The sequence below is a fragment of the Mucilaginibacter pallidiroseus genome (assembly GCF_007846085.1).
Taxonomy (GTDB): domain Bacteria; phylum Bacteroidota; class Bacteroidia; order Sphingobacteriales; family Sphingobacteriaceae; genus Mucilaginibacter; species Mucilaginibacter pallidiroseus.
The window spans coordinates 1-115,343 of sequence record NZ_VOEJ01000004.1; the positions used below are offsets into that span (position 1 = coordinate 1).

Consider the following 115,343-nt stretch of genomic DNA (forward strand, 5'->3'; position numbering starts at 1 on the left):
TTAAGGGGTCACTTTCGTCTGGCAAGAGGGGTCACTTTGCTTTGGCGAACGTGGTCACTTTCAACTGGCAAAGGGGGCCTTTTTGGATAGGCCGATAGGGGTCAATTTGGTGCGTTTTATCCAATAAAGAAATTTGCAACAAAATTTGATATGGTAGTAATAAGGCGATTTAACAAATCGCCACTTGTACAATAGTTGCCGTACTTTTTGTTTGTACAAGCGATACTTGCACAAAATGGTCTCCACATCTCAATTACTCCAACTGCTTTTTTAGTGCATCTTTACTTGGTAAAACAGCCTTATATTCTTTCGAGAAGATTTGTTTGTTATTCTCAGGCAATGTAAACTCTATAACTGTACGATTTTCTTCTTTGCAAAGAATGATGCCAATCGTGGGATTCTCTTCCGATAGCTTAACTTTCCGATCGTAATAGTTGACATACATTTGCATTTGGCCAATATCCTGATGGCTTAGCTTTCCTATTTTTAGATCAAACAGCACAAAACATTTAAGAAGTCTATTGTAAAAAACCAGATCAACGAAGAAACTGTCGCCTTCAAAGGTAAATCTCCGTTGCCTTCCCTCAAATAAAAACCCTTTACCCAATTCAAGCATAAAATGCTCTAGTTTGTCAATGATCGCTGTTTCCAGGTCACTTTCCGTATATTTGGTATCTTCTTTTAGCCCTAGAAATTCCAAAACATAGTGACTTTTTAGTGCGTCCGAAGGCTTTTGAATGACCTGACCTTTCTCCGCTAGTTCCTTTACACCCTTTTTATCTTTGCTCAGAGCCAGGCGCTCAAATAACGCAGAGTTATATTGCCTTTGTAATTCTCTTACTGACCAATTGCCCTGGGCTGCTTCGATTTCATAAAATTGCCGCTCGGATACGTCCTTGATTTTAAGTAATTGTAGATAGTGTGTCCAGCTTAAGTGAAACGGATTTTCTAAAATCCCAATCAGTGATTGGGATTTTGTATGCTTCACGGTTTCCCCAATCACCGATTGGGGAAATCTATCCTGATAAGTTAAATAAAAGCTGCGCATATATTCCAGGTTAGACACGGAATATCCCTTGCCAAACTCGTTGTTTAATTCCCTGCTTAAACGTGAAATTGTCTCTTTTGCATAGTCGGCGCGTCGCTTTCCAAGTTGTTCGTCTTCGACAATCATCCTGCCTATCTCGAAATAGGCGAGTACCATCGCTTGGTTAACATTACGGACTATCTGGAGCTGTGTTTCTGTAATAACAGCTTTTATATTTTCAAAGAGTTGAAACGGAGATTGACCTAAGCTCATATATAATTTTTATGATCAGCAATTGCAATTAACTAACGTTGCCTGATTCGTTCTTGCTGTTTTCCTTTCGTTTTCGGTTCCTCAAAATTCATGAGCATATCTGCCATCTCTTTTTTGGTTTCGCTTTGAAAGCCAGCCCAGTAATTTTGGGTGGTTGCAAGCGTAGTATGCCCTAAAGCCTCCTGTGCAAATTCCATCCCTTGCTTTCTGGTAACCTGAGTAGTGAAGGAATGTCTGGCCTCCATGGTTCCCTTGATATCCATACCATTATTCTTCGCCAGTTTTTTCATATGTTGATTGATAAACCGGACAAAGTTTTGATTGACACGGTGACGCTCCTTAGCATCCATACCGGGGCTGAAAATTGGAAATACATAGTCGTTCGGCTTGCCCTTTTTATTCCCATATTTTTCAATGACCCATTTCACATAATCAGTAATTGGTACAATTATCGGCTTCGGGTCTTCTTTCGTGGTGCGGATGGTCTTGTGTCTGAGGAATGAAAAATAAGTTCCATGAAGGTCCTTAAATTTTAATTCCGATATGTCTCTTATATTCATCCCGTTGCATTGGTAGCTGAAAAACCAGAAGGCTTTCGCTTTCTCTTGAAAGATATTGCCTTTAGTATCTGCATTAAAGAGTTTCTTTAGATCAGGAGCTTCTATGGCTTTCTTGGTATTCTTGCCTGTCGGGATCTTATACTTTTTAAATGGATAGATTTCTTTGTCTATAATGCCTTCGTCTATGGCCTGGTTAAAGATCTTGCGAAGGGCCCGTAGATAGATGCCTACAGTTGTCCTGCTGTTGTCCATGGCGATCATCCAATTCTCGTACTTGTTAAGAAGCTCCGGAGTGATCATATCAAACGTGATTACTTCGATCGGATTTATCCGTGCGGAATTAAAATATTCTCTTATGGAATTTATACTACAAGAATAGCTGGACGATGTGCCGGTCTGATCGTTCTTATCCAACTCCGCAATATAGGTTTGATAATGATCTATGATATTGGTCAATGAACTTCTGGTAGCGTATAGTAGCTTTTCAAATTTTTCAAAAGTGAATACTTTTATTTCGTCAACTACTTCATTGGCCTTCGATTCGATCGCCTGAAGTTCTACCTTCAGTTCCCTAAGCCGCTCTCCTTTGGGCTTTGACGTTTTATAGGAGTTTTTGAAATCTTCTTCAGACAGACGGATATTAGTCGGGAAATACCTTTGCCTGCCATAGTAAACCTGAATTCTAATGGGACATAAGCCTTCGGCATTGGGTTTTCTGGTATCCTGATATAATGAAATTACTGCCTTTTTCGTTATCTTTTCCATATTTCATCACATTTTCGCATAGTATTTTCTACCAAATAGTACAAAAATAGCCTTAATGATATTAAAAACCCAATTTTCTGCGATTATTTTTCGCATAGTTTTCGCATAGCTTTGGCATAGATAACGGTAAATATTGGTAAAAATCGAATAGATACAAAATTGTAAGTCGCTGATAAACAGTATAAATAGCGAAAAATGCAACTATTGAAAAACACCTGTTTATGACTGTTAATCAGAGGGTCGCTGGTTCGAGCCCAGCCTCAGGAGCAAGCTTAAAAGCCTTTCAGTGTATGCTGAGAGGCTTTTTTGTGTACGCATTTTTGTAAATTGGCGGTGCGGTGATAACGATGAGGGTAGGCCGAGTACATCAAGTTTAAAAATGGAAACATATAAAATTACTTTACGGATTGTATTTTTAATAACAACTGTATTGTGTATTTTGACGGCCATAGTCGCTCTATTCGGAGGAGGATCCTATAAATCTGTAGGTATATTTTTATTTTATTTTAATTTCATCAATTTACCATTATTCGTAACTTTTATTTTTGTGGTATTGTATCAATGCCTTTTCAGAAAAAAGCCTATTTCTTTTTTTAAAACCGAACTGATTTATTTTTGATACAGATTGTTGCCAATGCTTTCCTCGCACTTTCATGCCCGGATTGCTAAATCAACTCTCTATCTAAACAATTATAAATCGTTTAAAATTTTTCAACTGTTTCTCCAATTGGTTCGAAAAATGTCCAGTGTGGGGAGCAAGCTTAAAAGCCTTTCAACGCAAGTTGAGAGGCTTTTTTGGTTCTAATAAATGCTTATCACAGGTGGATTACACCGTTCTTTGGGAAAGACAGAATTTGAAATCCTTTCTTCATTCAGTCAGCCCTCAGCAAATCTCGCTGTAATTAATTAATAATTAACATTTTTAAAACATTTAGCTGTCCGTAAACCTTGATTAGTTACAAGTAATTATTCAACTAATCAACTACTTATGAAAAAGCAAATCTTAATGACAGCATTTATTGCCAGCCTTGCGTTTACGGCTTGCAATAGCAGCAGCAAACAGGAGGGGACAGATAGTGCGTCTGCTACGCAAGACACGACGGCCACTCAAGACGGTACCACGGGTACGGATACCAGCGGAGCACCGGCAACCGGCGGTTCATCATCTGCTGCAATAGGCGGTTTTGATACTGCACGCGCCAAAATGGATACTGCTAATACTACTCCCAAAAAGTAATTGGCATTAAGGCACCGCTTCGGCGGTGCCTTAACATTTGTTGCCGTTACAAAGCAAAACTTATAAAAAATTATAAGCGGCAATACTGTGGAAGGCTGATCGGCCAAAATTAGGGGCGTTTATCTATCCAGTCGTACTTCAATTCATTATACCTAAGTCAAAGCAAACTTTCGTAAAAGCTTTTAACTTATTGCCGGCTATGTTCCGTAATATTGAGATTTATATTACGTAACCGGTCTTCGCCGCTGAATGCAGCAAAATCCGGGTCGGCATTTACATATCATACATGAATTGGGATAAATTACTTTCCGCTAAGCGCTGGGGAAGCGAAAATAAATATAATCAAAGCCCTACAGAGGCCCGTTCGCAGTTTCAACGCGATTACGACCGTATTATTTTTTCATCACCCTTCAGGAGGTTGCAAAACAAAACGCAGGTGTTCCCGCTGCCCGGTAGCGTATTTGTACATAACCGGCTTACCCATAGCCTTGAGGTAGCCAGCGTAGGTAAATCATTGGGCCGCATACATTATAACAAGCTTAAGGCGGCCGACCCGGATATTGATAACAAATACCCTTTGCTTAGCGAAATTGGCGACATTGTGGCGGCGGCCTGCCTTGCCCATGATTTGGGCAACCCGGCGTTTGGCCACTCGGGCGAGTCGGCAATATCTCATTACTTCACCGAGGGTAGCGGTAAAGTTTATCAGCAACAGGTTAGCGAACAACAATGGCAAGACCTTATAAACTTTGAGGGCAACGCTAACGCCCTGCGCATCCTTACCCATCCTTATGGCGGTAAGGGTAACGGCAGTTTTGCGCTTACCTACTCAACTATTGCTGCAATTGCCAAATACCCCTGCGCATCATTAGCCGGGCACAACAAGCAAAATATTTTCACCAAAAAGTATGGCTTTTTTGAATCAGAACAGCAGTCGTTCATAAAAATTGCTGATGAACTGGAGTTGCCAAAAGTGCAGGATGAGCCATTGGTGTACAAGCGCCATCCACTGGTTTACCTGGTTGAGGCAGCCGATGACATTTGTTATAACATCATCGACCTGGAAGATGCCCTGCGTTTAAAAATTTTGAGCTACGCCGAAGTGGAAGAACTTTTACTGCCGCTTTGCGATGAAAAAATGCCTCAACGCCTGGCCAATATAGAAGACGTTGAAGCTAAGGTGGGTTTTTTACGTGCAATGGCTATCAGCACGCTGGTCACCCAGTGTTCGGAGTTATTTTACAGAGAGGAAGCTGCCATTTTAGACGGCACTTTCAACGCTGCGCTGATTGACCGTATTGACGAACCTTACCGCTCTGTTATGGAAAAGATAGGGCAGGTTTCCGTTAAAAAGATCTACAACTATCAATCTGTAGTGCAAATTGAAATTGCAGGCTACAAGGTAATGGGCGGCTTACTTGAAGATTTCATACCGGCCTATCTTAAAAATCAAAGCAAATACCATAAAAAACTGGTTGAACTGGTACCTAAGCAATTCCTTACAACGTCCGATGATCCATATACCAAAATTCAAAGTATACTTGATTTTGTATCGGGCATGACAGATCTGTATGCAGTCGAACTGTTCCGGAAAATAACAGGGATATCATTCCCCTCAATAAGTTAAGGGGTTGATTGATTTCGGCATAATAACCTAATTCTATAGCACGAAGACCTTATAATTAATGGACAATAACACACTCAGCACTAAACCCCATTACCCAATACTCGACGGGCTGCGTGGTGTGGCCGCAATTATTGTGGTAACTTTCCACTTAACTGAGCCGCTGGGTACAGGGCACCTGGATATCATTGTGAATCACGGTTACCTGGCTGTAGATTTCTTTTTCCTTTTATCAGGCTTCGTTATCGGTTATGCTTATGATGGCCGATGGAACAAGATGACGATAGGGCAGTTTGTTAAGCGCCGCGTAGAGCGATTGCAGCCACTTGTGGTTTTGGGTATGACATTGGGCGCTATTGGTTTCTACTATACCGATTCAGCCATATGGCCGCTGATACATACCGTTCCGCTTTGGAAAATGCTCCTGGTGTTACTCATCGGTTATACCATTTTACCCGTCCCCTTATCTATGGATATCAGGGGCTGGCAGGAGATGCATCCGCTTAACAGCGTGGGATGGTCGTTATTTTTCGAATACATAGCCAACATTCTGTACGCGGTATGGATCCGTAAATTCTCGAAAACAGCACTGACTATTTTGGTTGTAATTGCTGCGGTGGCCCTTGCCCAACTGGCCATTACTAATGGGGATGTAAGCGGCGGTTGGACATTGAATGCTGAGCAGGTACGTGTAGGCATAACCCGTACCATATACCCATTCTTCGCCGGTTTATTGTTATCCCGTATTGCCAAACCGGTACGCATCAAAAATGCATTTCTATGGTGTACTGTGTTGATAGCTGCGATATTGTACATGCCGCGTATAGGTGGCGCCGAGCACTTGTGGATGAATGGGTTATTTGAGGCGTTTTGCATCATTATCATGTTCCCGCTGATTGTTTATATGGGCGCGGGCGGCGTGCCGAATAGCCAGGCAGAAGGCCGCATTTGCAAATTTCTTGGCGATTTATCTTACCCCCTATACCTAGTGCATTACCCAATGGTATACTTTTACGTGGCGTGGATAAGCAATAACAAAGGTACTACCATTGTGCAGGCCTGGCCTTACGCATTGGCTATCCTGGTTGGTGCAATTGCCCTGGCTTATGCAAGCCTCAAATGGTATGATGAGCCGGTACGGAAGTGGCTGAGAAAAAAGCTGGGATAGAAAACACGGCCGTCCAACAATGCGTCTTAATTGCTTTTTGTATTATTTGTGATAGCTAAAATTTAATGGGTTGTGGCTTTTAGCTTATTTGGTTAATTTTACCGCAGTGAAAAAAGTGTGTATCTACATATTACTTGTATTGCTTGCGGCGGATACTACAGAACTGCACCAACTTTTTAAACTGCCGGTACTGTTTCAGCATTATGCCGAGCATAAGCAGCTTGATGACAGCGTTAGCTTTACCGAATTCCTATCCATGCATTACTGGGGTAATGACATGAACGATGATGATAACGACCGCGATATGCAGTTGCCTTTCAAAAAGCTTGATGTGCATTCAACCCACTTTGTATTCGCGCCAACTTTGCGCGCTTACATTACGCGTAGTCCGGGGCTGCGCATTGTAAAAAGCTATCCCGTTTATCAACACCAGTATTTCCCAAATCCCGCCCTGTCTTCGCCGTTCAGGCCTCCCTGCGCTTAAAATTGCAACCCGTATTTATTAGTTAATTGTGTATGCTTATTAGGCTATGCCGTTTTGCGGTATTTGCGCCGTTTAGCAGCACAGGCAATTCATGCAATTATTTAAGCGCAAAATATGCTAAATAAAATTATCCAGTTTTCCGTAAAGAATAAACTGGTAATTGGCTTGTTCATGGGGCTGTGGGTCATCTACGGTGTTTATGAAGTAAGCCGCTTACCAATTGATGCCGTACCCGACATCACAAACAATCAGGTACAAATAATTACTACCGCGCCGGCTCTGGGCGCACAGGATGTAGAGCGCCTGATAACGTTTCCTATAGAGCAGGCCATCAGTAATATTCCCGGTATTAAAGAAAGCCGTAGCCTGTCGCGGTTTGGTTTGTCATTAATAAGTGTGGTTATTGATGATGATGCCGATATTTACTGGGCAAGGCAGCAGGTAACCGAGCGGCTTGCCCAAGTTGAGATTGACGAAAACGCCAGCAAGCCCGAATTGGCGCCTGTTACTACAGGCCTTGGCGAAATATACCAGTACGTGCTCCGGCCAAAACCGGGGTACGAGGGTAAATACTCACTGGCCGATTTGCGCACCATACAGGATTGGCTGGTGCGAAGGCAGCTCCTAGGCACCAAGGGTGTAGCCGATGTGTCAACCTTTGGGGGCGAGCTTAAGCAATATGAGGTGGCTGTAAATCCGGCCCAGCTAAAGTCGGTAAATCTTAGCATTGCCGATGTGTTTAACGCGCTGCATAATAACAATCAGAATACGGGGGGCGCGTACATCGAAAAAGGTCCTACGGTACTTTACATCCGCAGCGAGGGACTGGCCGGTAGTATAGCCGACATAGAGAACATTGTTGTAAAAAATACCCCCGAAGGTAGCCCTGTGCTCGTTAAAAATGTTGCGCATGTAAAATTAGGCGCAGCTACCCGTTACGGCGCGCTCAACTACAGCCCGGTAGGCGAAGTAACCGGCGCGATTGTGATGATGCTGAAAGGTGAAAATTCATCTGAAGTAGTTAAGAACGTAAAAGAACGTATTGCCGAAATTCAGAAAACATTGCCAGAGGGCCTGCTGATCGATCCTTTTCTTGACCGCACCAAAATGGTTAATAACGCCATTGGAACGGTAGAGCATAACCTGTTGGAAGGTGCACTGATCGTGATTTTTGTGCTGGTGATCTTCCTTGGAAATTTAAGGGCGGGGCTCATAGTGGCATCGGTTATTCCGCTGGCTATGTTGTTTGCCATTATCATGATGAATGCTTTTGGCGTAAGCGGCAACCTCATGAGCCTGGGTGCCCTTGATTTTGGATTGATTGTAGATGGCGCGGTGATTATTGTTGAAGCCATTTTACATCACCTGCATTTTTCTAAAAAATATGCGCACGTAAATGAGCTTTCACAGCAGGAGATGAACGTAGAAGTATCCGGATCGGCATCGCGGATGATGAATGCCGCAGTTTTTGGGCAAATTATTATCCTCATCGTTTACTTGCCTATCCTGTCATTATCAGGTATAGAGGGCAAGATGTTTAAGCCCATGGCACAAACCGTTGCCTTTGCCATTTTAGGCGCATTCATTTTATCGCTTACCTATGTGCCCATGATCAGTTCGGTACTTATCAGCAAAAAGCTATCGCATAAACCGAATTTATCAGATAGGGTAATGGATAAAATTGAAGGCGTTTACCAGCGCTGGCTGGCAAAAGCAATGCAGGTGCGCAAACTGCTTGTGGGCATAGCCTTCGGCTTGTTTGCCATTGCTGTTTTATTATTTACACGCATGGGTGGCGAGTTTATACCTCAGCTTGAAGAAGGTGATTTCGCTGTTGAGACGCGCCTTTTAGTAGGCACAAATCTTAGTACTACCATTAGCACCATTCAGCAAATATCAAAACTGCTGCAAAGCAAATTTCCCGAAGTTGAAAAGGTAGTGTCGCGTATTGGCAGCGCCGAAATTCCTACCGACCCGATGCCTATAGAAGGTGGCGATATGATTATCGTACTTAAACCTAAAAGCGAATGGACTAGCGCCAAAAGTTTTCCGGAAATGGCCTCAAAAATGTCGGCAGTGGTGCAGGATGCGGTGCCGGGGGTTACGCAGGGTTTTCAGTTCCCGGTGCAAATGCGCTTTAATGAATTGATGACAGGCGCCAAGCAGGATGTGGTTTGCAAAGTTTTTGGCGAGGACCTGAATGCCTTGGCCCGCTATGCCGAACAGATTGGAAACATCAGTAAAACAGTAGGGGGCACGGCCGACCTGTACGTTGAAAAGGTGACCGGGATGCCACAAGTAGTTATCAAATATAACCGTACCGAAATTGCCAAGTATGGTTTAAACATCGCTGATATCAACCGTACGGTAAACGCCGCTTTTGCTGGCGCAGCTGCAGGTAAGGTTTACGAAGGCGAGAAACGGTTTGACCTTGTAGTGCGCATTGGCAGCGAAGGCCGGCGCAACTTGAGCGATGTGCAAAACCTGCTTATCTCAACGCCCAAAGGTTTGCAGATTCCGTTATATCAGGTAGCATCGGTTGATGAGGTGGAAGGCCCCAACCAAATCCAGCGCGAAAATGCCCGCCGCCGTATCATCATCGGGTTTAACGTTCGTGGCAGGGATGTGCAGTCGATAGTGGAGGAATTGCAGCAAAAGATAAATAAGCAAGTTAAGCTGGCGCCTGGCTACACAATTACTTATGGAGGCGCATTTGAAAACCTGCAACAGGCTAAAAAGCGTCTAAGTATTGCCGTGCCGGTAGCTTTGCTGCTAATTTTTGTAATGCTCTACTTTGCATTCTCGTCAATTAAAGAGGGTGCCCTTATTTACACAGCAATACCCTTATCGGCTATTGGTGGCGTATTTGCGCTGGCAATGCGGGGTATGCCTTTCAGTATTTCTGCGGGCGTTGGTTTTATTGCTTTATTTGGCGTAGCCGTGTTGAACGGCATTGTGCTAATATCCGAATTTAACCGCATAAAAGTCGAGGGCATAGTAACAGACAGCCTGCAACTGGTAATGCAGGGAACGCGCAACAGGTTGCGCCCGGTGTTGATGACCGCTGCCGTAGCCTCGTTGGGCTTTTTGCCAATGGCACTAAGTGATGGTGCAGGGGCAGAAGTGCAGCGCCCGCTGGCAACAGTAGTTATTGGCGGACTGATAACAGCCACTTTTCTTACCCTATTTGTTTTGCCTGCTTTGTATTTGTTATTTGAAGGCAAGAGCAAATTGGGGGCTAACAAGACAGCTATTGTTTCAGGTTTAATATTATGTACGCTAACCGCTAATGCACAACAGCAGCCAACACCTGTGCATCTAAATAAAGCCATTGCAATAGCGCTTGAGCAAAACCTGCAGGCGCAGGGCAGCAGGCTTAGCGAGGAGGCCGAGCGTATCAGGCAAAAAACATCATTCGATATTGCCAAAACGCAACTAAGTGCCGATTACGGCCAAATCAACAGCATCCAAAATGATACGCGTTTTGGAGTTACCCAAACCATCAGTTTCCCTACGGTTTACAGTAACCAGAAGCGGGCCTTGCAGGAGAACTTTTTGGTCGCCAAGCTTCAAACGAACATTACCCAGCAGGATATCAAAACGGACGTGCGTAAGCTTTATTACCAGCTGGTATGGCTCAACCAAAAGAAAAAGCTGCTGCATTATGCCGACAGTGTTTACACGTTGTTTGAGAAGAAAACCAACTTGCGCTTTAAGGTAGGCGAATCAAATATCCTGGAAAAAACCACCGCACAAACCCATCATCAGCAAATTAGCAACCAGCTTAATATGCTTTTGGCGGATGAACAGATTGCACTTAAGCAATTTAATATGCTGTTAAACGATTCGCTTACTTATATGCCAATTGCTAATACGCCCAAACTTAACGCGGGATCTTTTGCAGTAAGCCCGGCTTCTGCCGAAGAGTTGCCGCAGGTACAATTGTTTGCCCACCAGGCCGAAGCAGCGCGCTGGCGCTGGCGTACCGAAAAATCGAAGTTACTGCCAGATTTCTTTGCAGGTTATAATAACCAAAGTATTGCCGGATCGCAAATTGTAGGCGGCAACGAAACTTATTTTGGTGCAGGCAAACGGTTTAATTACGTATCGGCGGGTATCAGCCTGCCCATATTTGCAGGTGCACACTCGGCCCGTATAGCAGCCGCTAAGGTTGAATGGCAGTTGGCACAAAAGCGAACCGACTATGCCAGGCTGCAATTGCAAACCGAGCAGCAGAATGCTGCAGGGCAAATACAGAAATATGCTAGCAGCCTTAATTACTTTGAAGGGCAGGGTTTAAAGAACGCCGATCTTATAGTTAATACTGCTGACAAGCAGTTTACGGGGGGCGAAATAAACTACCTGCAGTGGGTAATACTTATCGACCAGGCAATTAGCATCCGTAACGAATATCTTGAAGTGTTGTACAATTACAACCTGGCTGTAATTCAGGCGCAAAAACTTAATAACTTATAAACTACGAAATGAAAACATATATATCGCTCCTTTTACTGGCTGTTATATGTGCGGCCTGTACGGAGAAAAAGGCTGACAACAATGTGGACGAAAAGCAACCGGACACCACGCTGGTAACGCTTAATGCCGCCCAAATAAAAAACGCCAATATTGTGGTTGGCCAGCCGGTTATGGGTAAGGCTAAGGGTGTGCTAAAATTGCAGGGCGCAATTGATGTTCCACCGCAAAGCACGGTAAGTGTAAGCTTTCCGCTGGGTGGATACCTTAAAAGCACCGACCTGCTGCCGGGTGTACACGTAAGTAAAGGGCAGGTGTTAGGCATACTGGAAGATATGCAGTTTATCCAGATGCAGCAGGACTATTTATCTGCCAAAGAGCGTTTGCAATTTGCCGAAACAGAGTATCGCCGCCAGCAGGAACTAAACGCAAGCAAGGCAACAAGTGATAAGGTTTACCAGCAGGCTAAGGCCGATATGGAAACGCAGCGCATACTGATGCGCTCGCTTGCGCAAAAGCTGGAACTTATTGATATCAACCCCCGCAAGCTTACGTCGGCAAACATTTCAAAAAGCGTTCACATTTTATCACCTATTGATGGTTTTGTGTCAAAAGTTAATGTGAACATCGGTAAGTATACCTCGCCAACCGATGTGCTTTTCGAACTGGTAAACCCTAAGGATATCCACCTGGCGCTTGATGTTTTTGAAAGGGACGTGAACAAGCTGGCAATAGGGCAAAAGGTTATCACCTACACCACAGATAATCCGGCTAAAAAGTACGAGGCCGAGATCATCCTCATCAGCAAAAACCTGAATGAAGACCGTATGGCCAGCGTGCATTGCCATTTTGAAAAGTTTGATGCAACCCTGCTGCCGGGCATGTTTATGAATGCCGAGGTTGAGGTAGCCAACAGCACCGCACTTTTGGTGCCTGAAGATGCCGTGGTAAGGTGGCAAAATAAGTTTTATGTTTTTACCGCCGGCGCTGCAAACACATTCAGGATGATGGAAGTAAAGCCGGGCAATGAAAGTGAAGGCATGCAACAAGTAGATGGCACCGGTATTGACAGCAAAACCCGCCTGGTTACCAAAAACGCCTACACACTGCTCATGAAAATGAAGAACAGCGCGGAAGAAGAGTAGTTAGCAGCCTGCAAGCACAAGAAAGAGCAGCCATAATGTATGGCTGCTCTTTTTACTTAAGCTACATATTCCTAAATATTTACAGTTAGGGAATCAGTTTCGCTGCTTGTAACTGATCGAACAGATCGTAAAACGTTTGCTCGGTATCCTGGAAAACTGTAAACCCAAGCTTACGGCTTTTAGACATGTCCGTCATCACCTCTATCGGCCGGCCCAGATCAAGGTCGGTGTGCCAGGGCGTTGCCAGGCGACTAAGGTCATTCTCCTTAAGTTGGTATTTTTCGGCAATTTCCTTCCACAGGGCGGCATCGTCAGCCATTTCCTGCTCCAATGGGTGTATCGATCCGTCGAACCCTGCCGCTTGCACGCCAAAGTATGCTGCTAAGCGGTTCCACAACCTGCTCCATCTGAAAACATCGCCGTTTACCACGTTAAACGCCTGGTTGCGGGCAGCATCAGTAGTGGACGCCCATATAAGATGCGCAGCAAGCACCCGTGCATCGGTAACGTCCGATAAGCCATTCCATTGAGCTGCAGATCCCGGCCATGTAAACTTGCGACCTGTTTCCCTGCAAATGCTTGCATAAACAGCCAGTGTAGTGCCCATGTTCATGGCATTACCAACTGCCTTACCAATAACGGTATGCGGCCGGTGGATGCTCCAGGTAAAACCATCGCGCTCGGCAGCGTCATAAACTTCATCTTCCTGCGCGTAGTAAAAGTTTTCTATATCCAAACGCGGGTGTTCCTCGCGTAATGGTGTCTCGGGTAAAAAGCCCTCTTTTGCGTAAGCTTCAAAAGGCCCCAGGTAATGTTTTAAGCCGGTAACCAAGGCAACGTGCTGCACCGATTTATTTGCCGACAATACATCCAATAGGTTACGTACCATTAAGCTATTTACGCGTATGTTCTCTGCCTCAGTATCATTACGCATCCAGGTGGTGATGAAAACGTGCGTTGGTTTTATATCTGCCAATGCTATTTCGAGGCTTTCCTTGTTTAACAGATCAGCCTGTACAGGTTTGAGGCCGGCAATTTCGGTGTTTGGGGTGCGCGCCAGTCCGTACGTTTCCCAGCCCTCGGCTATTAATTTCTCGGCCAGGTTAGCGCCTGTTATGCCGCTTGCCCCAACTACTAATGCTATTTTATTCATGGTATATTGCTTTGCTGATCTGATATTTATCTATCGCTAATTTCTTTTACAAATATGAGGGATATAGACAACATGGCTCATAACCTGTGTCAAGAAATAGGCTTGATATAGATCAAGCCTAAAGATGCCTTAGCGGATGAACTGATGTTCAACTGATGGCTTATCTTTGCTCTAAATACTTTGTAAATGATTGATGTACTTTTTAGCCATATCGAAGAAAAAGTTGCGCTTACCGATGCGGATAAGGAGAAGATAACATCTTACTTCATACCCAAACGGTTAAGGAAAAGGCAATACCTGCTGCAGGAGGGAGACGTGTGCAAGCACCTGGCATTTGTAGCAAAGGGGTTGCTTCGTACTTATAATATTGATGAAAAAGGGGATGAGCACATGAGCATTTTTGGGATGGAAGGCTGGTGGGTATCTGATTTTAACAGCTTTTTATCTGGCGAGGAAGCGGTTTTTAACATCGACGCGATTGAAGATACCGAATTGTTGCTGCTCTCCCGGTCCGACTATGAGGCCTTAACGCTGGCTGTGCCCGTAATGGACCGTTATTACCGTATATTGTACCAAAACAGCCTGGTTACAAAAGAGCGGCGCTTGATGAGCTCGATTACTTATACTGCCGAAGAAAAGTATGTTAAACTGTCCGAATCAAATCCGGAACTTATTAAGCGGGTACCTCAGAACCTGATTGCTTCGTATCTTGGCATAGCGCCCGAAACCCTCAGCCGTATCAAGAAAAATCTTGCAAAAAAGAAATAAGTCAATAGTTAATCAGCCTTTGTGCTGTTAAATAGAAAAGGCTGCCACAATTTGCGGCAGCCTTCCATATTAAATACCTTATTAGGCTAAAGCTATTTTATAATCACCCATTTATTCAAACTATTTAACGGCGCTTGTAAAACTACTTTGTAAAATTTAGATGGGTAGGCTTTAACATCGGCAAGGTAATGTTGCTGGCTAAGGTCAACTTCGCCAAGTAGATGGTAATCGTCTTTGCCGCCGGTTTTAAAGTTGTTGGTTGTTGCTACCCATATTTTTGCTTTTCCTGTTTTTTCTAAAGCTTTCCAGCTGATGTCGAGATGGTCCTGTACAAAGTTTACCTTAAGGTTGGCTGCTGATACCGGGCCGATCAATGACGTGCCGTCAACTTCCTGCGCAACGCTCACGGGCAGTTTTACATCAAGGTATCGCGCTATAGATGGCATGATATCTACTATGCCGATATCAAAATAGCGTGCGTAATTGTTAAGGCTTTTGTAATTGGTAACCATCCAGGTAGATCGTTGCCTGTCCGACTGCCCGCCGTGCCCGCGACCAGTTTTTTCGTCGCGTCCGTGGTCTGTGGTAATTATAATCAGCCAATCTTCATTAAACTTTTTACGGCGATAGTTTATCGCATCCCATATTTTGCTAACCTGCGCATCAAGCATACCTATGGCTTTATAAAACTCCGGGCTGTCACCATAGCGGTGGCCCATATCGTCGGTATATTCCAGGTAAACCCATGAAAGGTCTGGTGCTTTGGTTTGGATGATATTAGCCGCTTGTTTAACAACCTCTTCATCTATACGATGCATGTATGCCGATACCTTGTCGTGCTTAAAATTAACGGTGTCCAATTCATAACCATCAAATGCATAGTCCGGCTTAAAGCTACCCGTGGCTTGCAGGCCGTCGCCTAACAGTTTGGTGCGGTTGTCTGTCCAGCTGGAAAAAATGGCCGTCTTCTTTCCTGGGTATTGATCTTTAAAAACCTTGAAGATGGTTTGGTAATTATAGTTCGGCTCCTTGATATCATTATCGGGCACGTTGTGCTTGTTAACCCAGGTGCCGGTTAGTAAACTGTTGTAGCCAACTGCAGATATGGTGGGCGTTTCGTTATAGGTGCCTTTGTCGCCGCCAACATGCATACGGGTATAAGCCCCTTCGGCAATTATCTTTTTAAAATTTGGCAGGTTTTGGTTTTCAAATACATCGGCAGGTATGCCGTCGGCAATAATGTAAACAACTTTATGCTGCTTTTGCTGGGCGCCGGCAGTGACAGACAGCATAATGCTTGCTGCAAAAAATATGGCTTTTAAATTCATGTTATATGGGGCTTTTACAGGGGCGCAATATGCGCAAAGTCATGTTAAGCGTACGTGAAGCCATTAAAAACTTATGTTATGGGTATTTTTTATTTCGGCCATTACAAAGGTGCTGTGGGTGCTGCCAATGCTTTCTACCGAGCCCAGCTTGTTGAAAACAAAATCCTGGTAATGTTTCATGTCGCGGGCAAAAACTTTAAGTAGAAAATCATAATCGCCGGATGTGTTGTAACACTCTACAACTTCGTCAATCTTCAATATATCCGCTACAAATTTGTGGCCGATGTTTTTGTCATGCTGTTTAAGTTTAATATTACAAAACACGATAAAGCCTTGGTTAAACTTTTCGGGGTTAAGCAGCGCGATGTATTTTTTTATGAAGCCGGTGCTTTCCAATCGTTTTACGCGTTGCAACACCGGCGACGATGACAGGTTTACCATTGTCGCCAATTCCTTAATGGTGTAGCTGGAACTATCCCCTAATATTTTTAAAAGACGGAGGTCTATTTCGTCGAGTTGGTTCATTAATGCAGTTATTTTTATGCTAAGTTAATGCTTTGGGAGGTAATTGTACTGTAGTTAACCAGAATCGCAAATTAATGGTGTGTGCTTCTTGTGTAGGTCATCTTAAATTACTAAGGCATACTTTAGGCAAGATGTGCGTATAATCTCCATACGTAAGTGCAAAACAGCACGAATTCAATACGCTATTTGGATTTATTCTAAATAAATATAACTTTGCATAAAAGTGCCACACGGATCCTACCCCGTGTGGCGTACCGGAAGTTCCGGATCACCCTTAATATTTCGATTAAAAGTAATGCAATTTAAACAAATTATGCTACTGGGTGCAATATGCACCTCCGCGTTTTTAGCAAACGCCTCTCTGGCAAAAAACACACCTGTAAACAATGTAAAAGCTTATGGTAAAAGTCTACTAAACTTCCAGCGCAACGATCAGCAAACCGGTTCAATACATGGTAGGGTAACTACCTCTGATGGAAATGTCGCCTCAATGGTGTCAGTTGCTTTAAAGGGCACATCTTTTGGTGCCATAACCAACGAGGACGGCGAATATCATATCAAAAAAATTCCGGCTGGTAATTACATCGTTGTTGTATCTGCAGTAGGTTTATACCCTAAAGAAAAAGCAGTAACGGTAACGCCCCGAGGCACCATTATAGCCGATTTTTCGCTTAATGAAAACCGTTCGCAACTGGCCGAAGTGCAAATAAATTCAACCAAAAGTAAGTACAAGGTTGAAAAAGTTTCGCCATCGTTGCGCTTGCAATCCCCTTTAATTGAGGTTCCACAAAACATACAGGTGGTTACAAGCAAGTTAATGGCCGATCAGCAGGTTTTTGACATTGTTGACGGGGTAACCCGCAATGTGAGCGGCGCGCAACGGGTTGGTCACTGGGATGCTCAATATGCAAACATATTTATGCGCGGTACCAATATCCCTGCGTTTCGCAACGGCATGAATCAAAAAATGCCCTGGGGGCCCCTTGCAGACGATGCAGCTACCATCGAACGCATTGAGTTTGTTAAAGGTCCGTCCGGCTTTATGATGGCAAATGGCGAACCGGGTGGTATATACAATGTTGTTACAAAAAAGCCTACAGGTGAGAATCACAGTTCGGTAAGTTTGAGCGGTGGTGGCTTTAATTTGGCGCGTGCAGCTGTTGATTTAGATGGCAAGCTATCAAAAGATGGCAAATTATTATTTCGCCTCAACCTGGCGGCGCAAACCAAAGGGAGTTTTAATAAGTTCAATTACACCGATAAATATATTATTGCGCCGGTAGTAAGCTACCAAATAGATAGCGCTACCTTAATTACCGCCGAGTATACTACCCAGCATGTAGAGGCACTGGCATTAGGCAACTACGGATTCTCTCCCAAAGGCTTTGGCGATACCGACCCGAGCTTTTTTTTAGGAGACCCTGCACTTGATCCCGCGAAGCTTTATGACCATAATTTCACATTTTATTTAAATCATAAGCTAAATGATACCTGGAAACTTAACGCGCAGGCGGCATATGTTAGGTATGGCTTAAAAGGCGGTACACCATGGCCATCAACAATTGCCCCTAATGGCGACATGAGAAGGGCGCTTAACATTAGTGAGGAATTGGCCATCAATAAAAATGCACAGATCAGCCTTTCCGGAGATGTAGTAACGGGCTCGGTTATACATCGTATACTAACCGGGGTAGATATGGGCAACCTGAAAACCTGGGGCGATTTTTCGAGCGTACAGCAGCCAGATTTGCAACTGGCCGGCAATGCCAAGTTTAATATCTATAATCCAACCTACGGTATACCTTTCACTAACATCCCGTTTTTTGATCGTTCCCGCAGTATCCAAAACCGTTCGGGCAATAATGTTTATGCAACAAACTTAACCTATACGGGCGTTTATGCGCAAGATGAGATACGCATGTTCGACGAAAAACTGCGTCTTACGCTTGCTGGCAGGTTTACGCATGCTATTAGCGTAGGTAAAACAAATGCGCAGCAAATGGACGATAACGTTTTTAGCCCGAGAGCAGGTATAAGCTACTCCATCACAGACAACTTTAGTACTTACGCTTTATACGATCAAAGCTTTTTGCCGGTTGCCGGAGCTGATATTGACGGGAACGCTTTCAAGCCAATCAGGGGTAACAACATTGAGGCCGGTTTAAAGAAAAACTGGTTTGGCGGCAAATGGAGCACCACCGCAGCAATTTATAAGATAACCAAAAAAAATGTGCTTACCGTGCTTAACCCAAATCAAACTACTAACGACCAGGTGCAACTTGGCGAGATACAGTCTAAAGGTGTAGAGTTAGACATAAATGGCGAAATTACAAGAGGCTTAAACCTTGTGCTTAATTACGCTTATACAGATGCAAAAGTAAGCAAAGATAACCGCCCTGCCCTGGTAGGCAACCCGGTTCCAAACTCGGCCAAGCATATCACCAATGGTTGGTTATCATATCGTTTTACAAAACAGGGTTCGCTGCTCAGAGGGTTTGGTTTGGCTGGTGGTTACCAGATTATGCTTAACAGGAATGCCGGGTCGACAACCGTACCGTTAAAATTGCCCGATTACTATCGTTTTGACGGCGGCGTATCATATGAGAAAGGCAGAATCACAGTTGCAGCCCTAGTTAATAACTTGTTTAACAAGCGCATGCTAACCCAAGGGTCATATACCAAACTTGCCACAGAAACACCAACATCGGTATCATATTATACATATATATACGAGGTGCCGCGCAATGGCAGGTTAACAGTTACCTACAGGTTTAAATAGCAGTTAATAACAATCTTAACATACCACAATGATGACGAGAGATTTGCAAAAAACAGTAGTAAAAAAGCAAAATGATTCGGCTTTTAAACGGGTTAACAGCTGGCTGCATTTGTGGCTTGGGCTAATATCAGGCATCATTGTGTTTGTTGTATGTGTTAACGCGTGTATATGGGTTTTTAATGAAGAGATCACAGCGTTTCTTGAGCCTCAAACCAAAGTTGCCTGGCAAAATAAACCGGTGTTAAAACCGTCGCAGCTTGCGCAGATTGCTGCAAAATTGTATCCGGAGAAAATACCGTTGTACGCAAATTATCAGCAGGGTAGGGCTATTAACTTAGCCCTAAGGCTTGCCGATGCAGGCCCTAAAGATCGGCGAAGCGGTAATACCATTGTTAAGATTAACCCATACACAGGGCAGGTGCTTAAAACGGAGGTCCATAAAAAAGGCGAAACAGATTTTTTCCGAACCATCTTGAACGGGCACCGGTTTTTGTGGTTGCCGCCTGCAGTGGGCCGACCTATTGTAAATTACGGCACACTTGTTTTTGTAATTATTCTTATTACAGGTCTTATATGGTGGTATCCAAAAAAGTGGAACAAAGCCACCAGCGATAAAAGCTTCAAAATAAAATGGGGCGCATCTTTTAAACGCCTTAACCTTGATTTGCACAATGTACTTGGTTTTTACGCCATGATATTTTTGTTGTTTATAGCACTTACCGGGATGGTATTTGGGATAAAGTGGTATAGCGAAGGTTTATACTGGATAACATCTGGCGGGCAGGAACTTAATGAGTTTAAGAGAATGGAGTCTGATTCATTACAAAAAGGTAAGTTTTACAAACCCGAGCAAGCAATGGATTTAGCCTGGGCTCGTGTAATTGGTAAACACCCACGTTCAATGGGCTTTTACTACAGTTTTGCGGATACAGCAAACGCCAAAGCCGCCATCGATATAACCGTGTATCCAAATAAAGGCCAGTTTTATAATAGCCAGGGCTACACATTTGATCAGCATACTTTAAAAGAATTAAAACGCGAAGACGCCTATTCCGTAGCGTATGAAAAAGCCTCTTTCGGCCAAAAGCTGCGTAAAATGAATTACGATATACATGTTGGTAGCATACTCGGGTTTCCCGGTAAGGTTTTAGCTTTTTTAGCTGCTTTGATTGGTGCCAGCCTGCCGGTAACCGGTTTCCTGGTATGGTACGGTCGTAAATTTAAAAAGAAAACTAAGGGAAAAGTAAAGCTAAGCGAAACCCGTATTGCTGAAGTAACATTAGGGCATAGTAAGACGCCTGTCATTGTTAACAAAGAAGAACCGGTGCTTGCAAGCAGTGCAGCAAATATTATTGTTAAGTGATAATGTGGCTGAGCCATCGGCTCAAAATGTATAATTAACCAGTTAGAAGAGGCAAGGGATAACTATATCACTTGCCTCTTTTCTTAGTAAGCTAACCTTTACTTGCCTTTTAGCAGGCTCAATATCCTATCGAAGATCTCAGTGTTTTGATAGTTGCCAATAAAGTCTTGAGCATGCGGCCCATAGGCAAACACAGGCACGCTGACGCTGGTATGGTCGTTAGTGCTAAAGCTGCCGAAAACGCTGCCAGTTTTTGTAGATGCATCAAGCAAGGTTAGTCCGCCGGTTTCATGGTCGGCTGTTATAATAACCAGGGTTTGCCCGTCTTCGTCAGCAAATTTTATGGCGTCTGCAACCGTTTTGTCAAAGTCGTGCAGTTCGGTGATGACATATGGCAAATCATTAGCATGGCCGCCGTAATCAATCTGGGCACCTTCGCACATAATGAAAAAGCCTTTCTTGTTTGATGCTAACAGGGTGATGGTATGCTTTAAAGATTGCTGCAGCATATCGCCGCGGCCATTTTTCATGGGGCGCGTATCGGCATCTGCCAACAAAACCAACTGTTTGCCTGGTTTGCCTGTTTGTAATTGATCGAGCGAAGTGCTGATATTAAATCCTTTTAGCCGGATCTTAGCTTTCAATTGCTGGTCCGGGTTGTTAAAAAAGCTTTTTTGATTTGAGCCGATCAGCACATCTATGTTTGCCGTCAAAAGGTCGGCAGCAATAGCGGTTGATGCCGAGCGCTCGATGTTGTGCGCATAAAATGCGGCCGGGGTAGCATCGGTAATATCGCCGCTACTGATAATGCCACTTTTAATACCCAGGGGCGCTATCAAATCAGGCAGGTTAGGCAAGGGCTTGCCCTGCGCGTCCATCCCAATATACCTGTTATTGGTTTTTTGCCCTGATGCCATGGCAGTTGCCCCGGCGGCCGAGTCTGTATTATCCGCATTTGCGGCACGCGTTTGCGAAAGGCCGATATACTTTAATTGCAGCATGCTTAGCTGCCCGTGGTTGGCTGTTAATCCGGCCTGTATTTGCGCAGGGCCCATGCCATCCCCAATAAGTAAAATAATGTTTTTTACCTTTTTATTGCTGCCATCGCTTTTGTAAGTAGGTTTATAAACAGGGTAAGGATTTGGGTTGGCATATTCAAGCCGGGCCCGGTTTACAAAAAAATCGTGTAAAAGTTGCGGATGGTCGGTATTTATCCAATCTACGCCGAGTTTTTCCAGTTCAATCCAGGTGTTGGGGCTGTCTTGCGTGGCCCAAAACCTGAAAGGTTTGTGCACATTGTGAGCTGCGTTTACCAGGCTGCGCAATTTAAGCGAATCGGTGGGGGTCGGTGTTCCTTTACCGTTCCATTGAGTGTATTTTCCCAAATCATCACTTATCATGGCTACTTGTTTACGCTGCGCATCAGTGTACTTTATGTATGGGCGGCCGTCATAATAAATATAGGCAGGGTAATTGTCAAAGTTTCCAGGGGCGGGCATGTCGCCGCTAAGCACAAGGCGTACCGTATTCTTATTAGCGGCGTTATTGAATACCTGTTTATAAGACTCAATTTCTTTTATCAATTGTGGTATAACATGTTCATGATCTTCTTTAATATCAATAACCAGTTGCAGCTTGTAAGCGGTATCTGCATAGGGGCGGTTGCCATTCTTTTTAAAAAGGGCCGCGAGGGGTTTGAGATACAAATCGGTAAGTGTGCGGTCTCCCGCAATCTCTTTTCGCTCGTGGGCCACATAAAGTTTTCCGTTTAACAAATATACATCAGCTTCAATGGAACCTGCACCAGCATAGTAGGCTTGCAAAAAGGGAATATTCTGCTTATAGTCGTTGTGGCTGTGTGCGTGGTTTGCTGCGGGCGACTGTGCAACAGCTTTAAAAGTAAGGCATATTATACTTAAAGCAATTAATGAGATCTTATTTTTCAATACCGATATATTATAAAGATTAAGCCTGTAGCCGGATCATATCACTGTTTGTATAGGTACAACACAATACAGATACCCGCAAACTAATGTTTATGCTTTAAATTAATGTTATGTTTCCATAAATTATGTAAAGCCGGGCTTTCATGATGTTTACGCAACCGGTGTAGCAGCCGGTTTAAAATAAGTTTTGTAACTTAAGCCCAATACAAAACCGTTTGCCTTGAAAAAATCAATAATCCTGCTTCTTATACTTGGGTTTACATATACACTTGCACTTGCCCATCAAAAAGGCAGGTACGTAAAAGTAGAAACGCCTCAAGGCTGGTGTATAATAAAGCTATATAACGAAACACCCAAGCATCGCGACAATTTTATTAAACTGGTAAAAGCGCGTTATTTTGATGCTACTACGTTTAACCGCATCCTTAAAAAGTTCGTGATACAAGGCGGCGATCAGGATTCGCTATACGAAAAGGGCCGCACTTTAAAGCCTGAGCAAAAATGGATAGCGCCCGAGTTTGTATCCTCACTATATCACCGCAGAGGTGTAGTTGCAATGGGAAGAGACGACAATCCTGCGGAATCATCGTTCACCACGCAGTTTTATATTGTTGACGGCACAACATTTACCGATAAGCAGCTTGATGTAATTAAAGCAAAGTACAAGTATCATTTTACCGATGAGCAGCGCCAGGTTTATAAAACCATTGGCGGTACGCCGCATCTTGATGGCCATTACACCGTGTTTGGTGAAATTGTAAAGGGCATGGACCTGATTGATAAAATTACGGCTGTTAAAGTTGATAAGGCTGGTAACCCCGAAACACCTGTTTGGATGAAGCTTACTTTGCTTACACCCCGACAAGTTGCTGAAGAATTAAAATAACACTTAGGATATCTTAAGATCTACTTGTTCCAAAAACTGATTAAGATAAATAGTACGATAAGGAATACGCCAACCAAAGAGATAAGAAAAAGGTATTCGGCGTAGTCCTCGAGTCTTGTTTTCCGGGTACCATTATCCGTGCGTATGGATGCGAAGGATAATATGGATGATAGCAATAGCAGGAGTGCTACTATTGAGGTAAACTCATCCACAAAAGAGTTGGCTGTTTTATTGAAAACATGCAGCGAGCTTACTACCACCAGGCAAAAACCCATCAGGTTAACTGATGAATTGAGGATATGCTCTGATGTTTTATTGGTCATGACATGGTGCTTTGATAATGGAAGCTAATATAAAGTAGCGGTGGCTTAACATCAGCATTGTGCTATATAAGAGATCAATATTCAGGTAACGTGCCAGGGGCGGATGGATTGCATCGTGCCGAAAAGTTTAACAGTATTTTAACATTTTGTTTTCTTTTGATTGGATGATGTAATTTTTTAATTACATTAGGAATGAAATTATAATCAGTAGCACAATCATATCTGTATGAGGGGCTTTAATCTTAAACGACATCCGGGTTTAACTTTCGAAGAAGTTTTTGATGCATATAAACAACAGGTTTATACGCAGGTTTATGCCATTGCCAAATCCCACTATGCTGCCGAAGAAATAACGCAGGAGATATTTATAAAGCTTTGGATGAATGAAGATGCTTTAAAGGATGTTACCAACCTTGGCGGATACATTTATACCATAACGCGTAATTACGCTTTAAACTATCTGCGCAAGGCAGCCAGCGATACCCGTTTGGTTAACGAGCTAATGCGTGTTGCCGTTACCGACCATAATAATACTGAAGCCAGCATGGCCATTTCCGAATGCAAGCAGCTTATCTCAACTGCAGTTAACAACTTGTCTCCGCAACGCCAATTGGTTTATAAACTGAGTAAAGAAGACGGCTTAAATTATGATGAAATTGCGGAACATCTTAATTTATCAAAGCATACCGTAAAAAATCACTTAATGGCTGCGCTTAGTTTTATAAATACCTATCTCTCAAAAAATGGTGTAAATCCTACAATTGCCCTTATTTTTTCAGGTATATTGCTGTTTTAATCTTATTTAAATATGATTTTAAAGGAAAAGGTGTGTTATTTACACTAAGTAACTTAATAATCTTGCTTAAAATCAAATTTTAGTAACTTTTTTTGAGGTTTTACCTACTCATTTTTGGCTTAAAGTTAAATTTGATTCTGTCTCGCTAATTATTTGTTAAAATTTGTAAGGTTTTTTTTGATTTGGATTAGTCTGTTTGGTGTTTTGCTGTGTCTTTAGAGTATTAAGCAACATTAATGGACTCAAAGCAACGCAAATCTTACCTTTTAAATCAGTACATCAACAATAAATGTACAAAAGAGGAATTTGCCGAATTTTTGGAAGAAGTCAAGAGTTCCAAAAATTTCGATGATTTTAACGGCGCTATGCAGGAGCAGTGGGAGCAGGCATCCAACAAACATCACCAAAATGCCAATTGGGATACTATGCATAATAACATAGTGCTTAGGCTTTGGGCTCAAAAGAAGAGTAAGCTGCGACTAAAATATGCGGCGGTTATTGCATTTGTGGCCTGCGCCAGTGCATTCTTTTTTAATCACAAAGCTGATATCCAAGCTGAGATAAATTATGTGAGTCAGAAAACCGCCGCTGCACAAACCAGGGTGATACACCTCGCGGACGGTTCAACAATTACGCTTAACGCAAACAGCACTTTGCGTTATCCTGAAAATTTTAACGCTAAAAAGCGTGAGGTTTATTTAACAGGCGAAGCTTATTTTGAGGTGGCACATAATGCTGCAAAGCCATTTGTAGTTCACTCTGGCAAGTTAACAACAAATGTATTGGGCACATCATTTACGGTAAGCGCCTACGCAAAAAATCAGGCTATGAATGTTACGGTACTTACAGGCAAGGTTGCCGTTAAGAACGAAGAAAGTAAGGCGCTTGAAGTACTAACGCGCGGACACTGGGCCACTGTAAAACCTGGGCGCCAAAGCTTTGATACCGGCATGTTAGCCAACCCGGAAGATGCTATTGCCTGGCGCGATAATAAACTGATTTTTGACAATGCCAACCTTAATGATGTTGCAACTAAGTTAAGCAACAGGTTTGGCGTTAACATCCAGATAGATAGTGAGAAGCTAAGCAATCAGCGTATTACGGGTATTTTCCAAGGTCGTAGCTTGCCGGATATTCTGGGGGCGCTTACCAAGCTTACACACTCGCAATACAAGGTGCAGCAAAACACTTATATTATTAAATACTAACTAAACTAATTGATTTTAAACTAAACCCCTTAAGCCTATTGACTGAAAAAAGACACAAATAAAAAAAGGTTGAATGTGTTCCAGCACACCCAACCTTTAAGGGCTCGAGGCCCAACAAATTCATAGTTTCCCGTAAGGGTATTTCATCACTACAAATTTTGATCAAATATATGACAAATAAATCATTGTCCTTCAACTTGCTGTGCAAAGCACTCACACGGATAATAATTGTTACAACTATCTTCGCTGTCTGTATTAATCAGGTACAGGCAAGCAGCATCACCGCGCAAGATTTAAATACCCGCATAACACTAAATGTGGTTAATATGCCGGTAAAAAACGTACTCAAACAAATCAATAAAGAAACAAAGATCAGTTTTGTTTTCAGCAACGGTATTGTTAATGACCAGGAAGTAAGCCTGAGTGTAAAAAACGAACAGGTAAGCGTAGTTCTGAAAAAAATCCTTAACCCGATAGGAATGGATTACGCCATATCCGGAAGCGTAATTTTAATAGATAAAAAGCTGGTTGCCACAGCCGAAGCAGGATCAAAAATTGCCCCGGTTAAAGTGAGCGGCAAGGTGTCTGACGGTACCGGCCAGCCTTTGATTGGTGTTAGCGTAAAGGTAAAGAACTCAGGCATAGGGACGGTAACCAACGCCGATGGCCGTTACACGCTTACAACTCCCGACGAAAATGCTGTGTTGGTATTTTCGTATATGGGTTTTGTAACCCAGGAGATTGCCGTAGCTGGCAGGCAAACTATCGATGTAAAGCTTTTGGAAAATCAAAACAACCTAAACGAGGTAGTTGTAACCGCTTTGGGTATATCGCGCCAAAAGAAAGCACTTGCCTATTCAGTTACAGAAGTTAAAGGCGATGAGTTTACCCAAGCGCGTGAAAACAACGTAGCCAATGCCCTTACAGGTAAAGTTGCGGGTGTAAATGCCACCGGCTTATCAACCGGCCCAGGCGGGTCAAGCCGTGTTTTAATACGTGGTAATGGTTCATTATCGGGCAGTAACCAGCCACTTTATGTAGTAAACGGTATGCCTATTGATAACTCGGTACCGGGTGGTAGTGCAGCAACAAACGCAGGCGGCGGCAACGTTGACCGCGGCGATGGTATTGCAGGCATCAACCCTGACGATATCGAGTCAATCAGTGTACTTAAAGGTGGTACTGCTGCGGCCCTTTACGGTGCTCGTGCAGCAAACGGTGTTATATTAATTACAACCAAAAAGGGCCGTGCACAGCAAGGTATCGGTGTTGAATACAACACAACCTTTACTGCCGAAACCCCGGCTGTTTTCCCTGATTGGCAATATGAATATGGCCAGGGCGACGGCGGTGTAAAACCAATGACACTTGGGGCATCTCAAACAACTGGTCGCCGCTCGTTCGGTGCCAAAATTGACGGCTCACCATTCATTGGTTTAGATGGTAAGGAACATGCATACACTGCCCAGCGCGATAATATTAAAAACTTTTACCGCACGGGTACAACGTTCACCAATACGGTAGCCTTTACAGGTGGCAGCGAAGCGTTAACCTATCGTTTTTCAATGGCCGATTTAAATAGCAAAAGTATTTTGCCTAACAGCGGTTTCGATCGTAAAACGTTCAACTTAAACGTTAGCGGCAAACTAAGCAAAAAACTAAGCTTCGAAGCTTTAGCGCAGTATAACATCGAAACGGCCAAAAACAGAGCCAGTGCGGGTGATGCCTTGGGTAACCCTAACTGGACACCTTACATGATTGCCAATACCGAAGATATCCGCTGGTTATCGCCGGGTTATGATGCAAATAATAACGAAATCATGTGGAACGATGCATCTATCGCGTCAAACAGCTATTTCGTTGTAAACAAATATCAACAGCGCGACACCAAAAACAGGTTTATTGGCCAGGCAGGCGTAACGTATGAAATATTTAAGGACCTTTCATTAAAAGGCGTTGTTAGCCGTGACTTCTACTACTATAATTACAGCTACATTATACCTACAGGAACGTTGTACGTACCATTTGGTCAGTATAATGAGTTAAAGGCGGATGCATCAGAAACCAACGGTTTGTTAACGCTTAATTACACTAAAAAAGTTAAGGATTTCGGTATATCAGCTTTTGTAGGCGCCAATCAGCAGCGTTCGGTTTATAACCAAAGCAATATTGCAGGCAGTAACTACATCATACCTTACTTCTACAGTTCAACAAACTTATCCACTATATCTACCACGCCAACCAATAACAAAACGGCGATTAACTCTTTAATGGGTTCGGCAGATTTTAGCTTTAAAAACTTTGCATATTTAACAGTAACCGGCCGTCAGGATTGGTTCTCAACGCTTAGCCCGCAAAACAATACAATCTTCTATCCGTCGGTAGGTGGTAGCTTTGTACTGTCAGAAGCTGTGCGATTGCCGCAATCAATAAGCTATGCCAAGTTGCGTGCTTCATGGGCGCAGGTAGGTGGCGGTGCTCCTGATCCTTACCAGATCAACCAGGCATTCACCATGCTGCCAAGCTCGGGCCAGCCTTTGCAGGCAGTATCGAGCCCGATTATTACCAACATGAATTTGCGCCCCTATACATCAACCACAACAGAGGTGGGCGTTGAAGCACGTTTCCTAAATAACCGCGTAGGTTTTGATTTGACATTATACAACCGTAAAACAACAAATGATATCGTGTCAACGGCAATCACAGTTGCATCGGGTTATAATAATGTGTTATTGAATGTTGGGGAGCTTAGCAACAAAGGTATAGAGGGTTTGGTTACAGGTACACCTATTAAAACACCAAACTTTACCTGGAGCGCAAGCTACAACGTAGCTTACAACAAAAATGAGGTAGTAAGGCTTGCTGCCGGCCTTAACCAAATCCAAATGGCATCATCTGTTAACGGCTGGGGCTATATCAACAACATTGTAGGCCAGCCTTACGGTGCTATTGTTGGTACACGTATGCTTAAAAACGCTGCCGGCCAAACTGTTTTCAACGCAACAACAGGCTTACCTGTTGCCACTGGTTTGCAAACATTGGGTAACGGTGTAGCACCACTAACAATGGGTTTAACAAACGACTTCAAGTACAAAAGGTTCAGCCTCAATATTTTGGTTGATGGCAAGTTTGGCAACAAAATATTGTCGTTAATGGAGATATACGGTACCCGCCTTGGTTTAATGAAAACCACGCTGCCGGGCCGTGATGGCGGTTTGTTAATAAGCGGTGTTGATCAGGCCGGTAACGCCTATTCAAGAACAGTGCCTGTGGCAGATCTACGTACTTATTACGATAACTATAAGTCATACTCCGAACTGTTTTTGCATGATGCAAGCTTTGTAAAGCTGCGCCAGGTTATTTTAAGCTATGCCTTGCCAACAACAAGCCTTAAAAAGCTTGGCGTTCAGGGTGCTTCGGTATCACTTGTGGGCCGCAACCTGCTTACTATCTACAAACAGACCGACAACTTCGATCCGGAGTCGAGCTTTACAAACGGATCAAGCCAGGGTTTCGAGTCGTTTGGTTTGCCAAGAACCAGAAGCTTTGGTGTGAACCTTATGGTTAAGTTTTAATTAGATGAGTTATTGATGATCATTTAAAATGACAATTAACATGAAAAAAAATCTCCTTAAGTATATAACAGTTTGCTTGGCCGGCGGTATGCTCCTCCAGTCATGCGACAAGAATTTTGAGGCGCTTAACACAAATCCCAATGCATCGCCCAACCCTACGCCTGCCTATGTGTTTACAAAGGCACAGCTTGATGGAGCCGGTGATGTGCTGAACTTGTTGCATGGTACCATGCAGTATACCACAAGCTATAACGATGTGGCAGGCTTTGGTGCAAAATACGTGTTGGCCCAAAGCCAGCAATCATGGACAGTGTTTAACAATGCCTATCCAAAAGAGATCAATGAGATTACACAGGTTATAAATGCTGTTAAAGCCAATCCGGACCAGATAAACCTTTTATCTGCTGCCCGTGTATGGAGAGCATATTGCTTTAGCCGTGTTACAGATTTGTACGGGGATATACCTTATTCTGATGCTGCAAAGGGTTACACCGAAGCTATATACAAGCCTAAGTATGATGAGCAAAAAGCAATTTACGCAGATATGCTAAAAGAGCTTGATGAGGCTGCATCAGCATTCAATGCGAGCAATACCACAACATTTGGTGCGGCTGACCTTATGTATGCAGGGAATGTAACCAAGTGGAAAAAGTTCGCGTATTCCTTGATGCTGCGTTTAGCTATGCGCATGACCAAAGTAGATATAGCAGCTGCCGAAACATGGGCTAAAAAAGCAATTGCAGGCGGTGTGATAATTGACGATGCAGATATGGCCCGTGTAAACGGATATGTACTTGCCGGGCAGGACATCAATAAAAACCCCTTGGCCTTTAACTGGTTCAACTCAGATTACAGCAAAGCTGATGGTGTAAGCAACACAGAGGGTGGTAAATACCAGGACGTGTTCATCAATTATCTTAAAGATAATAAAGACCCGCGCCTGGCTGTGCTCTCGGTAGTTTGGGTTAATAAATTGGCAGATACTACTTCTGCTACGCAAAAAGGCATGTCGGCCAAGTTGGGTACCAAGCCGACGGACTTTGGTACATACTCTGAGCCTAATCCGGCAACTATATTGCAGCTCAACAGCCCATACCTGTTGCTTACCAACGCCGAAACAAACTTTTTGTTAGCCGAGGCTGCCTTGCGTGGGTGGTACTCTGCCGCAACGGCAAGTACTTTATATGAAAATGGTATAAGTGCGGCTATGCGCCAATGGGCACTTTTTGGCAGCGGAAATGCAGGCGTAATCAGCAGTAACCAAATCCAAACGTACATCAAATATCACAAGCTGAATACTGCGGGCAGTTTTGCACAGCAAATGGAGCAGATATACACCCAGTTTTGGGTTGGTGTTTTCCCTAACGCAACAGAAGTATTTGCAAGCTACAGGCGAACAGGTTACCCTGCGTTGGTACCAAACACTTATGTGGGTAATGCAACAGGTGGTAAAATATTCCGCAGATTCTTATACCCGGCAACAGAGCAAAACTTAAACGGCGAAAACTATAATGCTGTTATCGCTCGCCAGGGTCCTGATGAGTTCCTTACCCGCATGTGGTGGGATCGTCCATAATAGATTGATAAAGATCGTGTTCGTTAATTAGAGGGAATAGTCCCGCCGGAGAGCTACACCCGGCGGGCTATTTAAAGCCTTTGTATAAACATGCACATCTGTAAATATTTTAGTAACACATAAGCAAACCAAGCAATGGAAAGAAGATCTATCGTAAAAAAAATGCTGGCTTCTATAGCCGGTATCTCAGTTTTAGGTTTTGCAAAAGCAAGCCCTATACAAACTGCTGATGAGAAGGAAGTGAACAACGTAACAGAGTACGAAGATGTGCCGCTATTCTCTGGTTCAACCAGGTTAGGCAATATGATTTTCGTGGCCGGCAAGGGCGCGCACGTTGAGCCTTTTGAGATAAAGGCCCATACCGAGATCGTGCTGAAAGAACTTGAAACAGAGCTTAAAAAAGCAGGCTCATCAATGGAAAAGGTATTGAAGGTAAATGTTTACCTGAATGATATTGCCGACTACCAGGGTATGAACGAAGTATACAAAGGCCGTTTTGGCAAAAAACCACCGGTACGTACTACGGTTGCTGTTGCAAAAGGCGGTGTACCCGGCAACTCGCTTGTCGAGATGGATTGCATTGCATACGTATAGTTTGCTTCTTATCCCTTTTTAAAATTTAATAATGAAACGCAGAAACGTATTAAAGAGCCTTTCCATACTTCCATTTACGGGAGCACTGGCTGCAAGGGCATCTTCAAAAAATATATTGACCGAGGTAGCAGCAGCCCCTAAACGTGATTTGTTTGAGGAACTTGGCGTAACACCTGTAATCAATGCATCAGTTACCATGACCTTTTTATCGGGCTCCCTGATGCTGCCCGAGGTTTTGGAAGCCATTAATTCTACCGCTCATGATTTTGCCAACATGTATGAGTTGCAGGATAAAGTAGGCGGTAAAATTGCAGAAATGCTGAATGTGGAAGCAGCCATGGTAACATCAGGCGCAGCCTGCGCAATGTTGCTGGGCACTGCAGCTTGCATTACCGGCACCGATGCCGAAAAAATAAAGATGCTGCCAAACCTGCCCGGCCCAAGGCCCGAGGTGATCATGCAAAAGTCGCACAGGTATTTGTTTGACCAGGCAATAAGCACAACAGGGGCAAAAATTATGGAGGTTGAGGGTGCCGATGAAATGGCCAAAGCCATAAACAGCAATACAGTAATGGCTCTGTTTTTTAACGCTGCCGAAAAAAGCAGCATTACCCATCAGGATTTTTTAAAGGTTGCAAAGGCGAAAAAGATCCCAACCTTTTTGGATGCTGCTGCGGATGTGCCACCGGTTGAAAATCTTTTCAAGTTTCAAAAAATGGGATTTGACCTGGTAACTTTCTCGGGCGGTAAAATGATGCGCGGCCCGCAAAGCGCCGGATTGCTATTTGGCCGTAAAGACCTTATAACCGCTGCAAGGCTAAACCATAGCCCGCACGAGGCGCCAATTGGCCGGCCAATGAAGGTTAACAAAGAAGAAATGTTTGGCATGTATGCCGCATTAAAATCATACCTGGAGCGCGACCATAAAAAGGAATGGGCCGACTGGTTGCAGCGTACCAAAACAATAGGTGCAAAGTTAGAGACCTTGCCATCGGTAAAAACCAAAACAGTTGTTGATCCGGGCCCTGCAAACGCTTTCCCGAGTTTATTTGCAAGTTGGGATAAAGCCAAGATAGGTACCTCGCCAAGAGAGGTGGTAAAGGCACTTAAGGATGGCACACCAAGTATAGTTGCTAATGACAAAGGCGACTCGCTGGTAATTGGGGTTGTGCTATTACGGCCAGACCAAATTGATGTTGTGGCGGGTCGCGTAAAAGAAATATTGCAAAAAGCTGTAATTGCTTAATTATGCATTAAAACCCGAGGGGGATAAATCATTGATTTTCTTGCTTTCCTGCAGAACGGACAACCTGTAAACTGGCCCGAACGGGATAGCTATTTTTAAAATTTTGGATGATGTTGAAGAAGAATATTGTTGTTTTAATGTTGGGTTTGGCAGGTTTGCTTGGCGTAGCGCATGCCCAAACATATAGCATTGTAATAAAAGGGGGGCACGTTATCGACCCTAAAAATAATATTGACGGCTTGATGGATGTTGCCATAAACGATGGCAAGATTGCAAAGGTTGCAAAAGATATTGACGCAAAAGATGGCAGGCAGGTAGTTGACGCAAAAGGGCTTTATGTAACGCCCGGCTTGATAGATATCCACACGCACAATTTTTTTGGTACCCAGCCCGATCATCAGTATGAAAACGGCAACCTGGCCCTGCCGCCTGATGGTTTTACTTTCAGGAATGGGGTTACAACTGTTGTTGATGCAGGTAGTTCGGGCTGGCGCACTTTTCCTACGTTTAAGGCCCAAACTATTGATGAATCGCAAACGCGTGTATTGGCATTCATCAACATTGTGGGTGAAGGCATGCGTGGGGGTTACGAGCAAAACCTGAACGATATGGACCCTAAGATGTCTGCCCTGGTGGCGCGTAAGTACAAAAAGTATGTGGTAGGTTTTAAACTTGCCCACTACGAGGGCCACGACTGGACACCAGCCGACCGCGCCGTTGAGGCAGGTAAGTTGGCAGGCGGCCTGCCTGTAATGGTTGATTTTGGCGGCAGCGTACCGCCGTTGCCATTAGAAGAATTATTTATGAAGCACCTGCGCCCCGGCGATATATTTACGCATTGCTTTGGGCAGCTTAACGGGCGCGAGTACATTGTAGATTTGAAGACGCAAAAAGTAAAACCATTTGTATGGGAGGCCCGCAAAAAAGGGATAGTATTTGATGTAGGCTATGGTGGTATCAGCTTTGCCTACTCACAGGCCATACCGGCTATTAAAGACGGCTTCTTTCCTAATTCTATAAGTACGGATATCCATACTGGCAGCATGAACAATGCTATGAAGGATATGCTTACTACCATGTCGAAATTCCTGGCTATGGGTATGGAGTTAAAAAGTGTGATCAAGGCATCGACCTCAAACCCGGCTGCCGAAATTAAAAGAGAAGAATTAGGTAACTTGTCGGTAGGTGCCGAGGCTGATGTTGCTGTGCTGAATGTACGTGAGGGCAAGTTTGGCTATTTCGACTACACCGGGCGCAAGGTTGAGGCGACCAAGAAGCTTGAGTGCGAACTAACCCTGCGTGCAGGCAAAATAGTTTATGATTTAAATGGCATTGTAACGCCAATGGTGCTATCAAAGTAAAGTGTGCAATGGCTGCATTATAACCAGGTGCAGCCATTTATATAAACCTGTTTTAACCAATTATAATGAAGATAAATTTACTGGCCACCGGTGTGCTGCTGTCAGCCGCGTTATTGGGCAACTCGCTTAAAGCGCAAACCATAAGTAAAGACGAACTGCTTTTCCTGACGTCTGAATGGAAAGGCGAACGTTTTAAAGATGGCCGCCCCAAAATATCCGATGCCTTGATAGAGCGTGCTAAAAACGTGGGCATTGAAGAAGCCTGGACAGTTTTGCGCAACGAAGGTTACAACAACCAGTTTGAAGGAGGATGGAAAACAGTTAATGATAACCCGGTGGTTGGCCGTGCTGTTACGGCCATGTTTATGCCTACCCGGCCGGATATTGAAAAAAATATAAAAGCACGCGGCACCAAGCAGGGACAAAAGGGCAACACCAATGCATGGCCTATCGATGTACTTACCAAAGGCGATGTTTACGTTGCCGATGGCATGGGCAAGATAAAAGCGGGTACGTTGATTGGTGATAACCTGGGTAATTCCATTTTTAGCAAAACAGGTGCAGGCGTAATTTTCGATGGTTCGGCGCGCGACCTCACGGGCCTGGCAAAAATAGAAGGCTTTAATGCTTACGTGCGCGATTTTGATCCATCATATTTAGATGAGGTAGTGTTGATGGGGCTGAATACGCCCATACGTATAGGCCATGCCGTGGTATTGCCAGGTGACTTGGTAATATCTGATCGTGAAGGTGTTTTGTTTATCCCGGCCCACATGGCCGAAAAAGTTATTGCTACGGCAGAGTTTATTGGCCTGCGCGATAAGTTTGGGCAGGCCATGCTTAAAGCAGGCACTTACACCACAGGCGAGATTGATAGCCAGTGGACACCGGCCATAAAAGATGCTTTTATTAAATGGCTCGATAAAAACCCCGGCGAAATGAAAATGACTCGTGCGCAGCTCGACGCGTTTATGGAAAAACGTACTTGGTAACCGGTTGATCGTATTATCACATATCTCACACAAAAATGAAAACGATCAACATTTTTAAAATATTAGCCGTTTTGGCTACCCTAAGTTTGTTTGGCGCATTGGGCTTAACCATAAGCGGCGGCATAGAACAAGCCGGGCCGCTTTATATAGCAGCGTTTTTATTGCTGGCCATATCTTTCAGAGGCTTTAAGCTGCTTAAGGGCTTTTCGTACACTGTAGTAATATTCGCTGCGGTAACTACTGCGCTCTATTATCCACAATACTTCATCACGGTAAATGGCTTTAAGCTATCTGCACTTATTACGCCACTCATCCAGATCATTATGTTTGGTATGGGCACATCCATGAGCGTAGCCGATTTTGCTGGCGTTATTAAAATGCCAAAGGGTGTTTTTATTGGGGTTTTCAGCCATTTTTTAATTATGCCTTTGCTTGGCTTTACGCTGGCCAGTATCAGCGGCTTCCCGCCCGAAATTTCGGCAGGCATCATACTTATTGGCTGCTCACCAAATGGCATGGCATCAAACGTAATATCGTACCTGGCCAAAGCAAACCTGGCATTATCTATTACAATTACAGCAGTATCTACCATGCTGGCTCCTTTTTTTACGCCATTGCTGATGAAACTGCTTGGCGGGGCCTTTATCAAAATAGATGTATTAACCATGATGTGGGATATTTTTAAAATGGTTATTATCCCGATAGGGGCAGGTATTTTATTTAATAAATATTTACTAAAACGTGCCAGGTGGCTGGAGGTGGTTATGCCGATAGTATCAATGGTGGGTATTGCGCTTATTATTGTTGTGATTACCGCTGCCGGTCGCACAAGCCTTTTAAACATAGGTTTTATGCTGATTTTGGTAGTATTGGTGCACAACCTACTGGGGTATACCCTGGGTTATTGGGCGGGACGACTCTTTAAAATGGACGAACGCGATTGCCGAACCATGGCCATTGAAGTGGGCATGCAAAACGGCGGGCTGGCATCTGGCCTGGCAAAGGAGATGGGCAAAATGGCAACTGTTGGCCTTGCGCCGGCAGTATTTGGTCCGCTTATGAATATTACAGGCTCGTTACTGGCTACTTACTGGCACCGCAAACCGCTCGATAAGACTTATGAGGACGAGGAGGTAAGAAAGCATTAAAGTATTAGATGGTAAGCGCCATGTCGATCTTGTCGAAACGCGTAAGATAAGCCATTATCTTAGCCTTTGACAAGAAAATGCTGGCGCTTTCCTTTCTTCTATTCTACTATAATTTCCTAGTGAATATCCATAAATATGATAGGATTACAGTAAAATAAAACGGGCCCAGTGTTACCGGGCCCGTTTTATTTTTTTAAATTCTAAAATTTAGTGAGATGTAAGGGTACCAGCCCTCTTCGGAGTGCCCTGCTAAAACCTGCAATACCGTTAAACCAGCCGGCGAAAAGTATACGCCGCCACCCACACCCTGGTGCCACTTGTCGGAGTTGTCATGGTCTGACCATACACGGCCCGCATCATAAAAACCTGAAAGGCCCAGTTGCCCGGGGATGATATAGCTTGCAATATTAGCCAGTTTTATGCGGCCCTGCAGGTTGTTAAACACCATGTGCTTGCCTGCAAAACGGTACTGTAAATAGCCTAACAAGTTACCCTGCCCGCCCAAAAATAGCGACTGGTAAAAGGCCGGGCTACCAAATGTTACGCCACCGCCAATACGATCGGACAGTACAACCGACCCATTGCTGGTGATTTTTTGATAAAAGGAAAACTCCGGCCTTATTTGAAGGTACGAGCGCGAGGCATTGTTTAAGCCGCCGTAACCCTGCGCCCAGATATTGATGAAATAGCCACCAACCGGTAATACACCGCCCTTGCGTTTATTAGTTATAAGGTTGATAGATGCCCCCAGGTGGTATCGGTCTTTATCAACTGTAAGGCTGTCATACGAGCCTATCTGCGAGCTGTTGAAGATAAACCTCCCCGCATTATCCTCTACATTTAAGTGATAATACTGAAACGACGGACCTGCGCTAATGGTTGTGCTTTTGCCTAAACGCCAGCGTAAGGCGGGGTCAAGTTCCACGGTATTGAAACGGGTGCGGTAGTACCTGCGGTATGCCGGGATGGCCTTATTAAGTACCGTGCCGTTACCAACACCAAAAAAGTTCATGGTATTATCAGGCGCTTGTATGTAAGCCTGCATAGTTATGTCAGCCTTGCCCAAAGCTTGTATCCACTCGCCGTTATAGCGTATTCTGAAAGCGTCTGTAGCAAAAGCATGCAGCACCAGTAGTTGTTGTGTACTGGTGTACGGTAACTTACGAAAACCATCACGTTTGGTGTATTTGGCACCAACGCCTAATAAAACACCGTCATCGGCGTTAATGGCCGCTGTTGCAAGCGGCATCCAAAAATTATATGGATTGGTTTGCACAAAGCGCGTGTTCATGGTATCGGCATCAAGGTGCTTTTTAAAGCTGCCCTGCGGGCCCTCAAACTTAGCTGAAGGCTGGGCGTAAACCCTTACCTTGTTTTGTGATTGTACTACATTGTAAACCTTGTTACCCTCGGCACCAACCACCCTGAGCTTAATGGTCGACGTTGTGTTGTTGATAATTACCTGGTCATCCCCGGCTGATGTATACAGGCGGATTTCCTCAGTGTATTTAGGGCTATAAGTGGTTGCCATCAACGTGTCCTTAACTTCCCCCTCCTTATTTATTTTGTTAACCAGTACATAAAGGCTGCTATCGGGCATGCCGGTAATAGTTACCTTTTCATTTTTATCGCTCAGCCTTATATCCGGAACGCTGTATATCAATTTGTAATATTTGTCCATAGCCGCAGGTAAGTTATCCCGGCGGGCTTTAAGCTTGGCTAATAGTACATCATGCCCCATTTTATAAGTGGGCGGCGGCAGGCGGCGCAAGCCGGCCTCAAGTACCTCATCGGTTTCGGCGCGTACAAAGTCATTTACTATGGCCATGTATTGCTCATGCGTCATCTGGGCGGCTGGGTAGGGGTTACCAAAGCGCGTCTTGTAAAGGTTATATTTTGCATGTGGCAGGTCTGGCGTAAAATCACCTAACAGCGGGTTTAACCAGGGCATTGCCGCAATATCCGGAAACAAACCCTCCTCGAGATGAAAAACCTGGTCGCGGTCGCGGGGAACGGCTACGTACATTTTTCCTGATCCCTTTTGCTTATCGGCCCATCGCCACTGGTCTTCATGCCTGTCCCAGTCACCAACCAAAAGGTCGAGCATACGGGCGCGTAAAAAGCCTTCGCCGTCAAATGTGTTGTCGTTGTCTTCCTTAAGTTTTTCCAGCATCTTTATGGTGTTGTCCGAGTCGCCTTCCGGCTCACGCTCTTCCAGCAGGCAAACGGTGTTCACAAAAAGCTTGCTGTATTCGCCAAGCGCCTTGTCTGCAGCTACAACGCCAATAACAGGGTTTGTATGAGGCACGCGTGCGGCTTTGGCCAGCGGTGGCATAACCAGTGCCGAAAAAGGATGCTGCCCGCTTAAAGCATCATCAAGCCAATCTACCGCAAATGTTTCGCGTAAAGCTTCGGGTAAAAGTTTATCAGGGGTTTTTTCAACTGTGCGCAATACCCATTCCTTGCCGGTTCTATCTTTTAACCGTAACGACTTTGACTGCATTCCGCCGCCTTCTTTCTCTATCTTGAGTCCGCCCGCTACGTCAGATAAACGGATAACAGGGAGTTTTACGGCTGCAGCCCATTCCTTACGGTAATTGGTGCCGAAAAAGAATTTGTGTATGCTGCCAACACTATCATACTTAGGATGCACTTTTACGGTGACACTGTCCTTGAATAGAGGCTTGGGCGATTGCTGGGCATGCGCACTTAGCGCAGCCGCAGGTAATAATATGGTGAGTAGGTGTAGTTTTTTAATCATGGGGCAAGGTTTAGTACAAAGTTATTGTTTGCGCTTGAATAACAATAAGTTACCAGGCGAAATCTCGTCGCCTTCATTAGAGATATACAGGTTTGCCTGGCTGTCAAAAGCGATGCCTTCTGCCTGGCGAAAGTATTTTGGATTGATGGGATAGGCACCAACCGGATTCCAGTTCCTATCTAACACCACCAGCAGTTTATTTATTGACGACACCACATACCATTCGCCGGTAACAGGGTTTTTGGCCATTGCCGATGGACGGAACTTTAATTTATCATCATCAAGAAATGAAGTGATCTTTTTAACGTCGATATTAAATGTCCCTGTTTTGCTGATATCGCCTTGTGCTGATAGACTAAGCGTATAACCCGGGCTATCTTTTTTGTTGTCACTATTAGGGCTTTGCTTACATAGTACATATAAGGTATTACCGTCAGCAAAAAGGCTTTCATACTCACCTTTAGGCAATATCTTTTTGGCTTCTTTTACATTGTTGGCCTTGTTGCCGTTTACTTCGCTTAGCTTAAACGAAAAGAAGGAGCCGTCGCTACGCATAACCACCGCAAAGCCGTTCACTATAGCCAGGTCTTCGTAATCGCCACTTTTGCCAAAGCTTATTCGTTTGGCTTTCTTATCGCCGGGTTTTAGGGTGTAAATGTTGCCATCCTCGTCCTGTTGGGCATAAAGCAGGGCATTGTTTCCTTTGTCAAATGCAATACCTGATATCTCTAACAAGTCCGACGGCATATCGTATTTAAAAGGATTTTCAAGATCATATGCAAATGCGTTGGCTGCTTTTTCCATAGCCTGGCGCTTGGCTTCCTTTTTTGCTTCTTTCTTGGTATCCTGGCTGCACGCTGCTGTAAAAAAGCAGGCTGCTGCGAGGCAGGTGTAAGTAATCAATTTTTTCATACAGATGTTTTTAGGTACTGGTAAATGGCCTGCTGCGATTGCACGAGTGGCCCGTTTGCCTGCGGCTTTACCTGGTTTAAGTGTTCGTCAATCATTACAGCCTTAACATTATCTTGCAGTTGCAGGTTTATAAGGTCTGTAATTTGCTGCTTAACGGCACCGTCATAAACCGGGAAACAAATCTCGATGCGGTTATAAATGTTTCGGTTCATCCAATCTGCCGATCCCATATAAATTTCGGGGAAGCCATTGTTGCCAAATATAAATATTCTGCCATGTTCAAGGTAGCGGTCAACTATACGCTTAACGCTAATATTATCGCTCATGCCGGCAACACCAGGAATGATACAGCAAATGCCACGGATAATGAGCGAAATCTTGACACCAGCCTGCGATGCCTCGTACAGCTTATCAATCATTACCTTTTCTTCCAGGTTGTTCATCTTGATGGTGATTGATGCCGGAAGGCCCTGTTTCGCAAAGGCAATTTCCCTGTCAATCAGTTCCAAAAATTTGGTTTGCAGGTTAAAGCCTGCCACCAGTAAATGGCTGAAATGAATTTGGTTATCCTTGCCTGGTTTTTGCCGTTTGGAAAGAAAAATGAACAAAAGCTCCACCTCGCGCAGTAGCGTATGGTTGGTGGTAAGCAGTATATGGTCGGTATAAAAGCGGGCGGTGCCTTCGTTTAAATTGCCGGTAGCCAGCAAGCCCGAGTAGCTTAACCTATCGCCAATACGGGTTTTCACCAGCGCAATTTTTGCATGTACTTTTAAGGCGGTTACGCTGTAAATAATTTCGGCACCGGCGTTTTTTAGCTTTTTGGCCCACTTAAGATTATTGGCTTCATCAAACCGGGCCTTAAGTTCAACCAATACCTTAACTTTTTTGCCGCTTTTTGCAGCGCTGATAAGTGCATTCACTATACGTGAATCACTGGCAACGCGGTACAGCGTAACGTTTATTTCCTCCACATCAGGATTAGCTGCGGCCTCGTTAAAAAAGCGCAGTATGGTACCGTATGATTGGTATGGTGCGTTGACGAGCAAGTCGGAATTGGCAATTGCCGCCACAAGTGGCTCCGAGTTGGATAGGTTTAAATCGATAGCCGGTTGCTTCGGGTATAAAAGCGTAGGGTTGTTTACGGGCAAGGCGCTAAAATCTTTTAAGTTATGATAGTTGCCGCCTTCAACCGTGTTCGCGTTTTTAAGCCCCAGGTAATCCTGCAATTGCTCAAGTATCCTTAACGGCATGCCGCTCTGGTATAAAAAGCGTGTTGCCAAACCCTGGTCGCGTTTTAATAGCTGGCGTTCTATCTGTTCAGACAGTTCGCCCGGATATTCGTCCTTAAGGTCAAGCTCCGCATCACGGGTAACCTTAATGCTGTAGCAACCTTCAATGCTTATGCCCTTAAAAAGCTTATCGAGGTTGTTGCGGATAATATCGTCAATAAAACATATTACCTGCCCGTCGGCATCGGTAGTGCCGAAAAAGCGGGCCAACTCGTCGGATGGGATATTCAGCAGTACCAATCGGCAATTATCAGCTTCTTTTAACTCGATAACAAAGTACAGTTTATTATTTTCAGGGAAATAGGCGGTATCCTTATCAAGCGTAACAGGCTGTAAAAAAGCCAGTATCTCGGTCAAAAAATAATCTTCGGTAGCTTTAATGAGCTCATTGGGTATGGACTGATTATATAATAGCTTTACACCGTTGGCCTTTAAGCCGGGTATAAGGTGTGTAGTAAGTAACTGGCCAAAGCGGTTTTGCTGCTGCAGTACAAGGTTGTTTACCTGGTCAAGTATGTCAGTCTGCTTCTCCTCATCAATATCATTATCCTTTTTGCTGATCTTTTTCAACGCACGCAAAACGGGGTAACGAACGCGATAGAACTCATCGAGGTTTGATGAGTAAATGGACAGGAATTTGATACGCTCAACCAGTGGCACCGCATCAGACGCGGCTTCTTCAAGCACGCGGCCGTTAAAGCTTAACCAGCTAACATCCCTGTTAAAGTATTGTGGCTGGGGCATATTATTTATGTCCTTTACTGTTGTATAAAACTGATGCTACAATAAATGCAATAACGGATGCAATAAGGCCGAACATAAATACATTGTATGCTACCCTTAGCAGGCGATATTTTTTGCCCAGCACAACGCCCTGGGCGTAAACGTCACGTATTAGGCTGCCATATAAAAACTCTTTGTCTTCCATCATTTTAACCATGCCGTAGGCATAGTCTTCCAGGGGCATTTTGTAAAAGTTACCAAAGAAAAGCAGGTTTACCTTTTTCTCGTCGATATCGGCCTTTTCAAATTCACCTGTGGGTATAGATGGGCGGGTGGCAAGTATAGAAAACGTCATAGCCAATAAGCTTATACTTAATAGTATAAATGTAGGAATAGCCAGGTACTCATACTCTGTAAGCTTACGCAGCAGCAAACTGATAACCGCCGAAAGGATAATGGAGTTTACCGTTATCATGATGTGCGCCTTATTATCGGCCATATCGCTCAGACGCTGGTGGTTGCTTGAACTGATGCGGAACATGGTTTCGATACCTTTATCGGGCCTGTCCTTCTTCTTTTTAGAGTCGCTGAAGGGCATGGGCATATCATCCTCATCATCGTCGTCTTCATTTGCAGCTGCGGCAACCGGCTTAACAATTGGTTTTATGTCCTTCTTTTGTTCAGCCTCAAGCTCAGCATCTTTCTCGTCAACTTTCAACTGGAGCGCTTTTATGTTTGCTTCCTTGCCACTGTTTAGCAGCACCTGGCAATAATCGGTATGGTACCGGTGGGATTGTAAAAATTGAATGCTTTTGCGGCGCCACTCGTTCTTTGTCAGGTCAATGGATTGAAGTAATTTAAATTCCTTAAAAAGCCTTTTATCTTTCTTGGCAAAGTCGTCGGTACCTAAGTGGAAAAGGTCGGCATCACATAAAATAGACTGTAAAAGATTTTTGGGCTGTTGCGGCATGCGTGTGGCCATTATGCAATCTTTCACATCATTTATTACCGGTTCTTCAACGCCATGCTGCTTTAAAAAAGTTTCGGCCAGTTTGCTGCTTTCGGTTTCATGGTCATTTACATCAATCATGTAACCCAGGTCATGAAACCAGGCTGCAGCCTGTACCACAAAGAAATCGTGATCGTTTAGCTGGTAGTGGTTGCCAATTTTTACAGATGCTTTTACAACGTCCTCGGTGTGGTCCTTGCAGTGGTAAACCAGCCGGTCGTCATTATGGTTCTTATAATATGCGTTTACATATTCTTTAACCTGTTTTAATAATTGATTGTAATTCATGGGTTAGTGTTGTGTGCCCTTTACAACGGCCAAAGCATTATTGCCGGGGGCTTGCTTTACCGAAAGTAAATAATACTACTTTCGTATAATTATCGTATAAATATAAAATTAAAAATATAAGCCCCATATATATGAAGACACGCTATAATACGGCTTTGCTGAAGCATTTGTTTGTGATACAGTTACTTGTTTTTGCTTTTTTTAGTACAGCGTGTTATGGCCAGTCAGCAATTCAACAGTTTGATGACAGAGTGATGCTAAACCTTGCCGAAAACCGCACGCCGCAGCAAACCAATATCATGCTGTTCCTGTCAAGATCATACAAGTACGGCGACATAGGCGTGCCCGCCGCATTGCTTGCCGGTGGCATTATACGCAACGATGCGCAAATGCGTGAAAACGCCTTGTACGTAGCCAGCAGTACTGCCGTATCATACGGGGTAATGCTGTTGCTGAAGCACATCGTTAAAAGACCAAGGCCCTTTGTACAAAACGTGCGTATCATACCCGTTTACAGGGCAGGCAGTACTTCTTTTCCTTCGGGACATGCGTCAACAACCTTTGCTACAGCAACGGCGTTATCAAAGGCTTATCCTAAATGGTATGTTATAGCACCCTCTATGCTTTGGGCAGGCTCGGTAGCTTACTCGCGTATGTATTTGGGGGTGCACTACCCCTCAGATGTTACCGCGGGTACAGCGCTCGGTGTTGGCAGTGCTTTTTTGCTTGATCCCCTAATACGCCGGTAACATAAAATTGTAACATCAGTGCAGTATCTTCTATCTAAAGTCAAAATAATAGGGCCTTATTTCAAGCGAATTAATATTGCTTAAATTTGCATTATAATTAATTGGCCCCTAAGCGAATAAACTATAAATGAATCTGAAGCAATTTACCAATAATCCTTTTCAACTGCGCATATCTTTCCATTTGCTTATCGAGCACCTGGAAACAACCGCCGCTGGGACAGGAGCAGTTGCGGCCGAAGCTGCAAATTTGCTGAAAGAAATTGACCAGTATCCCGAACTGCGAGACGGTATTGAAGATACCGCCAAGCTTGAGGAATTGGCAGATGTTATACAAAGATTGCTGGCTCCTCTTTTCCCCGAAGCGCTTACTTACAATGAAATTAAGGCAATAACGATACCTTTTCAGGATATACTTTTCAATCCTACAAAACGCCTTCAAAATATCATTAAAGCCTCAGGGTCGGTGTTTGATATTGTGATCCGTGACTTTGATGAACACGAACTCTATATATACACCTGCTGCCTTATTTTAAACGAATTTTATGATGGCCACTTTAATTTTTCGAGGCCTTTGTTTTATGATATTCCCGATGCCAATGGTGTAATGAAACATTACCGCATTTTATATAATGCGGATTATATGGAACTGATACCTACTGCCGATGCGCCCAAAATTACGCCTGCAGATATTGAACTGCTGCGGGATAATTTTGACGACCTGGACCTTTGGAAAAAATACTTCCCAAAAGACAGTTGGATAATGAAGGGTTTTGCCATTATCAATATGTATGATGCAACGGTAGAGAACGCAGTATCATCTTTAAAGGGCGCGTTGCTTAATGTAAGCTACGGCGACGATGTGCGCGATAATGTGGTAAACGTATTCCGCTCGATATACAGGATATCTGACCTGCATGTGGGCTTTACTGCCGTAAACAATAGCGAAAGTACATTTATGGTAGCAGGCTTTAAGCCAAACATGAAAAGCTACCTGCTTGCCGGTAATGTTGAGGAGGAAAGTTTTGATCATTTATGCCAGGGCGCACTTAAGTCGCTTATGGAAAATCGCCAGTTCTTTGCCGTGTCTGACGTTGATAAATATCTGGCGCAGGATCGTAGCAATGTTATGGCCTGGCGCTTTGCTGAACAAGGCGTACAGAGTTTTATACTGGCTCCAATCGTAAAAAATAACGGCATGCTGGGCGTTATCGAGTTGGTGTCGCGGCGTAAGGGCGAGCTTAACAGTATAAATGCAAATCAGCTTAATGTAGTGCTGCCTTACATTGTTGATGCTATTGACAAAAAGATAACCGACATACAGAACCAGGTACAGGCCGTTATTCAAAATGAATACACTACCATACACCCCAGCGTTTACTGGAAATTTGAGAAAGAGGCGTTCAACTTCCTTAAAAACCGGCTAAACCGCAGGTCGGCCAATATAAAAGAAATTGTTTTTGACGATGTTTATCCCTTGTACGGTCAGGTGGATATTAAAGGGTCTTCAGACGCCCGCAATGCCAGCCTGCAGCTGGATTTGCAGGGGCAGCTCACGGCATTGATTCCGCTTGTTGAGCAGGTGCAGGCGCAACGCGGTAATAGCAATATCAGCAATCATGTTCATGCCTTGCAAGAGTTGGTGATGGATGTGCAAGGTACCCTGCGTGCCGATACCGAGCAAAACGTGCTGCATTACCTGGATACTTACATACACCCGCTTTTAAAAGATGCAACTGATTTACCAGGCAATTTAAGGCTGGCAATCAGCGGGTATTTCAAACACGCTGCCAAAAACGGCGATTATCATCACAACCGCCGCAAGTATGAGGAAACCGTAAGTCTTATCAATAGCCGCATGGCCAATTTACTTGATGTGGCTCAGTTTGAAGTACAAACGGTATTTCCGCATTATTACGAACGCTTTAAAACGGATGGGGTAGAGCATAACCTTTACATTGGGGCATCTATCACCCCGTCGAGAAAGTATGACGTTAATTATTTGTACAACCTGCGCCTGTGGCAATTGCAGGTTATTTGCCAGATGGAGATGGAACACCGTTTTGTACGCGAATCTTTACCTTACCCGTTGGATGTTACATCATTGATATTATCTTTCAGCACGCCAATATCTATCCGTTTCCGGATGGACGAAAAGCGTTTTGATGTGGATGGCTCGTACAATGCAAGGTTCGAGATCGTTAAAAAACGTATCGACAAGGCTTTTATAAAAAATACAAGCGAGCGCCTTACTACTACCGGCAAAATTACCATCGTTTACGCCAATCATGAAGAAGAGGTAGAGTACCTCAACTATATACGCTTTTTACAGGCCAAACATCTATTTGGCGACGAGGTGGAAATGCTGGAAGTTGAAGATCTGCAGGGCGTGTCGGGCTTAAAAGCTATACGTGTAAAGCTTCTTTACAACAATAGCCTGCCACCCAAAAAGTTTTACAGTTATGATGAGCTTTTGCTTGAGCAGGCAAATCATTTAGCTTAATCAAATTGATATTTATTGGAAGCCTGCAGCTACACTGCGGGCTTTTATATAACTACTTTTTGCATGAATTGCTGGTGCTACTATTCGATAATCTCTACTTAACATTACTATCATACAGGGTTTTTAGCTTTGAGAAGATCAAACTTTGAAAGGTAAGGACATGGAATATAGTACGCTTGATTTAGCAATGCTGGCCATAGCCGGGTTTGTAATATGGCTGGCCATGCATAAGCCCGGCACGGGCGGGGCAATCAGTAAAAGCACATCATCGCAACTTAGCCGCAAGGTACGTAAACGGCCGCGCGGAATGGTTACCTCTTAAAGCCGGATCTTTTTGCATCCGCCTATATGAAAAAAATTAAGGTTGCCTTTTTTGCTGATATACTAACCGGCGATTTTGATGGTGCTGTGCGCACTATGTACCAGCTTATAAATCGTATTGATAAAACACGTTTTGACTACCTTTTTATTTACGGTGCCGGGCCCGATGAGATCGAGGGCTTTCAAAGCTTAAAGGTGCCATCGGTAGTATTACCAATCAATACCAATTATACTATTGCATTGCCTGTGCTGGCCCAAACACGACTTAAGCGCAGCCTTAATGATTTTGGGGCCGATGTTGTGCACATATCCACACCATCGTTACTGGGTAACTTTGGGTTGCAATACGCTGCTAGTAATTACTTGCCTGTTATAAGTATTTACCACACACATTTCCTGTCGTACATTGATTATTACTTGCGGCATACGCCATTCCTGGTAAAAAAGGTGAGGCACCGTATGGAAGACAGCCATAAAACTTTTTATAACCAGTGCGATAAGGTTTATGTAGCCAGCGAGAGTATAAAGGGAGCATTACTTGTTATTGGCATAGATGACTACCGTATGCGTATATGGAAACGCGGAATTGACACTTCGTTGTTTTCGCCGCAAAAGCGCGATGTTGGTTTAATGCGTCGGCTCACGGGTAACAATAATCCAACCATATTATTTGCAAGCCGCCTGGTGTGGGAGAAAAATTTGCAAACGCTTTTTGACATATACCATTTGATGCAGGAACGCGGCCCAGCAGTAAATTTTGTGATAGCCGGCGATGGCATTGCACGCAAAGCTTGTGAGGAAAACATGCCCAATGCAGTGTTTTTGGGTAAAGTAAATCATGAGCAGCTTTCAGCACTATACGCATCTGCCGACGTGTTTTTGTTCCCGTCAGATTCTGAAGCATACGGCAATGTAGTTGTGGAGGCCATGGCATCCGGCCTGCCTTGCGTAATAGCAAATGGTGGCGGCTCGGCAGATTTTATTGAGCAGGGAATTAACGGCTTTAAGTGCAGCCCTTACAATGCAACCGAGTTTGCAGATAAGTTACAACTTGTGTTAACCTCGGCACCCCTACGCAAGCTGTTTATAAAAAACGGGCTGCAGTACTGTAAAAACTTAAGCTGGGATAGCCTTGCCGCAGAATATTTTGAAGATATAGAAACACTGGCAGCACAACCTGTTCTGCAACTAGCTGCCAACTAAAAGTCCCCGGCAATGCATGGCTTTATGACGCATGCAACTGCCGGGGAGGTAAAATATCAATTAGCTTGGGCTTTCAACACTCGGTAACTCTGTCCCGTCTTTCTTAGCTACTGCCTTTTTAGGTTTCACTACAACAGCAGCCTTTTGCTCAGTTTTTGCAGCTTCTGCTTTGTCCTGCTCAACGGCTACAGCACCGCCGTCTATTACAAGGTCTTTAGCTAATTTTTTAGCTAACAGTTTAGCTCCTTTTATAATTTTCTTATCTAACTTTTTCGATCCATGACCGGCTTTACCAATTGTTTCGGTAAGGTTAGCAATAAGGCTGGCCTGGATGTTCTCTTTTGCTGTTTTGCGCGCGGCTTTAATTAGTTGTTTGGCTTGTTTAGATTTCATATATAAATTTTGCTATCGCAAAGATATGTTAAGCTAAAACCAATTCAATGTTATTTTTATGTTAACAACAGTTGTAATAGGCTGATAATCTTAACATTGTTTATGTTAATCGTTTGATCTATTTATCATCACAACAGGCCTCACACTAATATGTTTATTAGCGTATTGTAAACATTTACACAACCTCTTTCCGCTTAGAAAACACGAGGCCTATTACCACCAGAATGGCGCCAAGGATGGACCAAATTGTAATAGGTTCGCCCAAAATGAAGTAGCCGTATGCATAGCCAAACACCGGCGTTAAATAAAGCCATGTCCCTGCAGCTACCGGGTCTACACCAATTAGGTAAAGCCAAAGCTGGTTAGCAATAAAAGATAGTATGAATATTAGCCAAAGCAATACTAAAACAAGGTTTGCATCAAAACGGCTTATATGTGCCTGCCCAAACAAGGGGCAAAAAGGTAGTAGTACAATGCCGCCTATAAAAACCTGCCACACATTAAATACCGAATTTTTCATCTGCAATTTAATGGTAGAGAAGTACACACTGCTTAAAGCATACGCCGTAATGTATATAAGGAGTAATAAGATGCCCAGCGGTTTTATGCTGGCGTTGGGCAGTGCAGCTGCGGACGTTAACACCAAACCACTAAAGGCTATAACCATACCTGCAATTTCATAACGGGTAAGTTTGCGTTTTAAAACAATTGATGATAGCAGCGCAATCAGCAAAGGCGCCACAGCAATAAACAGCATGCTTATACCTGCAGATGAATAGGCCTGGGCGGCAAAGAAAGTACCCAACGTGAGGGTGGTACACAATATGCCATAAATAAAAATGCTTTTCCACTCACTTTTATAAGGCCAGAATCGCTCTTTTTTGATGTATAAAAAGTATGGGCAAAAGATGATGCCTGTTAAAATAAATCGTATGGAAGCCAGCATCAGGGCATCCGCAGAGCGAATGCCGAATTTTACGGCAACCGCGCCCGAAGCCCATAAAATACTAAAAGTTAAACCCGGCGCTATTTTCCTTAACATAGGCGCAAAAATATAATCATTATGCACATTGGCTATAAAACAAAAAACTTTACGGGCGGCTTATCTTAATAAAACAAAACGGAGTATGGTGCAAGTGGGGAAGTATTATGCAGGTACAAGCGGTTTGGTGCTGCCGGTGCCAAACAAAAGTTATTACCCGCAAGCGTTTCAGGATAAAAGCCGTTTAACGTACTACGGATCGTTATTTAACAGCTTGGAGGTTAATAGTTCTTTTTACAAGATGCCTAATGCCAAAACGCTTGTAAAATGGGACGGTGAGGTACCCGCTAATTTTAAGTTTACCTACAAACTACTTAAAGACGTTACCCATAACAAGCAATTGCTGTTTAACGCCGATGACGTTGGCCGTTTTATGGCTGTTATCAATCAAAGTTCAAAACGGGGAAGCTTGCTTATTCAATTGCCGCCAAGCACAGCGGTATCAACTATCGGTCAGTTAGATGCATTACTAGCAGCCGTCCAGGTACACAACACGCAAGGTAATTGGGATGTAGCTGTGGAGTTTCGGAACAACAGTTGGTATCTAAAAGAAACTTATGAGCTGCTTAATAATTATGGAGCAACAATGGTTTTACATGATATGCCTGCATCATTGAGCCCTATTGTGAGCTTCGATGCAGGTTTTATTTACCTGCGATTTCATGGCCCAACGGGCAATTATCGTGGAGGCTACGAGGATGACTTTTTATACGAATATGCCGGCTACATTACCGACTGGCTGGCCGATGGCAAAACCGTTTACACCTACTTTAATAATACAGCCGGCGATGCGGTACATAACCTGATAACGCTTAACAAATATGTTACAGACTTAAGCGGCTAAGTGATTAAACCAAAGCAAGCGGCAGCTGTCAATAGATAAAATTAAAAACAAAGAGCATGAAAAAGTTAATGTTAATGATATTGTTTGTGGCCGGCATCGGCGTAATGGCTAATGCACAAGCCAAAACAAAGAAAACACCCGAACAGAAAGCACAGCACTATACAAAAGTGCTTACCAAGAAATTAACGCTTACGGCAGACCAGCAAGCTAAGGTAAATACTATTTTATTGAAGCGTGCTACCCAAATAGACAGCCTTAAAGCAAACAAGACAACTGCCGATCGTAAGCAAAAAATGGCTGCCCGCAAAACGATAATGGAAGGCGCCGATAAAGATTTAAAGGCCGTATTAAACGCTACGCAACAAAAAACGTACGATGATATGAAAGCCAAAATGATTGAGAAGATGAAAGAAAGAAGGCAGGCTAAAAAGGCGGCTGCAGGAAAATAATAATCAATCCATCATATAATATGGAAAAGCCATCTGCAAATAGCGGATGGCTTTCCTTTTTACAACATATTGTGGATTACCAAGGTAATTCTTCGCCAAGGTGTATAAAGCGTCCGGTTGGGCCGTCGGCACCTAATAATGCAAGTTGCACGCTGGTTTTTGCGCCGTCGGTAATTTCCATAGGAGCAGCATCTGTACCCATATCTGTTTTAACCCAGCCCGGATGTACCGAATTTACTTTGATGTTAGTGTCCTTCAGTTCTGCCGCTAAATGGATAGTAAACACATTCAAAGCAGCCTTTGATGCATCGTATGATAAGGTTTTAGATGTTGCAATAGGGCTATCGGGTTGCGAATGCAATGTTAGCGACCCCAATATGCTTGATAGGTTTACAATGCGGCCCGCATCGCTCTTTTTGATAAGCGGCAGCAATTCCCTGGTAAGTGCTACCAAACTGAACAGATTTGTATTAAATACATATTCAAGTTCCTCAGTGGTTGTGGTCGATACTTTGAGTTCACCGATGGTCCAGTCCTGAGGGCCTACACCGGCATTGTTTACAAGAATATCCAGTTTGCCAAATTTATCAGTTATGTAATCAACTGCAGGTTGATAATGCGCTTTGTTGGTTACATCAAGTTGAATACCGTAAGCATCAACGCCATCTTGTTTTAATTTCTCAGCAGCTTCCTGTGCTTTATCGGTAGTTCGTGCTGCAATAATTACTGTTACACCTTGCTGGCCAAGTTGTTTTGCGGTTTCAAATCCTAAGCCGCGGTTTGCGCCTGTTATTAAGGCTACTTTTTGATTGCTCATTGTTGTTTTGTTTAATTGTATGATTACTAAATAGACCAATCGGTCTTTTTTAAGTTAAAAAAATTTACTTTTTAGTATGTTGTTCAATTTCGGTTTTAAGCATTTCCACAATAATAGCCATTTGTTGGTTGTTACCTTTTACACGGGCTATTAAAGTGCCGCCCTCAAGCATGGCAAAAACCTTTAGCGCAAACTCGTTAGCGTTCCAGTCGCCAATAAATTCTCCGGCTTTAATGCCATCATTTATAATACCCGTAATAAAGTCGATTGCACAGTCAATACCTTTGCGCACGCGTACTTTTATAGCAGGCATAGTATCATCGGCTTCCATGCCAAAATTCATCATCGGGCATCCGCCATCAATTAAAGGATTCTGCGGATCTTTAAAAAAATCGATGTAAGCAACCAGCTTTTCCTTGGCTGTTTTTTGCCTGCAAAGCGATGCATTTAAGCAATCGCTAAACTTGGTTAAGCAATAATCAACAACGGAGTAGGATAGCTCGTCTTTGCTTTCGAAGTGGCCATATAAACCACCCTTTGCCATTTTAGTAGCTTCCATAACATCGCTCATAGCAGTGCCGGCCACCCCCTTAGTGTTAAATAAAGGAGCCGATTGCTCAATTATAAATTGCCGTGTACGTTCTGCTTTTTTCATCGACGAAACAAATATAGCGACCGTTCGGTCTTAAAAAAGAGATAAGTGTGATTGTGTTTTAATGATGACATTTGCCGACCTTAGGGTAATCAATAAATTGAATTATATGTCATTCCAAGGCTACCTCAAAACAATCAATCAAAAAACAGGCAAAGGCCCTGCAGATTTTAGGAAACTTGCCGAAGAAAAGGGTTTTACCAAAAGCGGCGAATTAGTTGCAAAAGCAGGTGATATAACAAAGTGGCTCAAGGACGATTTTGAATTGGGCCACGGCCATGCCATGGCAATTTATGCTTTGCTCAAGGGTATCAAAAACGAGGATAGCGAATAAATGAGGCTCATCTATCTCTTAACTTAACGAGCCCTAACTGCATAGGGTGATCCAGCTACGTTGCATGATCAATTGCTCATGAAGATTTTTAATATCATATTTTGCGTACTGTTCATTCTGTTTGCTGCACTGCAATATAACGATCCCGACCCTTATGTGTGGATGCCGATTTATTTATATGCGGCAGCGCTATGCTACCTTGCTGCACGCGGCAATTACGTTCCCAAAGCTTACTTTGCGGGAATAGTTGTTTACACCGTTTATGCTGCCTATCTGCTTTTTGATAAAACAGGCGTGATTAATTGGCTAACGGCACACAGCGACGATAGCATGGTGCAAACCATGAAAGCACAAAAGCCTTGGATTGAAGAAAGCCGGGAGTTTTTTGGCTTGGTAATTTTAATTGTTGTATTGGCCGTAAACTGGATAAAAAGCAGACAACAAAAATTGGTGGTTTAAAGCCACTTATTTATGGTTTTTGTTCCAACCGAATTTTAGCTTTCCTTCTTCTTCATGTGCACGAATGTGCAGCACAATGCCCTTCATGCGTTTCTTTTCGCGCTCCACAGGATCGGCAATTTCCGAATCGTTTTTTGGGTTACGCAGCGGAATGTCAACAGCTATATCAGTACCACGATCAAACCCGTAAACACCCTCCAGGTCCATATTTAAAACGCTTGAGTTTAACTGCATCGGCTTTACAATTACCTTATCGCCCTGCACGTTAAAATGCGCATCGAGCACAGGTATGGTGATGTGCTTAACATCTCGAAACGGAAATGCAAATTTTCCTATGCCGGTTATAGGTTTGAAGTCGATAAGTGCTACATCCTGCAAGTTGAGATCAAGTGTACCATAAATTGATTTAGGGACAAGTGCTGCCGCATCTGTAACCAAGCCTGTAATATTAGTCTTTGCAGACAGGATGCCCCTGAAGTTATCAGATGTAAAATCCGTCATTCCGAAATTATTAAACGCCGCAAAAAATTCACGGGTATTAACGTGGCTAATGGTTGTATTTAATGCAAACTTATTCACTTTTCCCTGTGTAAGCTTACCGCTCATGCTCATGGTACCTCCAGACGTTTTAAGGCCTGCATTTTTTATAATGATCCCGTCGGGCGTGGTAAGCAAATCGGCACGCGTTTGGGTGGCCAGGAACTTTTTATAAGAAAGCCTGTCAACCTGCATGTGCACCTGGGCCTGGCCAAGCTCCAGCACGGTAGCCAACTGGTCTATCACATTGCTGCTTTGTTTGGACGGAGCACGTTTAGGCGGGGCGCCCTTTGCAGCTCCCAGAAAGCCTAAAAACTCGTTTAAATACAATTGCGGACTGCGTATTTGCCAGGTAAGCAGTGCTTTTTCTGGCGAGGTGTAATAAAGGTTTAAAAAGTTATTGATGCGCCCTTCCATATCAACAATACTTTTGCCGCTTTGCAGGTGTACGTTTTTAATTATCAGGTCTTCTTTAACAAAGTTTAACGACATCGATGTTTTTTTCAGCAGCAGATTACGAGGGAAGTAATTGATATCTGTATTCCTGAAATTGATAGCACCCTGAACAAATGGCTTGTTAAATTTGTAATCGATAACATTGGCGCGGTACCGTAAATTCATATCAACCCAGCCATTGGCAAATTTCGCCACGTTATCATCAAAAAAGTAATTGATATCTGCAGATGGGAAGCTTGATTTAAAGTTGCCCGTTGCTACCGGCTTTGCAAGATTTACAATGCTTACGGTGTCCGACTTAAATGGCAGGTGGTTGTATTGCCCGCTTAGGTTGGTAAACTGAATTACCGAATTTTCGTCGCCTGCTTCGCGGCCCTTTTCAAAGTGATTGCTGAAGAATGCGCTGAAGTTACAGTCTGTTATTTCCACACCGGGTGTTGTAAGCAAATTGCCATTGGTTTTTGCAGTTACATACAATAGCGGCTCGCCTCCGCCAAAACTGCCCGAAATATTAGCTGTAACAGCAATAGGGTTTTTAAGATCGTACTGATTTAAAACTTGCGTTATATTTTTTGCAAGTAATGCCGAAGCGTGGCGCCAAAGCAATTTATCGTTGGCCAGGTGTATAGAAAACTCCGACGGTTTTTTTGATGTATTAAACACTGCGTTTACATTAAAACCGTCGCCACCAATATTTAAAGGCTTTGCCTGTATGCTTATGCGGCCGTTATCCTCGTTATAACCTGCAACAAAATCCCCGTCGAGCTTCTTGTTTTTTATAAAGCTGCCGCGTTTAGTATTAAAGGCCATGCTTTTGGCCATAACATCCAGGTGGAAACTGGCGCGCCAGCCGGTATCCGGGTAGGCCATGTTACCGTTGAGGCCATTTACGTCAAATTTAAATAGCTTATTGGCTTGCTGGTTATCTACTGTAAAGCTTACATCGCGAAGGGTAAATTTTTTAAGTTGTGTTGCCGAGCTACTTTCTGATGGATTGTCTTTTACCTGCTTGTTATCTTTTTTAAATACTGCAGTGTTGCTATAGCCCGTGCTATCGGTAAATAAATCAATAGCTGCGTTGCTGATGGTTATGTGGTTAACATCAATGGTGCCCCTGAACAGGGCCATGGTGTTGATGGAAACATCCAGGTTTTTAGCATCAAGCAAGGTGTGTTTGTGCTGGTCGTATTTTTTATCGCGTACGGTTACGTTGGCAAGGCCAAGAGATACGTCAGGAAAGCCCTTGAAAAAGTTAGGCTTCATGTCGCCAATAACCAGGGTGCCGTCCACACTTTTATCCAGTTGCTCATTCACCATTTTAAGCACTTTGGCTTTGTTGTAACTGATGTATATGCTGGCACCTACTATTGCTATTATAAAAAGCAATATGAGCGAACCTATAACGTACAAAATAACTTTTAACCAGCGTGGCATAATGTTTTTTAAGGGTAATATATAAACGCTGATTTTTGTTTGATTTACAGGGTAATGATTAAGAGCGTTTCAGCGTAATTATCATTGCCAAAGTTTACCGTAGCAAAAAAGGCAACCCTTTTGAGGTTGCCTTTAAATAATATATCAAACAGACTAATCTTCCAATACAACACCCATGTTGCAGAATTTGTCTATACGCTCGGCAACCAATTCGTCAATGTTGCGTTCGCCAAGTGATTTAAGATCTTTAAGCAATTGCTTTTTAAGTGTAGCCGCCATTGCAATAGGGTCTTGATGAGCGCCACCAAGCGGTTCTTTTATAACACCGTCAATCAGCTTATTCTTCAACATTTCTGTTGATGTTAGCTTAAGCATTTCGGCAGCACGCTCTTTCTGTTCCCATGTTTTGAACAGGATGGTTGAACAGTTCTCCGGAGAGATAACTGAGTACCATGAGTTATCAAGCATCAACACCTTGTCACCGATACCTATACCCAATGCACCGCCCGATGCGCCTTCGCCAATTACTACGCAAATAACAGGTACTTTAAGTACTGCCATTTCCAGTAAATTGCGTGCAATAGCTTCACCCTGGCCACGCTCCTCAGCTTCCAGGCCCGGGAATGCTCCAGGTGTATCTATCAAAGTGATGATTGGCTTGCCGAATTTCTCGGCCATTTTCATAAGCCTGAGGGCTTTACGGTAACCTTCGGGATTGGCCATGCCAAAGTTACGGTATTGGCGCTCTTTTGTGTTTCTGCCTTTTTGATGGCCTATAAACATGGCTGTTTCACCATTTATTGTACCAAAACCGCCAATGATTGCTTTATCGTCGCCCACGGTACGGTCGCCATGCAGCTCAATAAAATCATCGCACATCAGCTCGATATACTGCAGCGTATAAGGCCGCTCGGGGTGGCGGGATATTTGTACCTTTTGCCAGCCGGTAAGGTTGCCGTATATCTCTTTTTTGGCCTCTTCCATTTTAGCCTCTAATTCGGCTATTGTTGCAGACATATCAAGCTTGTTTTTTTCTTCAACCTGCCTAACTTTTTCTATCTGCCCCTGGAGCTCTGCCAGTGGTTTCTCAAAATCAAATGTAATCTTCATATAATTTTCCCGGCCGCTAAATTAAAAAAATCAAATGGCATATTATCAATTATCATTTTTGAATGCTTGTAACTTCTTGATTTGCGGTTGCGAAAGCTGTTTCCAGGTGGCAAAAGCCGCCTGTAAAATAGCGTTGCGGAGTTCGCCCTGGTACAACCCATAGCGATTGGTATAATAAATAATTATTCCGTCGTTTAGTTTTTTTAACCTGAAAAGGCTGTCCATAGCCCGCTCATTGCGGATAATAAAGGTGCCCATTTCCTTCTTTTTAAATATCAAAGCGGTGTTTAGCTTACTTATGGCGGCAGTTTGTACTGAGCTCAGGTCAATTTCCTTTTTATATTTCAATGCCTTAGCCGGTAGGGGGTAACCATTTATATCGGCTACTAAACCCATGTTGTGCTGGTCCTCTCCATTTAATAGTGCATTGTATTGCCTGGCCGATAACGTTTTTACAGGCGATGGTTTTAGCAAGCTGTCGGCTGTTTGTGCGTAAGCTGTAACTGTATAGAGGAATGAAAGTGTTACTAAAAGGTATTTGTACATATGTGCAAGTGTAGGTGCAAAATTAGCAGCAGTTAGTGCGCCAAGTGAAAAGTATTCATAGTATCTGCCTCAAATTTGCCGTTACGGCTCATCACCACTTGTGTTTGTATTTTGAAGGCCGATAGTTGTAAAATGCAGTAACCAAAAGTTGTATTATCAAATTCCAGATCTTTTGCCTGTTTAACAATTTGGTATGACGATGCAGGAGTAATGATCTGGGTGATATTGTCACTTTGCAAAATATCTTCCATATGATAGTGGCCGCAAAAAACAAAAACCTTTTCGTCAATCTCTTTTAATACGTTCGCAATCTCATCCCGCCCGTGCAGGGGATATTGCCTGTCAATAGGTGTGTCAACAGCAAGAATGGGATGATGAATAAACAATATTACAGGCTTATCGGTAACAAGCTTGTTTTTTAACCAGTGTAATTGCGCAGCGCTGATGCTCCCGGCCGAGGTATCCATATAAATGTATTTATAATGCTTGCCTTTTTCTGAGTAGTATAATTCATTCCCGGCAGGTAATTCGCCTATATAGTATTTTGCCGCCTCGCTAAAAGTATCATGATTGCCGATGATGTATTTAAGATTGAAGTGGTTAAGGGTTTTAAAGAACCATGGGTAGGCGCTGGCCGCACCAATATCGCCACCAAAAACTATATGATCAATTTCTCTTGTTGCCAAATCAGATAAAAGCAATTCCCATTGTTTGCGGGTATCTACGCCCTTTTCCTGCAGCAGGTTCTCATCAAGGTGTATATCTGTTATAAAGGCTATGGTTTTCATAGGAATTGCATTTTAATTGCAACGTCCCGGCCAACATAATGTTCGGCAGTAATTATTCCACTTTTATCACTTTGGTCCTTCTTGAAATGCCGTTTTCATTGAAAGCTTCAATTTGGAAATAATAAGGCACACCCTTCTCCATGCCGTTAAAGTAGTATTCGTTTACATTGTACACCATAATGTTATTGTACAATTTATCCGGAGCTGTCCCCATATAAATGGTGTAGCCAACCGCACCGTCTGTTTGTCGCCAGCGTATCCATGAGTTTCTGTTCTCTTCTTTACCACGTAGTGCAATAAGGTTTTTAACCGTATCCGGCGCCATACCGCCCCCTTTGCCAAATACCCGGAATCCGGATAAGGCAAACTTGCCTGTTGGCATATGTATATTTGTTATTCTTAAAAAACGTGCTTTTGCAGGTTGTGGCAGTTCCACATAATCATGCGGAACGTCGGTTTTGTTTTTGCTTTTATCAACCAACATGCGCCAGGTTTTCCCATCTGCAGATGCCGTTATTTTATACTGGTGATATACACCGGCAGATTTACCCATGAAGGTTGCATCCTGATCGGCATAGTTAATTTGTATTGCCCGTACGGTGCTTAATTCCCCCAAGTCTGTTTGCAGCCACTCGCCTGCGTTCGCGGTTTTGGCGCTCCAGTATGTTTTGATATCCTCATCTACAGCAAGATTGGGTACGTAAGCCCCAAGGGTTGATGATACCTGCACAGGTTTATTATAGTTGAGCAGCATCCAGCCGGTAAAGTTGCTTTTTAAATGATCTTCCTTGCCTGATGACAGGTAATGCGGATAATCGCCGTAGGCCGTGTTGGTGTACAGAACGCCATCGGCATCAAATCCGGCGGGCCAGAACCCAATGCGGCGCTCAAAGTTATTTTTAACATCAATAACCATGGTAGATATGTGCCAGTAGTTACCAAACTTATCGGCCCAGGTAGCACCATGCCCGGCTCCTTTTGCAAAGCCGCCCGGTTTGTAACTAAACGGATTATGGCTTTGATAAGTAAACGGCCCAAGGGGTTTGTCGCCTATGTAAACACCGTCGCCATAGCCGCGACCTTCGGTACCGGGAGCAGCGTATTGCAAATAGTATTTGCCGTTGTGCTTATTCATCCAGCCACCTTCCATAAAGCCAGTCAGGAAAACATTATCGTTATTTTCACCGAAGCGTTCCCAGCCGTGCTGCTTCCAGTCCAGTTTTATCATTTCCTTTTTAGGGCCAATAGGCTCAAATGTTTTGCGGTCAATTTCCTGCCCGTACATTGGCAGGGTGTTGCTGCTGCCATGATATATGTAAACGCGGCCGTCGTCATCGGCAAATAAGCCGGGGTCCCAGGCACCAACCTTAAAGTAGTCTTTTGCCGCCTTCCAGGTATCGGTACGCGGGTCGGTACTCATCCATAGCGTAAAATCCTTGTTGTAGGTTGAGCCAATTACCAGCAAGGTATCGCCTAAAACCAGGGTGCCCGGAGCGCAAAGTTCATCGCCTTTAACTTCATTATAAGGCCTCACAAACTTGCGTGTTACAAACTTCCAGTTAAGCATATCGCTGCTCCACCAGTAACCAAATTGGTTAGTGCTGAACAAATAATAGTTACCTTTAAATAAGGTCATGGTTGGGTCGGCAGTGGCGCGGTGCTTGCCCCATGCTGCAAAATTTTCAAACGGGGTGTAGCCGTAATCAAGATTCAGCGGGTTGCAGTAAGTGAGGCGTTTGCTTTGTGCCGATGCTGCAGCACAGCAAAAGATAAACAGTATGGCTGTTATACTTCTGATTTTCATAATAGCAGGGATGTTTGCTTTATAACCGGTTAAATCAAATATCAGATTTTATTATGGGAAGTACTAACGCTGCGTGACTAAACAAAAACGCCCGGTAATTACACCAGGCGTTTCAAGTATATAAGATCAGGAGTTAATTACATTCCGAATGCTTTCTTCAGTTGGTCGGCCGCATATTGTTCAGCTTCTTTGGCCTGCGGCACTACCGCACCCATACCAAAAAATTCATGAGTTACGCCGTCCCAATTTTTGCTATCCACGGTTACACCTGCGGCTTTAAGTTTATCAGCCAGCATCATGCCATCGCTTTGCAACGGATCAATTTCGGCAGTGATAATGGTAGTTGCGGGTAAACCTTTAAGATTTGCGCTAACCAGGCTTATGCGCGGATCTTTAGCCTCTGCCATGCTGTTTAAATAATTTTTAACGAACCATGCCATCATCGGCTTATCCAATGGTTTGGCAGCAGCATTTTTTACGTACGATGCCGTGTTCATGTCTGATTGTGCTACCGGGTAAACAGCCAATATAGCAGTAGGTAGCATTACTTTGCTATCACGCGCTTTAATGGCTGTTGCAACAGCGAGGTTCCCACCAGCGCTTTCACCGGCTACGGCAATTTTTTTAGGGTCGCCTTTTATTGATGATGCATTTGCAACCACCCATTTGTAAGCATCAAAAGCATCGTTGTGTGCAACCGGGAATTTATTTTCGGGCGCTAAACGGTAAGCTACAGATACCACAACGGCATCCGTCATTTGTGCCAATGCATTTGGCGATGCATCATAAACATCAAGATTAGCAATTACAAAGCCGCCACCATGGTAGTACACAATTACCGGGTATGATGATTTACCTGTTTGTGGCGTATACACACGTACATGGATATCGCCACCATTTACCGGTATATCTTTACCCATGGTATCAACTTTAAAAGCAGGTTTAGCAATGCCATGCTCTTTCATCACATCCATCACGGCATCAGTAGGGGTATGATTTTTACGCGCCTCAACTGCGGTTAGTTGCGGGATAGGTTTATCGCCGTAGCTTGCCAATTTTTCAATAACAACCTGCATTTCAGGTTTCATTGATGGTGCCCAGGCCGGTGCAGGGCCCGCCGGTTTAAGTTCGGCAGCAGTGTCAGCTACAATGGCAGCAGTGTCTGCACCGGTGCTATCGGCGGCGGTCTTTTTTGCGTCACCGCTACAGGCTGCTGCAAGAAGCATGGCAGCAAGTGCAGTACTGTTAATGAAGTTTTTTTTCATGGTTTTTGTCTTAGTTATTTCGTTTTCACCATGCAACATCAGCTTATTTAAAAAAGTTTCCTTGTAAGATATGATTTTGAGTAATAGATATAAAATACAACCAAATGGGTTAATAATCTTCGTTTTTGTGCATTTAGGGGCTTATTATTTGATTTTTTTCAAAAACAATTGGCGCGCAAAAAATATTATAATGTGTATTACTGACGCATTATAATTAGAAACGATACAGGCTTTAAAGAGATGAACAACCAGGCATTAAACAACAGGGAAAATAACGACAATATTGGAAACGTAACCGAAGGCGTAGTTAAGCTAAGTGTTGAAATGAGCACTGAAGATTATGGTGTGCTGGTAGGAGGATACAACAGGAATTATCTTTACATAAATGAGGAGCTAAACTTTAATATATTTGGTTTAGGCAATAACCCGAACTATTAACTATATTATAATTAGAAAAGGCGCTTTGAGATTATCAAAGCGCCTTTTTTTAATTTGCTGCAGCTTAATTTACCACTAACGTAGCAATTGAATGTGGTTGTGCGGTAACCTTTGCCGATTTACCTTTAATCCAAAGGCTGTAATCAAGTTTCTCATCTGTGCTGTTCATAACCACAACAGCTAATGAGCCATCGGTATTCATGTAAGCTGTGGTAAGCAGTTTATCGCGGCTGGCAACACTTGCTACACGTTTTGCACCAGGTTTGATAAACTTGGAGAAATGCCCCATGTAATAGTATGAGTTGGTGTAGATAAGCTTTCCGCTGCGGGTATCTGCATGCACGGGTGCAAAGCAAAAATTGCCTACATGGTTGGGGCCACCTTTTTCGTCGAGCAGTATGTTCCAGTCTGTCCAGGCAACTGTACCGCCATTAAAGTCGTTTATCATCGAGAGGCCGTAACGCTCGCCTAACGACCAGTCGTTCAGTTTCTCAAAATCGAACTTTTCAACACAGCCTTCTGTAAATATCAGGTTCTTGTCGGGGAAGGCTTCATGCGTTTGCCTAACGGCTGCAAAATTTTGGCCGGCACCTGTCCATGTTTCATACCAATGGAAACCAATACCCCATATATATTTTGCAGCTGCGGGATCTTCCAATATGGTGCTTGCGCGTTGGTAAAGCAAATCGCGGTTGTGGTCCCAAACTATCAGCTTTTTTGAAGCCATGCCGCCCTTGGCCAGGGTTGGGCCTAAAAAGTTCTTTACAAAGTCGCGCTCTTCCTCAGCCGTGTACTTGCATGACTCCCATGTTTGTGTAGCCATAGGCTCATTTTGTACTGATAGCCCCCAGATAGGGATGCCCGCTTTTTCGTAAGCGTTTATAAACTTCACATAAAAGTTGGCCCAGTTTTGCCGGTATTTAGGCAGCAGTTTGCCACCGTGCAAAACGTCATTGTTATCCTTCATAAAAGCAGGCGGGCTCCAAGGCGATACAAACATGGTTAGCTTGCCACCCGCTGCCGCTGTTGCTTCCTTTATAAATGGAATGCGGTATTTTTTGTCGTGGCTAATGTCAAACGTTTTCAAGTCGGCATCACCCTCTTTTACATAGCTGTAGCTGGCGCTGCTAAAGTCGCTGCTTTGTATGGTGGTGCGGGCAAGAGTAAAGCCAATGCCTTTTGTTTTGTCGTAGTAAGCGCTTAGCAACTCCTGCTGCTTGTCTTTTGGTAGTTTGTAAAAGGTTTCTGAAACAGCGTCTGTTAATGCGCCACCTATGCCTACCATGCTTTGAAAGGTTTTAGCCGGGTCAACAAATATGGCAAACTCCGTTTCGGGCGGTTGCGGGTTGCTGGTAAATTTAAGTGAGCCGTCGGGCGACAATCTTTTGTCGGTACCTTTTTCGGTTACATAAACCTTAACGGTTTTATTAGCAGCAGAGTAAGTGGTACCTTTTGGCATTGTTTTCTGCGCTATTGCTCCCGCGGAGATAAATAGCGAGAGGACTAAGAAATATCTTTTGGTCATGATAATTGGAAAGATGTTATTGGATTGCAGTATTGGCCAAATCTATTAAAATAAGCGCTGATAGTGTTAATTGGACACTAACTTTTTACCGGCGCCGAGCCATAAAACGCTATTAATTATAAGCTTCTCCTCCTTGGGGTTATTAAGCGTATGGGATAGGTCCTTATTTGTACCATGTTCATAGTCGATATCGTTATGCCCCATGTTCATGTAAATCATCTTATAATTTTTATTGGTCCATACTACCGGATAGTAACCACTGTACCAGATTTCGTGTTGCTTGGGGCCGGTTCCTAACGGGAAACTTACAGGGTCAATAGATGCTAAAATTTTAATGTCGGGGTTTTTTGTTAAGTCTTTTTCCCAACGGTACCACTCATTAGGCTGTGATTTGAACGTTGCAGGCAGGCCTTTGGTGGCAGGGTGTGAGCGGTCTTCAACCTTTAACACTGCCGATGTTGGTCGCCAGGTATTGCTGCCATATTGCCCAGAGCCCAAAAACTCGTTATGATACCAATCCCAATCCTGGTTAAACTCAGATTTGTTTAAGGCAAATGCCGAGAAGTGAAAACCTAACCAGCCACCGCCGTTTTTCATGTATTGCTCAAAAGCCGCGCGCTGATCTTTATCCTCAGGGCGGGTATCTAAAAATATAACCACTTTATAATTTGCCAGGAACTTTGCGTTAAGGTTGCTCCAGTTGCTTGTAGAGTCGTAACCGAAATTATATTTCTTTGCCATCAGCGGGAACCATTTGTTGGCTTCATGCACAAAGCTGATGTGCGCCTGATCGTTCTTGGCGGTGTAAAAAGCAATTACTTTAAACTTTTGCGCTGCCGCAGTGCTGATCATAAAAAAGCAGGCAAGGCAAAGCAATAAAACTTTGCTGTTAGTTGTGTTAAACATGGGTTATAGCTGGTTTATTAAGCTAATTTATAGTTAAATGAACAATTGTGTTTAGATTTATTATCACAAACTACTCAAACGTTTTCGAGATGGAAAATTTAGCCAGACAAGTAAAAGTTTTGCAGCTATGCGTAGCGGTTTTGTTTATTACCGTAGTGGCTTTGGTCATCAACCAATTTGTTGCAAAGCAGACAGCAAAAGAACTCACCCTGGAACGCCTTAACATTGTAGACAGCACCGGCACACTGCGCATGGTTATCAGCAACAAGCAAAAGCAACACCCGGGCGCAGTGGATGGTAAAGCGGTTGCCCCACGCGAGCGGGATGCGGGCCTGATATTTTTTAATGATGAAGGCGATGAGTGCGGCGGACTGATTTACAGTGGTAATAAAAAGGAAGCATCCATGGTGTATTCTATAGATCAATTTAAGAACGACCAGATCATGCAACTGCAATATGCACAGCAAAGTGACGGCGCTAATAACCGGAGCTATGGCTTTAAACTGTGGGATAGAAGCGATGCCTTCCGCACGAGCCAACTTCTCAAATATGCCGACTCATTAAAAGGCTTGCACAACCAGGCTTTATATGATGATGGCATTAACAAATTAAAAGCGAAAGGCTATCTTGGCGTGGAGCGCTTGTTTCTGGGTAAAACTAAAACAGGGCAAACAGGACTCTTTTTGAAAGATGCAAATGGTAAGCCCCGCTTAACCATTTGCATTGATAGCCTTAACCAACCTGTTATACAAACCCTGGGCGATAACGGCGAAGTAGTAGCCACACTTGGCGGCAAATAGTTATTTTAGTTTAACGTAGGTTTCAACAATCTCGTGATCTATCTTGAGGCTGTCTATCTTTTCGATACCTTTCTGAATAAGCGAATCGCCTTTGAAAGTAACCTTAAACTTGAATGAGTTGCCTTCCCAGGCGCGGTTGGTATAGTATTGCAGGGTTTCGGTATAGTTATCGCCCTCCAAAGTGTAAGTGCCGGCGCCCGAATCATATATACGCTTGCCCTTGTTACCATCAAGGTCGTGCCTTAAAAATGCAAAATGATCGGCATTCAGCATTTTTATCATTTCATCTTTTTGCCCGGTAACAGGATAGGTTGATACAGTATCCCCTTTGGTTATTTTGAGCGCCGAAACAAGTTTCCAGGTGCCTTCAATGGGCGTTACTGCTTTTTCGGTAATTGCCGATTCTTTTGCCGGTTCCTTACAGGCTGCCAGTAGCAGCACCGCCGGGATAATTAATTTAGCTTTCATTGTTTGTGAGATATGAGATTGTTTAGTTGAATTATTTTACCAATTGCTCGTACAAGCGCTGCAAGGTATCTTCCCCGTCAATGCAAAAGCCTGGGTGAACCTTTGATGTTTGCACCACTGTACTGCGCGTAGCGGTTAACCATCTGAAACGTGATGCGGTATCAAGCAAACCAATTGGCCCTGCATCATTACCACCCTCGCTGATCCGTTGAAAGGAGCGAAGGTTTTCTTCCAGCCCTTCCAGATCGATATCTTTTGACAGCGCACGCAGGCGGTTGTGGTCAAGCTCGTATATCATCTTCAGGTACTTCTGTTTAGAACAGTACAGTACTACGCCCACATTAATAAATTCCTCGCGTTCTACCCTTGGTACTACGCGTATCACAGCATACTCAAATAAGTGACGATCTTGCATGTTGGGCTTCGTTTACAAAAATATCTGAGTGTGCAACACGGGTATTTAAAAACTGTGCATATACCTGGCGCTGATCATCAGCTGTTTCAAATGAGCGGTCGGTTAGCCAATCGTCTGGGATAATTGATACAATTGCGTTTATACGGTCGGGCGTTAGGATAGCTTTAAATTCGTTATCCACTTCCGCTAAATCGGCAGCGCGTTTTAGCAACACATGATCTTTGATCTGCACAAAAGGGCGTTTGCTTTGCTCTTCCCAGTTATCCATACTGTGATGAAAATACAGGGCAGCACCATGGTCTATTAGCCAAAGTTCCTTGTGCCACATCAGCATGTTGGTATTACGGGGCGTGCGGTCAACATTTGTTAGCAAGGCATCAAGCCAAACTATCTGCGAGGCCAGCTTGGTTTCAACGTAAGTAACTGTAGGATCAAATGTGATAGCGCCTGATAGGTAATGTAATGCCAGGTTGAGGCCCACGCTGAACTTAAGCAGATCCTGTATCTCTTCGTCAGGTTCTGTACGGCCAAATGCTTCGTCAAGGTTTACAAACACCAGTTCCGGTATTTTGAAACCAAGCAACCGGGCAATTTCACCGCCTATTAACTCAGCTATTAATGCCTTTGGCCCCTGGCCGGCACCTCTAAATTTTAATACATATAAAAAGCCGTCGTCGGCCTCGGCAATGGCCGGGAGTGAACCGCCCTCACGAAGGGGCGTTACATAGCGCGTTACGTTTACCGTACGCAATTGTGGTGGGTTTATAGCACTCATGTTATATGGTGCTAATATAGCGGTAATAGTTTGTAATGGGTAGGGGGTGGTAAGTAGGAGAGTTGTAAAGCCTGTCGAGACACCGGGTCTTCGACAGGCTCAAAGTCATTTGGAATATGGCTATAAACCAAAGCCGTAGGCTACGCGCAGGCCGATCATACCATTGCGGTAACCATTGCCGGAGATGTTTTCATAGCGGATGCCAAAATCCCACTTCTTGTTTGCGTACCCAACGGTCCCCGAATAAAGGTATTCTGAGTCGCCACCCCCGTTATCTACCTGGAAGCCCATGCCTGCTTCGCCGCCTATGTATATATGTGAAGACACAAAAGCCTTGAACCCAACTTTAACAGGAATAAGATCTAAATCCCATTTGTATGCATACAACTGCGTTTGTGTTTGGGCATACATGTTTTTAGGGAAGAAATGATAAATGCCGGATGTGAAGGTAAGAGCCACCTTGTTTGACAATCCGTATTGGAGCCTTGGCGTAACTCCCAAACCAAAATTGGTGGAATGGCTAAAATTGCCCACCGGTAATAAAGCGTCCGCGCCGATGCCAAAGCGTAGCTTACCTTTTTCAATTGATTGTGCTTTTGTTTGCGTACTAACGCATACGGCTAATACTGCTAAGGCCGCCGCAAAAATAAATGTTTTCATTCCTGATTTGTTTAGTTGATTAATGCCACTTAAACGGCGGAATGATTTAAAATTGTGGCCTTTAACGTTATTTAACAGGGTTTTAACGTTGTTTAACAATTGGGGGATATGGTATTTAGCTTGGCAATGCCGTCATGCTGAACTTGTTTCAGCATCCCACGTTTCCGTATGTCGGGATGCCGATATGCATCGGCACGGGGAGATGGGAAATTGTCCCTGTTACTATGTCTTCGACAGCCTCAGACTGACCCGTTTCAAGAGTCAGTCCGGACTTGTTTCAGCATCTTAAGTTTTAGGATGATGGGATGCCGAAACGCATCGGTATGAACGTTATTAGCAACTCGTAACTGCAAACAAAAAAAGCGGCCGTAAGCCGCTTTTTTTAAAATCTAAAGAATTATTATTTATTGCTGTGGCGCCTGCATGCCGCCAAATTTTGAGGCATACTCTTTAAGCTCGGCGCTTATTTTGTTATTGAGCTGGGTTTGCTTAAACTCCTTGGTTAAGCCGTCCATACCGTTAAGTAACGACATCGCCAGCTGTACGTCCCTGCTGCTCACCTCGCCGCCACTTTGCGACTGGCTGTAGTTGTATTTTAGTTGGTCGATCACGAAATCATCAACCAGCTTAATTAGTTTGTTGGCCATTGCCTGGTCGTTCACATGATATGCAGTTTCGGCCATGTAATATTTGCGGATAGCCAATTCCGATGAGCTGATTGCTTCCGGCATGTTTGCATCATATTTTTTCAATGCGTTTTTAGCCAGATCCTGGTGTCCTTCTTTTAAAAGATTATCGGTAAGGTTGGCATACATGCGCGTCATCAACGGGTAAAACAACGTGGTAGATTCATGATCAAGGTTACGGGCAGTTTTAAAATTGCCGTACTTAAATTTGTTTACCATGTTGTTGTACATGATTAGGGTGTTGCTTGCCTCAAGCGGTTGCTGTGTAGTATCCGGTTTTAAAGGCATCAGGCGGTAAGCAAAACCTTCGTTGTACATGTAACGGTCAAGGCCTATCATGTTTTCGGTACCTGCGGTAACCGAAAAGTAAACCGGGCGTTTCCAGTTATTGTGCGCCAGGATATCTATAATAGCAAGGTTATCTTTAGTGATGTACTTACCAGGGTAGGTCCATTTCATCGATGTATCTATGCGGCTGCGCAATTGCTCAGGTACCGCACCTGCCTTAATAGCTTCTTCCGGGTTTACACTCAGGCTGAAATTTTTGGTAGGCAAATAGTTTGCGCTTTCGCCGTTCTCATACTGCACTTTGGTTTGGGCATCATCAGATGTGATAAAGTCAAATAATTCCTTCAAATCAACTGAACCGTTAAGTTTGGAGTCGTTGTAGTAAATTACATCGCGCACGCCCGATACAAACTTGCTGTTTGGCATAGTGATAGGCAAAGGCTCAGAGTCGTTCATTTTTTGCTTCATCTGGCGGATGTACCAATCCGTACCTAATAAGCTAAGATTTACAATACGCACATCGGGCCTTATACCTTCAACTTCCTGGATGTACCAAAGCGGATAGGTGTCGTTATCGGCATAAACAAACAAAATAGCATTAGGCGCACACGAGTTTAGGTAATCATAAGCCATATCATGCGGTGTCATTTTAGTTGAGCGGTCGTGGTCATCCCATTCCTGGCTGGCCATTAAAACAGGCGCTGCCAATAAGCAAACAACCGTAGCTATGATGGCACCTGTTTTAGCATTCATTTTTTTGCTTAAAAAGTCGGCTATCATCAACACACCCAAGCCTATCCAAATGGCAAAGGCATAAAAAGAACCTGCGTAAGCGTAATCACGTTCACGTGGCTGCAATGGGTCTTGGTTAAGGTAAAGCACAATGGCCAAACCTGTAAAGAAAAATAGTACCGCTACTACGCCAGCATCGCGCTGATTACGTTTAAAGTGGTAAACTACGCCTAACAGGCCAATAATAAGTGGTAAAAAGAAAAGGCGGTTATAAGTATTGCTTTGCGTTACAGATGTTGGCAGTTCCTTTTTAAAGTTAAGGCCGCTAATCCAGCTGCCATCAATGGCGCTGTTGCTCATCTGCCCATCCATTTCATTGGCGCGACCAACAAAGTTCCATAAAAAGTAACGGGTATACATTTGGTTTACCTGCCAGCTACCAAAAAAGCCCAGGTTGGTACCCATAGTAGGCGCTTCGTCCGGCCCCAGGTGAGACCATTCCCTATAAAACTGCGGATGGTTTGGCTTTTGGCTAAACATACGCGGGAACAATGTATTATGATCGTAAATGGTATTTAGCTTTTTGCCTGCAACCTCATATTTCTTCTCGCCGCGGCGATATATGGTTGCACCTTCTTTTTGATCGGTAGGTTTGGCGTCAAAGAATTCACCATATAATAAAGGCGTTTCGCCGTACTGATCGCGGTTAAGATAACTGTTCAGGGCAAAAGCATCCTGCGGATCGCTATTGTTAAGGTTGGTACCTGCTTTTGCACGGATAACAATCATTACAAATGAGCTGTAACCAAACAGGATGAACACGGCGGATATTAAAACGCGGTTAAGCGCCGCACGGCGCTCACGCACTTTAACAACATACTCTAAAAAGGCAAGTACCGCCGCTGCGCCTACCAAGCCCAATATACCTGCGCTGATGCCCAGGAACAACACAAAGCACGCTACGGTAATGCCCAATAACACTGTTGATGGTTTTATAGTATATAATATACCGGCAACCAGCGTACCTATAACCAACAGGAAGAATATAATAGCACCGCTACCGAAACCGAAGCCCAGGGTGTTTACAAAGAACAGGTCGGCAAAGGCAGCGCCTTTAACGGTAAACTGTATCACACCCCAAAGAATGACTGCAACGGTAATGACACCTAGTATAAAGGCCCATATGGTGCCCTTTGTAGTGATCTCTTTAGCTCGACGGAAGTAAATAACCAATGCAATAGCAGGTATCACTAATAAGTTAAGTAAGTGGATGCCTATCGAAAGCCCCATGATGTAGGCAATAACAATAATCCATTTATCGGCACGCTCTTCATCCGCATGGGCATCCCATTTTAAAATCGCCCAAAATACAACCGCTGTACATAACGATGATAAAGCGTAAACCTCGCTCTCAACAGCCGAGAACCAAAAGGTATCCGAAAATGTATAAGCCAATGAGCCTACCAAACCTGCACCCATAATAAGGATGATGTTGGTTTGCGTTAACTGCTCTTTCGATTTAACTAATATTTTTTTGGCAAGCGCGGTAATGCTCCAGAAAAGGAACAATATGGTAGCACCGCTGGCCAGTGCCGATGACATATTGGTAAATTTCGCAACTTTTGAATTATCCCCTAATGAAAGAAGCGAGAACACTTTGCCTATCATAGTGAACAAAGGTGCCCCGGGCTGATGCGCCACTTGCAGGCGATATATGCAGGCAATAAATTCGCCGCAATCCCAAAAGCTGGTAGAGGGCTCGAGTGTTAAGATGTAGGTTAACGAAGCAATAATAAAGGCTGCCCAGCCAAATATATTGTTGGTTTTGTTATAATTCATGAGTTAAAAAACGATATTACTATGGTTTTGACCTGCCGAAATTAATAAAACTATTATGCTTTTGATGATAAATGCACATTCCTTAACATTTTTTAACGTGTATGATACAGGTAATAAAGGCTTTAATAAATTTTTTAAAATTTTGCTTTTAACTTATTGGTATTCGTCTTATATTTGCATTCCTTTTCGGGGAGGCTTACAAACCAAAGGAGATTGCCTGATAGTATAATGGTAGTACGACGGTTTTTGGTACCGTTTGTCTAGGTTCGAATCCTGGTCGGGCAACAATAGAAATTCGGATTTCTGGTTTTCAATTTCGGAGTAACATCCGGAGGAAAATAAGAAATCCGATTTGTTTATACGGGGTGCTGATTATTTGGAGCAACTACGGCGTACGGCCTTTAGCTGCGGGATTTGAAATCACAAAAAGATGCCTTTACAGTTTAATACGGTTAAGCTATTCTCTGGTACAGGTTCAACAGAACTGTCAAAAAACATTGCAGCAGCATACGGTCATGAACTTGGCGATGTTGTTTTATCGCGCTTCAGCGATGGCGAGTTTCAACCACATTTTAATGAATCTATCCGCGGCTGCGACGTATTTTTAATACAAAGCACGCACCAGCCTACTGATAATCTGATGGAATTGCTGATGATGATTGATGCCGCCCGCCGTGCATCAGCTCATTACATTATAGCAGTTATACCATACTTCGGTTTAGCCCGTCAAGACAGGAAGGATAAACCCCGTGTTGCCATTGGATCAAAACTGGTTGCCAACCTTTTGGTAGCTGCCGGTATTAACCGCATCATGACGATGGACCTGCACGCGGCGCAGATCCAGGCGTTTTTTGATGTACCGGTTGACCACCTTGATGCATCGGTAATATTTGTGCCTTATATAAAAAGCCTTGGCTTGAGCAATCTTACCATTGCATCGCCGGATATGGGCGGCTCATACAGGGCACGCAGCTTTGCCAAGTTTTTTAACGCAGAGGTTGTAATTTGCGATAAACGCCGTAAACGTGCCAACGAGATTGAAAGCATGACCATTATTGGTGATGTAACTGATCAGGATATTGTGCTGATCGACGATATCTGCGATACAGCAGGCACGCTTGCAAAGGCAGCCAGCTTAATTATGGAGCGCGGTGCGCGTAGTGTTCGCGCAGTTTGTACACACCCGGTTTTATCCGGTAAGGCTTATGAAACTATTGAAAATTCGGCCCTTGCCGAACTGATAGTTACGGACACTATACCTTTGAAGCAAGAAAGCAGCAAAATAAAAGTATTGTCTACAGCGGATTTGTTTGCCAAGGCAATTGCCAATGTAAATGAGCATGGCTCGATAAGCCAGTTGTTTAAGGTAGACTAAAAATTGAATTAAAATATCCATACCGCGTTGGTATGGCTTGTAACATAAATAAATAATGAAATCAATTGCTATTAGCGGTTCTCTGAGAGAGAACGTAGGGAAAAGAGACGCGAAGGAACTGCGTTACCAGGGCTTAGTGCCTGCAGTGCTTTACGGTGGGGCTACCCAAACCCACTTTGCAGTGTCCGCAGCTGATTTGAGAGCCGTGATCTACACTCCGGTTGTTCATTTCATCGACATCACTGTAGGCGACAAAACTGCTCAGGCTATTATTAAGGATGCACAATTCCATCCGTTAACTGAGCAGCTTATCCACATCGACTTTTTAGAGTTAGATGAGAACAAACCGGTAACTATCGAGATACCTGTAAAATTAACAGGTACATCTCCTGGTGTTAAAGTGGGTGGTAAATTGGTACAGAAACTACGTAAATTACGTGTTAAAGCTTTACCTAAAGACCACTTAGACAACATTGAAGTGAGCATTGAAGCGCTTGAAGTTGGTAAATCAGTACGTGTTAGCGAAATCAACTACCCTAACATTACTATCACTAACGCTCAGGAAGATACTGTTGTATCTGTAACTACTTCACGTGCATTGCGTCAGGCAGAACAAGAAGCAAGCAAAGGCAAATAATTAATTTGCAATTGCACCGATAACAGCGATAAGGGTAACCTTGTCGCTGTTGTTGTTTATGGCTGTTGGTAATCCGTCCCTTGAAAGGGACGGTAATGAAGTTTTTGGACTACAGCTTATCATGTAGAATTTATTTCGGTCCCACAAAGTAGCTTTCGAGCATATGAGATGCCGATATGCATCGGCATGACCAAGTATTTAACCGGTCTTGCTGAACTTGTTTCAGCATCCCACAAGGCAATCTGCCATGCATTTAAGATGCCAATATGCATCGGGATGAATACTTAGTATTCATTGCTGTCGGCTTCAGCCGACGGATACTTGAAAGGGACGGCAATGAAGTCTGATGTTCATAGGTTGAGAAAGTGAATACTTAGTATTCATTGCCGTCGGCTTCAGCCGACGGATGCTAAGCAAGTACATGTCTTCGGCCAAAAACTTACCCGCAGTTCATTTCAAATAATTTTATCTTTGCACTAAACGTAATATGGGCATCAGCTCTTTTTTTAGCAAAATTTTTAAGCAGCCGGAGGCAACAGTACCATCGGTACCCGCAGATATGAAGTATTTGATAGTTGGCCTCGGTAACATCGGCCCGGAGTATGCCGATACGAGGCATAACATAGGTTTTATGGTTTTAGATGAATATGCTAAACAGGAGGGTGCGCGTTTTAGCACAGGCCGCCTTGCTGCACATACCGAGGTAAGCCATAAAGGGCGCAGTATTAACCTTATCAAACCAACTACATACATGAACCTGAGCGGCAAAGCCCTTAACCACTGGATGAAGGACCTTAAAATCCCGATAGAAAATGTATTGGTAATTGTTGATGATCTTGCGTTGCCATTAGGAACACTTCGCTTAAAGCCCAAAGGCAGTGCCGCCGGGCACAACGGACTTAAAAACATTGAAGCTGTATTAGGCAACAGCAATTACGCAAGGCTACGTTTCGGCATAGGTGATAATTACCCAAAAGGCCGCCAGGTTGATTTTGTATTGAGCAAATTTGATAAAGACGAATTGCCCGAGTTGCCTGCGCTTATTGATAGGTCTATTGAAATGGTTAAGGCTTTCTGCACAATCGGTACCGAACTTACCATGACAAGGTTTAATAAATAGAATACTTAGCGCCAGCGTATTGAGTTAAATATCTGTTAAATTTTTCTTTAGGTGCAACGTTTCCATTTATGCCTACGTCATATGAGGCATAAAACACCTAAATGAAAAAATTTCTACTTGCAGCACTTTCATCTGCATTTGCCTTACCACTTTCGCACAAACATCTACACCAAACATTTCGGTAAAAGGAATAGTGATCGATTCGGCTGTAAACAAGCCGCTTGGTTACGTAACCGTTGCTGTTACCGATGCAGCCACTAATCAGCCAGTAAAAAGCATGCTGACCGAAGACGATGGCTCTTTTGAGTTAACCGGGCTTGCTGCGAAAGGCTACAAACTTTCCTTAATATACCTTGGCTACAGCACCAAGGTTATCAGCATAGCAGCTAAAAGTACCGATGTTGGTAAGGTTATCCTTTCTCCTGCAAGTAAACAGCTAAAAGAAGTTTCAATTGTGGCCGCCAAACCATTAATGAAACAAGAGGTTGACCGCATAAGCTATGATGTACTGGCCGACCCGGAAAGTAAAACGCTTACCGCGTTGGACATGATCAGGAAAGTGCCCATGCTATCTGTTGATGGAAACGATGCCATTAAACTTCGCGGTAGCGGCAATTATAAGATATTGCTGAATGGCAAGGAGTCGGCGCTCATGTCGGCCAACCCGTCAGATATATTGAAGGCCATGCCGGGTACCAACATTGTGAAGATTGAAGTGATCACAACGCCGCCGGCTAAGTATGATGCCGAAGGCTTATCGGGTATCATCAACATCATAACACAAAAGAAAGCCGACGAGGGCTACAATGGCTCGGTAAATGCCAATTACAACTCTGTTTATGGTATAAGGAGTAATATAAATTTAACCGTTAAACAAGGTAAAATTGGCCTTAACGCGTTTGCCGGTATAGGAAGCAGGCCGCGCCGCTCGCAGCCATTTTATAACCGCACCGAATTTTTAAAGGAGCCTAATACCATTATCCAGGAAGGCGACAGGTTTATGAGCGGCACCAATCGCTATGTAAGCACCGAGTTGAGTTACGAAGCTGATACATTAAACTTGCTTACAGGAACCTTTAACGCTTATAGCAACAGCAATAATGGCGGCGGTACTCAGTACAACACCGAAGACCTGGGTGGCGTGCAAAATAGATACACTACCATAAATAACAGTAACCGTAAGTTTGATGGTCAGGACTTTGGGCTTAATTATCAATTAGGTTTTAAAGCAAATAAGGAGCAACTGTTAACAGCATCATACAAATTCAGCAATAACCGGAGCAGCAACAACAACCAGGTTGAGCCGGGCAATGCCAATAACTTCAGGCAGTTTAATAAAGCGGGAGGTAGGGAACATACCGCTCAATTGGACTACGTACAGCCTTTAAAGGTAATTACGGTAGAAGCAGGAGGTAAATTAATAAGCCGTAACAACTTTAGCGATTTCCGGTTCGAGGGTTTTGACCCCGCGACAAATCAATATGTACTGAATGCGGGCCAGTCAAACATGTTCGATTATCAGCAAAACGTGTATAGTGTTTACAACTCGTATACTTTGAAAGCCAATAAGTGGACGTTTAAAGCAGGTGGCCGTTATGAACGTACAACGGTTGATGCCGATTTTACATCAAGCGATACATCGCTCAACCAAAGGTTCAACAACGTTATACCGTCCGTATCTATACAACGCAGTTTAAAAAATAGTTCGTTAACATTTGGTTTTACACAGCGTATTCAAAGGCCGGGTATTTATCAGCTCAACCCTTTTGTTGATCGTACCAACCCAAATTTTGTTACAACGGGTAATCCGGCTTTGCGCCCATCGGTAAACAATAACTTCGAGTTAAGCTATGGCAATTTTAGCAAGGGCTCTATAAACATCAGCACCAGTTATTCGTTCGCCAATAATACTATCCAAAACTTCTCAAGGGTTGACGGTACCGTTACTACCACCACTTTTGCCAACGTAGGCAAAACAAAAAACCTTGGGCTGGATGTTAATCTGAACATGCCGTTTACCAAGCGTTTTAACGTAAATGTAAATGCCGAAGTAATGCAGGTATGGCTGGAGGGTGATTACGGCAACCAGTTTTTCAAAAATAGCGGTCAGCAGGGGCACTTGTTTACCAACAGCAGCTACAAATTTGATAGTGGCTACCGTATAGGTGTAAACCTTGGGTTTGATAGCCGTTACGTATTGCTGCAGGGTACCGATAATTACTACTTAGGCTATGGTGCTAACATGTCTAAAGAGTTTTTTGGTAAAAAACTAAATGTCTCTGTTTATACAAATAGTCCGTTCAGTAAGTATATCAAGCTGGATTTCCAAACCCGTACCAATGAGTTTCGAACTACCACATATAACTATCAGTTTTACCGTGCATTTGGCATAAGTGTCAACTACAAGTTTGGTAAGCTTAATGCCTCTATCAAAAAAAATCAGCGTGGTATAAATAATGATGATACAAGCAGCGGCGGTTCAAGAAATTGATAAATTTGCCGCATGAAAGTTTACGGAATTACCAACTGCAACACGGTTAAAAAAGCAATTGATTGGCTTAAGGCCAACAATGTAGCTTATGAATTTCACGATTTTAAAAAGCTGGGTATAAGTGCCGAGAAGTTGGCCGAGTGGGATGCAAAAGCCGGTTATGAAAAATTTTTGAATAAGCAGGGACTTACCTGGAAACAGCTTGACCCGGCTGTGAAAGAAAGCATCAAAACAAAAGATGATGCCCTTGCTTTGTTGCAGCAAAAAACCAGTATGATAAAAAGGCCGGTTATTGAGAAAGACGGTTTTCTATTCTTCGGTTTTGACGAAGCCGCTTATGCGAAAGAACTGCTGTAAATATTAAAGCGGCCTGGCTACAAGCCCGGCCGCTTCTTTGTTATTTGCAATCCTTATGGTTGCCTATCGTAACCAAATCATTACAACGCAATACTTCGCAATATTTCCTATACTTGCGTTTATATTATTAAACAATTATGAGATTTAAATGGATTGCCGGCATTACGCTGGCTGCTATGGCTGTTGGGGATTTTGCACAGGCGCAAAACTCGGCACCGGTATCAAAGTATGATTACCACGATGCTTTTGCACCAATGTTTTATACCAAAAACGGTTCGGAATTTCGTGCTGCCGATGGACAGCCCGGCCCTAAGTACTGGCAAAACCGTGCAGACTATCAATTATCTGCAAGGCTTAACGACAAAACAGACGAAGTTATAGGTTCTGAAGTTTTAACTTATACCAATAACAGCCCGCAAAAGCTTGACTTTTTGTGGATGCAGCTTGATCAAAATCTGTTTAAGCAAAACTCTCGCGGTACGGCTATTATACCTACAAGCGGCAGCCGTAACGGTAGCCGTGGCGACCTTAGCAAGTACGGCTACACTATAAAATCAGTTAAAGTTGGCAATACGGACGTTAAATTTTTAATTGATGACAGCCGCATGCAAATATTTTTGCCGCAAGGTGTAAATGCAAACGGTGGCCAGGTAAAGCTTAGTATCGAATACTCGTACATTGTTCCGCAATATGGTTCGGACCGTACCGGTATCCTGAATACCAAAAATGGTAAAATATATACCGTAGCGCAATGGTACCCGCGCATGTACGTGTATGATGACATATTGGGATGGAATGCACTGCCGTACACCGGCCCCGGAGAGTTTTACCTGGAGTACGGCGATTTTGATTTAAACATCACCGCACCGGCTAACCACATAGTAGTAGCATCGGGCGAGTTACAAAACCCGCAGGATGTTTATACGCCAGAGCAGGTTAAACGTTGGGAGCAGGCTGCCGGTAGCGAGCAAACGGTAATGATACGTAAGGCAGACGAGGTTACCAGCGCGGCATCACGCCCTGCAGGTAAAAAAGAGTTAACATGGCGCTTTAAAATTAAAAATGCACGTGATGCTTCATGGGCGTCATCAGCATCTTTTATTGTTGATGCTGCTAAGATGGAGTTGCCAAGCGGTAAAAAATCAATGGCAATATCTGCATACCCTGTAGAGAGCGATGGTAACAACGCCTGGGGCCGCTCAACCGAGTATGTTAAAAAATCTGTTGAGTACAACTCATCAAAATGGTTCGAGTACCCTTACCCTGCAGCAACAGCTGTTGCCGGTGTAGTAGGTGGTATGGAGTATCCTGGTATCGTTTTTTGCAGCGCAAAAGCAAAGAAAGGAGACCTTTGGGGCGTAAATGACCATGAGTTTGGCCACACCTGGTTCCCGATGATAGTAGGCTCAAACGAGCGCCTGTACGGCTGGATGGATGAAGGCTTCAACACCTTTATTAATACCCTTAGCACTGCCGATTTTAACAAAGGCGAATATGCGCCTAAAGGTAAGCAGGATGTACAGCGTGCTGCCCAATACATTACCAATCCAAATATGGAAACCGTAATGAGCGCGCCTGATAACTTAAAAGAGGCAAATACAGGTATCTTATTATACTTTAAACCGGGTATGGGTTTAACCATGCTGCGTGAGCAGATCCTGGGCCCTGAGCGTTTCGACTTTGCATTTAAAACATACATTAACCGCTGGGCATTTAAACACCCTACACCAGATGATTTTTTCCGCACGATGGAGAATGCAGCGGGCGAGAGCCTTAACTGGTTCTGGAGAGGCTGGTTCGTAAATAACTGGCGCCTGGATGTTGGTGTGCGCGACGTAAAATATGTTGGCGGCGATGCATCAAAAGGAGCTTTGATTACTTTGGATAACCTGGAAAAAATGGCTTTCCCGGTAACGCTTGAAGTGAAAATCAAAAGCGGCAAAGTTGAGCGTGTAAAAGTGCCGGTTGAGGTATGGGAGCGTAACAATAGCTTTGTTTACAAGTTTCCTTCAACAGAAGAAATTGACTCGGTAACTATTGACCCTGACAAACAATCGCCCGATTACAACCAGGAGAATAACGTCTGGAAAAAGTAATGATATTTAACCCGGCCCGCAGGCCGGGTTTTTTGTTGAATTAAATGTTTAAAATTGAAACCTAAAAGCCTGTTGGCAGGTTAAACCTTTAACAGTTATTTACAACCTATGTCAAGAATATATACGCTGATACTGGCCCTTTTATTTGTAAGCAGCCTGGCTGTTGCCCAGCAAACATTAAAAGGCACTGTTTATGAAAACGGCACCACAATACGCATCAATAATGTATTTGTGCGCGATGATAATAATAAGCAGGTAACCATTACCGATAAAAACGGGCAGTTCGAAATAAGAACAGCTACCGGCCATTTGCTGATATTCAACTCGCCGGGGTACGTGCCAGATACCGTTTACCTGATTGATATGAAACCTAAAAAGATAATGATGGTGGTTAAAACCATTAATCTTAACCAGGTTAATGTAACCGCCACGCGTACCGAGTTTAACCCACGGGTTGAGTATAAGCAGGTGTATGAAAAAAGCAAGGTTTACGTATTCTCGCCATCTACATGGTTTAGCAGAGATGCCAAAAACGCACGCCGCTTAAAAAAGTACTTTCAAAAAGATGCTGAAGAGCGCCACATCGATGCCGTGTTTACTCCGGTATATGTGGGAAGCATTGTGCCTTTGAAAGGGCAGGAGCTTTCCAACTTTATTTCGCTTTACAGGCCCACTTATAAGTTTATCCGCAGCAACAACAGCGAGTCAATGGTGGCCTATATAAACGATAGTTATAAAAAATACATGGCCCTGCCGCCAGATAAAAGGCAGCTGCCGGCCCTTGCACCTGCGCCCGATCTGCAATAAAAGTGATTTATAGTTATACTAACGGCTTAAATAAAATAAATTTAAGGCATTGTATTTCAGATTATAAAAACAATTACTACCTTTGGCGTCCCTGAAAGGAGGTATTTGGGATATGATCATTATCAACGTAAAAGACGGAGAATCATTAGATAAGGCATTAAAACGCTTTAAAAAGAAATTCGAAAAAACGGGCGTTTTAAGAGAGCTACGTAGTCGTCAGGCTTTTGAAAAAAAATCTGTTGCACGCAGGCACGAAATTAAACATGCCATCTACAAACAAGGTATGAACCAGGAAACTGTTTAATTCTCTTTTTTAGTAAAAAGAATTTTCACAAATTTCTTGTCACTATAAAAAAACTATTTGTACATTCAATTTATTGGGTGTTCAAATAGTTTTTATGTTTTTAGGCCGTTTTATACAGTATATCGAATTAGAGAAAAGGTACTCGCCCCATACTGTAACAGCTTACCGGGCCGATCTTGAACAGTTCATGGCCTACATAAACCCACCCGGCGAAGATCCATCCATAACGCATCCATCACAAGTAAGCCATCACCACATCCGTAACTGGATGGCCGAAATGCTTGATAACGGCCACCTGGCCCGCACGGTAAACCGCAAGCTTGCTACGCTACGCAAATATTTTAAATTTTTATTGCAGGATGGCCTGGTACAGGCCAACCCGGCACTACGCATAACATCTGCCAGGATCAGCAAACAGTTACCTGTGGTTGTAGATGATACCAAGCTGACTGCCATGCTTGATGGCCGCATGGACACAACCAACGACCCGATATTTGCCAATGATTTTGCGGGCATACGTGATAAAACAGTGATAGAACTGTTATTTGGAACCGGCATGCGATTGGCCGAGCTGTTGAGCCTTAAAGACACGGATATTGATTTTTATGAAAATACGATAAAGGTGTTGGGTAAACGCAACAAACAGAGGATAATACCGCTTAATGCGGAGTTAATACAACAGTTGAAAACCTACTTAGAAGCCAAAAAAAATGAGATTTTTCGTAACAATTCGTTAACCTTGATCGTTACAAATAAAGGAAGCAGCGGATATCCTATGCTAATTTATAACACTGTGAAAAGCTATCTTACCAACATATCAACACATAGTAAAAAGAGCCCTCACGTTTTAAGGCACACATTTGCAACAAGCTTACTTAATAATGGCGCCGATTTAAATGCCATAAAAGAATTGCTTGGCCACGCTAATCTCAGTGCCACGCAAGTTTATACACACAATTCTGTTGAGAGATTAAAGTCTATTTACAAACAAGCCCATCCAAAGGCATAAAAAGGAGGAAAAATGAAAATTACCGTGCAATCGATCCACTTCACTGCAGACCAGAAATTGCTGGACTTTATTCAAAAGAAAGTTGATAAGCTTGATACCTTTCATGACCATATCATAGGCGGCGAAGTGTACCTTAAATTGGAGAATGTAGAAGACGAAGCAAATAAAATATCAGAGATAAAATTAAATCTTCCGGGTACGCAAATGTTCGCAAAAGAAAAATGTAAGACATTTGAAGAAGCTACCGACCTAGTAGTAGAGAGCCTGCGCAAGCAAATAGAGAAACAAAAAACAAAAAAATCCATAGCTGCCGCCGAGGCCAAAAAGGCCACACTTGTTGCGGAAGACGAAGATTTTTAAGCACATACAAAATGGCTGTAAGGCCAAGGGATCGACAGGCAAAAAGCCTGTCGATTTTTTTTGTAAAAAAATTTTGCACGGGGGTAAATTTTTGTAGATTTGCAATCCCTTTCCGAGAGGGCTGAAAGCCACCCCGGAGATAAAAAAAGGGAAGGTTCTTTTAAATAAAAAAATAGTGTATATTTGCACCCGCTTAAAAAAGGTAGAAATACTTAAATAGCAGGCAAAATATAAGCCTCCTTAGCTCAGCTGGTAGAGCAACTGACTTGTAATCAGTAGGTCATTGGTTCGATCCCGATAGGAGGCTCTGTTTTTTTCGGAGATGTGGTATTTAGCTTCCACTTAAATACGGCAGATCCGAAATCAACAAATGGGGGGATACCAGAGCGGTCAAATGGGACGGACTGTAAATCCGTTGCTTCGGCTACGAAGGTTCGAATCCTTCTCCCCCCACATTTTTCAGTAGGCAGTTGCCGGTTTGCAGTAAGCAGTTTATCTGCCAACTGTTAACAGGGAACTGCTAACTGATTTAAAAGCGGAAGTAGCTCAGTTGGTAGAGCGATAGCCTTCCAAGCTATAGGTCGCGAGTTCGAACCTCGTCTTCCGCTCGGTTGGTTCAAAGGTTGCCAGGTCCATTAGTTCATTTGTGCCGGGAAATACCTGCCGGTGAACTATAAAGCGAGTGAATCAATGAACTAAACATAAGCCGACGTAGCTCAGGGGTAGAGCACTTCCTTGGTAAGGAAGAGGTCATGGGTTCAAATCCCATTGTTGGCTCAAGCACTGTAAAAGGTGTGATACTTAAAAATTAAATTAACCTACAAACAAAAATAGATCATGGCAAAAGAAAAATTTGACCGCAGTAAGCCGCACTTAAACATCGGTACAATCGGTCACGTTGACCACGGTAAAACAACCCTTACCGCAGCTATCACTAAAGTATTAGCTGACGCAGGTTTATCAGAAGCTCGTTCATTTGATTCAATTGACTCTGCTCCTGAAGAAAAAGAACGTGGTATTACTATTAATACTGCTCACGTTGAGTACTCAACTGCAAACCGTCACTATGCACACGTTGACTGCCCGGGCCACGCTGACTATGTAAAAAACATGGTTACTGGTGCTGCTCAGATGGATGGTGCTATCATCGTGGTTGCTGCTACTGATGGTCCAATGCCTCAAACTCGCGAGCACATCCTTTTGGCTCGTCAGGTAGGTGTACCTGCTCTTGTAGTGTTCATGAACAAAGTTGACATGGTTGACGACCCAGAGTTGTTAGAGCTTGTTGAAATGGAAGTTCGTGAGTTATTATCATTCTACGAATTCCCTGGTGATGATATCCCTGTAATTCAAGGTTCTGCTCTTGGTGGCTTGAACGGCGATGCTACTTGGGTTGCTAAAATCATGGAATTGATGGATGCTGTAGATAGCTACATCCCAATCCCTCCACGTTTGACAGATCTTCCATTCTTGATGCCAGTTGAGGACGTATTCTCAATCACTGGTCGTGGTACAGTAGCAACTGGCCGTATCGAGCGTGGTGTAATTAACTCAGGTGAGCAAGTTGACATCTTGGGTATGGGTGCTGAGAACTTAAAATCAACCGTTACTGGTGTTGAGATGTTCCGCAAAATCCTTGACCGTGGTGAAGCTGGTGACAACGTAGGTTTATTGTTACGTGGTATTGAGAAAACTGATATCCGTCGTGGTATGGTTATCTGTAAACCAGGTTCAGTAACTCCTCACACCGATTTCAAAGCTGAGGTTTACGTATTATCAAAAGCAGAAGGTGGCCGTCACACTCCATTCTTCAACAAATACCGTCCGCAATTCTATTTCCGTACCACTGACGTTACAGGTGAAATTTCACTTGAGCCAGGTGTAGAAATGGTTATGCCAGGTGATAACGTTACAATCACTGTAAAATTGATCAACGCTATCGCGATGGAAAAAGGTCTACGTTTCGCTATCCGTGAAGGTGGTAGAACTGTAGGTGCCGGTCAGGTAACTGAAATATTAAACTAACCGCCTCTTTATCCCGTAAGGGAAAGAAAGGATAGGTTAATTTACAGTCAAAGTACTTAGGTTGAAAAACCTAAGTACTTTGTTACTAATTATCAAAGCTTAGTTTGTTACATAACAAAGCAATTAACTACACGGGAATAGTTCAACGGTAGAATAGAGGTCTCCAAAACCTTTGATCAGGGTTCGAATCCTTGTTCCCGTGCATAAGTAGATATAAAATGGCAGGTGTAGCTGAATATTTTAAGGAATCATACATTGAGTTGACCCAGAAGGTAACCTGGCCAACCTGGAAAGAGCTGCAAAACAGCGCTGTATTGGTATTGGTATCTGCAATAATCATTGCATTATTAATATTCGGTATGGACCAGATCATTGGTTACCTGCTTAATCAGTTTTATACTTCACTGGCCTAATTATATAATATAGATGAGTGATCAATTAAAATGGTACGTAGTACGTGCAATTAGTGGTAAAGAAAAAAAGGTAAAGCAATACATTGATGCGGAGATAAGCCGTTTGGGTATAACCCACCTGGTACCGCAGGTATTAATACCTACTGAAAAATACTACCAGATGCGCGACGGAAAAAAGATTGCGAAAGAACGCAATTACTTTCCGGGTTATGTATTAATGGAAGCGGCACTTGACGGCGAGTTAGAACACGTTATAAAAAACATCAACAGCGTAATTGGTTTCCTTGGTGATAAAGCAGGTAATGCTATACCATTACGCCAGGCCGAAGTTAACCGTATTTTAGGTAAGGTTGATGAAATGACCACCCAGGGCGAAACCATGAACGTACCTTACTATGTAGGTGAAAACGTTAAAGTAATGGACGGCCCTTTCAATGGCTTCAGCGGTGTTATCGAAGAAGTTAACGAAGAGAAGAAAAAACTGAAAGTAATGGTAAAGATATTCGGGCGCCGTACGCCGCTTGAATTGAATTACATGCAGGTAGAGAAAGAGTAGTTTTGTGAATGGTTATTAGTTGATTAGCGAATAGTTGACCGTAGCCTGACTCAAACTTATACAATATTAAAAATACAGAGCGTTTGATAACAGCAGTAGTTTAACCACTTACTGGTAATCCAGTCAATCACTCACCAAATCTTAAATGTTACTTAGCTTCCACTTACTAACATTGAGTTATAAAAAAGTAAATTAAAATGGCAAAAGAAGTCGGTGCGTTAGTAAAACTACAAGTGAAAGGCGGCGCTGCAAATCCATCTCCACCAATTGGCCCTGCATTGGGTGCAAAAGGTGTTAACATCATGGAGTTTTGCAAGCAGTTCAATGCACGTACCCAGGACAAACCTGGAAAAGTGTTACCTGTAGTTATTACTGTATACGTAGACAAGTCATTCGATTTTATCATCAAAACCCCGCCGGTTGCAATCCAGTTGTTGGAAGTAACAGGTTTAAAAAGCGGGTCGGCAGAGCCCAACCGTAAAAAAGTTGCCAGTGTAAACTGGGAGCAGGTTGAAACTATTGCCAAAGATAAAATGACTGATTTGAATGCTTTTACAGTAGAATCAGCCATGAAAATGGTGGCAGGTACTGCCCGTAGTATGGGTATAACCGTATCAGGTACGGCACCCTGGAATAATTAATTTATACAAATCAGTTTAAGACAGTGGCAAGATTAACAAAAAATCAAAAAGCGGCACTCTCCAAAATTGAGGCGAACAAAGCTTACACATTACAAGATGCATCATCATTGGTTAAGGAATTAACCAATACAAAATTTGATTCATCAGTAGATATCGATGTACGTTTAGGTGTTGACCCACGTAAAGCCAATCAAATGGTACGTGGTATTGCAACCTTACCTCATGGAACCGGTAAAACTGTGCGCGTTTTAGTGCTTTGTACTCCTGATAAGGAACAAGAAGCAAAAGACGCAGGTGCAGATTACGTAGGTTTGGATGATTATATCGCCAAAATTGAAGGCGGATGGACTGATGTTGATATTATCATCACTATGCCAAGTGTTATGGCTAAAGTAGGACGTTTGGGCCGTATATTAGGTCCGCGTAACCTTATGCCTAACCCTAAATCAGGTACAGTAACAACAGAAGTTGGTAAAGCTGTAAATGAGGTTAAAGGTGGTAAGATCGATTTCAAGGTTGACAAAACCGGTATCATCCATACCTCAATAGGAAAAGCATCTTTCTCTGCCGAGAAAATTTACGAGAATGCATTAGAAGTATTGCAGGTTATCTCTAAATTAAAACCTTCGGCAGCAAAAGGCACATATTTCAAGAGCATTCACATCTCTTCAACAATGTCGCCAGGTATTACAATTGAAACTAAATCAGTAGCGGGGATCTAATCATGAACAAAGAAGAAAAATACGACCTTGTTGTAGCCCTTACTGAGCAGATCAAAGAGTACGGTAACTTCTATATTACCGACACTGCTGATCTTACGGTTGCAAAAGTAAATACTATCCGTCGTCAGTGTTTTGAAAACGACATCACAATGCAGGTTGCAAAAAATAGCTTGATTAAAAAAGCTATGGAAGCTGCAGGTGGCGATTTTCAGCCAATCTTTGACGTGCTTAAAGGTTCATCATCAATCCTTTTCTCTAAATCAGCAACTGCTCCGGCAAAGTTGATTAAACAATTAAGGAAAAAAGGCGATAAACCTGTTTTAAAAGCAGCTTACATCGATTCGGCTATTTTCATTGGCGATAACCAGTTGGATACCTTAACCAAGCTTAAATCTAAGGAACAACTTATCGGCGAGATCGTTGGCTTACTACAATCTCCTGCAAAAAATGTGGTTTCTGCCCTACAATCTGGCGGCAGCATCATAGCAGGCGTTGTAAAAACATTACAAGAAAGAGGTTAATCCACGCACCTTTAAGCGCGGACATTAAAAAACAAAAAGTATTAAAGTTTAAAATTTAAATAAAATGGCAGATTTAAAAGCCTTTGCTGAACAGTTAGTTAACTTAACAGTAAAAGAAGTAAACGAGTTAGCTCAAATCTTGAAAGACGAGTATGGCATTGAGCCAGCTGCTGCAGCTGTTGCTGTTGCTGCTCCTGCTGGTGACGGCGGTGATGCTGCTCCTGCTGCTGCTGAGCAAACTGCATTTGACGTAATCCTGAAAGAAGCTGGTGGTCAAAAATTAGCAGTTGTTAAATTAGTAAAAGACTTAACTGGTCTGGGCTTGAAAGAAGCTAAAGATTTAGTTGACGGCGCTCCAAAAGAGCTTAAAGCTGGTGTAACTAAAGAAGAAGCTGAGTCTCTGAAAAAACAATTAGAGGAAGCCGGAGCAGTAGTTGAGGTTAAGTAATTTAACCCCGCTTACCAAATAGCATCAGACTCCGACCATTTTTGGTCGGGGTCTATTGCTGTTTATATACTTTAGATTTGAGATGTAAGATATGAGATATGAGATCTTGCCTCTTTTATGAAGATTTCAAAGTCTGTCTCAAATCTCACGTCTAAGATCTCATATCTAAAAATACAGGTTTAATAAACTAAAATTATAATACCTTGGCAAACAATAATAACCAAAGAGTAAACTTTGCAACCAGCAGAAAGGTACTTGATTACCCGGATTTCCTGGACGTACAGTTACAATCTTTCCAGGAATTTTTTCAATTGGAAACTACTTCAGACAACCGCTATAAAGAAGGTTTGTTCAAGGTGTTTGCAGAAAACTTTCCTATCTCTGATTCAAGGAACATCTTTGTTTTAGAGTTTCTTGATTACTTTATTGATCCGCCACGTTATGATATACGCGAGTGTATCGAGCGCGGGTTAACCTACAGTGTGCCTTTAAAAGCAAAACTTCGCTTAAGCTGTAACGATGCCGAGCACGAAGATTTTGAAACAATTGTACAGGACGTTTATTTGGGTACCATCCCTTACATGACGCCGAAGGGTACATTTGTTATTAATGGCGCCGAGCGTGTAATTGTATCACAGTTGCACCGTTCGCCAGGTGTGTTCTTTGGCCAAAGCCGCCACACAAACGGTACTAAATTGTACTCGGCCCGTGTAATACCTTTTAAAGGTTCATGGATTGAGTTTGCTACTGACGTTAATAACGTGATGTATGCATACATCGACCGTAAAAAGAAATTCCCGGTTACCACCTTGTTACGTGCAATTGGTTATGACTCTGATAAAGACATTTTGGAGTTATTTGAACTTGCCGATGAGGTTAAAGTAAGCAAATCTGGCCTTAAGAAATTTATTGGCCGTAAGCTTGCTGCAAGGGTGCTTAAGAAATGGGTTGAAGACTTCGTGGACGAAGATACCGGTGAAGTGGTGTCTATCGATCGTAACGAGATCATCCTTGAGCGCGAAACCGTATTGGAAGATGACCATATTGATATGATCATCGATGCCGGTGTTAAAACTATCATCCTTAACAAGGAGGATGCTGCCACCAGCGGAGATTATACTATTATATACAATACCTTACAAAAAGATACTTCGAACTCGGAGAAAGAAGCGGTTGAGCATATCTACCGTCAATTGCGTAACGCCGAACCACCTGATGAGGAAACTGCTCGTGGTATCATCGATCGTTTATTCTTCTCTGATAAAAGATATGACCTGGGCGATGTGGGCCGTTACCGCATCAACCGTAAACTGAAACTTAATACTTCTGACGAAACAAAAGTATTAACCAAGCAGGATATCATCGCCATTGTTAAGTACTTGATCAAACTGATCAACTCTAAAGCTGAAGTGGATGATATCGATCACTTATCAAACCGTCGTGTACGTACAGTAGGCGAGCAGTTATATGCTCAGTTCGGCGTAGGTTTGGCGCGTATGGCACGTACCATCCGCGAGCGTATGAACATTCGCGACAACGAGGTGTTCACACCAACCGACCTGATCAACGCACGTACGTTATCATCGGTTATCAACTCGTTCTTCGGTACCAACCAGCTATCACAGTTCATGGACCAAACCAACCCACTGGCAGAGATTACGCACAAGCGTCGTCTGTCAGCCCTTGGGCCAGGCGGTTTATCACGTGAGCGTGCAGGTTTCGAGGTTCGTGACGTTCACTATACCCACTACGGTAGGTTGTGTACTATCGAAACTCCTGAGGGCCCGAACATTGGTTTGATTTCGTCACTTTGCGTACACGCTAAAATCAACAACTTAGGCTTCATCGAAACGCCGTACAAACGCGTAGTTGAAGGTGTGGTACAGGTTGAAGAGCCTGTTATCTACTTATCTGCAGAAGATGAGGATGGTAAAACAATTGGCCAGGCAAACGCATACTATGATGATAAAGGTGTATTTGCCAACCCACGTGTTAAAGCACGTTTTGAAGGTGACTTCCCGATCATCGAGCCGGAAAGATTGGATTTGATGGACATTGCTCCAAACCAGATCACCTCTATCGCAGCATCATTGATTCCGTTCTTGGAGCACGATGATGCTAACCGTGCATTGATGGGATCCAACATGCAGCGCCAGGCTGTGCCGCTTTTACGCCCTGAGGCGCCAATTGTAGGTACAGGTTTGGAAGGCCGCGTAGCAAAAGATTCTCGTACCCTTATCAACGCCGAAGGCAATGGTGTGGTTGAGTATGTTGATGCTAACGAGATCAAAATTAAATATGATCGTAACGAACTTGACCGTTTGGTTTCTTTCGAAGGCGATACCAAGAGCTACATCTTAACCAAGTTCAAGAAAACCAACCAAAGCACTACCATCAACTTAAAGCCTATTGTTAAAAAAGGCCAGCGCGTTGAAAAAGGACAGGTGCTTTGCGAAGGCTACGCTACTCAAGATGGCGAGCTTGCATTGGGCCGTAACCTTAAAGTGGCATTCATGCCTTGGCAAGGTTACAACTTCGAGGATGCGATTGTAATATCTGAGCGTGTTGTATCGCAGGATATCTTTACATCGTTACACGTTGAAGAGTTTGAACTTGAAGTGCGCGACACAAAACGCGGTGAGGAGGAATTGACACCGGATATCCCTAACGTATCTGAAGAAGCTACTAAAGACCTTGACGAAGACGGTATCATCCGTGTAGGTGCCGAGGTTAAAGAAGGCGATATCCTGATTGGTAAGATTACACCTAAAGGTGAGTCTGACCCTTCTCCGGAAGAAAAATTGTTACGCGCCATCTTTGGTGACAAAGCAGGTGATGTTAAAGATGCATCGTTAAAAACTCCGCCTTCAATTGCTGGTGTTGTTATCGATACAAAACTATTCTCACGTGCCAAAAAAACAACCAAAGCAGAAGAGAAAGCACAGATAGAAAAATTAGATGCAAAGCATGATAAAGCTGTTAAAGAGCTTAAAAATACTTTGATCGAAAAACTGTTTGAAATTGTTAACGGCAAAACATCTCAAGGTGTTTACAACGTTTACAAAGAGCTTTACGTAGCTAAAGGCGTTAAGTTTACACAGAAGATACTTGCTGAGTTGAACTATGAAAATATCAACCCAACCAAGTGGACTACTGATGACGACAAAAACGACCAGATAAAACTGTTGCTTCATAACTATAACATTAAAGTTAATGAAGAACTGGGTGCTTACCGTCGTGATAAATTTGCGATCAGCGTGGGCGACGAGCTTCCATCAGGCATTGTGCAGATGGCTAAAGTTTACATCGCTAAAAAGCGTAAGCTTAAAGTGGGTGATAAAATGGCGGGCCGCCACGGTAACAAAGGTATTGTTGCACGTATTGTACGTGACGAAGACATGCCTTTCCTTGAAGACGGTACCCCGGTTGATATTGTGTTGAACCCACTGGGTGTACCTTCACGTATGAACCTTGGCCAGATTTACGAAACAGTATTAGGCTGGGCTGGTAAAGAGCTTGGTGTAAAATTCGCTACCCCAATATTTGATGGTGCAAGCCATACAGAAGTTGAGGAGTGGATTGCTAAAGCAGGCTTACCAGAATCGGGCCGTACTTACCTGTACAACGGTTTAACAGGTGATCGTTTCGATCAGCAAACTACCGTAGGTATCATCTACATGCTTAAACTTGGCCACATGGTTGATGATAAGATGCACGCCCGTTCAATCGGTCCGTACTCACTTATTACACAACAGCCATTGGGTGGTAAAGCACAGTTTGGTGGTCAGCGTTTTGGTGAGATGGAGGTTTGGGCACTTGAGGCATTCGGTGCAGCAAACATCTTGCAGGAGATACTTACCGTTAAATCGGATGATGTTATCGGCCGTGCCAAAACTTATGAGGCAATTGTTAAAGGCGAAAACCTGCCTACACCATCGGTTCCTGAATCATTCAACGTATTGGTTCATGAATTAAGAGGTTTAGGTTTGGATATCACTTTAGAATAAGTATAAAGTTTATAGTTGAAGGCCGGCCAAGAGCTGCCTTCAACTTTTTAACCTTTAACTTTTAACTTTAAAACAAAGTAGACTATGTCTTACAAAAAGGATAATAAAATCAAAAGTAACTTTACCACCATTACCATCAGTTTGGCCTCTCCGGAGTCTATACTGGAGCGTTCAAGTGGCGAGGTTTTGAAGCCGGAAACCATTAACTATCGTACTTACAAACCCGAGCGTGATGGTTTGTTTTGCGAGCGTATTTTCGGTCCGGTAAAAGATTACGAATGCCATTGCGGTAAATACAAACGTATCCGTTACAAGGGTATAGTTTGTGACCGTTGCGGTGTTGAAGTAACCGAGAAAAAAGTACGTCGTGAGCGTATGGGGCACATCAACCTTGTGGTACCTGTTGCACACATCTGGTACTTCCGCTCGTTACCAAACAAAATTGGTTACCTTTTAGGTTTACCAACCAAAAGGCTCGACCTTATTATTTACTACGAACGTTATGTAGTTATACAACCTGGTGTTAAAGAAGCTGACGGAATTTCAAAAATGGATTTCCTGACAGAAGAAGAATACCTGGATATCCTGGATACTTTACCAAAAGAGAACCAATATCTTGATGATAAGGATCCGCAGAAATTTGTTGCTAAAATGGGTGCCGAGGCACTTGAAGAGTTGTTGAAACGTATCGATTTAGATCAGCTTTCATACAACCTTCGCCACCAGGCAGCTAACGAAACTTCACAACAACGTAAAAACGAGGCTTTAAAACGCCTGCAGGTTGTTGAGGCTTTCCGTGGTGCTAAAACCCGTATCGAGAATAACCCTGAGTGGATGATTGTTAAGATCGTTCCGGTTATCCCGCCTGAGTTGCGCCCGTTGGTACCACTTGAGGGTGGCCGTTTTGCAACTTCAGATTTAAATGACCTTTACCGCCGTGTAATTATCCGCAACAATCGTTTAAAACGTTTGATCGAGATTAAAGCACCGGAAGTAATTTTACGTAACGAGAAACGTATGTTACAGGAAGCTGTAGACTCGTTATTTGATAACTCACGTAAAGTTAACGCAGTAAAAACTGAAGGTAACCGTGCCCTTAAATCACTTTCAGACATCCTGAAAGGTAAACAAGGCCGTTTCCGTCAAAACTTATTGGGTAAACGTGTGGATTACTCGGCACGTTCGGTAATTGTTGTGGGCCCTAACTTGAAACTGCACGAGTGCGGTTTACCAAAAGATATGGCTGCCGAGCTGTTTAAACCATTTATCATACGCAAAATGATTGAGCGTGGTGTGGTTAAAACAGTAAAATCTGCTAAAAAGATTGTTGACCGTAAAGACCCATTAGTTTGGGATATTTTAGAAAACGTATTGAAAGGCCACCCGGTGTTATTAAACCGTGCGCCTACGCTACACAGGTTGGGTATCCAATCCTTCCAACCAAAATTGGTTGAGGGTAAAGCTATCCAGTTACACCCGTTAACCTGTACAGCATTCAACGCGGATTTTGACGGTGACCAGATGGCTGTGCACGTACCACTTGGTAACGCAGCAATTTTGGAAGCCCAGGTATTGATGCTTGCATCGCATAACATCCTTAACCCTGCAAACGGTACGCCTATTACAGTACCATCTCAGGACATGGTGCTTGGTTTGTATTACATAACCAAAGGCCGTAAAACTGACGATACCCGCGTTGTTAAAGGGCAAGGCTTAACTTTCTACTCTGCCGAAGAGGTAATCATCGCTTACAACGAGAAGAAAATTGACCTGCACGCCTTTATTAAAGTTAAAGGCCGTATCAAAGAACGTGATGGCGAGATTGTAACCAAATTAATTGAAACTACTGTTGGCCGCGTGTTATTTAACCAGCACGTGCCCGAAGAGGTAGGTTACATAAACGAACTTTTAACCAAAAAGTCGCTACGTGATATTATCGGCGAGGTTGTAAAAAACACCGGTATGGCGCGCGCTGCCCAGTTCCTTGATGATATTAAGGAATTAGGTTTCCAGATGGCATTCCGCGGTGGTTTGTCGTTCAACCTGAAAGATGTGAACATTCCTGAGCAAAAAGTTCAGTTGATTGATCAGGCTTCTAAAGAGGTTGAAGAGGTAATGAATAACTACAACATGGGTTTCATTACCAACAACGAGCGTTATAACCAGATCATCGATATCTGGACACGTATCAACAACCGCTTAACCGCGAACGTAATGGACATCCTGAGCAACGATAACCAGGGCTTCAACTCTGTTTACATGATGCTTGACTCGGGTGCACGTGGTTCAAAAGAGCAGATCCGTCAGCTTGCAGGTATGCGTGGTTTGATGGCTAAGCCTCAAAAATCAGGTTCAGGTGGCGAGATCATTGAAAACCCGATTTTATCAAACTTTAAAGAAGGCCTTTCGGTATTAGAGTACTTTATCTCTACTCACGGTGCCCGTAAAGGTTTGGCGGATACGGCGTTGAAAACGGCGGATGCGGGTTACTTAACCCGTCGTTTACATGACGTAGCACAGGATATGATTGTTGGCGAGGTTGATTGCGGTACCCTGCGTGGTATTTATACAACTGCCTTGAAAGACAATGAAGATATTGTTGAGCCTTTATACGACCGTATATTGGGCCGTACAACCCTGCATGATGTTCACGATCCGTTAACTAATGAGCTGATTGTTCCTGCCGGTCATGATATTACTGAGGAGATTGCTAAACGTATCGAGAATTCACCTTTAGAAGGTATTGAAATACGTTCGGTATTAACTTGCGAAAGCAAGCGTGGTGTATGTTCGTTATGCTATGGCCGTAACCTTGCAAGCGGTAAACGCGTGCAAATGGGCGAGGCTGTTGGTGTAATTGCAGCACAATCAATCGGTGAGCCGGGTACACAGTTAACACTTCGTACATTCCACGTGGGGGGTACTGCATCTAACATTGCGGCCGAGTCGCAAATTACTGCAAAATACGATGGTGTAATTGAGTTTGAGAACGTACGTACCGTGCCTTTCGAAACTGCTGAAGATGGCAATGTTGATGTGGTATTGGGCCGTTCGGGCGAGTTCCGCATCATTGAGCCGGGCACTAATAAAGTTATTGTTACCAACAACATTCCTTACGGTTCATACCTGTACATTAAGGATGGTGCAACCATAACAAAAGGTGACCGTATTTGCTCTTGGGATCCGTATAACGCGGTAATCATATCTGAGTTTGCAGGTATTGCCCAGTTCGAAGCGGTATTGGAAGGTATTACTTTCCGCGAAGAAAGCGACGAGCAAACTGGTCACCGCGAAAAAGTTATCATTGATACAAGGGATAAAACCAAAAACCCTTCTATCCAGATCGTTGATAACAAAGGTAACATGGTTAAAGGCTATAACATCCCGGTAGGTGCGCACATTGCAGTTGATGAAGGCGACAAACTACAAACCGGACAGGTTATTGCTAAAATTCCACGTTCAACCGGTAAAACGCGAGATATTACGGGTGGTTTACCACGTGTAACGGAATTATTTGAAGCACGTAACCCATCTAACCCGGCTGTAGTAACCGAAATTGATGGTGTGGTAACACTTGGTGGTGTAAAACGTGGTAACCGCGAAATTACAATCGAATCGCGCGATGGCCAAGTTAAAAAATACCTTGTACCGCTTTCAAAACACATCCTTGTACAGGATAACGACTTTATAAAAGCCGGTATGCCTTTATCAGATGGTTCAATCTCTCCTGCAGATATCCTTGCAATTAAAGGCCCTGCTGCAGTGCAGGAGTACCTTGTTAATGGTATCCAGGAAGTTTACCGTTTACAGGGTGTGAAGATCAATGACAAGCACTTCGAGGTTATTGTACACCAGATGATGCAGAAAGTAACTATTGAGGACGCCGGTGATACCCGTTTCCTTGAAAGAGAAGCTGTTGATGGTTGGGACTTTATGACAGAGAACGACGAAATCTACGACAAGAAAGTTGTTGTTGAACCAGGCGATTCTACTTCATTGAAAGCAGGCCAGATCATCTCCTTACGTAAACTACGTGATGAAAACTCTATGCTAAAACGCAGAGATCTGAAATTGGTAGAGGTGAGGGATGCTATCCCGGCAACTTCAAGCCCAATGTTGCAAGGTATTACCCGTGCATCGTTAGGTACCAAATCGTTCATCTCGGCAGCATCGTTCCAGGAAACTACCAAAGTACTGAACGAAGCAGCTATAGCAGGTAAAAACGATAAGATGCTTGGCTTGAAAGAAAACGTTATTGTTGGTCACTTGATTCCATCAGGAACCGGTTTACGCGAGTACGAAAATATCCGCGTAGGTTCTCAGGAAGAGTTTGATCGCTTAATGGCTTCTAAATCAGAAGAAGTTGAAGCATAAGCTTATTTTTTGAAATACTTTAACAAAGCCTTCTGTGAAAACGGAAGGCTTTGTTATTTTTACGCTATGGAAGAACAAAACGAAAATCAGCTTAACATTGAGCTAACCGAAGATGTTGCCGAAGGTGTATACGCAAACCTTGCAGTTATAACACATTCAAGCTCGGAGTTTGTGCTCGATTTTATCCGCGTTATGCCTGGCATTCCAAAAGCAAAAGTAAAATCTCGCGTCGTGCTGACACCCGAGCATGCAAAAAGGCTGTTGATGGCTCTTCAGGATAATATTGAAAAGTTTGAAGACGCCAATGGGAGTGTTAAGTTGCAAAACAGCGGCCCCGGATTCCCTATGAATTTCGGCGGAGCAATGGGACAGGCGTAGCGGTTGTTTGGTAATTTTGAACGTAAGATTTATTATCATTTAGCTAAAACATTCACCTTGCCTGTTTGTATATATGGCTATATTCGCTACATACATACTCCCACACTTTAAATGAATAAAACAATCATTTTCGGCGCATCAGGCCAGCTTGGCCAATGCTTTAGAAAGATCGCCGCTGACCAAAATATCGATTCTCTTATATTTCCTGACGAAACCGAAGCCAACATTCTTGATGGTGATGCGCTGGAGAAGTTATTCGAAAAGCATAGCCCCAATTATGCTGTGAACTGTGCGGCCTATACCGCAGTTGATAAAGCAGAAGACGATGCAGATACTGCACTAAAAATTAATAAAACCGGCGTTGAAAATATCGCTCGCCTGGCGGCAAAATATAGTACGACACTGGTACAGGTGTCTACAGACTTTGTATTTAAAGGCGATGTATCAAGCCCGCTTACGGAGAATGATAAAACTGAACCTATAAGTGTTTATGGGCAAACCAAGCTTGACGGCGAGTTGGTTATTCCAAATTTAACCGATAAGTACTTTGTTGTACGTACGGCATGGCTGTACTCGGAGTTTGGAAACAACTTTGTTAAAACAATGCTAAAGTTTGGAGCCGAACGTGATGAATTGAAAATAATTGCCGACCAGGTTGGAACCCCTACATACGCTATGGATTTGGCAGATGCCATATTAACTATTATTGAAAGTGGCAGTGCAGAGTATGGTATATATCATTACAGTAATGAAGGTGTTGCCTCCTGGTATGATTTTACAAAGGCAATTTTTGATATAGCCGGATTACAAACCAGGGTGCTGCCTATACCAACCAGTGATTATGTTACGCGCGCAGTGCGCCCTCCGTATTCGGTAATGAGCAAATTAAAAATCAAAAAAACGTTTGGTATCAACATACCATATTGGAGAGAAAGCCTGGCGCTTTGCATCAGCAAATTAAAACAATAAAGCAGCATTTAAAAAAAATGAAAGGAATAATATTAGCAGGAGGTTCGGGCACAAGGCTTTACCCTATTACCAAAGCCATCAGCAAACAATTGATGCCCATTTACGACAAGCCGATGATTTATTATCCGCTATCAGTATTGATGCTGGCAGGTATTAACGAAATATTGATCATAACTACTGCAGAAGACAATCCGGGATTTAAGCGCCTTTTAGGTGATGGTACCGAGTTGGGCTGTAAATTTGAATATGCCATTCAGGAAAAGCCAAACGGCCTTGCGCAAGCCTTTGTGATTGGCGAAAAATTTATCGGCGATGATAAAGTGGCGCTGGTTTTAGGAGATAACATATTTTATGGATCGGGCTTTAGTAAACTCATACAAAGCTTTAACGATGTTGATGGCGCTGCTATTTTTGCCTACCCGGTGGCCGACCCTGAACGTTATGGCGTGGTTGAATTCGACAGCGCTTTTAAAGCCCTGTCAATTGAAGAAAAGCCAACCAAACCAAAATCAAAATTTGCTGTACCGGGACTATATTTTTACGATAACTCGGTTGTAGAAATAGCGAAGAATATCCCAATGTCGCCACGTGGTGAGTATGAAATAACCGACGTGAACAAGGTTTATCTCGAAAAAGGTAACCTTAACGTAGGTGTGATGGATAGGGGCACAGCATGGCTTGACACAGGTACATTTGACTCATTAAGCGATGCTACAGAATTTGTACGTGTGATTGAAAAACGCCAGTCTCGCAAGATTGGATGTATAGAAGAAGTGGCCTACTTAATGGGCTTTATAGATGCCGAGCAATTAAAGGTGTTGGTAGCTAAATATTTAAAAAGCGGATACGGTTTGTATCTGCAATCGTTACTCGACGAGTAAAAGTCCTAAAGCCCTTGCTACACTTGTAGTAAGGGCTTTATTTATTTTTGCCGTTCCTGCTCTGTAATGGCAATCATAGCTTCAACCATATCCGGTTTCGAGGCGTCCATCCAAATCATGTTTCCTTCCCGCCTAAACCAGGTAAGTTGCCGCTTAGCAAAACGCCTTGTGTTTTGTTTAATAGCAGCTATAGCCGTTGGCAGATCGGTATTCCCATCCAGGTAATTGAATATCTCGCTGTACCCAACCGTAGCGAGTGCATTTAAATGGCGATAGGGTAGGAGTGACTTTACTTCGTCAACTAAGCCTTGCTCAATCATTAGATCCACCCTTTGGTTAATCCGGTTATAAAGCGTTTCCCTGTCCCAGTCAAGCGCAAATTTGATTGTCTGGAAAGGCCTTTTAACGGCAGATGCTGTACGATACGAAGAAAATGGTTTGCCTGTGCTTAAAAACACTTCTAACGCCCTTGTAACGCGCTGGGGGTTGTGTATATCAACTTCATCATAGTACGTCGGGTCGACGTTTTTTAGCTGCTCCTGTAAAGCTGCTAGCCCATTCTCCGAAAGTTCCTTGTTTAGCTTTTCTCTGATAGCCGGATCTGCGGATGGCAATTCGTCAAAACCATCTGTAATTGCTTTAATATATAAACCAGAACCGCCCGCCAAAATAACTGTGTTATGCACTTTAAAGAGATCGTTAATCAACTGCATGCCCTGGCGTTCAAAGTCGCCAACTGAGAAAGGCTCTATTATAGCATGTGAATTAATAAAGTAGTGAGGGGCAGCAGCAAGTTCTTCATCTGTTGGTTTGGCTGTGCCGATGGACATCTCTCGGAAGAACTGCCTGGAATCGGCAGATATGATTGCAGTATTAAAGTGCCTTGCCAATGCTATAGCGGCAGCTGTTTTACCCGATGCCGTTGGGCCGGCAATTACAATAAGGGTCGGGGTATTTTGTGAGGCCATATTTAGTCCATGGTCCATAGTGGATGGTCCATGGACTAAAAGGGAAATTTTAGTAATTAATAATCATCATTACGGCTTCCGCGGCGTTCGTTTTCCTCGAAGCCTTCGTCGTCGCCAAAGCCAAATTCATCTTCGTCGTTTTCTTCATCCTCGCCGCCTTGTTTTTCTTCTGTATCGTCAACGCCTTCGGTAACTTCAGAAAACTCTTCTGCATCCTCAGGATTGTATTGCATCTCGTTCAAAAAGTCAAAGTCTTCATCTGCAGATGATAAAACTGTTGGATTAAATACATTGCCAAATTGCTTCGGCGCCTCGCCAACCGAACGCACAACAGCGGGATAAGTTACTGCGGGGTTTTCGTCCAAGATGATCTTCATCAATTCTACATGGAAATCAAATGGCCTGTCGAAATTAAATGTATAGTAAAACTTTTGGTGCGGATCGTCAATATAGCTGCTCAGCTTAATCTTATCCATCAAAGGGATATTACGATCCTTACGTTTTTGATTGGGCATATAGGTTATCTCTTCACCTTTCATCCACTGATCGTTACTGATGTAGAATGATGAAGGGTACTCGAAGTTGTAACCGGTAGATTGGTGGATCGCCTTGTGCAGATCTTCAAACGTCTGGTTTGATTTTACGTCGATATCCCGGGATACATCATCATAATCTTCAAAAGTAACCCTGAACCTGTATAGTGCCATTGTTTAGTAGTTTTTTACAAAAATATAAGTTAATTTTTAATTTGTGTTTGCAACAACTTTCAAGCCAATTTGTGTGCCTACGGCAATTGTATAGTTAATTGCTGCCTGCCGCTCGTTCGGAATTTCGCCTTCAAGTATCGCTTCGCGTATTTTGTTCTTTATTATGCCCACTTCCCGGCCTTCTTTAATGCCGAAAAGCTGCATGATGTCTAATCCGGTAACAGGGGGTTGCCAGTTGCGTATCTGATCGCGTTCTTCAACGTCTTTAAGTTTTTGTTGTACCAGCTCAAAGTTTTGACGGTACTTTTTAACTTTGTATTCGTTTTTAGTAGTAACGTCTGCTTTACAGAGCATCATCAGGCCTTCAATATCATCGCCTGCCTCGAAAAGTAAACGCCTCACGGCCGAGTCGGTCACGATAGACTGCGATAATACTATGGGCCTTAAATGCAGCTGCACCAGCTTTTGCACCAATTTCATTTTCTCGTTTAGGGGAAGTTTTAACTGTGCAAAGATCTTGGGTACCATGCGGGCGCCCTTATCCTCGTGTCCATGAAATGTCCAGCCATGGCCGGGCTCAAAACGTTTGGTGGGCGGCTTGGCTATATCATGCAATATAGCAGCCCAGCGCAACCAAAGGTCGTCTGTGTTTTCACAGATGTTATCAAGCACCTGCAGCGTATGGTAAAAGTTATCCTTATGCCCTTTCCCGTTTACAATCTCAACTCCATATAATGCCGCCATTTGCGGAAAAATGATGTGGAGTAAACCCGTATCAAAAAGGTAGTTGAAACCGATTGACGGTTTAGCCGATAAGATGATCTTGTTTAATTCATCGGTAATGCGTTCCTGCGACACGATTTTGATGCGTTGCAGGTTGCTTTTTATTGCCGCAATGGCTTCGTCATCTATCCGGAAGTTTAGCTGCGATGCAAACCTTATCGCGCGCATCATGCGCAAAGGGTCGTCGCTAAAGGTTTCAACCGGGTTTAGCGGTGTTTTAATCAGTTTATTTTCAAGATCGGCAATACCATTGAACGGGTTAACTAATTCGCCGTGGTTGGCGGCATGTAAGGTAATGGCTAATGCATTTATGGTAAAGTCGCGGCGCTTTTGGTCGTCTTCCAGCGTGCCGTTTTCAACTATGGGTTTGCGCGAATCGCTTCGGTAGCTTTCCTTACGGGCGCCCACAAATTCCACTTCAACATCCTGGTAGCGCAGCATAGCGGTGCCAAAATTTTTGTAAACCGCAACTTTAACACCAAGGTGCGCGCCTACGGCTTCGGCAAACTCAATACCGTTACCTAAAACAACAATATCAATATCCTTTGAAGGTCTGTTTAAGAAAATGTCGCGCACATAGCCGCCAATAGCATAAGCCTGTACGTTTTGCGATGCGGCAATTTTTGAGATAACAGAAAAGACCGGATGTTGCAGGTGTTGTTTCATAGGTAAAGGCTGCAAGCAGGCTTCTTTATAACAGCAAAGAGGGCAAATTTACAATTATTAAATTAACGGCGAATAAATTGAAAGCCGCCATTAGGTTCGATACGCATAATGGTTGAAGGTTTGCGTATCTCGGTGCTGTGCTGGTCAATGTCTACCACGTAATCTACCCCGTTAATAATATCATCACTCACCTGTGCAAAGTATTGCGGTGAAGGTTCGCCGCTGATGTTTGCTGATGTTGACACAAGTGGTTTGCGGAGGCGCTGTATTAACTGCTGGCAAAAAGGGTGATTAGCAATGCGGATACCCACGCTGCCATCTTCGGCAATAAGGGCCGGGGAAACGTTCTTTGCGCCCGGCATTACCAGCGTAAGTGGGTTTTCGGCATATTCAATCAGATCGTACGCTACGTCAGGGATGTCCTGGATATAGCTTGGCAACTTAGCATCGGTATCAAGCAAAATAATCATGCTTTTGCTTTCCTCGCGCTGTTTTAAGGCAAATATCTTTTTTACGGCTTCGGTGTTTGTTGCATCGCAGCCAATACCCCAAATGGTATCGGTAGGGTAAAGAATGATCCCGCCATCCTGAACCACTTTAAGCGCTTTGTTTACTTCGTCTTTAAGCATTATTGATTTGCAAACTTAAGGCTTTTATTATTTTATTTTCATCTAAAAGCTGCATACACTTGGGTATACCATATAACCTGCATTTGTTGCGCACGCAAGGCTCGCAGTTTAATTGGCCGTAGCGTACTATTGCAAGATTATCTTTATTATAAGGAGCGGTATTAGCCTCGTTACCTGCACCAAACAGGGCAACAGTTGGTATGCCCAGGGCATTGGCCAGGTGGGCCGGCCCCGAATCTGTAGATAATACCGCCGTACTACCCGCCATTAACTCGGCTAATTCAGTAATGCTTGTTTTGCCGCTCAGGTTTTCAATACGACTGTTATTTAACCCGGCAAGCAGTTCGCCTACATAGGCCGCCTCCCTTGGTGAACCAACAACTGCAAACCTGTGATCAGTAAAATTATCAACGAGGTGGCTAACTATACTGCGGCCCTTATCAACCGGCATGCGGCGCGATGAAGCTTCGGAATTAAAGTTGATGACAATGGTTTTGTTGTTTGGTAACTTCCCGGCCGATGAAATCATGTTTACCCTACGATCGTGTACTTCCTTACCGGTAAAATGCTCAAGCAGGCAAATGTACTCATCAACACGGTGCAAATCCCTGGGCTTGCTGTAGGTATTGGTCATCAGGAAAAAGCCGCCCTCTTTGTTAAACCCCATGCGCTTTTTTGCGGAAGTGGCCCAGGCCAATACGTTCGACGACAGCGAGTGCGGCAGGTTGAAAAATATATCGTATTTGTTGGCGCGCAGGCTTCTGCCAAAGCGATATGCGCCCTGCAAGCCTTTATGTTCCTTTTTTGAGAAGAGATAAGTTTGGTTGATGCCGGGTATCAGCGAGGCTATGCTGCCCAGTTCTTTTTTGATGATCACATCAATTTCGGCATCCGGATAAAGCTGCCTTACAGCGCCTATAAAGGCGGTGCTCATTACAACATCGCCCAGCCAGTTGGGTAGCCGGATCAATATTTTCATATTGATAGATCTGAGAAATGGGACTTGGGATGTGAGACCGAAGAAGCAGGGTTAGCGGGTGCGCAAAGCCTTATCTCAAATCTCACATCTAACATCTCAAATCTATTTACACTGCTACATTATTTTCCCTTAAAGCATCGTTTAACGATGTCTTTTTGTCGGTGCTTTCTTTACGCTTGCCAATGATAAGGGCGCAGGGCACCTGGTATTCGCCGGCTGCAAATTTTTTGGTATATGAGCCTGGTATAACTACCGAGCGGGCAGGTACACGGCCTTTGTACTCAACAGGCTCGCTGCCGGTAACGTCAATTATTTTGGTTGATGCTGTTAGAACTACGTTGGCACCCAAAACAGCTTCGCTTTCCACGTGTACGCCTTCAACAACAATAGCGCGCGAACCCAGGAAGCAATTGTCTTCGATGATAACCGGCGATGCTTGTACAGGCTCCAATACGCCGCCAATGCCTACGCCACCACTTAAGTGTACATGTTTACCTATTTGCGCGCATGAACCTACAGTAGCCCAGGTATCAACCATAGTACCCTCGTCAACATAAGCACCAATATTAACATACGATGGCATCATAATAACGCCTTTGGCCAGGTAAGCGCCGTAGCGGGCAATACCATGAGGCACTACACGTACGCCCAACTCTTTGTAGTTGGTTTTAAGCTTCATTTTGTCATGAAAAACAAAGGGGCCTGTTTTAATTTCTTCCATTGTACGGGTAGGGAAGTAAAGTATAACGGCTTTCTTTACCCAGTCGTTATTATGCCAGCGGCTGCCAATTTGCTCGGCAACGCGTATTTCGCCTTTATCAAGCCTGTCAATAACAGTTTCGATAGCGTTCGTGTATTCACTAAAGTTTAAAAGGTTCCTGTCTTCCCAGGCGTCTTCGATAAGTTTTTTAAGATTTATCATCAGCAAGAATAAAATTTTGTCAAATTAACGGAATTTTGGGGAGATTTGCCTTAACTGAAACATCAAGATTAACAATAACATGCCCGAGAAAGAGAAACTAAGGATTGACAAATATTTGTGGGCCATACGTATTTTTAAAACCCGTACGCTGGCTGCCGAGGCCTGCAAGGCCGGTAGGGTAAAGCTTGATGGTAATAACACCAAGCCATCGCATGAGGTTAAGGTAGGCGAGCGTTACCAGATAGCCAAGGGGCCGGAGCGTAAGGTGATATTGGTATCGGGCCTGCTCGAGAACCGTGTGGATGCTAAAAAGGCTGTAGACTACTACGAAGATATTACCCCGGTTGAACAAACCACCACCTTTAAATCGATGTTTCATGCCCCGGTGTTAAAACGCGACCGTGGCACAGGCCGCCCTACCAAACGCGACCGACGCGAAACAGACGAATTGAAGGACACCTTTTTTGATAAGCCGGAAGAGGAGGAGCATTGATTTGTCATACTGAACGTAGTGAAGTATCTGATGATCGTTGGAAAGTTAGCAACACATCCTTAGTACCTCAGAATGACAAGGTGAGGGGAAAGGAACGGACTTTTGTCATGCTGAACGCAGTGAAGCATCTGATGGCCGATAGAAAAGTTCGCAAATAGATTCTTCGTACCTCAGAATGACAAGGTGGGGGAAAGAAAAGCCCTGGTCATGCTGAACGAAGCGAAGCATCTAGTAGCTATGCGGTAAGTGGCCTTTATTTTTAACCCCTTTACATCTGCTTAATATAATCGCAACAAACATTTATCGTTATTTTTGCTTTTCAATAATCGCTATGCCGCAAATGTTGTAATAGCGCATTCGCTGTCTGCATGGAAAATACTTACCCCGCTTCAAAAATTGCCGTTATTGGTTTAGGATATGTTGGTTTGCCGCTGGCAATTGAGTTTGCCAAAAAATATCGTGTTGTTGGGTTCGATATCAATACCAAACGCGTACAGGAGCTTAGCGCTGGCAACGACGCCACGCAGGAGGCTAACATTGATGATTTGCAGGCGGTATTAACTTCAACGCAGTTGAAGTTCGCAAGCAACCTCGACGAAATTTCGACTTGTAACATATACATTGTTACCGTACCCACCCCGATAGACCAGTTTAAGGCCCCCGATCTGGAACCTTTATTGAAAGCTTCGGAAATGATTGGCTCGGTTTTAAAAAAGGGCGATCTGGTTATTTATGAGTCTACCGTTTACCCTGGTTGTACCGAAGAAGATTGTATCCCCGTTTTAGAGCGGATATCAGGCCTAAAATTTAATCAGGACTTTTTTGCAGGATATTCTCCCGAGCGGATCAACCCCGGCGATAAGATCAATACCCTGGTTAAAATTAAAAAAGTAACCAGCGGCTCAACGGCAGATATTGCCGATAGGGTAGATGATTTATACGCATCCATCATTACAGCAGGCACGCACAAGGCACCAAGCATTAAGGTTGCAGAGGCATCAAAGGCAATTGAGAATGCACAACGTGACGTAAATATATCTTTTATCAATGAACTGGCGCTGATCTTCGATAGGATGGGCATTGATACCAATGACGTACTGGAGGCAGCAGCTACCAAGTGGAATTTCTTAAAGTACAGGCCGGGTTTGGTAGGAGGCCACTGCATAGGTGTAGATCCATATTACCTGGCGCACAAAGCCGAGTCGTTGGGTTACCATCCGCAGGTTATTCTTTCGGGCAGGCGAGTGAACGACCAGATGGGCGAGTTTGTAGCATCAAAAGTTGTTAAACTACTCGTATCCAAAGGGCATGAGGTACAACATACCAACGCCCTGATATTGGGTATCACCTTTAAAGAAAATTGCCCCGATGTGCGCAACAGCAAGGTGGTTGATGTATACAACGAATTAAAAGCCTTTGGCCTTAACGTAGATGTGCATGACCCACATGCCGATTATGAAAAGGTTAAGCACGAGTATGGTATCGAAATTACAAAAACCATCAGCAAGCAATATGACGCCGTGATCCTTGCCGTTTGCCATACGGAGTTTGCAAAGCTCGATTACAGGAGCATCACGCGCAATGCCAATTCGGTTATTTATGATACTAAGGCCGTTTTAGATCGCAGTATAGTTGACGGCAGGCTGTAGAGCGTTTTACTTTTATTGAGTATTATTGCATAATTTTTTACAGGGCTTTTACAGCTGATGATAGATATAGCGCAAAAAGTTTTTGATATTGAAATAGCCTCGCTGCAATATGTGGCCTCAATGATCGACGATCAATTCAGCCAGGCGGCCAATGCTATTTTATCCAGTACAGGCAGGCTGGTGGTTTGCGGAATGGGTAAATCAGGCCATGTGGGTCGCAAAATTTCGGCAACGTTTACCAGTACCGGTACCCCCAGCTTTTTTATGCACCCAGCCGAAGCATTTCATGGCGATTTGGGTATGATTGGCCCGCAGGATATTGTGCTGCTAATTTCTTACTCGGGCGAAACGGAAGAGATATTAAAGATTGTCCCCTTCCTTCAGTTTAATAAAAATAAATTCATAGCCATTACCGGAAAGCCAAATTCAACCCTCGCAAAAAACGCCGATTATACACTTAATGTATGTGTGAAGCAGGAGGCTTGCCCGTTGGAGCTGGCACCCACATCATCAACTACAGCCACCTTGGTTATGGGCGATGCGCTGGCGGTGGCACTGATGAAGCTGAGGGATTTTAGCCCGGCAGAGTTTGCGCGCTTCCACCCGGGCGGTAGTCTTGGACGCAAGCTTTTAGTTAAGCTTCGCGATGTAATGCGCACAGACAATCTACCATTTATAAACGCTGATGCCACATTTACACAACTGCTCATCCGCATGTCTGAAGGGAAGCTTGGAATGGTTATCGTTGGATCGGCAAGTGATGTTTTGGGCGTGATAACAGACGGCGATCTCCGACGCGGCCTGGTGAAGCATCCCGATTTGCATGCGTTACCTATTACCGAGATCATGACCACAAATCCGCTCATTGTAAGTGAAGATGAACATGTGTTTGATGCAGAGGAGCTCATGATTGAACGCAAGATAACCACGTTGCTTGTTGGCGATGCTGATGGTAAGCTAACGGGTATTTACCAGATATTTAACCAGTTGTAGCCATGAAAGCAATAATTGTTATCCCTGCAAGGTTAAAATCAACACGGTTGCCGCGTAAGGTACTTTTGGATTTGGGTGGCAAGCCCGTTATTCAGCGTGTTTATGAGGCTTGTCTGAAGTCTGAACTGCATCACGAAGTTTGGATAGCTGCCGATAGCGACGAGGTGTTTAACCTTTGCAGGCAGTTTACAAGCAATGTGGTCATGACAAGTGAAGACCATCCCAGCGGTACCGACCGTATTGCCGAAGTGGCTAAAGATATTGAATGCGATATTGTAATCAATGTACAGGGTGATGAGCCATTTTTTGATGCAGCAATAGTAGATAAGCTGATCATGGCCCTGCAATACGATGAAGCCGTTATGGCCAGCGTTTGCGCCCCCGTACAAAACGTTGAGGAACTGCATAACCCCAACCTTGTAAAAGTTGTTACAGATGTAAATGGGTATGCCATTTATTTTTCACGCTTTGCTATTCCGTTTTTAAGGGATAGTGAGGTGGAGGATGTAAGCGTTTATAAAAAACACATGGGGGTTTATGCTTACAAAGCGGCCTTTTTAAATAGATATATAAAATTGCCGGTTTCGTTTTTAGAAGGCCAGGAAAAACTGGAGCAGCTAAGAGCGATAGAGAACGGATATAAAATTAAAATGATTGAAGTGGCAAGTATTGAGAAGGGGATAGACACTCCCGAAGACCTTGAACTTGCCCTGAAAAAAATTGAAAGCAATGGCATTGTATAAAGATATTACCGAGAAACCTTTTTTTATTGTTGGCCCCTGCGTTATGGAAAACCAGGAGCTACTTTACACAGTGGCTGAAAAAGTGGCCGAGATAGGCGCCAAATATCCGGTTACCGTGGTGTTCAAATCATCGTTTGATAAAGCTAACCGTACATCGGTACATGCTTATCGCGGGCCAGGCTTAACTAAAGGTATGGAAATGCTTGCTAACGTGAAGGAGAAATTTGGCTTGCCGGTTACCACCGATATTCATGAACCTTTCCAGGCGGCGGCTTGCGCGGAGGTTGTTGATATTTTACAAATACCTGCGTTTTTGTGCCGCCAAACCGATTTGTTGGTTGCAGCGGCAGAGACAGGTAAAATTGTAAATGTTAAAAAAGCGCAGTTCCTATCTGGTCAGGATATGTTTTACCCGGCTCAAAAGGTTAAAGAGGCCGGTAACGGGCAGGTGATTTTAACCGAGCGTGGTAACTCATTCGGCTACAACAACCTGGTAGTTGACTTCAGGAACATTGCCGACATGAAAGAATTTGGTTATCCCGTTTGTATGGATTGCACCCACTCGGTACAGCGCCCAGGCGGCGCAGGTGGCAAAACTGGTGGCGACCGTAAGTTTGTACCCGGAATGGCCCACGCTGCAAAAGCATTCGGTGTGAACGGTTACTTCATCGAAACCCATCCTGATCCGGACAACGCGTTAAGCGATGGCCCTAACATGCTTTACCTAAGCGATCTGGAAAACCTGATAAAATCGTTGATTAGCTAGAAGATTAAAAGCATTGTTAAAGCTATTGCAAACGGTTACCCATTACAGCCTGCATTTTTTGGCGCCGGGTGCTATAGCGTATATATTTTTTCGCAAGGAGTGGAAAAAGGCGTGGCTTATCATGCTTGCTACCATGCTCGTGGATGCCGACCACCTGCTTGCCACCCCAATCTTTGATCCTAACCGCTGCAGCATTGGCTTCCATCCGCTGCATTCATACTATGCTATCGGCGTTTATTTCGTGCTGCTATTCTTTCCAAAGACAAGGATAGTAGCTGTGGGTTTGCTTTTTCATATGCTAACAGATTGGCAGGATTGCCAATGGCGGTGGTTTTAATTCAAACGCTTTTATGTTTGCTTCAAAATTCGTTAAGCAACGATGCCGGGAAATACTTGTATAAGAGATAGTATGATTTTCCATTAATGATTATACGTAACACGTCTTTTTTATCGCTTTCCAACCCATCTTCATTGTAAGGGAAAGCAACCTTCTGTGTAAAAAGGCGGCCCTTTTTCACCGTAAGCTCAACGGGTTGAAAAAATAAAAATCGGCTCTTAAAAGAATACGACGATATCTTATATTCGGTATCTGTTACATCAATCTTCGAGATAATTGTGATAACGTTATTGGCCTGCTTAAAGGTTGACATGTATACATAAATGCTAATTGGTATGGCAATAATAAACAGGTTAACAAACAACAAAGGCAGGCTATCCAATTTAAAGTAGAACCCTGTGCCAACAATAGCAAAAATCATTAGCCCGATAAGTATCGAATAATTTGCCTCAGACACTTTTCTGTTGATGTACCGGCTTTCTAAAGAATGGCTTGCCTCATAAGTTTCCACGCACAACTACTTAAATTGTTAATAGTCCGTCTTTAGTTCAGATCCTTCCCAAAGCCTAAATGCTTGCTGTGCTTCATCGCGCATCATTTGTTTAAAGGGGAGTTTGCGTTTGTCCATGGGCTGGTCCAGTTCATCATAAATAAAGTGGTCGTCAAATCCAATTGCAGCGGCATCTGCCTTGGTATTGGCGTAGTAGATTTTACCTATGCGGGCCCAGTAAATGGCACCAAGGCACATAGGGCAAGGCTCGCAGCTGGTATAAATTTCGCAGCCTTCTAAGCTAAAGGTGCCCAGCTCTTTGCAGGCCATCCTTATGGCTGATACCTCTGCATGTGCGGTAGGGTCGTTAGTTGGCACCACTTTGTTGGCACTTCGGGCAACTACCATACCATCTTTCACTATCACGGCACCAAACGGGCCGCCCATTCCTTGCTTAACATTATATTCCGACAGCTCAATAGCCATCTGCATAAATTTCTCGTGGTTTTCCATAATCGTTTCCATTAAAAAACCCCGGTTTATAGCCGGGGTTTTAAATTTCATATTTTATTATCAGCTTAAGATGCTGCAACAATTGATTATTTTTTGTCTTTAGCGTAGGCTTCGTTTAGCTTCTTGATAACATCAGCAGTGATGTCAAGGCTTGGATCGCCGTAAAGCATGGTTGGGTCGCCTTTTTTAAAGGTTAACACCATTTTGTAGCCTTTTTCTTTAGCATAATCTTTAGTAAAGGCAACCAGCTTTTCATAAAGTTTAGTTTGCTCGCCCACCTGATCGTTTTGCACCTGCGCACCAGCGTTTTGCTGATATTGCTGAAACTCCTGGCCTTTACGTTGCAAACGTTGCTCGGTAGCCTGGCGCTGATCTGCACTCATGGTAGCCGCATTTTTTTGATAATCAGCAATTTCGCGTTGAATAGCCTGCTGGCGTGACTGTACATCGCTTTGTGCTGCTTTGCCTTTAGCGTCAAGGCGTTTGTCCATATCTTTGATGTACTCGTATTGCGAAACGATTGAATCCTGGTTGATGTAAACAATATCGGCAGCAGCAGGGGTTGCGCTTGCAGCAGTTGTAGTGGCAGCTGCAGGTTTATCAGCCGATTTATTTTGATTGCAGGCCGCTATACCGGCAGCAATTGACAGCATCAGGGCTGATTTTGCAACAATAGAGGTCGTGATTTTCATTGTGTTTGTCTAAAAAATTTTGACAAAGATAATCTTTCGCCCCAAGTTTCCTAACCAATAATTAACATGTTTACTACCAGTCATATTTCTCCACAATGGTGCTAACTATGCTGTAAATGTGGGGGTAAAATCGTATTTTTGAAGGTTATTGTTTATTTAAAATATGAGCGAAGAAAACAAAGATAAATCGAATTACTCCGCGGATAATATACAGGTTTTAGAAGGCCTCGAGGCCGTTCGTAAAAGGCCGTCGATGTACATTGGTGATACAGGCGTAAAAGGCTTGCACCACCTGGTTTACGAAGTAGTAGATAACTCGATAGATGAGGCTTTAGCAGGCTACTGCGATACCATAAACGTTACCATCCATAAAGGTAACTCGGTTACTGTAAAAGATAATGGCCGCGGTATCCCTACAGGTATCAATACCAAAGAAAAAAAATCAGCTTTAGAAATAGTAATGACCGTGCTGCACGCAGGCGGTAAATTTGATAAAGACACTTACAAAGTATCGGGCGGTTTGCACGGTGTGGGTGTAAGTTGCGTAAACGCGTTATCAACGCATGTTGCTACAGTAGTGCATCGTGAGGGTAAAATATTTACCCAGGAGTATGAGCGTGGCAAGCCTTTGTTTGATGTGAAGGAAATTGGCGTGTCTGACAAAACAGGTACGATACAAACTTTCCAACCCGACCCAGAGATTTTCACTACCACTACCGAGTATAAGTTTGAAACGCTTGCTACGCGTTTGCGTGAGCTGGCATTCCTGAATAAAGGTATCCGCCTGACGCTGACAGACGAGCGTGAGCCGAATGCTGATGGTACTTTCCCTACAGAAGAATTTTTCTCTGAAGGCGGCTTAAAAGAGTTTGTGAAGTATCTGGATGGTACAAGGGTATCTATTATTCCTGAGCCTATTTATGTAGAAGGTATAAAGCAGGGTATCCCTGTTGAGCTTGCTTTGCAATACAACGATACTTATTCAGAAAATGTACACTCGTACGTAAACAACATTAACACCATTGAAGGTGGTACACACGTTGCCGGCTTCAGGATGGGTTTAACACGTACGCTTAAAGCTTATGCCGATAAAGAGGGCTTGCTGAAAAACGTAAAGGTTGATGTTACCGGTGATGACTTCCGCGAGGGTTTAACTGCGGTTATATCCGTAAAAGTACAGGAGCCACAGTTTGAGGGCCAAACCAAAACCAAATTGGGTAACAGCGAGGTTAGTGGTGCGGTAAACGTAGCTGTGGGCGAGATATTGGGCAATTACCTGGAAGAGAATCCAAGGGAAGCCAAAATGATTGTACAGAAGGTGATTTTGGCAGCTACTGCGCGTGCCGCAGCCCGCAAGGCGCGCGAAATGGTGCAGCGCAAAAGCGTAATGAGTGGATCGGGCTTGCCTGGTAAACTGGCAGACTGTGCCAACAGCGACCCAACCCTTTGCGAGATTTATCTGGTAGAGGGCGACTCGGCGGGTGGTACCGCCAAGCAAGGCCGTAACCGCGAGTTTCAGGCTATTTTACCACTACGTGGTAAGATCCTCAACGTGGAAAAAGCCATGGAGCACAAGATCTACGAAAACGAGGAGATCAAAAATATGTTTACCGGTTTAGGTGTAAGCATTGGTACGCCTGAGGATGCCAAAGCGCTTAACCTAGCTAAACTGCGCTATCATAAAATTGTGATCATGACGGATGCCGACGTGGATGGATCGCACATCACCACGCTTATCCTTACCTTCTTTTTCCGTTATATGAAGGAACTGATAGAGTACGGGTATGTTTACGTAGCGTCGCCACCGCTTTATCTGGTTAAAAAAGGTAAGGAGCAGGAGTACTGCTGGAATGATGAGCAGCGCGATAAAGCGATTCAGCGTTTAAAAGGCCAGGGTAAAGAAGACAGCGTACACGTACAACGTTACAAAGGTTTGGGCGAGATGAATGCAGAGCAGCTGTGGGAAACTACCATGAATCCTGAAAAACGCACGCTTAAAAAAGTGAGCATAGAAAACGCTGCCGAGTGCGATCATACTTTTAGTATGCTGATGGGTGATGAGGTAGCACCACGCCGCGAGTTTATCGAGAAAAACGCACGTTACGCAAGGATCGATACATAAGATTGACAACAATAAATACTAAGCCCGGCTGAAAAGTTGGGCTTTTTTGTTATGCACTATGTAGAATAAGTTCCATCTTACCGTAATCTATCACTGCGTTATATTCCATCAATACATCACTGCCCAGCACGCCCAAAACTTCCGGGTGGCCAAGCTCGGCGTAAGCTATATTGATGGTGGAGAGGTCGAGGACGGCTACTTCAAGTTCCGGGATTAGGAGTTCGCCTATCGCTATATCTTTTACCTTAGCCGTGGCTGATGCCATGGTGTTTGTGCCCAAGCCGGTTGATAGCTTTTCGCTGGCAATTATTGGTGCATGCTCATTTGCCATTAATAATAGCTGATGATCAAACGCCGTACGCGAGGCGCCGGTATCAAGCACCAGGTTGAATACCTGGTTAAACAATTGAATTTGCAGTAGGGGATGGAAGCCATCATGCAGATCAATAATATTAAGTGGAATGGTTACAGTGGTATTGTTTAGCATTGTAATAAAATAAAAAACCCTGCGTAAAATACGCAGGGCAGTATAGTTACGGTTTGCAAATATGTTAAAAAGGATAACCTATTGCCAGGTTAAATATTGCATTATTAAAGCTTAAAGGTACGCTACGCGACCCTGCTGCATTAGGGAAGGGCCTTAACAGCGGGAAACCAAGATCGGTACGCAGCACCAGTACGGTGGCATCAAACCTTAAACCAAAGCCGGCATCAACTGCAAACTGCTTATAAAAGTCTTTTGTAAATGCATCGCCGCCTGTGCGTGTGTTGTAGTTCCAGATGTTACCTGCATCTGCAAACAAGGCACCATAAACAATGCTGAACAGTTTTGCGCGATATTCGACATTAGCTTCAACCTTGATGTCACCAGATTGGTCTGCAACAAATCCGCCGTTAAGCGCTGTTGAATTAACAGTGCCTGGACCTATAGACCGTGCCCTGAAACCTCTTAAGCTGTTTGGCCCGCCTATAAAAAACTGCTGGCTGTATGGTAACACAGTTGAGTTGCCATATGGTAAACCTACACCTACCAGAAAGCGGGTAGCCAGCTTGGTGCCGGTAGTTATCTTATGAAAGAAGCGTACTTCGTTTTCCAGTTTAACATACTGGTTAAATGGTGTGCCAAACAAGGTTTTAACTTTTCCACCCAAAGTATCTGCCCCGGATATAATACCCAACAGGTTGTTTGATAAACTTAATTTACCGCGGTAATAAAGGCTGTTGGTGCGGTAATCTTCGGTAGTGTTATCAAATGTATAGGCATAACTTACACCCACGGTAAACTGTGGGTCGATAACGTGTTTAAGCGCCGGGTTGTTTGATTTGGCAATACTATCTGTGTAAAGCTGCGACACGCTGCGGGGCTTCACGTAATTTACCTCGAGAATATTAAGCTCGTTTAACTTATGCAGGTTTGGTTTAAATTGATAACCGAACGATCCGCTGAAGGAGTTAAGCGAGTAAAGTTTTTGCCTTACTACAGATGTATAATTCAGCGTAAGGGTAGTACGTGGTATGTAAGCATTGTCTGACCGGAAATTGAACGGGCTTATCAGCCTTGGCCATGATAATGAGGTTTGCGCACCGTATTGGAATACGTTAAACCCGCCGTTTTGGCCACCCGCCTGCACATCCGTGCTTCCGAATAATGATACCGTTAACAGTTCGCCACCTTTAAATGCGTTGCGGTTTCTCCAGCTCAGGTTTATTTGCGAACCGGTGTAATTGGCAGAGCTGGTGCGGCCCAAAAGGTCTAACTGTAACGATTTACGTTTGTAGGGTGTCAGGAAATAATAAACATCCAGTTTTGGCGAATCCGGCGTAACATCTTCAAAACGATTTTTTACATACCTGTATGGCCCCAGGTTAATAAACCTGTTAAGCGAGTTGTTGTGTGTGGTACGGCTATAAGTATCATTAGGGCGCAAAAGCACTGTGTTGGCAAACAGATATGGGCGCGCAGTTTTGCGTGGATCTACAATGTTGTACCAACGATATGGCACTGCCTGATCGAGCTTAAGCGATGTATCGCGTAAAGAATAGTTAGGGTATACGTACAGATTACGAATGGTATATATCCACCTGGCCTGATCAGGCGTTTCCGGTTTGATACGCACAACCAGATCTACTTTATGATCGCTAACCGTGCTGTCAACCCTTATAATCAAGTGCTCGGGTGAGAAGTAAAAGAAACCCTCTTCCTTTAGCCTGCTGTCTATCCTGATACGCTCAGATTTAATTACATCAAGGTTGTACTTTTCACCGGGTTTAAGCAATGTTTCCTTCATTGTACCACGCACGGCAGTGTCCAGACTATTATCCGTTGCAGAAGGGAAAGACACCTTGTTGATGGTGTAAGATGGGCCTGCGTTTACTGTAAAAACAGCTTTTGCCGTACGTTCTTTTCCAACGGTATCGCCTTTAACGGTAGATTGAAAGTAGCTTTCATTTTGCAGGCGGTTCTGCATTATTTCGCTGTTCTTCTCAAGGTTTACCTGGCTCACAAACACCGGCGGCTGGCCGTATTTGCTCAAAAACTTCTGTATAAAATTGCTGCGGTTTTTGGTTTTATAGTACAACCACAATTTTATCCTCATGCCCAATAATTTGGAGTTGGGCACGGGACGTATCAGCGCTTTCATCTCCGATTTAATGTTCGAGGCATCTCCTTTAGCTATGTTCTTATCTGCAACCTTTACCTCGCCGCCGGTGTATAGTTTTTCGTTGGCGGGTATGTATTTGGTAGTGCTGCAGGAGTTAAGTAACACGCCCAGGAGTAATAAATATATTATACGTTTAATCATTGTAAGGTGGTTGTCTGGTTCTTTTCTCTTTCTTCTTTAGCCTTTTGTTGTTCGGCTTTTTCCTGCTCTTCTTTTTGCTTTTGCTCCTGTTTGTAGCGTCTGCGCATTTCGCGTTCTTCCGGGCTGCGCTTGCGGAATATCTCGCGGAAACGGTTGTAATCTACAGTAAGGGTAAAGCCTAAGCCCGTTTCAATAACCTGGCCCTGTATTACGATGTACTCATCCTTACGGTAAGCGCGCAAGCTGTAGCGGCCATCTTTACTAAGCTTGTAATTTACGGATACGTTACCCGCTATGTTTGACGTTTTTTGCCCCTGCTGTGCACCCTCCAGGTTAAAGTTGTTACCTACCGATACGGTGAGCCTGTCGTTCAGGAAGCGTTTTGATAAGCCGACATTAAGATCGGTACGGTTTGTTGCCGTTCCTGTTGAGTAATCCTGTCCTGATGTAAGCCCGAAATCAAGATCAACACCCGAGATAAGGCCGCCGGCCAGGTTGTTAAGCTGATCGGTGAGCAGGCCGCTTACAGAGTTACGGATAGCTCCGTCAAGACCTGCGCTGCCACCCTGGCTTTGTAGAGGGTTATCGCCTATGAAGTGACCAAGTATTAAAACGCCCAGCACCTGTTTGTTAAGTTCATTAGGGTCGTTCCTAACTTGTGCAAGGCGTGTATTTACGGTGTTTGTTACATCTGCCGATACGTTGTTATTTCCTTCGGGAAGCACGATGTCGAAACTGATAACAGGTTTAAGCAATTGCCCGCGTAAATTAAGATTTACGTTGAACGGTAACTTTTGCTTATACAAACCTTGGTTTGCATCTGATAGTTGATTTGCTACCAGATCGATAGGTGGCACGTTTGCAATGTAAACCGCAGTAAGGTCGATGTTGGCACTTGTAGGGTCGCCTGTCCACGTAATGGTGCTGCCTTTCTTGAAGTTAAACTTACGGGATACCGTTGCGTAAGATAGATTGTATGATCCGTCCTCAACGGTGTATGTACCGGTCAAACTGGTTTTACCGCTGGCATCAATACCACCATTCAAGTGAGCCTCA

General features: G+C 43.6%; 98 protein-coding genes and 6 tRNA genes (1 of these 104 running past the window's edge). 64 read left to right on the forward strand and 40 right to left on the reverse strand.

The annotated features are described in order from the left end of the window. Positions 1 to 253: 253 nt before the first annotated feature. Together FPZ43_RS09325 and FPZ43_RS09330 are read right to left on the reverse strand one after the other, a co-directional pair. Entirely contained in the window at positions 254 to 1,300 is a 1,047-nt protein-coding gene (locus FPZ43_RS09325) for a PDDEXK nuclease domain-containing protein (protein ID WP_146381656.1), read from the reverse strand. A 32-nt stretch (positions 1,301 to 1,332) separates the two neighbouring features. After that, positions 1,333 to 2,625, reverse strand: coding sequence for a site-specific integrase (locus FPZ43_RS09330; protein WP_146381657.1), 1,293 nt, complete (start codon positions 2,623 to 2,625; stop codon positions 1,333 to 1,335). A 988-nt stretch (positions 2,626 to 3,613) separates the two neighbouring features. On the opposite strand from FPZ43_RS09330, the gene FPZ43_RS09335 reads away from it, so the two are divergent. From FPZ43_RS09335 to FPZ43_RS09360, 6 genes are all read left to right on the forward strand, one after another. Beyond that, positions 3,614 to 3,862: a hypothetical protein gene (locus FPZ43_RS09335; RefSeq protein ID WP_146381658.1), complete on the forward strand. Its 249-nt coding sequence runs from the start codon at positions 3,614 to 3,616 to the stop codon at positions 3,860 to 3,862. Positions 3,863 to 4,148: 286 nt separating this feature from the next. Further along, a complete protein-coding gene (locus tag FPZ43_RS09340; RefSeq protein WP_146381659.1) occupies positions 4,149 to 5,489 on the forward strand; it encodes a deoxyguanosinetriphosphate triphosphohydrolase in 1,341 nt (446 codons plus the stop codon). Positions 5,490 to 5,547: 58 nt separating this feature from the next. Continuing rightward, positions 5,548 to 6,654, forward strand: a complete 1,107-nt coding sequence (locus FPZ43_RS09345; protein WP_146381660.1) for an acyltransferase family protein — start codon at positions 5,548 to 5,550, stop codon at positions 6,652 to 6,654. Positions 6,655 to 6,760: 106 nt separating this feature from the next. Further along, positions 6,761 to 7,138: a hypothetical protein gene (locus FPZ43_RS09350; RefSeq protein WP_146381661.1), complete on the forward strand. Its 378-nt coding sequence runs from the start codon at positions 6,761 to 6,763 to the stop codon at positions 7,136 to 7,138. A 114-nt stretch (positions 7,139 to 7,252) separates the two neighbouring features. Beyond that, complete coding sequence (locus FPZ43_RS09355) at positions 7,253 to 11,614, forward strand: CusA/CzcA family heavy metal efflux RND transporter (RefSeq protein WP_146381662.1); 4,362 nt, start codon at positions 7,253 to 7,255, stop codon at positions 11,612 to 11,614. Positions 11,615 to 11,622: 8 nt separating this feature from the next. Continuing rightward, the gene (locus tag FPZ43_RS09360; RefSeq protein WP_146381663.1) at positions 11,623 to 12,756 is read left to right on the forward strand and encodes an efflux RND transporter periplasmic adaptor subunit; all 1,134 of its coding nucleotides are present in this window, start codon (positions 11,623 to 11,625) and stop codon (positions 12,754 to 12,756) included. Positions 12,757 to 12,841: 85 nt separating this feature from the next. Here the strand turns inward: FPZ43_RS09360 and FPZ43_RS09365 are convergent, their stop codons facing one another. Beyond that, positions 12,842 to 13,909 (reverse strand): SDR family oxidoreductase, encoded by a 1,068-nt coding sequence (locus tag FPZ43_RS09365; protein ID WP_146381664.1) that lies wholly within the window; start codon positions 13,907 to 13,909, stop codon positions 12,842 to 12,844. Between the two features lie 186 nt (positions 13,910 to 14,095). Between FPZ43_RS09365 and FPZ43_RS09370 the strand changes: the two genes are divergently transcribed. Then, positions 14,096 to 14,677, forward strand: a complete 582-nt coding sequence (locus tag FPZ43_RS09370) for a Crp/Fnr family transcriptional regulator (protein ID WP_146381665.1) — start codon at positions 14,096 to 14,098, stop codon at positions 14,675 to 14,677. Positions 14,678 to 14,769: 92 nt separating this feature from the next. Here the strand turns inward: FPZ43_RS09370 and FPZ43_RS09375 are convergent, their stop codons facing one another. Both FPZ43_RS09375 and FPZ43_RS09380 read right to left on the reverse strand, forming a co-directional pair. After that, positions 14,770 to 16,005: an alkaline phosphatase family protein gene (locus FPZ43_RS09375; protein ID WP_146381666.1), complete on the reverse strand. Its 1,236-nt coding sequence runs from the start codon at positions 16,003 to 16,005 to the stop codon at positions 14,770 to 14,772. Positions 16,006 to 16,068: 63 nt separating this feature from the next. After that, positions 16,069 to 16,530: an Lrp/AsnC family transcriptional regulator gene (locus FPZ43_RS09380; RefSeq protein ID WP_146381667.1), complete on the reverse strand. Its 462-nt coding sequence runs from the start codon at positions 16,528 to 16,530 to the stop codon at positions 16,069 to 16,071. Positions 16,531 to 16,825: 295 nt separating this feature from the next. Between FPZ43_RS09380 and FPZ43_RS09385 the strand changes: the two genes are divergently transcribed. Continuing rightward, entirely contained in the window at positions 16,826 to 19,309 is a 2,484-nt protein-coding gene (locus FPZ43_RS09385; RefSeq protein WP_146381668.1) for a TonB-dependent receptor, read from the forward strand. Positions 19,310 to 19,337: 28 nt separating this feature from the next. Further along, entirely contained in the window at positions 19,338 to 20,672 is a 1,335-nt protein-coding gene (locus tag FPZ43_RS09390; protein WP_146381669.1) for a PepSY-associated TM helix domain-containing protein, read from the forward strand. Between the two features lie 98 nt (positions 20,673 to 20,770). On the opposite strand, the gene FPZ43_RS09395 is transcribed toward FPZ43_RS09390, so the two are convergent. Then, positions 20,771 to 22,618, reverse strand: a complete 1,848-nt coding sequence (locus tag FPZ43_RS09395; protein ID WP_261381041.1) for an alkaline phosphatase — start codon at positions 22,616 to 22,618, stop codon at positions 20,771 to 20,773. 220 nt (positions 22,619 to 22,838) lie between these two features. On the opposite strand from FPZ43_RS09395, the gene FPZ43_RS09400 reads away from it, so the two are divergent. Continuing rightward, positions 22,839 to 23,504 (forward strand): peptidylprolyl isomerase, encoded by a 666-nt coding sequence (locus tag FPZ43_RS09400; RefSeq protein WP_146381670.1) that lies wholly within the window; start codon positions 22,839 to 22,841, stop codon positions 23,502 to 23,504. 20 nt (positions 23,505 to 23,524) lie between these two features. Here FPZ43_RS09400 and FPZ43_RS09405 read toward each other — a convergent pair whose 3' ends face one another. Continuing rightward, positions 23,525 to 23,827: a hypothetical protein gene (locus tag FPZ43_RS09405; RefSeq protein ID WP_146381671.1), complete on the reverse strand. Its 303-nt coding sequence runs from the start codon at positions 23,825 to 23,827 to the stop codon at positions 23,525 to 23,527. Between the two features lie 226 nt (positions 23,828 to 24,053). Here FPZ43_RS09405 and FPZ43_RS09410 point away from each other — a divergent pair, with 226 nt between their 5' ends. From FPZ43_RS09410 to FPZ43_RS09450, 9 genes are all read left to right on the forward strand, one after another. Next, complete coding sequence (locus FPZ43_RS09410) at positions 24,054 to 24,623, forward strand: RNA polymerase sigma factor (RefSeq protein WP_146381672.1); 570 nt, start codon at positions 24,054 to 24,056, stop codon at positions 24,621 to 24,623. Positions 24,624 to 24,859: 236 nt separating this feature from the next. Beyond that, a complete protein-coding gene (locus FPZ43_RS09415) occupies positions 24,860 to 25,831 on the forward strand; it encodes a FecR family protein (protein ID WP_146381673.1) in 972 nt (323 codons plus the stop codon). A gap of 326 nt (positions 25,832 to 26,157) precedes the next feature. Then, entirely contained in the window at positions 26,158 to 29,406 is a 3,249-nt protein-coding gene (locus FPZ43_RS09420; protein ID WP_146381674.1) for a SusC/RagA family TonB-linked outer membrane protein, read from the forward strand. Between the two features lie 40 nt (positions 29,407 to 29,446). Further along, on the forward strand, positions 29,447 to 30,982 hold the full coding sequence (locus tag FPZ43_RS09425; protein WP_146381675.1) for a SusD/RagB family nutrient-binding outer membrane lipoprotein: 1,536 nt from the start codon (positions 29,447 to 29,449) through the stop codon (positions 30,980 to 30,982). A 135-nt stretch (positions 30,983 to 31,117) separates the two neighbouring features. Beyond that, positions 31,118 to 31,576 (forward strand): RidA family protein, encoded by a 459-nt coding sequence (locus FPZ43_RS09430; RefSeq protein WP_146381676.1) that lies wholly within the window; start codon positions 31,118 to 31,120, stop codon positions 31,574 to 31,576. 31 nt (positions 31,577 to 31,607) lie between these two features. Then, positions 31,608 to 32,822: an aminotransferase class V-fold PLP-dependent enzyme gene (locus tag FPZ43_RS09435; RefSeq protein WP_146381677.1), complete on the forward strand. Its 1,215-nt coding sequence runs from the start codon at positions 31,608 to 31,610 to the stop codon at positions 32,820 to 32,822. A 110-nt stretch (positions 32,823 to 32,932) separates the two neighbouring features. Further along, positions 32,933 to 34,183, forward strand: a complete 1,251-nt coding sequence (locus FPZ43_RS09440; RefSeq protein ID WP_146381966.1) for an amidohydrolase/deacetylase family metallohydrolase — start codon at positions 32,933 to 32,935, stop codon at positions 34,181 to 34,183. A gap of 65 nt (positions 34,184 to 34,248) precedes the next feature. Next, positions 34,249 to 35,175 (forward strand): RraA family protein, encoded by a 927-nt coding sequence (locus tag FPZ43_RS09445; protein ID WP_146381678.1) that lies wholly within the window; start codon positions 34,249 to 34,251, stop codon positions 35,173 to 35,175. Between the two features lie 35 nt (positions 35,176 to 35,210). Further along, positions 35,211 to 36,323, forward strand: a complete 1,113-nt coding sequence (locus FPZ43_RS09450; protein ID WP_186461801.1) for a bile acid:sodium symporter family protein — start codon at positions 35,211 to 35,213, stop codon at positions 36,321 to 36,323. 193 nt (positions 36,324 to 36,516) lie between these two features. Here the strand turns inward: FPZ43_RS09450 and FPZ43_RS09455 are convergent, their stop codons facing one another. Genes FPZ43_RS09455 through FPZ43_RS09470 form a run of 4 tightly spaced genes read right to left on the reverse strand, consistent with a single transcriptional unit; the run spans position 36,517 to position 43,305 of the window. Beyond that, positions 36,517 to 39,084: a BamA/TamA family outer membrane protein gene (locus tag FPZ43_RS09455; RefSeq protein WP_146381679.1), complete on the reverse strand. Its 2,568-nt coding sequence runs from the start codon at positions 39,082 to 39,084 to the stop codon at positions 36,517 to 36,519. 21 nt (positions 39,085 to 39,105) lie between these two features. Further along, complete coding sequence (locus FPZ43_RS09460) at positions 39,106 to 39,996, reverse strand: SdiA-regulated domain-containing protein (RefSeq protein ID WP_146381680.1); 891 nt, start codon at positions 39,994 to 39,996, stop codon at positions 39,106 to 39,108. Continuing rightward, on the reverse strand, positions 39,993 to 42,029 hold the full coding sequence (gene ppk1 / locus FPZ43_RS09465) for a polyphosphate kinase 1 (RefSeq protein ID WP_146381681.1): 2,037 nt from the start codon (positions 42,027 to 42,029) through the stop codon (positions 39,993 to 39,995). Before ppk1 ends, FPZ43_RS09460 begins: the two co-directional genes overlap by 4 nt. Before the next feature lies 1 nt (position 42,030). After that, entirely contained in the window at positions 42,031 to 43,305 is a 1,275-nt protein-coding gene (locus FPZ43_RS09470; RefSeq protein ID WP_146381682.1) for a Pycsar system effector family protein, read from the reverse strand. 131 nt (positions 43,306 to 43,436) lie between these two features. On the opposite strand from FPZ43_RS09470, the gene FPZ43_RS09475 reads away from it, so the two are divergent. The 4 genes from FPZ43_RS09475 to FPZ43_RS09485 all read left to right on the forward strand — a co-directional run bounded on the left by FPZ43_RS09475 (position 43,437) and on the right by FPZ43_RS09485 (position 48,078). After that, on the forward strand, positions 43,437 to 44,054 hold the full coding sequence (locus FPZ43_RS09475) for a phosphatase PAP2 family protein (RefSeq protein ID WP_222430960.1): 618 nt from the start codon (positions 43,437 to 43,439) through the stop codon (positions 44,052 to 44,054). A gap of 127 nt (positions 44,055 to 44,181) precedes the next feature. Next, the gene (locus tag FPZ43_RS09480) at positions 44,182 to 46,554 is read left to right on the forward strand and encodes a GAF domain-containing protein (protein ID WP_186461802.1); all 2,373 of its coding nucleotides are present in this window, start codon (positions 44,182 to 44,184) and stop codon (positions 46,552 to 46,554) included. Positions 46,555 to 46,699: 145 nt separating this feature from the next. Further along, on the forward strand, positions 46,700 to 46,876 hold the full coding sequence (locus tag FPZ43_RS19275) for a hypothetical protein (protein ID WP_186461803.1): 177 nt from the start codon (positions 46,700 to 46,702) through the stop codon (positions 46,874 to 46,876). A gap of 26 nt (positions 46,877 to 46,902) precedes the next feature. Next, a complete protein-coding gene (locus FPZ43_RS09485) occupies positions 46,903 to 48,078 on the forward strand; it encodes a glycosyltransferase family 4 protein (RefSeq protein WP_146381683.1) in 1,176 nt (391 codons plus the stop codon). Positions 48,079 to 48,138: 60 nt separating this feature from the next. On the opposite strand, the gene FPZ43_RS09490 is transcribed toward FPZ43_RS09485, so the two are convergent. Both FPZ43_RS09490 and FPZ43_RS09495 read right to left on the reverse strand, forming a co-directional pair. Continuing rightward, a complete protein-coding gene (locus FPZ43_RS09490) occupies positions 48,139 to 48,471 on the reverse strand; it encodes a hypothetical protein (protein WP_146381684.1) in 333 nt (110 codons plus the stop codon). 175 nt (positions 48,472 to 48,646) lie between these two features. After that, positions 48,647 to 49,513, reverse strand: a complete 867-nt coding sequence (locus tag FPZ43_RS09495; protein ID WP_146381685.1) for a DMT family transporter — start codon at positions 49,511 to 49,513, stop codon at positions 48,647 to 48,649. Between the two features lie 85 nt (positions 49,514 to 49,598). Here FPZ43_RS09495 and FPZ43_RS09500 point away from each other — a divergent pair, with 85 nt between their 5' ends. Together FPZ43_RS09500 and FPZ43_RS09505 are read left to right on the forward strand one after the other, a co-directional pair. After that, positions 49,599 to 50,357: a DUF72 domain-containing protein gene (locus tag FPZ43_RS09500; RefSeq protein ID WP_146381686.1), complete on the forward strand. Its 759-nt coding sequence runs from the start codon at positions 49,599 to 49,601 to the stop codon at positions 50,355 to 50,357. A gap of 56 nt (positions 50,358 to 50,413) precedes the next feature. Beyond that, positions 50,414 to 50,806, forward strand: coding sequence for a hypothetical protein (locus FPZ43_RS09505; RefSeq protein WP_146381687.1), 393 nt, complete (start codon positions 50,414 to 50,416; stop codon positions 50,804 to 50,806). A gap of 76 nt (positions 50,807 to 50,882) precedes the next feature. On the opposite strand, the gene FPZ43_RS09510 is transcribed toward FPZ43_RS09505, so the two are convergent. Both FPZ43_RS09510 and FPZ43_RS09515 read right to left on the reverse strand, forming a co-directional pair. Then, positions 50,883 to 51,623: an SDR family oxidoreductase gene (locus tag FPZ43_RS09510; protein ID WP_146381688.1), complete on the reverse strand. Its 741-nt coding sequence runs from the start codon at positions 51,621 to 51,623 to the stop codon at positions 50,883 to 50,885. Positions 51,624 to 51,687: 64 nt separating this feature from the next. Next, positions 51,688 to 52,278, reverse strand: a complete 591-nt coding sequence (locus tag FPZ43_RS09515; protein ID WP_146381689.1) for a TetR/AcrR family transcriptional regulator — start codon at positions 52,276 to 52,278, stop codon at positions 51,688 to 51,690. 106 nt (positions 52,279 to 52,384) lie between these two features. Between FPZ43_RS09515 and FPZ43_RS09520 the strand changes: the two genes are divergently transcribed. Next, entirely contained in the window at positions 52,385 to 52,609 is a 225-nt protein-coding gene (locus FPZ43_RS09520) for a DUF4287 domain-containing protein (RefSeq protein WP_146381690.1), read from the forward strand. 78 nt (positions 52,610 to 52,687) lie between these two features. After that, positions 52,688 to 53,068 carry a transmembrane 220 family protein gene (locus FPZ43_RS09525; protein ID WP_146381691.1) on the forward strand — a complete coding sequence of 127 codons (381 nt, stop codon included), beginning with the start codon at positions 52,688 to 52,690 and terminating at the stop codon, positions 53,066 to 53,068. Between the two features lie 6 nt (positions 53,069 to 53,074). Here the strand turns inward: FPZ43_RS09525 and FPZ43_RS09530 are convergent, their stop codons facing one another. From FPZ43_RS09530 to FPZ43_RS09555, 6 genes are all read right to left on the reverse strand, one after another. Then, positions 53,075 to 55,495, reverse strand: a complete 2,421-nt coding sequence (locus FPZ43_RS09530) for an AsmA family protein (protein WP_146381692.1) — start codon at positions 55,493 to 55,495, stop codon at positions 53,075 to 53,077. Between the two features lie 153 nt (positions 55,496 to 55,648). Then, entirely contained in the window at positions 55,649 to 56,605 is a 957-nt protein-coding gene (locus tag FPZ43_RS09535; RefSeq protein ID WP_146381693.1) for an acetyl-CoA carboxylase carboxyltransferase subunit alpha, read from the reverse strand. 45 nt (positions 56,606 to 56,650) lie between these two features. After that, positions 56,651 to 57,151 (reverse strand): hypothetical protein, encoded by a 501-nt coding sequence (locus FPZ43_RS09540; RefSeq protein WP_146381694.1) that lies wholly within the window; start codon positions 57,149 to 57,151, stop codon positions 56,651 to 56,653. Positions 57,152 to 57,183: 32 nt separating this feature from the next. Continuing rightward, a complete protein-coding gene (locus FPZ43_RS09545) occupies positions 57,184 to 57,939 on the reverse strand; it encodes a metallophosphoesterase family protein (protein ID WP_146381695.1) in 756 nt (251 codons plus the stop codon). Positions 57,940 to 57,991: 52 nt separating this feature from the next. Beyond that, entirely contained in the window at positions 57,992 to 59,743 is a 1,752-nt protein-coding gene (locus tag FPZ43_RS09550) for a family 43 glycosylhydrolase (protein WP_146381696.1), read from the reverse strand. A 137-nt stretch (positions 59,744 to 59,880) separates the two neighbouring features. Beyond that, positions 59,881 to 61,008, reverse strand: a complete 1,128-nt coding sequence (locus FPZ43_RS09555; protein ID WP_146381697.1) for an alpha/beta hydrolase — start codon at positions 61,006 to 61,008, stop codon at positions 59,881 to 59,883. A gap of 240 nt (positions 61,009 to 61,248) precedes the next feature. Here FPZ43_RS09555 and FPZ43_RS09560 point away from each other — a divergent pair, with 240 nt between their 5' ends. After that, positions 61,249 to 61,446 (forward strand): hypothetical protein, encoded by a 198-nt coding sequence (locus FPZ43_RS09560; protein ID WP_146381698.1) that lies wholly within the window; start codon positions 61,249 to 61,251, stop codon positions 61,444 to 61,446. A gap of 64 nt (positions 61,447 to 61,510) precedes the next feature. On the opposite strand, the gene FPZ43_RS09565 is transcribed toward FPZ43_RS09560, so the two are convergent. Together FPZ43_RS09565 and FPZ43_RS09570 are read right to left on the reverse strand one after the other, a co-directional pair. Then, positions 61,511 to 62,971 carry a glycoside hydrolase family 30 protein gene (locus tag FPZ43_RS09565; RefSeq protein WP_146381699.1) on the reverse strand — a complete coding sequence of 487 codons (1,461 nt, stop codon included), beginning with the start codon at positions 62,969 to 62,971 and terminating at the stop codon, positions 61,511 to 61,513. 66 nt (positions 62,972 to 63,037) lie between these two features. Next, complete coding sequence (locus tag FPZ43_RS09570) at positions 63,038 to 63,877, reverse strand: ThuA domain-containing protein (RefSeq protein ID WP_146381700.1); 840 nt, start codon at positions 63,875 to 63,877, stop codon at positions 63,038 to 63,040. A gap of 89 nt (positions 63,878 to 63,966) precedes the next feature. Between FPZ43_RS09570 and FPZ43_RS09575 the strand changes: the two genes are divergently transcribed. Beyond that, on the forward strand, positions 63,967 to 64,677 hold the full coding sequence (locus tag FPZ43_RS09575; RefSeq protein ID WP_146381701.1) for a hypothetical protein: 711 nt from the start codon (positions 63,967 to 63,969) through the stop codon (positions 64,675 to 64,677). Here FPZ43_RS09575 and FPZ43_RS09580 read toward each other — a convergent pair whose 3' ends face one another. From FPZ43_RS09580 to FPZ43_RS09600, 5 genes are all read right to left on the reverse strand, one after another. Then, positions 64,678 to 65,145 carry a lipocalin family protein gene (locus FPZ43_RS09580; RefSeq protein ID WP_146381702.1) on the reverse strand — a complete coding sequence of 156 codons (468 nt, stop codon included), beginning with the start codon at positions 65,143 to 65,145 and terminating at the stop codon, positions 64,678 to 64,680. A 31-nt stretch (positions 65,146 to 65,176) separates the two neighbouring features. Then, positions 65,177 to 65,560 carry a DUF3037 domain-containing protein gene (locus FPZ43_RS09585; RefSeq protein WP_146381703.1) on the reverse strand — a complete coding sequence of 128 codons (384 nt, stop codon included), beginning with the start codon at positions 65,558 to 65,560 and terminating at the stop codon, positions 65,177 to 65,179. After that, positions 65,538 to 66,335 (reverse strand): HipA family kinase, encoded by a 798-nt coding sequence (locus FPZ43_RS09590; protein WP_146381704.1) that lies wholly within the window; start codon positions 66,333 to 66,335, stop codon positions 65,538 to 65,540. The genes FPZ43_RS09585 and FPZ43_RS09590 overlap by 23 nt, the downstream gene beginning before the upstream one ends. 120 nt (positions 66,336 to 66,455) lie before the next feature. Further along, complete coding sequence (locus FPZ43_RS09595) at positions 66,456 to 66,995, reverse strand: hypothetical protein (RefSeq protein WP_146381705.1); 540 nt, start codon at positions 66,993 to 66,995, stop codon at positions 66,456 to 66,458. Between the two features lie 404 nt (positions 66,996 to 67,399). Further along, positions 67,400 to 70,540, reverse strand: a complete 3,141-nt coding sequence (locus tag FPZ43_RS09600; RefSeq protein ID WP_146381706.1) for a protein O-mannosyl-transferase family — start codon at positions 70,538 to 70,540, stop codon at positions 67,400 to 67,402. A gap of 214 nt (positions 70,541 to 70,754) precedes the next feature. On the opposite strand from FPZ43_RS09600, the gene FPZ43_RS09605 reads away from it, so the two are divergent. The 28 genes from FPZ43_RS09605 to rfbA all read left to right on the forward strand — a co-directional run bounded on the left by FPZ43_RS09605 (position 70,755) and on the right by rfbA (position 97,031). After that, a tRNA-Gln gene (locus FPZ43_RS09605) sits at positions 70,755 to 70,825 on the forward strand. A 145-nt stretch (positions 70,826 to 70,970) separates the two neighbouring features. After that, positions 70,971 to 71,915 carry a ribose-phosphate pyrophosphokinase gene (locus FPZ43_RS09610; protein ID WP_146381707.1) on the forward strand — a complete coding sequence of 315 codons (945 nt, stop codon included), beginning with the start codon at positions 70,971 to 70,973 and terminating at the stop codon, positions 71,913 to 71,915. Between the two features lie 55 nt (positions 71,916 to 71,970). Next, a complete protein-coding gene (locus FPZ43_RS09615) occupies positions 71,971 to 72,552 on the forward strand; it encodes a 50S ribosomal protein L25/general stress protein Ctc (RefSeq protein WP_146381708.1) in 582 nt (193 codons plus the stop codon). 559 nt (positions 72,553 to 73,111) lie between these two features. Continuing rightward, positions 73,112 to 73,672: an aminoacyl-tRNA hydrolase gene (gene pth, locus FPZ43_RS09620; RefSeq protein WP_146381969.1), complete on the forward strand. Its 561-nt coding sequence runs from the start codon at positions 73,112 to 73,114 to the stop codon at positions 73,670 to 73,672. A 190-nt stretch (positions 73,673 to 73,862) separates the two neighbouring features. Then, positions 73,863 to 76,163 (forward strand): TonB-dependent receptor domain-containing protein, encoded by a 2,301-nt coding sequence (locus FPZ43_RS09625; protein WP_261381057.1) that lies wholly within the window; start codon positions 73,863 to 73,865, stop codon positions 76,161 to 76,163. A gap of 12 nt (positions 76,164 to 76,175) precedes the next feature. Next, positions 76,176 to 76,520, forward strand: a complete 345-nt coding sequence (locus FPZ43_RS09630) for a Spx/MgsR family RNA polymerase-binding regulatory protein (protein ID WP_146381710.1) — start codon at positions 76,176 to 76,178, stop codon at positions 76,518 to 76,520. Between the two features lie 137 nt (positions 76,521 to 76,657). After that, a complete protein-coding gene (locus tag FPZ43_RS09635; RefSeq protein WP_146381711.1) occupies positions 76,658 to 78,616 on the forward strand; it encodes a M1 family metallopeptidase in 1,959 nt (652 codons plus the stop codon). A gap of 108 nt (positions 78,617 to 78,724) precedes the next feature. Continuing rightward, positions 78,725 to 79,423 (forward strand): hypothetical protein, encoded by a 699-nt coding sequence (locus FPZ43_RS09640; RefSeq protein ID WP_146381712.1) that lies wholly within the window; start codon positions 78,725 to 78,727, stop codon positions 79,421 to 79,423. 112 nt (positions 79,424 to 79,535) lie between these two features. Then, the gene (gene rpsU / locus FPZ43_RS09645; RefSeq protein WP_146381713.1) at positions 79,536 to 79,727 is read left to right on the forward strand and encodes a 30S ribosomal protein S21; all 192 of its coding nucleotides are present in this window, start codon (positions 79,536 to 79,538) and stop codon (positions 79,725 to 79,727) included. Positions 79,728 to 79,821: 94 nt separating this feature from the next. After that, positions 79,822 to 80,736 (forward strand): tyrosine-type recombinase/integrase, encoded by a 915-nt coding sequence (locus FPZ43_RS09650; protein WP_146381714.1) that lies wholly within the window; start codon positions 79,822 to 79,824, stop codon positions 80,734 to 80,736. Positions 80,737 to 80,748: 12 nt separating this feature from the next. Further along, positions 80,749 to 81,096 (forward strand): ribosome hibernation-promoting factor, HPF/YfiA family, encoded by a 348-nt coding sequence (hpf, locus tag FPZ43_RS09655; RefSeq protein ID WP_146381715.1) that lies wholly within the window; start codon positions 80,749 to 80,751, stop codon positions 81,094 to 81,096. Positions 81,097 to 81,330: 234 nt separating this feature from the next. Beyond that, positions 81,331 to 81,403: transfer RNA gene (locus FPZ43_RS09660), tRNA-Thr, on the forward strand. A gap of 65 nt (positions 81,404 to 81,468) precedes the next feature. After that, positions 81,469 to 81,549: transfer RNA gene (locus FPZ43_RS09665), tRNA-Tyr, on the forward strand. A gap of 82 nt (positions 81,550 to 81,631) precedes the next feature. Then, positions 81,632 to 81,704, forward strand: a tRNA-Gly gene (locus FPZ43_RS09670). A 97-nt stretch (positions 81,705 to 81,801) separates the two neighbouring features. Then, a tRNA-Thr gene (locus FPZ43_RS09675) sits at positions 81,802 to 81,873 on the forward strand. Between the two features lie 60 nt (positions 81,874 to 81,933). Beyond that, complete coding sequence (gene tuf / locus FPZ43_RS09680; RefSeq protein ID WP_146381716.1) at positions 81,934 to 83,121, forward strand: elongation factor Tu; 1,188 nt, start codon at positions 81,934 to 81,936, stop codon at positions 83,119 to 83,121. A 131-nt stretch (positions 83,122 to 83,252) separates the two neighbouring features. Further along, a tRNA-Trp gene (locus FPZ43_RS09685) sits at positions 83,253 to 83,323 on the forward strand. A 16-nt stretch (positions 83,324 to 83,339) separates the two neighbouring features. Then, positions 83,340 to 83,534 (forward strand): preprotein translocase subunit SecE, encoded by a 195-nt coding sequence (gene secE / locus FPZ43_RS09690; RefSeq protein ID WP_146381717.1) that lies wholly within the window; start codon positions 83,340 to 83,342, stop codon positions 83,532 to 83,534. Positions 83,535 to 83,547: 13 nt separating this feature from the next. Continuing rightward, positions 83,548 to 84,090: a transcription termination/antitermination protein NusG gene (gene nusG, locus FPZ43_RS09695; RefSeq protein ID WP_146381718.1), complete on the forward strand. Its 543-nt coding sequence runs from the start codon at positions 83,548 to 83,550 to the stop codon at positions 84,088 to 84,090. 197 nt (positions 84,091 to 84,287) lie between these two features. Further along, positions 84,288 to 84,731: a 50S ribosomal protein L11 gene (gene rplK / locus FPZ43_RS09700; protein ID WP_146381719.1), complete on the forward strand. Its 444-nt coding sequence runs from the start codon at positions 84,288 to 84,290 to the stop codon at positions 84,729 to 84,731. 23 nt (positions 84,732 to 84,754) lie between these two features. Further along, on the forward strand, positions 84,755 to 85,453 hold the full coding sequence (rplA, locus tag FPZ43_RS09705; protein ID WP_146381720.1) for a 50S ribosomal protein L1: 699 nt from the start codon (positions 84,755 to 84,757) through the stop codon (positions 85,451 to 85,453). 2 nt (positions 85,454 to 85,455) lie between these two features. Further along, positions 85,456 to 85,974 carry a 50S ribosomal protein L10 gene (rplJ, locus tag FPZ43_RS09710; protein WP_146381721.1) on the forward strand — a complete coding sequence of 173 codons (519 nt, stop codon included), beginning with the start codon at positions 85,456 to 85,458 and terminating at the stop codon, positions 85,972 to 85,974. Positions 85,975 to 86,038: 64 nt separating this feature from the next. Next, the gene (rplL, locus tag FPZ43_RS09715) at positions 86,039 to 86,422 is read left to right on the forward strand and encodes a 50S ribosomal protein L7/L12 (protein WP_146381722.1); all 384 of its coding nucleotides are present in this window, start codon (positions 86,039 to 86,041) and stop codon (positions 86,420 to 86,422) included. Between the two features lie 203 nt (positions 86,423 to 86,625). After that, positions 86,626 to 90,429 (forward strand): DNA-directed RNA polymerase subunit beta, encoded by a 3,804-nt coding sequence (gene rpoB, locus FPZ43_RS09720; protein ID WP_146381723.1) that lies wholly within the window; start codon positions 86,626 to 86,628, stop codon positions 90,427 to 90,429. A gap of 84 nt (positions 90,430 to 90,513) precedes the next feature. Next, on the forward strand, positions 90,514 to 94,803 hold the full coding sequence (rpoC, locus tag FPZ43_RS09725) for a DNA-directed RNA polymerase subunit beta' (protein ID WP_146381724.1): 4,290 nt from the start codon (positions 90,514 to 90,516) through the stop codon (positions 94,801 to 94,803). 66 nt (positions 94,804 to 94,869) lie between these two features. Then, positions 94,870 to 95,181: a DUF3467 domain-containing protein gene (locus FPZ43_RS09730; RefSeq protein ID WP_146381725.1), complete on the forward strand. Its 312-nt coding sequence runs from the start codon at positions 94,870 to 94,872 to the stop codon at positions 95,179 to 95,181. Between the two features lie 111 nt (positions 95,182 to 95,292). Then, positions 95,293 to 96,150 (forward strand): dTDP-4-dehydrorhamnose reductase, encoded by an 858-nt coding sequence (rfbD, locus tag FPZ43_RS09735; RefSeq protein ID WP_146381726.1) that lies wholly within the window; start codon positions 95,293 to 95,295, stop codon positions 96,148 to 96,150. 17 nt (positions 96,151 to 96,167) lie between these two features. After that, entirely contained in the window at positions 96,168 to 97,031 is an 864-nt protein-coding gene (rfbA, locus tag FPZ43_RS09740) for a glucose-1-phosphate thymidylyltransferase RfbA (RefSeq protein WP_146381727.1), read from the forward strand. Positions 97,032 to 97,072: 41 nt separating this feature from the next. Here the strand turns inward: rfbA and miaA are convergent, their stop codons facing one another. The 6 genes from miaA to FPZ43_RS09770 all read right to left on the reverse strand — a co-directional run bounded on the left by miaA (position 97,073) and on the right by FPZ43_RS09770 (position 102,685). Then, positions 97,073 to 98,017, reverse strand: coding sequence for a tRNA (adenosine(37)-N6)-dimethylallyltransferase MiaA (gene miaA, locus FPZ43_RS09745; protein WP_261381042.1), 945 nt, complete (start codon positions 98,015 to 98,017; stop codon positions 97,073 to 97,075). A gap of 38 nt (positions 98,018 to 98,055) precedes the next feature. Beyond that, positions 98,056 to 98,706, reverse strand: coding sequence for an IS1096 element passenger TnpR family protein (locus FPZ43_RS09750; RefSeq protein WP_146381728.1), 651 nt, complete (start codon positions 98,704 to 98,706; stop codon positions 98,056 to 98,058). A 36-nt stretch (positions 98,707 to 98,742) separates the two neighbouring features. Next, on the reverse strand, positions 98,743 to 100,155 hold the full coding sequence (locus FPZ43_RS09755) for a CCA tRNA nucleotidyltransferase (RefSeq protein ID WP_146381729.1): 1,413 nt from the start codon (positions 100,153 to 100,155) through the stop codon (positions 98,743 to 98,745). Between the two features lie 62 nt (positions 100,156 to 100,217). After that, positions 100,218 to 100,784 (reverse strand): L-threonylcarbamoyladenylate synthase, encoded by a 567-nt coding sequence (locus tag FPZ43_RS09760; RefSeq protein WP_146381730.1) that lies wholly within the window; start codon positions 100,782 to 100,784, stop codon positions 100,218 to 100,220. After that, entirely contained in the window at positions 100,777 to 101,763 is a 987-nt protein-coding gene (locus tag FPZ43_RS09765; protein ID WP_146381731.1) for a glycosyltransferase family 9 protein, read from the reverse strand. The genes FPZ43_RS09760 and FPZ43_RS09765 overlap by 8 nt, the downstream gene beginning before the upstream one ends. Before the next feature lie 106 nt (positions 101,764 to 101,869). After that, complete coding sequence (locus FPZ43_RS09770; protein ID WP_186461804.1) at positions 101,870 to 102,685, reverse strand: 2,3,4,5-tetrahydropyridine-2,6-dicarboxylate N-succinyltransferase; 816 nt, start codon at positions 102,683 to 102,685, stop codon at positions 101,870 to 101,872. 79 nt (positions 102,686 to 102,764) lie between these two features. Here FPZ43_RS09770 and FPZ43_RS09775 point away from each other — a divergent pair, with 79 nt between their 5' ends. The 6 genes from FPZ43_RS09775 (at position 102,765) to FPZ43_RS09800 (ending at position 107,666) form a co-directional block, all read left to right on the forward strand. Further along, positions 102,765 to 103,178 (forward strand): RNA-binding S4 domain-containing protein, encoded by a 414-nt coding sequence (locus FPZ43_RS09775; protein WP_146381733.1) that lies wholly within the window; start codon positions 102,765 to 102,767, stop codon positions 103,176 to 103,178. A 368-nt stretch (positions 103,179 to 103,546) separates the two neighbouring features. Beyond that, positions 103,547 to 104,827 carry a nucleotide sugar dehydrogenase gene (locus FPZ43_RS09780; protein ID WP_146381734.1) on the forward strand — a complete coding sequence of 427 codons (1,281 nt, stop codon included), beginning with the start codon at positions 103,547 to 103,549 and terminating at the stop codon, positions 104,825 to 104,827. 57 nt (positions 104,828 to 104,884) lie between these two features. Beyond that, on the forward strand, positions 104,885 to 105,820 hold the full coding sequence (locus FPZ43_RS09785) for a KpsF/GutQ family sugar-phosphate isomerase (protein ID WP_146381735.1): 936 nt from the start codon (positions 104,885 to 104,887) through the stop codon (positions 105,818 to 105,820). 2 nt (positions 105,821 to 105,822) lie between these two features. Then, a complete protein-coding gene (gene kdsB, locus FPZ43_RS09790; protein WP_146381736.1) occupies positions 105,823 to 106,563 on the forward strand; it encodes a 3-deoxy-manno-octulosonate cytidylyltransferase in 741 nt (246 codons plus the stop codon). Then, positions 106,550 to 107,329, forward strand: a complete 780-nt coding sequence (gene kdsA, locus FPZ43_RS09795; protein ID WP_146381737.1) for a 3-deoxy-8-phosphooctulonate synthase — start codon at positions 106,550 to 106,552, stop codon at positions 107,327 to 107,329. Before kdsB ends, kdsA begins: the two co-directional genes overlap by 14 nt. A gap of 13 nt (positions 107,330 to 107,342) precedes the next feature. Continuing rightward, positions 107,343 to 107,666, forward strand: coding sequence for a DUF6122 family protein (locus tag FPZ43_RS09800; protein WP_146381738.1), 324 nt, complete (start codon positions 107,343 to 107,345; stop codon positions 107,664 to 107,666). A gap of 22 nt (positions 107,667 to 107,688) precedes the next feature. On the opposite strand, the gene FPZ43_RS09805 is transcribed toward FPZ43_RS09800, so the two are convergent. From FPZ43_RS09805 to FPZ43_RS09815, 3 genes are read right to left on the reverse strand one after another with little or no spacing between them, the layout of a single operon-like run. Beyond that, positions 107,689 to 108,177, reverse strand: coding sequence for a hypothetical protein (locus tag FPZ43_RS09805; RefSeq protein ID WP_146381739.1), 489 nt, complete (start codon positions 108,175 to 108,177; stop codon positions 107,689 to 107,691). An 18-nt stretch (positions 108,178 to 108,195) separates the two neighbouring features. Next, positions 108,196 to 108,720, reverse strand: coding sequence for a nucleoside deaminase (locus tag FPZ43_RS09810; protein ID WP_391563972.1), 525 nt, complete (start codon positions 108,718 to 108,720; stop codon positions 108,196 to 108,198). A gap of 35 nt (positions 108,721 to 108,755) precedes the next feature. Next, entirely contained in the window at positions 108,756 to 109,361 is a 606-nt protein-coding gene (locus FPZ43_RS09815) for an OmpH family outer membrane protein (protein ID WP_146381740.1), read from the reverse strand. 163 nt (positions 109,362 to 109,524) lie between these two features. On the opposite strand from FPZ43_RS09815, the gene gyrB reads away from it, so the two are divergent. Then, positions 109,525 to 111,483: a DNA topoisomerase (ATP-hydrolyzing) subunit B gene (gene gyrB / locus FPZ43_RS09820; RefSeq protein WP_146381741.1), complete on the forward strand. Its 1,959-nt coding sequence runs from the start codon at positions 109,525 to 109,527 to the stop codon at positions 111,481 to 111,483. Positions 111,484 to 111,532: 49 nt separating this feature from the next. Here gyrB and FPZ43_RS09825 read toward each other — a convergent pair whose 3' ends face one another. The 3 genes from FPZ43_RS09825 to FPZ43_RS09835 form a co-directional block, all read right to left on the reverse strand. Then, positions 111,533 to 111,970 carry an aspartyl protease family protein gene (locus FPZ43_RS09825; protein ID WP_146381742.1) on the reverse strand — a complete coding sequence of 146 codons (438 nt, stop codon included), beginning with the start codon at positions 111,968 to 111,970 and terminating at the stop codon, positions 111,533 to 111,535. A 64-nt stretch (positions 111,971 to 112,034) separates the two neighbouring features. Next, positions 112,035 to 114,287 carry a translocation and assembly module lipoprotein TamL gene (tamL, locus tag FPZ43_RS09830; protein ID WP_146381743.1) on the reverse strand — a complete coding sequence of 751 codons (2,253 nt, stop codon included), beginning with the start codon at positions 114,285 to 114,287 and terminating at the stop codon, positions 112,035 to 112,037. Next, positions 114,284 to 115,343 carry the end of a translocation/assembly module TamB domain-containing protein gene (locus FPZ43_RS09835; RefSeq protein WP_146381744.1) on the reverse strand. It continues 4,067 nt past the right edge of the window, so 1,060 of the gene's 5,127 nt are visible here — the last part of the coding sequence; its start codon lies beyond the right edge, outside the window — the gene reads right to left on this strand; its stop codon occupies positions 114,284 to 114,286. Before FPZ43_RS09835 ends, tamL begins: the two co-directional genes overlap by 4 nt.

What these genes read in the sequence shown, in the direction of transcription:
- FPZ43_RS09325 (WP_146381656.1), bottom strand. Translation starts at nt 1,300, where the DNA reads ATGAGCTTAGGTCAATCTCCGTTTCAACTCTTTGAAAATATAAAAGCT.
- FPZ43_RS09330 (WP_146381657.1), bottom strand. Translation starts at nt 2,625, where the DNA reads ATGGAAAAGATAACGAAAAAGGCAGTAATTTCATTATATCAGGATACC.
- FPZ43_RS09335 (WP_146381658.1), top strand. Translation starts at nt 3,614, where the DNA reads ATGAAAAAGCAAATCTTAATGACAGCATTTATTGCCAGCCTTGCGTTT.
- FPZ43_RS09340 (WP_146381659.1), top strand. Translation starts at nt 4,149, where the DNA reads ATGAATTGGGATAAATTACTTTCCGCTAAGCGCTGGGGAAGCGAAAAT.
- FPZ43_RS09345 (WP_146381660.1), top strand. Translation starts at nt 5,548, where the DNA reads ATGGACAATAACACACTCAGCACTAAACCCCATTACCCAATACTCGAC.
- FPZ43_RS09355 (WP_146381662.1), top strand. Translation starts at nt 7,253, where the DNA reads ATGCTAAATAAAATTATCCAGTTTTCCGTAAAGAATAAACTGGTAATT.
- FPZ43_RS09360 (WP_146381663.1), top strand. Translation starts at nt 11,623, where the DNA reads ATGAAAACATATATATCGCTCCTTTTACTGGCTGTTATATGTGCGGCC.
- FPZ43_RS09365 (WP_146381664.1), bottom strand. Translation starts at nt 13,909, where the DNA reads ATGAATAAAATAGCATTAGTAGTTGGGGCAAGCGGCATAACAGGCGCT.
- FPZ43_RS09370 (WP_146381665.1), top strand. Translation starts at nt 14,096, where the DNA reads ATGATTGATGTACTTTTTAGCCATATCGAAGAAAAAGTTGCGCTTACC.
- FPZ43_RS09375 (WP_146381666.1), bottom strand. Translation starts at nt 16,005, where the DNA reads ATGAATTTAAAAGCCATATTTTTTGCAGCAAGCATTATGCTGTCTGTC.
- FPZ43_RS09380 (WP_146381667.1), bottom strand. Translation starts at nt 16,530, where the DNA reads ATGAACCAACTCGACGAAATAGACCTCCGTCTTTTAAAAATATTAGGG.
- FPZ43_RS09385 (WP_146381668.1), top strand. Translation starts at nt 16,826, where the DNA reads ATGCAATTTAAACAAATTATGCTACTGGGTGCAATATGCACCTCCGCG.
- FPZ43_RS09390 (WP_146381669.1), top strand. Translation starts at nt 19,338, where the DNA reads ATGATGACGAGAGATTTGCAAAAAACAGTAGTAAAAAAGCAAAATGAT.
- FPZ43_RS09405 (WP_146381671.1), bottom strand. Translation starts at nt 23,827, where the DNA reads ATGACCAATAAAACATCAGAGCATATCCTCAATTCATCAGTTAACCTG.
- FPZ43_RS09410 (WP_146381672.1), top strand. Translation starts at nt 24,054, where the DNA reads ATGAGGGGCTTTAATCTTAAACGACATCCGGGTTTAACTTTCGAAGAA.
- FPZ43_RS09415 (WP_146381673.1), top strand. Translation starts at nt 24,860, where the DNA reads ATGGACTCAAAGCAACGCAAATCTTACCTTTTAAATCAGTACATCAAC.
- FPZ43_RS09420 (WP_146381674.1), top strand. Translation starts at nt 26,158, where the DNA reads ATGCCGGTAAAAAACGTACTCAAACAAATCAATAAAGAAACAAAGATC.
- FPZ43_RS09425 (WP_146381675.1), top strand. Translation starts at nt 29,447, where the DNA reads ATGAAAAAAAATCTCCTTAAGTATATAACAGTTTGCTTGGCCGGCGGT.
- FPZ43_RS09430 (WP_146381676.1), top strand. Translation starts at nt 31,118, where the DNA reads ATGGAAAGAAGATCTATCGTAAAAAAAATGCTGGCTTCTATAGCCGGT.
- FPZ43_RS09435 (WP_146381677.1), top strand. Translation starts at nt 31,608, where the DNA reads ATGAAACGCAGAAACGTATTAAAGAGCCTTTCCATACTTCCATTTACG.
- FPZ43_RS09440 (WP_146381966.1), top strand. Translation starts at nt 32,933, where the DNA reads ATGTTGAAGAAGAATATTGTTGTTTTAATGTTGGGTTTGGCAGGTTTG.
- FPZ43_RS09445 (WP_146381678.1), top strand. Translation starts at nt 34,249, where the DNA reads ATGAAGATAAATTTACTGGCCACCGGTGTGCTGCTGTCAGCCGCGTTA.
- FPZ43_RS09450 (WP_186461801.1), top strand. Translation starts at nt 35,211, where the DNA reads ATGAAAACGATCAACATTTTTAAAATATTAGCCGTTTTGGCTACCCTA.
- FPZ43_RS09455 (WP_146381679.1), bottom strand. Translation starts at nt 39,084, where the DNA reads ATGATTAAAAAACTACACCTACTCACCATATTATTACCTGCGGCTGCG.
- FPZ43_RS09460 (WP_146381680.1), bottom strand. Translation starts at nt 39,996, where the DNA reads ATGAAAAAATTGATTACTTACACCTGCCTCGCAGCAGCCTGCTTTTTT.
- ppk1 (WP_146381681.1), bottom strand. Translation starts at nt 42,029, where the DNA reads ATGCCCCAGCCACAATACTTTAACAGGGATGTTAGCTGGTTAAGCTTT.
- FPZ43_RS09470 (WP_146381682.1), bottom strand. Translation starts at nt 43,305, where the DNA reads ATGAATTACAATCAATTATTAAAACAGGTTAAAGAATATGTAAACGCA.
- FPZ43_RS09475 (WP_222430960.1), top strand. Translation starts at nt 43,437, where the DNA reads ATGAAGACACGCTATAATACGGCTTTGCTGAAGCATTTGTTTGTGATA.
- FPZ43_RS09480 (WP_186461802.1), top strand. Translation starts at nt 44,182, where the DNA reads ATGAATCTGAAGCAATTTACCAATAATCCTTTTCAACTGCGCATATCT.
- FPZ43_RS09485 (WP_146381683.1), top strand. Translation starts at nt 46,903, where the DNA reads ATGAAAAAAATTAAGGTTGCCTTTTTTGCTGATATACTAACCGGCGAT.
- FPZ43_RS09490 (WP_146381684.1), bottom strand. Translation starts at nt 48,471, where the DNA reads ATGAAATCTAAACAAGCCAAACAACTAATTAAAGCCGCGCGCAAAACA.
- FPZ43_RS09495 (WP_146381685.1), bottom strand. Translation starts at nt 49,513, where the DNA reads ATGTTAAGGAAAATAGCGCCGGGTTTAACTTTTAGTATTTTATGGGCT.
- FPZ43_RS09500 (WP_146381686.1), top strand. Translation starts at nt 49,599, where the DNA reads ATGGTGCAAGTGGGGAAGTATTATGCAGGTACAAGCGGTTTGGTGCTG.
- FPZ43_RS09505 (WP_146381687.1), top strand. Translation starts at nt 50,414, where the DNA reads ATGAAAAAGTTAATGTTAATGATATTGTTTGTGGCCGGCATCGGCGTA.
- FPZ43_RS09510 (WP_146381688.1), bottom strand. Translation starts at nt 51,623, where the DNA reads ATGAGCAATCAAAAAGTAGCCTTAATAACAGGCGCAAACCGCGGCTTA.
- FPZ43_RS09515 (WP_146381689.1), bottom strand. Translation starts at nt 52,278, where the DNA reads ATGAAAAAAGCAGAACGTACACGGCAATTTATAATTGAGCAATCGGCT.
- FPZ43_RS09520 (WP_146381690.1), top strand. Translation starts at nt 52,385, where the DNA reads ATGTCATTCCAAGGCTACCTCAAAACAATCAATCAAAAAACAGGCAAA.
- FPZ43_RS09525 (WP_146381691.1), top strand. Translation starts at nt 52,688, where the DNA reads ATGAAGATTTTTAATATCATATTTTGCGTACTGTTCATTCTGTTTGCT.
- FPZ43_RS09530 (WP_146381692.1), bottom strand. Translation starts at nt 55,495, where the DNA reads ATGCCACGCTGGTTAAAAGTTATTTTGTACGTTATAGGTTCGCTCATA.
- FPZ43_RS09535 (WP_146381693.1), bottom strand. Translation starts at nt 56,605, where the DNA reads ATGAAGATTACATTTGATTTTGAGAAACCACTGGCAGAGCTCCAGGGG.
- FPZ43_RS09540 (WP_146381694.1), bottom strand. Translation starts at nt 57,151, where the DNA reads ATGTACAAATACCTTTTAGTAACACTTTCATTCCTCTATACAGTTACA.
- FPZ43_RS09545 (WP_146381695.1), bottom strand. Translation starts at nt 57,939, where the DNA reads ATGAAAACCATAGCCTTTATAACAGATATACACCTTGATGAGAACCTG.
- FPZ43_RS09550 (WP_146381696.1), bottom strand. Translation starts at nt 59,743, where the DNA reads ATGAAAATCAGAAGTATAACAGCCATACTGTTTATCTTTTGCTGTGCT.
- FPZ43_RS09555 (WP_146381697.1), bottom strand. Translation starts at nt 61,008, where the DNA reads ATGAAAAAAAACTTCATTAACAGTACTGCACTTGCTGCCATGCTTCTT.
- FPZ43_RS09560 (WP_146381698.1), top strand. Translation starts at nt 61,249, where the DNA reads ATGAACAACCAGGCATTAAACAACAGGGAAAATAACGACAATATTGGA.
- FPZ43_RS09565 (WP_146381699.1), bottom strand. Translation starts at nt 62,971, where the DNA reads ATGACCAAAAGATATTTCTTAGTCCTCTCGCTATTTATCTCCGCGGGA.
- FPZ43_RS09570 (WP_146381700.1), bottom strand. Translation starts at nt 63,877, where the DNA reads ATGTTTAACACAACTAACAGCAAAGTTTTATTGCTTTGCCTTGCCTGC.
- FPZ43_RS09575 (WP_146381701.1), top strand. Translation starts at nt 63,967, where the DNA reads ATGGAAAATTTAGCCAGACAAGTAAAAGTTTTGCAGCTATGCGTAGCG.
- FPZ43_RS09580 (WP_146381702.1), bottom strand. Translation starts at nt 65,145, where the DNA reads ATGAAAGCTAAATTAATTATCCCGGCGGTGCTGCTACTGGCAGCCTGT.
- FPZ43_RS09585 (WP_146381703.1), bottom strand. Translation starts at nt 65,560, where the DNA reads ATGCAAGATCGTCACTTATTTGAGTATGCTGTGATACGCGTAGTACCA.
- FPZ43_RS09590 (WP_146381704.1), bottom strand. Translation starts at nt 66,335, where the DNA reads ATGAGTGCTATAAACCCACCACAATTGCGTACGGTAAACGTAACGCGC.
- FPZ43_RS09595 (WP_146381705.1), bottom strand. Translation starts at nt 66,995, where the DNA reads ATGAAAACATTTATTTTTGCGGCGGCCTTAGCAGTATTAGCCGTATGC.
- FPZ43_RS09600 (WP_146381706.1), bottom strand. Translation starts at nt 70,540, where the DNA reads ATGAATTATAACAAAACCAACAATATATTTGGCTGGGCAGCCTTTATT.
- FPZ43_RS09610 (WP_146381707.1), top strand. Translation starts at nt 70,971, where the DNA reads ATGCCTTTACAGTTTAATACGGTTAAGCTATTCTCTGGTACAGGTTCA.
- FPZ43_RS09615 (WP_146381708.1), top strand. Translation starts at nt 71,971, where the DNA reads ATGAAATCAATTGCTATTAGCGGTTCTCTGAGAGAGAACGTAGGGAAA.
- pth (WP_146381969.1), top strand. Translation starts at nt 73,112, where the DNA reads ATGAAGTATTTGATAGTTGGCCTCGGTAACATCGGCCCGGAGTATGCC.
- FPZ43_RS09630 (WP_146381710.1), top strand. Translation starts at nt 76,176, where the DNA reads ATGAAAGTTTACGGAATTACCAACTGCAACACGGTTAAAAAAGCAATT.
- FPZ43_RS09635 (WP_146381711.1), top strand. Translation starts at nt 76,658, where the DNA reads ATGAGATTTAAATGGATTGCCGGCATTACGCTGGCTGCTATGGCTGTT.
- FPZ43_RS09640 (WP_146381712.1), top strand. Translation starts at nt 78,725, where the DNA reads ATGTCAAGAATATATACGCTGATACTGGCCCTTTTATTTGTAAGCAGC.
- rpsU (WP_146381713.1), top strand. Translation starts at nt 79,536, where the DNA reads ATGATCATTATCAACGTAAAAGACGGAGAATCATTAGATAAGGCATTA.
- FPZ43_RS09650 (WP_146381714.1), top strand. Translation starts at nt 79,822, where the DNA reads ATGTTTTTAGGCCGTTTTATACAGTATATCGAATTAGAGAAAAGGTAC.
- hpf (WP_146381715.1), top strand. Translation starts at nt 80,749, where the DNA reads ATGAAAATTACCGTGCAATCGATCCACTTCACTGCAGACCAGAAATTG.
- tuf (WP_146381716.1), top strand. Translation starts at nt 81,934, where the DNA reads ATGGCAAAAGAAAAATTTGACCGCAGTAAGCCGCACTTAAACATCGGT.
- secE (WP_146381717.1), top strand. Translation starts at nt 83,340, where the DNA reads ATGGCAGGTGTAGCTGAATATTTTAAGGAATCATACATTGAGTTGACC.
- nusG (WP_146381718.1), top strand. Translation starts at nt 83,548, where the DNA reads ATGAGTGATCAATTAAAATGGTACGTAGTACGTGCAATTAGTGGTAAA.
- rplK (WP_146381719.1), top strand. Translation starts at nt 84,288, where the DNA reads ATGGCAAAAGAAGTCGGTGCGTTAGTAAAACTACAAGTGAAAGGCGGC.
- rplJ (WP_146381721.1), top strand. Translation starts at nt 85,456, where the DNA reads ATGAACAAAGAAGAAAAATACGACCTTGTTGTAGCCCTTACTGAGCAG.
- rplL (WP_146381722.1), top strand. Translation starts at nt 86,039, where the DNA reads ATGGCAGATTTAAAAGCCTTTGCTGAACAGTTAGTTAACTTAACAGTA.
- rpoC (WP_146381724.1), top strand. Translation starts at nt 90,514, where the DNA reads ATGTCTTACAAAAAGGATAATAAAATCAAAAGTAACTTTACCACCATT.
- FPZ43_RS09730 (WP_146381725.1), top strand. Translation starts at nt 94,870, where the DNA reads ATGGAAGAACAAAACGAAAATCAGCTTAACATTGAGCTAACCGAAGAT.
- rfbD (WP_146381726.1), top strand. Translation starts at nt 95,293, where the DNA reads ATGAATAAAACAATCATTTTCGGCGCATCAGGCCAGCTTGGCCAATGC.
- rfbA (WP_146381727.1), top strand. Translation starts at nt 96,168, where the DNA reads ATGAAAGGAATAATATTAGCAGGAGGTTCGGGCACAAGGCTTTACCCT.
- miaA (WP_261381042.1), bottom strand. Translation starts at nt 98,017, where the DNA reads ATGGACCATGGACTAAATATGGCCTCACAAAATACCCCGACCCTTATT.
- FPZ43_RS09750 (WP_146381728.1), bottom strand. Translation starts at nt 98,706, where the DNA reads ATGGCACTATACAGGTTCAGGGTTACTTTTGAAGATTATGATGATGTA.
- FPZ43_RS09755 (WP_146381729.1), bottom strand. Translation starts at nt 100,155, where the DNA reads ATGAAACAACACCTGCAACATCCGGTCTTTTCTGTTATCTCAAAAATT.
- FPZ43_RS09760 (WP_146381730.1), bottom strand. Translation starts at nt 100,784, where the DNA reads ATGCTTAAAGACGAAGTAAACAAAGCGCTTAAAGTGGTTCAGGATGGC.
- FPZ43_RS09765 (WP_146381731.1), bottom strand. Translation starts at nt 101,763, where the DNA reads ATGAAAATATTGATCCGGCTACCCAACTGGCTGGGCGATGTTGTAATG.
- FPZ43_RS09770 (WP_186461804.1), bottom strand. Translation starts at nt 102,685, where the DNA reads ATGATAAATCTTAAAAAACTTATCGAAGACGCCTGGGAAGACAGGAAC.
- FPZ43_RS09775 (WP_146381733.1), top strand. Translation starts at nt 102,765, where the DNA reads ATGCCCGAGAAAGAGAAACTAAGGATTGACAAATATTTGTGGGCCATA.
- FPZ43_RS09780 (WP_146381734.1), top strand. Translation starts at nt 103,547, where the DNA reads ATGGAAAATACTTACCCCGCTTCAAAAATTGCCGTTATTGGTTTAGGA.
- FPZ43_RS09785 (WP_146381735.1), top strand. Translation starts at nt 104,885, where the DNA reads ATGATAGATATAGCGCAAAAAGTTTTTGATATTGAAATAGCCTCGCTG.
- kdsB (WP_146381736.1), top strand. Translation starts at nt 105,823, where the DNA reads ATGAAAGCAATAATTGTTATCCCTGCAAGGTTAAAATCAACACGGTTG.
- kdsA (WP_146381737.1), top strand. Translation starts at nt 106,550, where the DNA reads ATGGCATTGTATAAAGATATTACCGAGAAACCTTTTTTTATTGTTGGC.
- FPZ43_RS09810 (WP_391563972.1), bottom strand. Translation starts at nt 108,720, where the DNA reads ATGAAATTTAAAACCCCGGCTATAAACCGGGGTTTTTTAATGGAAACG.
- FPZ43_RS09815 (WP_146381740.1), bottom strand. Translation starts at nt 109,361, where the DNA reads ATGAAAATCACGACCTCTATTGTTGCAAAATCAGCCCTGATGCTGTCA.
- gyrB (WP_146381741.1), top strand. Translation starts at nt 109,525, where the DNA reads ATGAGCGAAGAAAACAAAGATAAATCGAATTACTCCGCGGATAATATA.
- FPZ43_RS09825 (WP_146381742.1), bottom strand. Translation starts at nt 111,970, where the DNA reads ATGCTAAACAATACCACTGTAACCATTCCACTTAATATTATTGATCTG.
- tamL (WP_146381743.1), bottom strand. Translation starts at nt 114,287, where the DNA reads ATGATTAAACGTATAATATATTTATTACTCCTGGGCGTGTTACTTAAC.